106 protein-coding genes and 1 pseudogene (2 of these 107 cut by a window edge) are annotated in these 114,429 nt (G+C 64.2%); 67 read left to right on the forward strand and 40 right to left on the reverse strand.

Features of this window, described 5'->3' with window-relative positions; genetic code table 11:
- The 6 genes in view from IVB24_RS17635 to IVB24_RS17660 are tightly spaced (at most 58 nt apart) and all read right to left on the reverse strand, a layout consistent with a single transcriptional unit that may run on beyond the window.
- A protein-coding gene (locus IVB24_RS17635; protein WP_247773930.1) for an FAD-linked oxidase C-terminal domain-containing protein crosses the window boundary here: on the reverse strand, positions 1-768 show its 5' portion. 627 nt of this gene lie to the left of the window's left edge; only the first 768 of its 1,395 coding nucleotides appear in the window; the start codon lies at positions 766-768; the stop codon falls past the left edge of the window.
- A 58-nt stretch (positions 769-826) separates the two neighbouring features.
- Complete coding sequence (locus IVB24_RS17640; RefSeq protein ID WP_247773931.1) at positions 827-1,711, reverse strand: intradiol ring-cleavage dioxygenase; 885 nt, start codon at positions 1,709-1,711, stop codon at positions 827-829.
- 16 nt (positions 1,712-1,727) lie between these two features.
- Positions 1,728-2,630, reverse strand: coding sequence for an NAD(P)-dependent oxidoreductase (locus IVB24_RS17645; RefSeq protein WP_247773932.1), 903 nt, complete (start codon positions 2,628-2,630; stop codon positions 1,728-1,730).
- The gene (locus IVB24_RS17650) at positions 2,627-4,015 is read right to left on the reverse strand and encodes an amidohydrolase family protein (RefSeq protein ID WP_247773933.1); all 1,389 of its coding nucleotides are present in this window, start codon (positions 4,013-4,015) and stop codon (positions 2,627-2,629) included. The genes IVB24_RS17645 and IVB24_RS17650 overlap by 4 nt, the downstream gene beginning before the upstream one ends.
- A 4-nt stretch (positions 4,016-4,019) precedes the next feature.
- Positions 4,020-5,099, reverse strand: coding sequence for a maleylacetate reductase (locus IVB24_RS17655; RefSeq protein WP_247773934.1), 1,080 nt, complete (start codon positions 5,097-5,099; stop codon positions 4,020-4,022).
- Positions 5,096-5,419, reverse strand: coding sequence for a Dabb family protein (locus IVB24_RS17660; RefSeq protein ID WP_346771379.1), 324 nt, complete (start codon positions 5,417-5,419; stop codon positions 5,096-5,098). Before IVB24_RS17660 ends, IVB24_RS17655 begins: the two co-directional genes overlap by 4 nt.
- A 108-nt stretch (positions 5,420-5,527) precedes the next feature.
- On the opposite strand from IVB24_RS17660, the gene IVB24_RS17665 reads away from it, so the two are divergent.
- Complete coding sequence (locus IVB24_RS17665) at positions 5,528-6,451, forward strand: LysR family transcriptional regulator (RefSeq protein ID WP_094974936.1); 924 nt, start codon at positions 5,528-5,530, stop codon at positions 6,449-6,451.
- 58 nt (positions 6,452-6,509) lie between these two features.
- Here the strand turns inward: IVB24_RS17665 and IVB24_RS17670 are convergent, their stop codons facing one another.
- The 3 genes from IVB24_RS17670 to IVB24_RS17680 all read right to left on the reverse strand — a co-directional run bounded on the left by IVB24_RS17670 (position 6,510) and on the right by IVB24_RS17680 (position 10,824).
- The gene (locus IVB24_RS17670) at positions 6,510-8,045 is read right to left on the reverse strand and encodes a hypothetical protein (RefSeq protein ID WP_247773936.1); all 1,536 of its coding nucleotides are present in this window, start codon (positions 8,043-8,045) and stop codon (positions 6,510-6,512) included.
- Positions 8,046-8,074: 29 nt separating this feature from the next.
- Positions 8,075-9,241, reverse strand: coding sequence for a glycosyltransferase family 4 protein (locus tag IVB24_RS17675; RefSeq protein WP_247773937.1), 1,167 nt, complete (start codon positions 9,239-9,241; stop codon positions 8,075-8,077).
- A 236-nt stretch (positions 9,242-9,477) separates the two neighbouring features.
- Positions 9,478-10,824, reverse strand: coding sequence for a polysaccharide biosynthesis C-terminal domain-containing protein (locus IVB24_RS17680; RefSeq protein ID WP_247773938.1), 1,347 nt, complete (start codon positions 10,822-10,824; stop codon positions 9,478-9,480).
- 466 nt (positions 10,825-11,290) lie between these two features.
- Here IVB24_RS17680 and IVB24_RS17685 point away from each other — a divergent pair, with 466 nt between their 5' ends.
- Entirely contained in the window at positions 11,291-12,514 is a 1,224-nt protein-coding gene (locus IVB24_RS17685; protein ID WP_247774115.1) for an FAD-dependent monooxygenase, read from the forward strand.
- Between the two features lie 27 nt (positions 12,515-12,541).
- Here IVB24_RS17685 and IVB24_RS17690 read toward each other — a convergent pair whose 3' ends face one another.
- Entirely contained in the window at positions 12,542-13,678 is a 1,137-nt protein-coding gene (locus IVB24_RS17690) for a GNAT family N-acetyltransferase (protein WP_247773939.1), read from the reverse strand.
- 653 nt (positions 13,679-14,331) lie between these two features.
- Between IVB24_RS17690 and IVB24_RS17695 the strand changes: the two genes are divergently transcribed.
- From IVB24_RS17695 to IVB24_RS17760, 14 genes are all read left to right on the forward strand, one after another.
- Positions 14,332-15,492: a transporter substrate-binding domain-containing protein gene (locus IVB24_RS17695; RefSeq protein ID WP_247773940.1), complete on the forward strand. Its 1,161-nt coding sequence runs from the start codon at positions 14,332-14,334 to the stop codon at positions 15,490-15,492.
- On the forward strand, positions 15,489-16,154 hold the full coding sequence (locus IVB24_RS17700; RefSeq protein WP_247773941.1) for an ANTAR domain-containing protein: 666 nt from the start codon (positions 15,489-15,491) through the stop codon (positions 16,152-16,154). The genes IVB24_RS17695 and IVB24_RS17700 overlap by 4 nt, the downstream gene beginning before the upstream one ends.
- A 10-nt stretch (positions 16,155-16,164) precedes the next feature.
- Positions 16,165-17,406 (forward strand): urea ABC transporter substrate-binding protein, encoded by a 1,242-nt coding sequence (locus tag IVB24_RS17705; RefSeq protein ID WP_247773942.1) that lies wholly within the window; start codon positions 16,165-16,167, stop codon positions 17,404-17,406.
- Positions 17,407-17,500: 94 nt separating this feature from the next.
- Positions 17,501-18,373 (forward strand): branched-chain amino acid ABC transporter permease, encoded by an 873-nt coding sequence (locus IVB24_RS17710; RefSeq protein WP_094974928.1) that lies wholly within the window; start codon positions 17,501-17,503, stop codon positions 18,371-18,373.
- A gap of 15 nt (positions 18,374-18,388) precedes the next feature.
- Positions 18,389-19,453 (forward strand): branched-chain amino acid ABC transporter permease, encoded by a 1,065-nt coding sequence (locus IVB24_RS17715; RefSeq protein WP_247773943.1) that lies wholly within the window; start codon positions 18,389-18,391, stop codon positions 19,451-19,453.
- Positions 19,453-20,169 (forward strand): ABC transporter ATP-binding protein, encoded by a 717-nt coding sequence (locus IVB24_RS17720; RefSeq protein ID WP_247773944.1) that lies wholly within the window; start codon positions 19,453-19,455, stop codon positions 20,167-20,169. Before IVB24_RS17715 ends, IVB24_RS17720 begins: the two co-directional genes overlap by 1 nt.
- Complete coding sequence (locus IVB24_RS17725; RefSeq protein WP_247773945.1) at positions 20,162-20,890, forward strand: ABC transporter ATP-binding protein; 729 nt, start codon at positions 20,162-20,164, stop codon at positions 20,888-20,890. Before IVB24_RS17720 ends, IVB24_RS17725 begins: the two co-directional genes overlap by 8 nt.
- A 24-nt stretch (positions 20,891-20,914) precedes the next feature.
- Positions 20,915-21,904, forward strand: coding sequence for an acetamidase/formamidase family protein (locus IVB24_RS17730; RefSeq protein WP_247773946.1), 990 nt, complete (start codon positions 20,915-20,917; stop codon positions 21,902-21,904).
- A 13-nt stretch (positions 21,905-21,917) separates the two neighbouring features.
- Positions 21,918-23,657, forward strand: a complete 1,740-nt coding sequence (locus IVB24_RS17735; protein ID WP_247773947.1) for a nitrilase-related carbon-nitrogen hydrolase — start codon at positions 21,918-21,920, stop codon at positions 23,655-23,657.
- A 21-nt stretch (positions 23,658-23,678) separates the two neighbouring features.
- Positions 23,679-24,440, forward strand: a complete 762-nt coding sequence (locus tag IVB24_RS17740; RefSeq protein WP_247773948.1) for an SDR family NAD(P)-dependent oxidoreductase — start codon at positions 23,679-23,681, stop codon at positions 24,438-24,440.
- 273 nt (positions 24,441-24,713) lie between these two features.
- The gene (locus IVB24_RS17745; protein WP_247774116.1) at positions 24,714-25,709 is read left to right on the forward strand and encodes a tripartite tricarboxylate transporter substrate binding protein; all 996 of its coding nucleotides are present in this window, start codon (positions 24,714-24,716) and stop codon (positions 25,707-25,709) included.
- Between the two features lie 379 nt (positions 25,710-26,088).
- Positions 26,089-28,419 (forward strand): TonB-dependent siderophore receptor, encoded by a 2,331-nt coding sequence (locus IVB24_RS17750; protein ID WP_247773949.1) that lies wholly within the window; start codon positions 26,089-26,091, stop codon positions 28,417-28,419.
- 317 nt (positions 28,420-28,736) lie between these two features.
- Entirely contained in the window at positions 28,737-29,816 is a 1,080-nt protein-coding gene (locus IVB24_RS17755; RefSeq protein WP_247773950.1) for a HoxN/HupN/NixA family nickel/cobalt transporter, read from the forward strand.
- On the forward strand, positions 29,797-32,109 hold the full coding sequence (locus tag IVB24_RS17760) for a TonB-dependent receptor (protein WP_247773951.1): 2,313 nt from the start codon (positions 29,797-29,799) through the stop codon (positions 32,107-32,109). Before IVB24_RS17755 ends, IVB24_RS17760 begins: the two co-directional genes overlap by 20 nt.
- Positions 32,110-32,392: 283 nt before the next feature.
- On the opposite strand, the gene IVB24_RS17765 is transcribed toward IVB24_RS17760, so the two are convergent.
- The 4 genes from IVB24_RS17765 to IVB24_RS17780 all read right to left on the reverse strand — a co-directional run bounded on the left by IVB24_RS17765 (position 32,393) and on the right by IVB24_RS17780 (position 34,879).
- Entirely contained in the window at positions 32,393-32,668 is a 276-nt protein-coding gene (locus tag IVB24_RS17765) for a hypothetical protein (protein WP_247773952.1), read from the reverse strand.
- A gap of 298 nt (positions 32,669-32,966) precedes the next feature.
- On the reverse strand, positions 32,967-34,046 hold the full coding sequence (locus IVB24_RS17770) for a YeeE/YedE family protein (protein ID WP_247773953.1): 1,080 nt from the start codon (positions 34,044-34,046) through the stop codon (positions 32,967-32,969).
- A gap of 73 nt (positions 34,047-34,119) precedes the next feature.
- The gene (locus IVB24_RS17775) at positions 34,120-34,470 is read right to left on the reverse strand and encodes a metalloregulator ArsR/SmtB family transcription factor (RefSeq protein WP_028137430.1); all 351 of its coding nucleotides are present in this window, start codon (positions 34,468-34,470) and stop codon (positions 34,120-34,122) included.
- A 37-nt stretch (positions 34,471-34,507) separates the two neighbouring features.
- A complete protein-coding gene (locus IVB24_RS17780) occupies positions 34,508-34,879 on the reverse strand; it encodes a thioredoxin (RefSeq protein WP_247773954.1) in 372 nt (123 codons plus the stop codon).
- A 105-nt stretch (positions 34,880-34,984) separates the two neighbouring features.
- Between IVB24_RS17780 and IVB24_RS17785 the strand changes: the two genes are divergently transcribed.
- Positions 34,985-35,716 carry a cytochrome c biogenesis protein CcdA gene (locus IVB24_RS17785; RefSeq protein ID WP_247773955.1) on the forward strand — a complete coding sequence of 244 codons (732 nt, stop codon included), beginning with the start codon at positions 34,985-34,987 and terminating at the stop codon, positions 35,714-35,716.
- Between the two features lie 2 nt (positions 35,717-35,718).
- Here the strand turns inward: IVB24_RS17785 and IVB24_RS17790 are convergent, their stop codons facing one another.
- The gene (locus IVB24_RS17790) at positions 35,719-36,333 is read right to left on the reverse strand and encodes a hypothetical protein (protein WP_247773956.1); all 615 of its coding nucleotides are present in this window, start codon (positions 36,331-36,333) and stop codon (positions 35,719-35,721) included.
- A gap of 146 nt (positions 36,334-36,479) precedes the next feature.
- On the opposite strand from IVB24_RS17790, the gene IVB24_RS17795 reads away from it, so the two are divergent.
- The 12 genes from IVB24_RS17795 (at position 36,480) to IVB24_RS17850 (ending at position 46,028) form a co-directional block, all read left to right on the forward strand.
- Entirely contained in the window at positions 36,480-37,103 is a 624-nt protein-coding gene (locus IVB24_RS17795; RefSeq protein ID WP_247773957.1) for a thioredoxin family protein, read from the forward strand.
- Between the two features lie 128 nt (positions 37,104-37,231).
- Complete coding sequence (soxX, locus tag IVB24_RS17800; RefSeq protein ID WP_162848637.1) at positions 37,232-37,675, forward strand: sulfur oxidation c-type cytochrome SoxX; 444 nt, start codon at positions 37,232-37,234, stop codon at positions 37,673-37,675.
- 19 nt (positions 37,676-37,694) lie between these two features.
- Positions 37,695-38,147, forward strand: a complete 453-nt coding sequence (soxY, locus tag IVB24_RS17805; RefSeq protein ID WP_094896300.1) for a thiosulfate oxidation carrier protein SoxY — start codon at positions 37,695-37,697, stop codon at positions 38,145-38,147.
- A 17-nt stretch (positions 38,148-38,164) separates the two neighbouring features.
- Positions 38,165-38,491, forward strand: coding sequence for a thiosulfate oxidation carrier complex protein SoxZ (gene soxZ, locus IVB24_RS17810; RefSeq protein WP_094974899.1), 327 nt, complete (start codon positions 38,165-38,167; stop codon positions 38,489-38,491).
- Between the two features lie 28 nt (positions 38,492-38,519).
- The gene (soxA, locus tag IVB24_RS17815) at positions 38,520-39,341 is read left to right on the forward strand and encodes a sulfur oxidation c-type cytochrome SoxA (protein WP_247773958.1); all 822 of its coding nucleotides are present in this window, start codon (positions 38,520-38,522) and stop codon (positions 39,339-39,341) included.
- A 27-nt stretch (positions 39,342-39,368) separates the two neighbouring features.
- On the forward strand, positions 39,369-41,060 hold the full coding sequence (soxB, locus tag IVB24_RS17820) for a thiosulfohydrolase SoxB (protein WP_140478422.1): 1,692 nt from the start codon (positions 39,369-39,371) through the stop codon (positions 41,058-41,060).
- Between the two features lie 6 nt (positions 41,061-41,066).
- Positions 41,067-42,329, forward strand: coding sequence for a sulfite dehydrogenase (gene soxC, locus IVB24_RS17825; RefSeq protein WP_247773959.1), 1,263 nt, complete (start codon positions 41,067-41,069; stop codon positions 42,327-42,329).
- The gene (locus IVB24_RS17830) at positions 42,313-43,005 is read left to right on the forward strand and encodes a cytochrome c (RefSeq protein WP_166469791.1); all 693 of its coding nucleotides are present in this window, start codon (positions 42,313-42,315) and stop codon (positions 43,003-43,005) included. The genes soxC and IVB24_RS17830 overlap by 17 nt, the downstream gene beginning before the upstream one ends.
- A gap of 26 nt (positions 43,006-43,031) precedes the next feature.
- Positions 43,032-43,466, forward strand: a complete 435-nt coding sequence (locus tag IVB24_RS17835; protein ID WP_247774117.1) for a DsrE family protein — start codon at positions 43,032-43,034, stop codon at positions 43,464-43,466.
- Positions 43,467-43,481: 15 nt separating this feature from the next.
- Entirely contained in the window at positions 43,482-44,387 is a 906-nt protein-coding gene (locus IVB24_RS17840) for an alpha/beta fold hydrolase (protein WP_247773960.1), read from the forward strand.
- A gap of 10 nt (positions 44,388-44,397) precedes the next feature.
- Entirely contained in the window at positions 44,398-44,841 is a 444-nt protein-coding gene (locus IVB24_RS17845) for a DsrE family protein (RefSeq protein ID WP_094974892.1), read from the forward strand.
- Between the two features lie 101 nt (positions 44,842-44,942).
- Complete coding sequence (locus tag IVB24_RS17850; protein WP_247774118.1) at positions 44,943-46,028, forward strand: YeeE/YedE family protein; 1,086 nt, start codon at positions 44,943-44,945, stop codon at positions 46,026-46,028.
- A gap of 99 nt (positions 46,029-46,127) precedes the next feature.
- Here the strand turns inward: IVB24_RS17850 and IVB24_RS17855 are convergent, their stop codons facing one another.
- The gene (locus IVB24_RS17855) at positions 46,128-46,862 is read right to left on the reverse strand and encodes an SDR family oxidoreductase (RefSeq protein ID WP_094974891.1); all 735 of its coding nucleotides are present in this window, start codon (positions 46,860-46,862) and stop codon (positions 46,128-46,130) included.
- Positions 46,863-46,871: 9 nt separating this feature from the next.
- On the reverse strand, positions 46,872-47,912 hold the full coding sequence (locus IVB24_RS17860; RefSeq protein ID WP_094975110.1) for a LacI family DNA-binding transcriptional regulator: 1,041 nt from the start codon (positions 47,910-47,912) through the stop codon (positions 46,872-46,874).
- A gap of 167 nt (positions 47,913-48,079) precedes the next feature.
- On the opposite strand from IVB24_RS17860, the gene IVB24_RS17865 reads away from it, so the two are divergent.
- From IVB24_RS17865 to IVB24_RS17900, 8 genes are all read left to right on the forward strand, one after another.
- Positions 48,080-49,381 carry a sugar ABC transporter substrate-binding protein gene (locus tag IVB24_RS17865; protein WP_247773961.1) on the forward strand — a complete coding sequence of 434 codons (1,302 nt, stop codon included), beginning with the start codon at positions 48,080-48,082 and terminating at the stop codon, positions 49,379-49,381.
- A 61-nt stretch (positions 49,382-49,442) separates the two neighbouring features.
- Positions 49,443-50,330: a sugar ABC transporter permease gene (locus IVB24_RS17870; protein ID WP_247773962.1), complete on the forward strand. Its 888-nt coding sequence runs from the start codon at positions 49,443-49,445 to the stop codon at positions 50,328-50,330.
- Positions 50,331-50,334: 4 nt separating this feature from the next.
- Positions 50,335-51,162, forward strand: a complete 828-nt coding sequence (locus IVB24_RS17875) for a carbohydrate ABC transporter permease (protein WP_094974888.1) — start codon at positions 50,335-50,337, stop codon at positions 51,160-51,162.
- A 7-nt stretch (positions 51,163-51,169) separates the two neighbouring features.
- Entirely contained in the window at positions 51,170-52,174 is a 1,005-nt protein-coding gene (locus IVB24_RS17880; RefSeq protein ID WP_247773963.1) for a zinc-binding dehydrogenase, read from the forward strand.
- Positions 52,175-52,179: 5 nt separating this feature from the next.
- Positions 52,180-53,253, forward strand: coding sequence for a sn-glycerol-3-phosphate ABC transporter ATP-binding protein UgpC (gene ugpC / locus IVB24_RS17885; protein WP_247773964.1), 1,074 nt, complete (start codon positions 52,180-52,182; stop codon positions 53,251-53,253).
- Entirely contained in the window at positions 53,250-54,209 is a 960-nt protein-coding gene (locus IVB24_RS17890; protein WP_247773965.1) for a sugar kinase, read from the forward strand. Before ugpC ends, IVB24_RS17890 begins: the two co-directional genes overlap by 4 nt.
- On the forward strand, positions 54,206-55,243 hold the full coding sequence (locus IVB24_RS17895; RefSeq protein ID WP_247773966.1) for a tagatose 1,6-diphosphate aldolase: 1,038 nt from the start codon (positions 54,206-54,208) through the stop codon (positions 55,241-55,243). The genes IVB24_RS17890 and IVB24_RS17895 overlap by 4 nt, the downstream gene beginning before the upstream one ends.
- Before the next feature lie 39 nt (positions 55,244-55,282).
- Positions 55,283-56,407: a mandelate racemase/muconate lactonizing enzyme family protein gene (locus tag IVB24_RS17900; protein ID WP_247773967.1), complete on the forward strand. Its 1,125-nt coding sequence runs from the start codon at positions 55,283-55,285 to the stop codon at positions 56,405-56,407.
- Positions 56,408-56,433: 26 nt separating this feature from the next.
- Here IVB24_RS17900 and IVB24_RS17905 read toward each other — a convergent pair whose 3' ends face one another.
- The 6 genes from IVB24_RS17905 to IVB24_RS17930 all read right to left on the reverse strand — a co-directional run bounded on the left by IVB24_RS17905 (position 56,434) and on the right by IVB24_RS17930 (position 62,518).
- Positions 56,434-57,306: an ABC transporter ATP-binding protein gene (locus IVB24_RS17905; RefSeq protein WP_247773968.1), complete on the reverse strand. Its 873-nt coding sequence runs from the start codon at positions 57,304-57,306 to the stop codon at positions 56,434-56,436.
- Positions 57,303-58,199, reverse strand: coding sequence for an ABC transporter permease (locus IVB24_RS17910; protein ID WP_094974881.1), 897 nt, complete (start codon positions 58,197-58,199; stop codon positions 57,303-57,305). The genes IVB24_RS17905 and IVB24_RS17910 overlap by 4 nt, the downstream gene beginning before the upstream one ends.
- Entirely contained in the window at positions 58,196-59,617 is a 1,422-nt protein-coding gene (locus IVB24_RS17915) for an ABC transporter substrate-binding protein (RefSeq protein WP_166474738.1), read from the reverse strand. Before IVB24_RS17915 ends, IVB24_RS17910 begins: the two co-directional genes overlap by 4 nt.
- A 181-nt stretch (positions 59,618-59,798) precedes the next feature.
- A complete protein-coding gene (locus IVB24_RS17920; RefSeq protein WP_094974879.1) occupies positions 59,799-60,572 on the reverse strand; it encodes a Crp/Fnr family transcriptional regulator in 774 nt (257 codons plus the stop codon).
- 142 nt (positions 60,573-60,714) lie between these two features.
- Complete coding sequence (locus IVB24_RS17925) at positions 60,715-62,082, reverse strand: IS30 family transposase (protein WP_247770902.1); 1,368 nt, start codon at positions 62,080-62,082, stop codon at positions 60,715-60,717.
- 139 nt (positions 62,083-62,221) lie between these two features.
- On the reverse strand, positions 62,222-62,518 hold the full coding sequence (locus tag IVB24_RS17930) for a gamma-butyrobetaine hydroxylase-like domain-containing protein (protein WP_162308888.1): 297 nt from the start codon (positions 62,516-62,518) through the stop codon (positions 62,222-62,224).
- Positions 62,519-62,713: 195 nt separating this feature from the next.
- On the opposite strand from IVB24_RS17930, the gene IVB24_RS17935 reads away from it, so the two are divergent.
- From IVB24_RS17935 to IVB24_RS17990, 12 genes are all read left to right on the forward strand, one after another.
- Positions 62,714-63,487, forward strand: coding sequence for a ferredoxin--NADP reductase (locus IVB24_RS17935; RefSeq protein ID WP_247773969.1), 774 nt, complete (start codon positions 62,714-62,716; stop codon positions 63,485-63,487).
- A gap of 103 nt (positions 63,488-63,590) precedes the next feature.
- On the forward strand, positions 63,591-65,333 hold the full coding sequence (locus tag IVB24_RS17940; RefSeq protein ID WP_247773970.1) for a fumarate reductase/succinate dehydrogenase flavoprotein subunit: 1,743 nt from the start codon (positions 63,591-63,593) through the stop codon (positions 65,331-65,333).
- 35 nt (positions 65,334-65,368) lie between these two features.
- Positions 65,369-65,602, forward strand: coding sequence for a ferredoxin family protein (locus IVB24_RS17945; RefSeq protein WP_007593252.1), 234 nt, complete (start codon positions 65,369-65,371; stop codon positions 65,600-65,602).
- 2 nt (positions 65,603-65,604) lie between these two features.
- The gene (locus IVB24_RS17950) at positions 65,605-66,582 is read left to right on the forward strand and encodes a HEAT repeat domain-containing protein (RefSeq protein ID WP_247773971.1); all 978 of its coding nucleotides are present in this window, start codon (positions 65,605-65,607) and stop codon (positions 66,580-66,582) included.
- A gap of 360 nt (positions 66,583-66,942) precedes the next feature.
- The gene (locus IVB24_RS17955) at positions 66,943-68,292 is read left to right on the forward strand and encodes an extracellular solute-binding protein (protein ID WP_247773972.1); all 1,350 of its coding nucleotides are present in this window, start codon (positions 66,943-66,945) and stop codon (positions 68,290-68,292) included.
- 82 nt (positions 68,293-68,374) lie between these two features.
- Positions 68,375-69,265: an ABC transporter permease gene (locus IVB24_RS17960; RefSeq protein ID WP_247773973.1), complete on the forward strand. Its 891-nt coding sequence runs from the start codon at positions 68,375-68,377 to the stop codon at positions 69,263-69,265.
- Positions 69,262-70,167: an ABC transporter permease gene (locus tag IVB24_RS17965; protein ID WP_247773974.1), complete on the forward strand. Its 906-nt coding sequence runs from the start codon at positions 69,262-69,264 to the stop codon at positions 70,165-70,167. Before IVB24_RS17960 ends, IVB24_RS17965 begins: the two co-directional genes overlap by 4 nt.
- A gap of 8 nt (positions 70,168-70,175) precedes the next feature.
- Positions 70,176-71,282, forward strand: a complete 1,107-nt coding sequence (locus tag IVB24_RS17970) for an ABC transporter ATP-binding protein (protein ID WP_140478466.1) — start codon at positions 70,176-70,178, stop codon at positions 71,280-71,282.
- A gap of 20 nt (positions 71,283-71,302) precedes the next feature.
- Positions 71,303-71,794 (forward strand): (2Fe-2S)-binding protein, encoded by a 492-nt coding sequence (locus IVB24_RS17975; RefSeq protein WP_247773975.1) that lies wholly within the window; start codon positions 71,303-71,305, stop codon positions 71,792-71,794.
- A 2-nt stretch (positions 71,795-71,796) separates the two neighbouring features.
- Positions 71,797-74,184: a xanthine dehydrogenase family protein molybdopterin-binding subunit gene (locus IVB24_RS17980; RefSeq protein WP_247773976.1), complete on the forward strand. Its 2,388-nt coding sequence runs from the start codon at positions 71,797-71,799 to the stop codon at positions 74,182-74,184.
- Between the two features lie 11 nt (positions 74,185-74,195).
- On the forward strand, positions 74,196-74,993 hold the full coding sequence (locus tag IVB24_RS17985) for a xanthine dehydrogenase family protein subunit M (RefSeq protein WP_247773977.1): 798 nt from the start codon (positions 74,196-74,198) through the stop codon (positions 74,991-74,993).
- A 17-nt stretch (positions 74,994-75,010) separates the two neighbouring features.
- Positions 75,011-76,501, forward strand: a complete 1,491-nt coding sequence (locus tag IVB24_RS17990) for an amidase (RefSeq protein WP_247774119.1) — start codon at positions 75,011-75,013, stop codon at positions 76,499-76,501.
- Between the two features lie 165 nt (positions 76,502-76,666).
- Here the strand turns inward: IVB24_RS17990 and IVB24_RS17995 are convergent, their stop codons facing one another.
- The 3 genes from IVB24_RS17995 to IVB24_RS18005 form a co-directional block, all read right to left on the reverse strand.
- Positions 76,667-77,566 (reverse strand): LysR substrate-binding domain-containing protein, encoded by a 900-nt coding sequence (locus tag IVB24_RS17995; RefSeq protein ID WP_094974867.1) that lies wholly within the window; start codon positions 77,564-77,566, stop codon positions 76,667-76,669.
- 77 nt (positions 77,567-77,643) lie between these two features.
- The gene (locus tag IVB24_RS18000; protein WP_247773978.1) at positions 77,644-79,011 is read right to left on the reverse strand and encodes an amidase; all 1,368 of its coding nucleotides are present in this window, start codon (positions 79,009-79,011) and stop codon (positions 77,644-77,646) included.
- Entirely contained in the window at positions 78,992-80,188 is a 1,197-nt protein-coding gene (locus IVB24_RS18005) for an MFS transporter (RefSeq protein WP_247773979.1), read from the reverse strand. The genes IVB24_RS18000 and IVB24_RS18005 overlap by 20 nt, the downstream gene beginning before the upstream one ends.
- A 26-nt stretch (positions 80,189-80,214) precedes the next feature.
- On the opposite strand from IVB24_RS18005, the gene IVB24_RS18010 reads away from it, so the two are divergent.
- Positions 80,215-80,550, forward strand: a complete 336-nt coding sequence (locus IVB24_RS18010) for a hydroxyisourate hydrolase (protein ID WP_247774120.1) — start codon at positions 80,215-80,217, stop codon at positions 80,548-80,550.
- Here IVB24_RS18010 and IVB24_RS18015 read toward each other — a convergent pair whose 3' ends face one another.
- From IVB24_RS18015 to IVB24_RS18030, 4 genes are read right to left on the reverse strand one after another with little or no spacing between them, the layout of a single operon-like run.
- Positions 80,551-81,366, reverse strand: coding sequence for an ABC transporter permease (locus IVB24_RS18015; protein ID WP_247773980.1), 816 nt, complete (start codon positions 81,364-81,366; stop codon positions 80,551-80,553).
- Complete coding sequence (locus IVB24_RS18020; protein ID WP_094974863.1) at positions 81,366-82,229, reverse strand: ABC transporter permease; 864 nt, start codon at positions 82,227-82,229, stop codon at positions 81,366-81,368. Before IVB24_RS18020 ends, IVB24_RS18015 begins: the two co-directional genes overlap by 1 nt.
- 15 nt (positions 82,230-82,244) lie before the next feature.
- Complete coding sequence (locus IVB24_RS18025; RefSeq protein ID WP_094974862.1) at positions 82,245-83,291, reverse strand: ABC transporter substrate-binding protein; 1,047 nt, start codon at positions 83,289-83,291, stop codon at positions 82,245-82,247.
- A 29-nt stretch (positions 83,292-83,320) separates the two neighbouring features.
- Positions 83,321-84,415, reverse strand: coding sequence for an ABC transporter ATP-binding protein (locus IVB24_RS18030; protein ID WP_247773981.1), 1,095 nt, complete (start codon positions 84,413-84,415; stop codon positions 83,321-83,323).
- A 40-nt stretch (positions 84,416-84,455) separates the two neighbouring features.
- Between IVB24_RS18030 and IVB24_RS18035 the strand changes: the two genes are divergently transcribed.
- Complete coding sequence (locus IVB24_RS18035; RefSeq protein ID WP_247773982.1) at positions 84,456-85,895, forward strand: amidase family protein; 1,440 nt, start codon at positions 84,456-84,458, stop codon at positions 85,893-85,895.
- Here IVB24_RS18035 and IVB24_RS18040 read toward each other — a convergent pair.
- The gene (locus IVB24_RS18040) at positions 85,892-86,641 is read right to left on the reverse strand and encodes an aspartate/glutamate racemase family protein (protein ID WP_247774121.1); all 750 of its coding nucleotides are present in this window, start codon (positions 86,639-86,641) and stop codon (positions 85,892-85,894) included. The two genes, IVB24_RS18035 and IVB24_RS18040, sit on opposite strands and share 4 nt — an antisense overlap.
- 2 nt (positions 86,642-86,643) lie before the next feature.
- The gene (locus IVB24_RS18045; RefSeq protein WP_140478485.1) at positions 86,644-87,351 is read right to left on the reverse strand and encodes a GntR family transcriptional regulator; all 708 of its coding nucleotides are present in this window, start codon (positions 87,349-87,351) and stop codon (positions 86,644-86,646) included.
- A gap of 198 nt (positions 87,352-87,549) precedes the next feature.
- Here IVB24_RS18045 and IVB24_RS18050 point away from each other — a divergent pair, with 198 nt between their 5' ends.
- Genes IVB24_RS18050 through hydA form a run of 5 tightly spaced genes read left to right on the forward strand, consistent with a single transcriptional unit; the run spans position 87,550 to position 92,327 of the window.
- Entirely contained in the window at positions 87,550-88,554 is a 1,005-nt protein-coding gene (locus tag IVB24_RS18050) for an ABC transporter substrate-binding protein (protein WP_247773983.1), read from the forward strand.
- Positions 88,538-89,389, forward strand: coding sequence for an ABC transporter permease (locus IVB24_RS18055; RefSeq protein WP_247773984.1), 852 nt, complete (start codon positions 88,538-88,540; stop codon positions 89,387-89,389). Before IVB24_RS18050 ends, IVB24_RS18055 begins: the two co-directional genes overlap by 17 nt.
- Positions 89,389-90,165: an ABC transporter ATP-binding protein gene (locus IVB24_RS18060; RefSeq protein WP_094896368.1), complete on the forward strand. Its 777-nt coding sequence runs from the start codon at positions 89,389-89,391 to the stop codon at positions 90,163-90,165. Before IVB24_RS18055 ends, IVB24_RS18060 begins: the two co-directional genes overlap by 1 nt.
- 9 nt (positions 90,166-90,174) lie before the next feature.
- A complete protein-coding gene (locus tag IVB24_RS18065; RefSeq protein WP_247773985.1) occupies positions 90,175-90,906 on the forward strand; it encodes an aspartate/glutamate racemase family protein in 732 nt (243 codons plus the stop codon).
- 11 nt (positions 90,907-90,917) lie between these two features.
- On the forward strand, positions 90,918-92,327 hold the full coding sequence (gene hydA / locus IVB24_RS18070; protein WP_247773986.1) for a dihydropyrimidinase: 1,410 nt from the start codon (positions 90,918-90,920) through the stop codon (positions 92,325-92,327).
- 172 nt (positions 92,328-92,499) lie between these two features.
- Here the strand turns inward: hydA and IVB24_RS18075 are convergent, their stop codons facing one another.
- Positions 92,500-92,862 carry a hypothetical protein gene (locus IVB24_RS18075; protein ID WP_247773987.1) on the reverse strand — a complete coding sequence of 121 codons (363 nt, stop codon included), beginning with the start codon at positions 92,860-92,862 and terminating at the stop codon, positions 92,500-92,502.
- A gap of 253 nt (positions 92,863-93,115) precedes the next feature.
- Positions 93,116-93,364, reverse strand: coding sequence for a hypothetical protein (locus IVB24_RS18080; protein ID WP_247773988.1), 249 nt, complete (start codon positions 93,362-93,364; stop codon positions 93,116-93,118).
- A gap of 492 nt (positions 93,365-93,856) precedes the next feature.
- Here IVB24_RS18080 and IVB24_RS18085 point away from each other — a divergent pair, with 492 nt between their 5' ends.
- From IVB24_RS18085 to IVB24_RS18105, 5 genes are all read left to right on the forward strand, one after another.
- Positions 93,857-94,537, forward strand: a complete 681-nt coding sequence (locus IVB24_RS18085; protein WP_162308489.1) for a response regulator transcription factor — start codon at positions 93,857-93,859, stop codon at positions 94,535-94,537.
- 9 nt (positions 94,538-94,546) lie between these two features.
- Positions 94,547-95,962, forward strand: a complete 1,416-nt coding sequence (locus IVB24_RS18090) for an ATP-binding protein (protein WP_247773989.1) — start codon at positions 94,547-94,549, stop codon at positions 95,960-95,962.
- 70 nt (positions 95,963-96,032) lie between these two features.
- Positions 96,033-96,956 (forward strand): RNA polymerase sigma factor RpoH, encoded by a 924-nt coding sequence (rpoH, locus tag IVB24_RS18095; RefSeq protein ID WP_094974850.1) that lies wholly within the window; start codon positions 96,033-96,035, stop codon positions 96,954-96,956.
- Between the two features lie 78 nt (positions 96,957-97,034).
- Positions 97,035-100,217, forward strand: a complete 3,183-nt coding sequence (locus IVB24_RS18100) for an efflux RND transporter permease subunit (RefSeq protein ID WP_247773990.1) — start codon at positions 97,035-97,037, stop codon at positions 100,215-100,217.
- Complete coding sequence (locus tag IVB24_RS18105) at positions 100,214-101,485, forward strand: efflux RND transporter periplasmic adaptor subunit (RefSeq protein WP_247773991.1); 1,272 nt, start codon at positions 100,214-100,216, stop codon at positions 101,483-101,485. The genes IVB24_RS18100 and IVB24_RS18105 overlap by 4 nt, the downstream gene beginning before the upstream one ends.
- A 261-nt stretch (positions 101,486-101,746) precedes the next feature.
- On the opposite strand, the gene IVB24_RS18110 is transcribed toward IVB24_RS18105, so the two are convergent.
- Together IVB24_RS18110 and IVB24_RS18115 are read right to left on the reverse strand one after the other, a co-directional pair.
- Positions 101,747-102,286, reverse strand: coding sequence for a hypothetical protein (locus tag IVB24_RS18110; protein ID WP_247773992.1), 540 nt, complete (start codon positions 102,284-102,286; stop codon positions 101,747-101,749).
- Positions 102,252-102,494, reverse strand: a complete 243-nt coding sequence (locus IVB24_RS18115; RefSeq protein WP_094974847.1) for a hypothetical protein — start codon at positions 102,492-102,494, stop codon at positions 102,252-102,254. Before IVB24_RS18115 ends, IVB24_RS18110 begins: the two co-directional genes overlap by 35 nt.
- A gap of 334 nt (positions 102,495-102,828) precedes the next feature.
- Here IVB24_RS18115 and IVB24_RS18120 point away from each other — a divergent pair, with 334 nt between their 5' ends.
- The 5 genes from IVB24_RS18120 to IVB24_RS18140 all read left to right on the forward strand — a co-directional run bounded on the left by IVB24_RS18120 (position 102,829) and on the right by IVB24_RS18140 (position 105,984).
- The gene (locus IVB24_RS18120; RefSeq protein ID WP_244621171.1) at positions 102,829-103,026 is read left to right on the forward strand and encodes a hypothetical protein; all 198 of its coding nucleotides are present in this window, start codon (positions 102,829-102,831) and stop codon (positions 103,024-103,026) included.
- A gap of 291 nt (positions 103,027-103,317) precedes the next feature.
- Positions 103,318-104,373 carry a catalase family peroxidase gene (locus IVB24_RS18125; RefSeq protein ID WP_094974845.1) on the forward strand — a complete coding sequence of 352 codons (1,056 nt, stop codon included), beginning with the start codon at positions 103,318-103,320 and terminating at the stop codon, positions 104,371-104,373.
- Positions 104,370-104,933, forward strand: a complete 564-nt coding sequence (locus tag IVB24_RS18130; protein ID WP_247773993.1) for a cytochrome b/b6 domain-containing protein — start codon at positions 104,370-104,372, stop codon at positions 104,931-104,933. The genes IVB24_RS18125 and IVB24_RS18130 overlap by 4 nt, the downstream gene beginning before the upstream one ends.
- 63 nt (positions 104,934-104,996) lie before the next feature.
- Positions 104,997-105,497 carry a DNA starvation/stationary phase protection protein gene (locus tag IVB24_RS18135; protein WP_162406395.1) on the forward strand — a complete coding sequence of 167 codons (501 nt, stop codon included), beginning with the start codon at positions 104,997-104,999 and terminating at the stop codon, positions 105,495-105,497.
- Between the two features lie 46 nt (positions 105,498-105,543).
- Positions 105,544-105,984: a formate dehydrogenase accessory sulfurtransferase FdhD gene (locus tag IVB24_RS18140; protein ID WP_247773994.1), complete on the forward strand. Its 441-nt coding sequence runs from the start codon at positions 105,544-105,546 to the stop codon at positions 105,982-105,984.
- Positions 105,985-106,067: 83 nt separating this feature from the next.
- Here IVB24_RS18140 and IVB24_RS18145 read toward each other — a convergent pair whose 3' ends face one another.
- Positions 106,068-107,315: an oxalate decarboxylase family bicupin gene (locus tag IVB24_RS18145; RefSeq protein ID WP_247773995.1), complete on the reverse strand. Its 1,248-nt coding sequence runs from the start codon at positions 107,313-107,315 to the stop codon at positions 106,068-106,070.
- A 248-nt stretch (positions 107,316-107,563) separates the two neighbouring features.
- On the opposite strand from IVB24_RS18145, the pseudogene IVB24_RS18150 reads away from it, so the two are divergent.
- Positions 107,564-109,854 (forward strand): annotated as a pseudogene (locus IVB24_RS18150) (FdhF/YdeP family oxidoreductase).
- On the opposite strand, the gene IVB24_RS18155 reads toward IVB24_RS18150, so the two are convergent.
- The 3 genes from IVB24_RS18155 to IVB24_RS18165 form a co-directional block, all read right to left on the reverse strand.
- Entirely contained in the window at positions 109,801-111,291 is a 1,491-nt protein-coding gene (locus IVB24_RS18155; protein ID WP_247773996.1) for an ATP-binding protein, read from the reverse strand. The pseudogene IVB24_RS18150 and the gene IVB24_RS18155 sit on opposite strands and share 54 nt — an antisense overlap.
- A 100-nt stretch (positions 111,292-111,391) precedes the next feature.
- Positions 111,392-111,808, reverse strand: a complete 417-nt coding sequence (locus tag IVB24_RS18160; protein WP_247773997.1) for a thioesterase family protein — start codon at positions 111,806-111,808, stop codon at positions 111,392-111,394.
- Positions 111,795-114,429: the 3' portion of an efflux RND transporter permease subunit gene (locus tag IVB24_RS18165; RefSeq protein ID WP_247773998.1), read on the reverse strand. Its footprint extends 509 nt past the window's final position; only the last 2,635 of its 3,144 coding nucleotides appear in the window; its start codon lies off the right edge, out of view — the gene reads right to left on this strand; its stop codon occupies positions 111,795-111,797. The genes IVB24_RS18160 and IVB24_RS18165 overlap by 14 nt, the downstream gene beginning before the upstream one ends.

Raw genomic sequence — 114,429 nt, forward strand, 5'->3', positions numbered from 1 at the left:
GTCGTCGAGCAGCTCGATACGCGCAACGGAGATCGCGGACTGGATCACGGAGATTGCGGTGTTGACGGCGTCGTGCAGTGTGTCGAAGCTGCAGACCGCTGCCGAGATCGCTTGCGGCACGGGGTGCACTTTGAGCGTGATCTCGGTGATCAAACCAAGCGTTCCTTCCGCGCCGACGAACATGCGAGTGAGGTCATAACCGGCGGCCGACTTCCGCGCACGCTTGGCGGTGCGGATGATGCGGCCATCGGCCAGCACCACCTCCAGCGCCATGACGTTGTCCTTCATGGTGCCGTAGCGCACGGCCATGGTGCCGGAGGCCCGCGTCGAGGTCATGCCCCCGATCGAGGCGTCGGCACCGGGGTCGATCGGAAAGAAAAGTCCGGTATTGCGCAGCTCGGCATTGAGCTGCTTGCGCGTGATGCCGGGCTGCACGACGACGTCCATGTCGCTGTCGTGAACCGTCAGCACCTTGTTCATGCGCGCGAAGTCGAAGCAGACGCCGCCGGCGATCGCGGCCGCATTGCCTTCGAGCGAAGTCCCGGCACCGAACGGGACGATCGGCATTCCTGCGCCGGCGCACAGCTTGACGATCTCGGCAACCTCCCGCGTTGTTTCGGGGAAAACGACGATGTCCGGCGGCAGATTGCGGTAGTGCGATTCGCTCTGCCCATGCTGATCGAGCACGCCGCGCGCAACGCTCGCGCGCGGGCCGATCATGCCGGTAAGGCGTTCGGCCAAGATGCTCGTGCTGACCCGCGGTCCCATCCTTAGCTCCCGTCTGCTCCCTGTTGCCGGACTCTTGCTGGTCCGTCGCCGCTTGATCCTAAGCGGCTCTTGCGTTGCTCGCGACCTGCTTGAGGCCGAAATCATAGTTGAGATGGAAATATTCGGTGTCCACCATGCGACCATCCGGCGCACGGCCGGCCAGATGCCTGGCGAATTCGCGGATCAGGCTGTCCTTGACGCCGAACACCACGTCCGAGTCGAGATATTGGTCACCGGCGACGAACACGTGGGTTACCAGCTGCTCGAAGCCCGGCGCGGAGATCATGAAGTGAACATGCGCCGGACGCCAGGGGTGGCGGCCCTGCGCCTCCAGCATCTCGCCGACCGGGCCGTCGTGTGGGACGGGGTAGGCGGCCGGCTTGATCGACCAGAAATGGAATTTGCCGTCGGCATCGGTGTGGAAGCGCGCGCGCATCGCGAGATCGCCGATCTGGTCGAGCTGCTGCACGTCATAGTAGCCGTCATCGTCGGAGTGCCAGACATCCACGATGGCACCCACAAGCGGCCTGCCGTCGACGGTCGAGACAGAGCCGGAGACCAGCATGGGATCGCCTTCCATCGGGCCGGAAATATCCGCGCCGCTGTCCTTCTCAGGAGCAGCCTGGACGAAGAACGGGCCAAGCACCGTGGTCTCGGTCGCGCCCTCCGGCACTGGATGGTTGATCGCATCGACCAGCATGGAGGCGCCGAGCGTGTCCGACAGCAGGATGAACTCCTGTCGCTTGTCGTCGCACATGTGCCCGGTGCGGGTCAGGAAATCGATGCCGAACTCCCATTCCTTCTGGGTCGGACGTATCTCGCGGACGAAGGCATGAAGGTGGCGCACCAGGGCTTCGCTGACCTGCTTGATGCGCGGATCGCTAGCGTCCTTGATCCGCTCCAGCACCGCGTCGGTGATCGTGGTCTCGTTGAAATTACGCATTGGTGCCCTCCGCCGATCAGAGTTTGGGTTCGCCGAGGCCGGACAGGTGTTCGAGGTGCTTGACGGTCGCGATGAAGTCCGTGTCGCCGTCGCCTTGTGCGACCAGCGAGCCGTAGGTCTCCCGCACCTGGGCGGCGAGCTGAAGCGGGACGCCGACGGCGTGGCCGGCGCCGAGGATGAGGTCGAGATCCTTGGCCATCTGCTTGCAGGAGAAAGTGGACTCGAAGTCGCGGTTGCGCAGCGGCGCGGTCTTGTACTTGACCATGGGCGAGGCCACCGCGCTGTCGTCGAGCACTTTCAGAATGTCCTGCCAAGCGATGCCGCCCTTGCGTGCCAGCGCCAGGCTCTCGGCCATCATCGCGGCCGACACCGCGATCATCAGATTGACCGAGAGCTTTGCGTAACGCGCTTCCTCGGCCGGGCCGAGATAGGTCTGCGCACGAGTGAAGGCCGCAAACAGCGGCTTTGCGTTTTCGAAGGCGTCTTTCGGCCCCGAGACGAAGCAGGTCAAGGCGCCGGTATGAACGATGCTGGCATTGCCGGAGACCGGCGAGCGTAGATAGGCAATGCCGCGCGCCTGCGCGGCGGCCGCAACTTCAGTGGATGCTTCGACGCTCACCGTGCTGGTCTCGATCAGAACAGTTCCTGGCGCCATTGCCGCGACGAGGCCGGTAGGTCCGAGCAGCGCGCCGCGCAACGCGAGGTCGTCCGGCAGCGAGGTGATGACAGCAGCCTTGCCGCTCACGGCCTCAACCGGCGATGCCGCGATCAAAATGCCTTGCCCCCGCGCCTCGTTGATCCGCGCCGCGCTTTGGTCGAAGGCGGTGACGGTGTAGCCGGCCTTGGCGACAAGCACCGACATCGGCAGGCCCATCTTGCCGATCCCGATGAAAGCGATGTTTTTCGAGGTGTCTGTCATTGTTGTTGTCCGTTGGCGCCCTTCGCGGCGCGCCCCTGTCGTTCGAGGTCCTGCACCAGACGCCGGCCCGATTGCGCCAGCAATTCCTTCTTCGGCTCCAGTCCCTCGACCAGGAGTCGCCCGTTCCGCTTCTTCCAGGCGCCGCCGATCATCACGGCCTCGATATTGGCAAGGCTCGTCTGCATCAGGACGGTCGCGACGGGGTCGTGCACGGGGACGAGGTTGAGATCCGAGGCATTGATGACGACAAGGTCGGCAAGCTTGCCCGGCGTCAGCGATCCGATCTGGTCCTCGCGGCCGAGCATGCGGGCGCCTTCCGTCGTGATCCAGCGCAGCGCTTCGCGAACGGGGATCGTGGTGGTCGCGGGAATGGTTCCGGTCTTCTTGCGCGCCTCTGCATTGTCGAGCGCACGCTGCGTCGAGAGCGCAACGCGCGCGACGGTCAGGAGGTCTCCGGCCAGCACGGACTCCAGATCAATGCCGATCGTCGGCCGCACGCCGCGCTTGAGCAGCCGCCCGGTGATCGGAAAGCCGTGGCCCTGGATCATCTCGTTCTCCGGCGTGACCGAGAAGGACACGCCGAGTTGGACCATTCGGTCGAGCAGATCGTCGGGCAGATCGTTGCCATGGACGATGTTGATGCCGGTGCCGACGAGCCCGGCCTCGATCAGCTTCTCCCAGCCGCCCTGCGTCTTGGCCGGGCCGCCGCCCTGATGCATCGATGCGATCAACTTCAGTTCGCGCGCCATGCGGAAATCGTGCATGGCGACGTCGAGAGTCGAATAATGCGGGCCGAGGATTGCAAGGCCGAGCGTAACAAGACCGTCGCGGTCGGCGAGGGCGCCCGCTAGCAGTCGTTCGACATCGCGGCGCGGATGCGGCACTTCCGAGAAATGGGGTTCGCCGTGCTTCGGCTCGGGTTTCGGCGAGCCGTGGAAAAAGGCGGCGCGGATGCCGCTCTCGATCAAGCCGCGCACCGCAGCATCGGTGTGATCCGGCGTCGGATTGTTGTGGCACCAGTCGACCAGTGTGGTGGTGCCGCAATTGATCTGGTTCAGCGCGCCGACCAGCGTGGCGATATGGATGTCGTCGGGCCGGAACACGGTCGCCAGCCCTGCATGCATGCGGCGGAAATATTCCAGCAGCGTCCAGTTGGCGGCATAGCCGCGCAAGCCCGTCTGCCAGGTGTGCATGTGCGCGTTGATCAGGCCCGGGATGACGATACGGCCCTTGCCGTCGACGATCTCCGTGTCGGCCGCGACATCGATCGATGGCCGCACATCGACGATGCGGCTGCCCTCGATCAGCACATCGCCGGTGCCGAGGTCACCGATCGCGTCATCCATGGTGATGACAGTGGCGGATTTGATCAGCGTGCGCCGCATCGTTTCAAGCCGCCGCTTTGATGGCGGCCGGGGGCTCGCCGGCCCAGGCGCGCGCGATAAGGTCGCGGATGGCGCTGCGCTCGAGCGGGCGCGGATTCCAGTAGGCGTTGGTGACGGCAAGATCAGCCGCCTTGTCGATGCCGCTCTCGGGCATGCCGATATCGCGCAGCGCCGTCTTCGCACCCAGCCGCTCCGCAAGTTCGAAAAGTCCCTGCGATGCATCGGTAGCGCCGATCGCACGGGAGATTCGCGCCATCGCGTCAGGCACGGCCGGCGCGTTGTAGGCCAGCGCGTGCGGCAGCACGATGGTGTGGGTCTCTGCGTGCGGCAGGTCAAAGGTTCCGCCGAGCGTGTGGCAGAGCTTGTGATGCAGCGCCATGCCGACGGTGCCGAGGCAGACACCGCACAGCCAGGCGCCATAGAGCGCTTCAGTGCGGGCCTCGCGGTCGTCGCTTTTGACGGCAATGGCGGGTAGGGCGCGTGCCAGCGCGCGGATGCCTTCTTCCGCCATCAGCGACGTGACCGGATTGGTGTCGCGCGCATAAAGCGCTTCGACTGCGTGGGCGATGGCATTAATGCCCGATGTTGCGGCCAGACTTGAAGGTAGCGTCAGAGTGAGATCGACATCGTAGATCACGGTCTCCGGCAATATCGCCGCATCGCGCACCGTGGTCTTCAGGCCGTTCTCGGTCTGGCCGACGATCGGCGTCATCTCCGAGCCGGCATAGGTGGTGGGAATGCAGAGCTGGTTGATTCCGGTGCGCAAGGCCAGCGCCTTGCCGAGACCCGTGGTCGAGCCGCCGCCGAGCGAGACGACGCAGTCGGCCTCGCATGCCTTCATCGCCGCGAGCGCGCGCTCGGTGACCTCGACCGGCGTGTGCATGGTGGCGCCGGCAAAGATGCCGGCATAGAGCGGGCCGAGCGTGGAACCGAGGCTCTTGCCCTGCGCTTCCTGCTGCGGCGTCGTCAGCACCAGCGCGCGCTTGCCCCCCAGCCGTTCCACCTCGGCCTTGGCGGAGCCAAGCGTTCCGCTGCCGAACACGACGCGGCAGGGCAGGTTTTCAAAGGTGAACGAACCGATCATGCGCCGGTCTCTTTGATGGGATAATCGACCTGGAAGCGCCCGATCCGCAAGTCGCCCAACGCTTCGCGGACGCGCAAATGTTCAGGGTGGTTTGCATAGGCCGAAAGCGCGGCCTGGTCGGTGAATTCGGAGAACAGCACCACGTCGCAGGCATAGTCGACAGCGCTGACGTCAACGCCAACCTCGATATGGGTGAGGCCGTCGATCCGGCCCTTGAGGCCCTCGAACAGGGTTTTGACCTTGATCCGGGCGGTGGCGCGCTCCTCAGGGGTCTCCCCGCGCAGCCGCCACATCACGATGTGCCTGATCGGGCCCGACATTTCCTGATTTCCTCGCCTGCTATCTTGCTTGTGTTGCGGCCATTTTGACTTGCGGGATACGGAAATAAAGGTCAATAATCGTAAGTCTCTTTTCCAGAAAGTGGAAAAATGGATCGGTTGCTGCAATTGGAGGTCTTCGCCAAAACGGCCGAGCTCGGCAGCTTGTCCAAGGCAGCCGAAGCCTTGCGCATGTCGAATGCGGCTGCGAGCCGCACCCTCAGCGCGCTCGAGGAGCGCCTCGCGGTCCGGCTGATCGAGCGCAACACCCGCCGGCTGTGGTTGACGGAAGCCGGGCAGGAGCTGTTGAACCGCTGCGGCCCCGTGCTGAGCGAATTGGCCGAAGCCGAGGACATCGTCAGCGATCGCGCGCTGTCACCGCAGGGTACGCTGCGCGTCACGAGCTCGCTGTCGTTTGCGGTGATTTATCTCGCGCCGATGCTACCGGCCTTCCGTGCGCGTTATCCGAAGCTCAACATGCAGATCACGACTGCCAACCGCTACCCTGATTTCATCGAGGCCGGCATCGACGTGGCGATCCGGACGCGCGAGCAGGAACCGGATTCGAACATCATCGTCCGCCGCATCGGCCAGATGCGCCGCGTGCTCGCGGCCGCACCATCCTATCTCGAAAGCTGCGCCGGGCCGGAGCAACCCGCCGATCTCGCGCGTCACAACATGCTGGTCTACAATCTCGCCAACGATCCCTATTCGCTGCGCTTGCGCAAAGGCCATGGCGCGCAGACGGTCCGCATCACGCCGACGCTCGACAGCAACGACGGCCAGGTCATCCGAGGCGCGGCGCTGGCGGGTCTCGGCATCCTCATCCAGCCTCTCTACATCGTGCAGAGCGACATCGCGGCGGGGCGTCTCGTTCCGGTCCTGATGGACTGGGAACTGCCGCTGCTCACCATGAACATCGCCTATCAGAACCGCGCCGGCCTGCCCGCCAAGATCAGGGTATTTTCCGACTTCCTGGTCAGCCACATCCGCGAGCATTCGGAGCCGGGGATCTGGATCGACGCGGCGAAGTGAGCGGGAGAAGCTCAGGCGTAGCGATCGCGGCGGGCGAGCCAGGCGGGCAGGCCGTCGATCAAAGCGCCGAACGCGGGCTCGGTTGCGCAGATGAAACCGCCGATGGAAATTTGCTTGCGAGGGCGCGCATCTTGGGTTGCACGCGCGAACCGTCGATCACCTCGAGCCGGCCGCAGCGGTTCAGGGTATGCAGCTTCCTGCCGGGCCATAGCGGTCCGGGCTTCAGCGTGTGGCGGACGATCTGCTTGAACGTCGTCGGCGACAGTTCGACCACTTCCGCCAGCCCGAGCGCCGCGCCGTATCCGTCGGTACAGTTCTGCACCGGTCGCCACAGTCTGCCGTTCATGGTGATCAGATTCCCCGCCGGCCGCGTGCTGGCGCGGTCGATCAGGACTGGGTTGCTGGCATGGGGCACCCAGGGACCAAGGAGATGCTCGGCGTAATAGATCGCCAGCGAATCCGAATAGCCGCCGGTTCCGTCTCGCCAGGCGCCGAACAGATAATGCAGGCCGTTGTGCTGCGTGATCGTCACGTCCGCAAGTTCGAGGCCTGACAGCAGCGTTGCATGCCGCTCCCATTTGTCCGGAAACCGGACGCATTTGTAGAGGGCGACGTCCCCGTGGGTTGAACTCTCCGGGATCATCCACAACTCGCCGCCGTCTTCGATCAGAAAGGGATAGGAGAGGTGCCAGGGCTCTTCCAGCACGGGCACCGCTTTTCCCGCTGGGCCGGCGTCATTGAACTCGATGGCGGAAATGATGCCCTTGCCGATACGATGATCGAGATCTTCGAAGAAGACGAATGTTCGTCCCTGCCACGTGACGGGAAAGGGATCGGCATAGAAGTGATTGCCGGGATCTCCAAGAACGTTCCAGCGCGGCCCGGACAGGTCACCGGTCTGCCAAATGCCTGCGCCGTCGTTGAAGCGCCACCCGATATGCCAATGCGGGGCGTAGCAGCAGAGGCGATAGATTTCCTTGGCGATCGAGACAGCAAGGCCGCGCGCGACATAGGCTGCGGGTCGTCGGCCCGCGCCGTTTGCGGTGGAACGCGCCAGCTGCGGCACAATGCGCGGCCGTCCCGACAGGATTGCCGCGACCATCGTGAGCGCTCGCGCCATGACGGTTTCGAGCGCGCCGCTCAAGCCGGCGGCAATTTCTCCGGATGGATGGCCGCTATCGACGAGCGAACCGTCGACCTCGTTGACGATGTCGATCACCGGCAGGTCGCCGGCGAGAATCGCGGCGAGGGCGGCGTTTTCGCCGGAAACTCCGTTGAACAGCGGACGGAGATATAGCTTTGCGGAGCTGTTCGGGTCGCGCGCACCATTGGTGAAGTCGACGATCACGTCGGCGGTCCCGGTCCGACCCTGCGTCGATTCCGGAACGACGTGCAGCCTGCTGGCGCCGCTGTGTTTGCCCTTGTGCAACACCACACGTTCCAGCTCGAACAGGGTGTCCAAGCCTGTGGGGCGCGGCTCCGCAGTCGCCGTCCACGCGATTTGAACCGGAATTTCCCGGCCGTCGATCAACAGCGTGTCGCGGCTCATCCACCGCCGCGCATGCTCACGTTCACAGCGAAACTCGATGATCATGTCGAGCCAATCTATTCCAACTTATCAGGTCAAATGACCCGGCTGAGAATCCGGACGTATTCCTCCACCATGGCATCTACCGAATAGCGCAGCCGCAGGCCTTTGGCGTTTTGTCGCAGTTCGTCGCGTAAATGTTGGTCCGTCAGCAGCGTGGAGACGACTGCAGAGAGCTTCGCATGATCGGAAGCATCGACGAAAAGAGCCGTCGGCCTTCCTTCGTAGGACAGCACTTCGCGCAAGACGGGAAGGTCGGTGACGACGGAGGGAACACCGGCGTTCGCAGCCTCGACCGCGGCCAGACCGAAGGTCTCGGCCTGTGTCGGGAATACGAACACGTCCAGGCCGGCGAGAAAGTCCGCCATCCGTCTGGGGGGAATTTCCCCGAGCAGATGCAGCCTGTCCGACACCTTCAATTCATTCGCCAGCAGCTTCAGCCGGGCCTCGTCGGCACCCAGGCCGGCGAGCGCGAGATGCCAGGACGGTTGATCCGGCAACAGACGTATCGCCAGGTCGAGACGCTTGTGCGGATGCAGCCGCGCTGCGCAACCAAGCAATATGCGATCCGGCGGCAGGTTGAACTTTTGTCGTGCAGCATCCTTCGACAGCGTAAGGGCCTTGTCATCGAAGCCGTGCGGTACATGCACCATGCGCGACCGGTAGGCTGCGGGATAGCGCGAATATTCGCGCTCCATGTCCTGCGAATTGAGCGTGATGCGGTCAAAGAAGCCGACGCTGCCCATCACGATGTCGGCTGTGCGAACCGGCCAGCTCATGGACAATGCGGATGAAACCTGGTTGGCGACGACAGGTGCGCGGCTGACGAGGCGCGTCACGCCGCCGCCGATGACATTGCCGAAATGCTGAAAGGTCAGGACGGCGTCCGGCTTGATGGTGCTGATATGACGGCCGAGTGTCCACAGCATCCGCAGCAGGGCCACCGGATTGCCGGGGCGGCTCGGCGCGCAATAGAGCGTATCGGGCGGCTCGTCGAAGGAATCCGATTTGCGGAAGAAGAAGAGATTAGTGACGCGATAGCCGCGCTCGGTCAGCCCGGCGCCGAGCAGCCTGGAGATCTCCTGCGCGCCGGCGTTCTCTGCCTGGGTTTGCGCAAGGAGCACGTGCAACTTTCGCTCGCCGCCATTCGACCGCGCCGGAGCCGTCTCGCCCAATTCCTTGTTCGGCTGATAGTAGAGCACGGATCCCGACCCGTTAGAGAAACGAAATCTTCACCTTCTTAACTCCGTACCTATCATGCGGGCTTCGCGTGGACACCGACTAGAACCAAACGGAGTTAATGCAAGGCCTGGCCGTCGACATCGTTCCCGCAGCCATTTCACCGGTTCCCGGATGCGGCGTAGCGAGCACGTTAACTAACCGATCCTGCGCGGCCGGCGCGTGATCGCGAACCGCCGCGGGACGGTGTGATCGACGCCTAGTCGCTGGAGTCGGCGCCGCGCACTGCATAACTGCCTCGTTTCAAGGCGGCGAAGCGCAGCAGCACGAGGATCGAAGGATCGACTCCCGTTCGCCGGCGGCAGAGGACGTTCAGGGCAATGGTCGCAAGCGCCAGCGACACGGTGGCCGAAATCGCCGCGCCAAGCAGGCCGAGCCAGGGAATGAGGATGAGAAACCCCACGAGCCGCAACGCGACGTTGGCGGCAACGACGGGAACATAGATTCGTTCATGGCCGGTCAGTTGCAGGATCGCAGCGGACGGGCCGCCTGCAGCCTGGATGGCCGTCCCGATTGCGAGCACGATCAAGACCGAGTGCTGTGTGGTGAAATGAGGTCCAAACAGGTTGAGGAGATAGGGGCCGCCGATCCAGATCGTGGCGAGCCCCGCGGCCACGCATAATGCGGTCACCTCCGCCATCAGCCGCAAGGTTCGCCCGAACTCCTGGTGGTTCTTGCTGAAATACAGCGACGGAAGCCGGCGGGCTCCGAACGTGTACAGCGCCGCAGACAGCATGGCGAAGATGTTGGCGAGGCGCGATGCGGCAAAGTAGATTCCGGCGGTCACCGGATCCAGCATCCAATACACCAGAATGACGTCGAAATACTGGTTCGCGGCCTCGAGGATGGACGCAAGCCAGAAGTGAAGCGCGCTCGAGCGCCAGCGGGACGTCTCGGAGCGCGCCGCCGTACCACGCAAATCCGGCAGCACGCGCGCGATCGAAACGATTTGCGCAATCAGGCCGGCCGACATGGCAATGGTCATCACCGCGAACAACTCGGCGGGATCGAGTTGCCGATGACCGAGCAGCATGGCGAGCAGAAACAAGACGACGATGACCCGCCAGAAGAACTCGCGATTTCCTTCGCCCATGAGAATGCTCACCAGCGAGCGGGCGACCTGACTGCCGAGCATCACGCCTGCACTCACGGCCGTGTAGGCCGCTACTGCAAGGATGAGCACCCACCAGTCGCCTCTCAGGCCAGCCACGAGGGCAATGCCGAGGATGACAACCAGCATGGCAACGGACGTGATCTTGACGCTGGATTGGAGGACGCCTTTGATGAGGTCCGGCCTGTCACCGACCTGATACTCGTTCAGGAACCGCACCAGCAACGATTCCTGGCCGACCAGTCCCACGACGGCGGCGATCTGAGCGACCGAAAGCCAGGTCGCAAAGATTCCGAAGCCGTCGGGCGACATCGTTCGTGCCGCCAGCGAGAACACCGCAAATGCCAGCGCGCCGCTACCAACCTTGAGCAGGATGGTCCCGACGACCCCGCGCGTGACGTCGCGCCGCATGAGCTGGAGGATGGATTTGATCATGGAAGTCTAAGGAGCTGCTCTCTCCTGAAGAGACATGTTCCGATACCGGTGGCAACCTAGCATGCCGAAAAATCACGAGTGTTAATGCGAGGCATCCAGGATCTCGCCTGCGGCGTCGATATCGCGATGACGCTGGTTGCCTCACTGTGGAACATCACCGTTTCCATTGTCCCAAATAGAGCAAGGCGAACTGGGACGGATTGACGGAATAGCGCCGCGTCGACGGCCGGGAAAGGCATGATCAGCCGCTTGAATGCGAAATGGCTCGCCGGGATCGACCGCAGAACCGCCGGAAGCTGGACTTTACGGATAATTCCGAGCAAGAGGCGTACCGGGTATCGTCGGGGCAGCCGGCTCTGCGCTTCATTAACCTCGATACCGAGAAATGATCGCGTTTGGTCCTGCGATGCGACATCAGGCCGGAGAATTGCACGTGCGACTTTGGTTGACCGTGGGAGCCTGGATCATGACGGCGGATGGAACTGTGGCCGAGCCGATCGACACAGCTGGTACTTCGACGATCGTTGCGGACATCGCAATCGTCGGCGGCGGCCTTGCAGGGTCGCTTGCGGCGGCCGCGCTGGCGCGGGCAGGGCATCGTATCGCCCTGATCGAAAAGCGCGCGGTTCATCCGGACGAATTCCGGGTCGAAAAGATTGGCGGCCATCAACTGGAGTTGTTGCGCAAGCTGGGCTTCCTCAACGCGCTCGAGAATGTCGCTTGCCGATATGATCAGGTGCTCAATATCCGGGAAGGCAAGGTGGTCGATGTCAGCGTCGGCCAGGCTTATGGATTTTCCTACGTCGATCTCGTTGCCATGGCGCGCAGCCAGATACCCGCTTCCTCCAACCTGATCGTCGACGAGGCCACTGCGATCAGTGGTGGCGGCGACGTCCAGCATCTCGAGCTGGCTTCCGGACGGCGCGTGACTGCGCGCCTCGTCGTTCTCGCCACGGGCATGGCCGCGGCTCTCGGCTATAAACTCGGTATCAAGCGGCGGATTCTGGCCGAGCGCCATTCGGTGTCGTTCGGTTTCACGATTGCCCGTCAGGATGGTCGCCCGTTCGATTTCGAAGCGCTGACCTGCTATGGCGAGCGCACGGCTGACGGCATCGACTATCTCAGCCTGTTTCCGGTACGCGCCGGCATGCGGGCCAATCTCTTCATGTTCCGCGACCCGACCGATCCGATCATGCGCGAGCTGCGTCGCGAGCCGGAAGCGACGGTCCTGCGTCTGTTGCCGGGATTGCGGACCTATCTCGGCGATTTCCGCGTCATCGACCGGGTCCAGAACTGGGTGATGGATCTGACCGTTGTCGAAGGACACCTCCAACCCGGCATCGTGCTCATCGGTGATGCGTTCCAGACCAATTGTCCCGCGGCGGGGACGGGCGTCGCGCGCCTGCTGGTGGATGTCGATCGTCTGTGCACTGAATATGCGCCGAAATGGCTCGCGACTCCCGGCATGGGCCTGGAGAAGATCTCGCAGTTCTATTCCGATCGCGACAAGATCGCGGCGGATCAGCAGTCCCTGAAGATGGCGCACTTCCGTCAGGCCCTGACGTCACGCAACGATATCGGCTGGGACGTCCGGCGCCGGCTGCACTTTCTGCGGCGCAGCCTGACACACCGCGTCGATCAAATGCATCCGGGTTGGATTGGACGGGTTCGCGGCGCCCTGCGCGCCTGAGTTCTGCGGCCTTTCGCCTGCCGCCTTTCAGCGCGTGGGCGTTGGGCTGCGGGCGGGCAGGAGCCGCAAATCCGATAGCCGCTTGGCCGCCAGCTTCAGCCAGGGAGCCTGCTTCAGCGCGAACAGGGCGATGGCGCCTGCGGTGCTGCCGGCTTTCGTGATCGCCCACATCGGAGAGGGCTGTCCGCCGAACAGTTTCTTGTATGGCTCGTCACCAATGGTGAAATCGAGCATCTGATCCCCGCGCTCGATGCAATCCCGCGCCACCTGCTCGAACATCAGCGCGCCTAAGGATTGGCTCTTGTATCCGGCAATGTCGAAGGCGCTCATGATGATGAGGAAGCTGCCTTGATGGCAGAGGCCGAGCACGGCGGCGATCACCTCGCCGTCCATCTTCATGGCATAGAGCCGCACAAAGGCGCCGAGCCCACGAAGGGCCACGTCGGAATAGAAGCCGAAATATTCGGGACGCTGGAGCAGATCTCCGTCGCCTTGCGCCTGGAAGCGCGGACCACGAAGCTTCCTCATCACATCCAGCGCTTCGAGCACGGAGGCGCTGTCGTTGCAGCATGAGAAGCTCAGCGCGCCCTTCTTCTGCAGCTGACGATATTTCTTTGCGAGCTCCTTCTGATAGGAACGATCGATCGCACTGGTCCGCCATTGCTCAAACGGCGCGACGAGAACCGTCGCGTAGGCGTTGGTGTCCATCGATACGCGGCGGGATGCGGCCAGGAGGTTCTCGATCGGAAGCCGCCCGTCGGGCAGCTTCGCCATGCGGAGCAGATCGAAAGGTCGAACGAGGCGCCGAATCTCGGCGCATGCGTCCGCGTCGTCGAGCAGTTGCGAAAACACTTCCTGGCTGCAAACCGGCGCCAGATAATCGGAGACGCGGAGATCGGCGAATTCGACGGTCCGGATCGGACCGCGCCGGATCCGGAGCAAGGGCAGCACCATTGCAAGGGCGCCCGTCGCGCGGTGGCGGACCACGACGACCAGAGGTGTCGCACCCGCATCCGAAGCGAGCCTGGTGTAGAGGCTATGCAGCCAGATCGGATGCTGGAACGCCGTGGCGGCCGAGCGATCGAACAGCTCGGCATATTCCGGAGACAGAAAGTCGAACGCCTGCTCGATGACGATGTCGAAACTGTTGGTGAGCTTGTTCATGCGCAATCAGGGAAACCGGATAATTCGCGAAGTCGATCGAGCCGTGGCTACGCTTTATAGCAGGGTCGTTACGGGCTAGACACCGGCGGCGTTCGAATTGCATTAACGCGCTCAAGCACGTTCGTATCGTTACCAAATTCTTAAATCCCGGAGCCTTTTGGACTTGGTCTCAGGATGAGATCGTGCAGAAGCAGCCTGATGTTGGACGAGGCTCGGGGCAGCTGAAGTTCACTCGCTCCAACCAAACCGACAGCCGGCAGAGACATCCGTCGTTCGCGGCGGCAAGAGCCGATGCCCTCGACCGGGCGCGGGTCTCTTGGCAGGTCTGCTCGCAGCTTTCGACGGCCCACGTCCGGTCTGGAAGCCGGGCGTGCGGCGTGCCCTGTGGTCTCCGCCGCATCGAGACAGCGGGCGCAGTTCGGCTGCATAGTTTTGCTGCATCACGATAAGAATCGCGGCAGTTTCCGCTGCAATAACGCGCTTGACTTCGTAACTGATCTCAACGACCGTATCATGCAGGCGTTGGGCAGTTCGGCCCGTCAACGCAGCGAGCTTCAATCATTTCCAACATCACGCTGATGGCGTGCTCGGTTGGTGGCGAGGGCGCCCTCGGCTTAACAGCCGGTGGGCGCCTTTTTATTTTGGAACGAGTGATGGCGCGGACGAACTATCGGATCGGCGTGATGCTATCGACGACGGGATCCTACAGCGTCGTTGCGCGCTCGATGTTGAACGGTGCGCTGCTCGCCTTTCGCGAGATCAATGCAGGGCGTGACGACATTGCGCTGGAGCCGGTCGTGGTCAACCCGTCCGGCGACCTTGCGAGCTATCGTTCGCTCAGCCTCGAGCTGCTCGGTTCCGGTGTTCGGCATGTGGTCGGCTGCTACACCTCGTCGAGCCGCAAGGAGGTGATCCCCTGCTTCGAGAAGTTCGACGGACTGTTGTGGTATCCGTCTCATTACGAGGGATTCGAGAGCTCCGATAACGTCATCTATACCGGCGCCGCGCCGAACCAGCACGTGCTGCCGCTCGTCGATTATCTGGCATCCCGCGTCGGCTCGCGCGCCTTCTGCGTCGGCTCCAATTACATCTGGGCGTGGGAAAACAATCGCATCTTCCGGGAGGCGCTCGCCGCCCGCGGCGGCATCGTGGTTGCCGAGCGCTATCTCTCGGTCGGCGACACCGAGGTCGACCAGGTCATTGCGGCGATCATCGATCAGCGTCCGGACTTCGTCTTCAACAACCTGATCGGCACCAGCGCTTATGCCTTCTTCCGTGCGTTCCGCGCCGCCTGCCGTGCGCGCGGCATCGACCAGGCGGCTGAAATCCCGGTCGCGAGCTGCACGCTGTCGGAGCCGGAATTGCCGGAAATCGGCCCGGATGCCGTCGATGGACATCTGTCATCGAGTGTCTATTTCTCCTCGCTCAATTCGGCGGAGAACGGCGCCTTCATTCGTGCCTACACCACGTCTTTTCCGGATGGACCGGTCTCGTCGGCTGACGCCGAAGCGTCCTACATCGCCGTCAAGCTGCTCGGCGCGGCCCTCTCGCAAGCCGGCACCGACGACGCCCGCACGGTACGTGCCGCCGTGGCCGATCAGCGGCTGTGCGCTCCGCAAGGCGAGGTCCGCATCGACCGCCAGACCTTCCACGCCTGGCTGACGCCCCGGATCGGCCGGTCGACCGTCAGCGGGCAATTCGAAGTGTTGCTGGAATCGCGCGAGCCGATCGCGCCAGATCCCTATCTCGTTCAGTCGTCGCCGCGCTTCGCCGGCGCAATGCGCTCTCCGCTTTTGAAGGTGGTGCAATCATGAGCTCTCGACTGCTACAGAACTTCAAGGGCGGCCGTGCCATCGTCGTTACCCGGCGGGGCGGATGGGAGAGCGCGCTGGAAACGACGCTAGCCAAGCTCGGCGTCTCCACCGAATATCCGGAGATCATCGACGGCCGTGCGCAGATTGACGTCGCCGGCCTTCAGGCCGAGCGGGACATCCTGTTCATCGACGGCGATCTCGAAGGCGCGGTCGCAATCGAGGTCAACCCCGGCTCGCGCTTGCCGCCGGTGCCGGTGATCGGCCTCGTCGGCGTCGAGGCGCCGAGCCGGCTCAAGGCGCTCGTCAACCTCGGCGCGACCTCGTTCCTGCGCAAGCCGGTGCATGGCGGCGCGGTCTATACCTCCCTGTTCATGGGCATCAACCAGTTCCTGCTGCGCGCCGAGATGTATGAGCGCCTGCAAGACCTAGAGGAACGCCGCCGCGGTCGGCGCGCGGTGATCCGGGCGGTCATCCTGCTGATGCGGCAAGACGGCCTCGACGAGGAGGGAGCCTATTCCCAGCTCCGCCGCGACAGCATGCGCGCGCGGCAGAACATGGAACTCTATTGCGAGGAGTTTATGAGCAAGCGGGCGAAGCCGCCCGATACGTCCGGCCGCACAACCGGCATCACGCTGCAAGGCGGCAACAAGCAGGCCATCTAGGAGAAGCAAAATGAGCAAGTCTGTATTGCGGGGGCTGCGTGCCGCAGCCCTCACGGGGACGCTTGTCCTCGGATCATCTCTGGCACACGCGGCGGAAAATCCGATCAAGCTCGGCGTGCTTGAAGATCAGTCCGGCGATTTTGCCGCCGCGACGATCGGCAAGGTCCACGCCATCCAGCTCGCCACCGAGGAGATCAACAAGGCCGGTGGCATCATGGGGCGGCCGATCGAGCTCGTCGCTTACGACACGCAATCCGACAACACGCGCTACCAGGAGTTCATGCGGCGCGTCCTCCAGCGCGACAAGGTCGACGTCGTGTTCGCGGGCTTCTCCTCGGCCTCGCGCGAGGCGTACCGTCCGATCGTCGACCAGTTCAACGGCTTCGCTTTCTACAATAACCAGTACGAAGGCGGTGTCTGCGACGGCCACATGATCGTGACCGGCGCGGTGCCCGAGCAGCAGTTCTCCACGCTCATCCCCTACATGATGGAGAAGTACGGCAAGAACGTCTACACGCTCGCAGCCGATTATAATTTCGGTCAGATCTCGGCGGAATGGGTGCGCAAGATCGTCAAGGAGAACGGCGGCAAGATGGCCGGCGAGGAGTTCATCCCGCTCGGCGTGTCGCAATTCTCCCAGAGCATCCAGAACATCCAGAAGGCCAAGCCCGACTTCGTTGTCACCTTGCTGGTCGGCACCGCGCAGGCATCCTATTACGAGCAGGCGGCCTCCGCCAACGTCAACCTGCCGATGGCCTCCTCGGTCAACGTCGGCCAGGGCTATGAGCACAAGCGCTTCAAGCCGCCGAGCCTGAAGGACATGTACGTCACCACCAACTACATCGAGGAGATCGACTCGCCGAAGAGCAAGGAGTTCTACGCCAAGTTCAAGGCGAAGTTCCCGAGCGAGCCCTATGTCAACCAGGAGGCGGAGAACTCCTATCTCGCCGTCTATCTCTACAAGCAGATGGTGGAGCGTGCGAAGTCGACCAAGCGCGAGGACATCCGCAAGGTGATCGCGATGGGCGACGTCTGCATGGATGCGCCGGAAGGAAAGGTCTGCATCGACCCGAAGAGCCAGCACATGTCGCATACGATCTATCTCGCCAAGGTCGGCGCCGATCACTCGATCTCCTTCCCGAAGGTCTGGGAGGACATCAAGCCGTACTGGCTGGGTGACGCGGGCTGCGATCTCACCAAGAAGGATCCGATGGCCCAGTACACGCCGTCGAATCCGCCGCCGAAACCCTGACCGGCGGCTGATCGTCCCGGCCTGAGTTGCAGGTCGGGACGATCACGATTGGCTGCGACGGCAACATCGCGTATCTCTCTATCCTGGTTGGTTCATGGACATCGCGACCCTCGTATTCTCGGCACTTTATCAGTTTGGCGACGCCTTCGCGTTCCTGGTGCTCTCAGCCTGCGGGCTCGCGGTGATCTTCGGCATGATGGGCGTGATCAACCTCGCCCATGGCGAGTTCATCATGTGCGGCGCCTATGTGACGGCCGCCACCGTGCATGCCGGCTTGCCGTTGCCGTTGGGGATCCTGGCTGGAACGATCGTGTCCGCGCTGGTCGGCGTGCTGGTCGAGCTCGTGGTCATCCGCCATCTCTACGACCGGCCGCTTGACACGATCGTTGCAACCTGGGGCCTCAGCCTGATCGCGACGCAGGGCACGTTGATCATGGTCGGCTCGACCATGGCCGGGGTCGGCACGCCGTTCGGCAGTTTCCAGGTCGGCGCGTACTCCTATTCGATCTATCGCATCGTGCTGTTCTGCGCTGCGCTTGGTGTGCTGGCAGGGCTGTATGCCCTCTTCAACTGGACGCGCTTCGGCGTGCTCGCGCGGGCCACGATCCAGGTGCCACATATGGCGGCGGCGCTCGGCGTCGATACGCGGCTCGTCTACAGCCTCACCTTTGCCTGCGGGGCAGGGCTCGCCGGCCTTGCCGGCGGCCTCTACGCGCCGACCATGACGCTGGTGCCGACCATGGGCGCGACCTTCATCATGGAGGCTTTCGTCACCGTCGTGATCGGCGGGGCCGACGTCTTCCTCGGGACGGCGCCCGCGGGCGCCGTGCTTGCGGTGGTGAAGTCGGTCATGACGTCGTGGCAGGGACAATTATTCGGCCAGATCGGGCTTCTGGTCGCCGTCATCATTGTCGTCCGGGTGCTGCCAAAGGGCATCTCCGGCTTCGTGCTGCGCGAACGCACCTGACGGAGTGATGGCCTCGTGACTGCTCTCGTTTCCCTTTTTCGCCGTCTCGAAGGCCCGCAGACCGTGGGTCGCGGTCGGGCCTTCTGGAGCCTGTTTGCCATCGTGCTTGCGATCGCGCTTGCCTATCCGCTATTCAGCGATGGCTACACGGTCGGCAACACCGTCTACTTCTTCGTCTGGGTGTTCATCGCACTCAGCCTGTGCCTGATCTGGGGCTATGGCGGCTCGCTGTCCTTCGGGCAGACCGCGTTCTTTGGGATCGCCGGTTATGGCTACGGCGTCCTCACTCTCAATTTTGGCTCGGCCTATGGTTTCACGCTGGTCGCGTTTGTCGCTGCGATCGCGATCGCGGCGCTGTTCGCGGTCCTGCTCGGCTATTTCATGTTCTTCGGCCGCATCGCCGGCGTCTTCCTCGGCATCGTCACGCTCGCCGTGACGCTGATGCTGGAGCGCTTCATGGCGCAGACCGCGGGGCCGGAATGGCACATCGGCAGCGCGCGACTGAACGGCTTCAACGGCATGAGCGCGATGCCGCCTCTGACCATCCCCTGGCCGGGCGAGCCGATCGTGCTGTTTGCCGACATCGGCCTCTATTACTTCGTGCTCGGTCTTCTCATCTTCGTCTATCTGGGCCTGCGTATTCTGATGAACTCGTCGTTCGGCAACGTCATCGTCGCGATCCGCGAGAATCCTGAACGCGCGGAGATGCTGGGCTACGACATCCGCAAGTACCAGCTCATCACCTTCGTCATCGGCGCCGCGCTCGCGGGGATATCGGGAGTGCTCTACACGGCGTGGGGTCAATACATCACGCCGTCGAGCATGGGCATGACATCGGCGGCGCTGCCGCTGATCTGGGTCGCGGTCGGTGGCCGCAGCGACCTGACCTCGACCGTGGTCGGCACGCTGGTGGTGCTCGCTGCGTTCCAGGCGCTGACGATCTATGGCAGCCAGTATGCGCTGGTCTTCATGGGCGTGCTGCTGGTGCTCACGGTGCTGATCGCCCCGAACGGCCTCGTGCTCGGTGCGATGAATTGGCTCGGCAAGCTCGCCGCCCGCCTGACGCAGAGGGCCGGCTGATGTCGCTGCTCGAACTGCGCAAGCTGAACAAGCATTTCGGCGGGTTGCACGTCACCAACGCCGTCGACCTCACGCTTCAGCCCGGCGAAATCCATTGCCTGATCGGCCCGAACGGTGCCGGCAAGAGCACGCTGTTCCGCCTGATCTTGGGTGAGCATCATCCCGGCAGCGGTGAAATTATCTTCGCGGGGGAGAACATCACCTCCCTGAAATCCTTTGCGCGAATTCATCGCGGCCTTTCCGTCAAATTCCAGGTGCCCGGCGTATTCAAGGGTCTGTCTGTCCGCCAGAACCTCGAGATCGCACTTCAGAGCCGTCATCGCGGCGCCGAGCTCGAAGCGGAGATCGACCGGCTGCTCGCCTTCCTCGGGCTCCAGTCCGAGCAGGCCCAGGTTGCGGGTAATCTCAGCCATGGCCAGAAGCAATGGCTCGAGATCGGCATGGCGATCAGCCTGAAGCCGCGCCTGCTGCTGCTGGACGAGCCAACGGCCGGCATGTCGCCGGAGGAGACCCATCTGACCGGAGAGATGGTCCAGCGGCTCAATGCGGACGGCATGACGGTGCTCGCGATCGAGCATGACATGACCTTCGTCCGCCAGGTCGCCCAGCGCGTGACCGTGTTGCATCTCGGCCAGGTCTTCGCGCAGGGCTCGATCGACGAGATCGTGGCGGATGAACGTGTCGCGGCGATTTATCTGGGGCAGGCCCATGCTTGATGTGCCACGCAAGGAAGTGATCCTCTCGACGCTGGCTCTGCGCGCCGGCTATGGCGGCAAGCCCGTGCTCCAGGGCCTCGAGATCGAGGTGCGGGAAGGCGAGATCGTCGCCGTCATCGGACGAAACGGCGTCGGCAAATCCACGCTGATGAAGAGCCTGATCGGGCTCGTGCCGGCGATGAGCGGCTCGATCGTCTATCGCGGCGAAGCGGTCGATTCCCTACCGGCGCACAAGCGGGCCCGCCTCGGCATGGGCTATGTGCCGCAGGGACGCGACGTGTTTCCACGGCTGACCGTCGGCGAGAACGTCGCGGTCGGCGCCGCGATCAAGGGCGGCGGCATTCCCGAAGCGGGCCGACGCAGGATCGTCGAGGCGTTTCCGATCCTCGCCGAACGCTGGCACCAGCGCGCCGGCACCCTGTCGGGCGGCCAGCAGCAGCAACTCGCGATCGGACGAGTCTTGATCGCGAACCCCAATCTCATCCTGCTCGATGAGCCGTCGGAAGGTATCCAGCCCAACATCGTCCAGGATATCGCGCGCAACATGGTCGAGCTCAACCGCAGCACGGGTGTGACCATCATTCTGGTCGAGCAGAACCTCGACATGATCCGCGCCATGGCGCAGCGCTGCTACGTCATGGACAAGGGCCGCATCGTCGCAAGTCTCGACCGCTCGGCGCTCGACGACGTGGCGGAGATGCGCCGGCACCTCGCGGTCTAGACAGTCCAACCAAGGAGAACAGCAATGGCCTGGCAAAACGAGTCGATCATGGCACGCAAAGGCGTCGCCAAGGGCGCGCGCGGCAAGGAATATACGATCACGGAGAGCGAGCAGGGCAAGTACCACTATGTCTACGGCCCCTACGTGAATCCGGTGCTGGCCGTGGATCCGGGAGCGGTCGTCGCGGCCGAGACCCATGACGCGTTCGAGGGCGCCATCAAGCACGAAACCGACAGCCCGTCGAAGATTCTCAACTTTCCGTTCCTCAATCCGCAGAATGGACCGATCCACGTCAACGGCGCCGAGAAGGGCGACACGCTCGCGGTCTATATCGAGAGCATCGTACCGCGCGGGCCGCAGCCCTGCGGCACCACCGTGGTCATGCCGGACTTCGGCGGCCTCGTCAGCACGGGGCAGACCGCGCTGCTCAACCCGGCGCTGCCCGAACGGGTCAAGAAGCTGGTGGTCGACGCCAAGACCGGCACCAAATGGAACGACAAGATCACGCTGCCCTATGAGCCGTTCATCGGCACGATCGGAACGTCGCCGGAGATCGAGGCGATCTCCTCGCTCGTCCCTGATTATTACGGAGGCAACATGGACCTGCCGGACGTCGGCGTCGGTGCCATCGTCTATCTGCCGGTCAACACCAAGGGTGCGCTGCTCTATCTCGGCGATTGCCATGCCGCGCAGGGGGACGGCGAGCTCTGCGGCGTTGCGATCGAGCATCCAACCGTGACCACGGTCCAGGTCGATCTCATCAAAGGCTGGACGATCGCCTGGCCACGGCTCGAGACCAAGGACTTCATCATGACCATCGGCTCGGCCCGGCCGATGGAGGATGCCGCGCGCATCGCCTATCGCGAGTTGTGCCGCTGGATGGCGGCGGACTACGGCTTTGACGAGATCGACGCCTACATGCTGCTGACCCAGGCCGGACGCATGCGAGTCGGCAATATGGTGGACCCGAAATATACGCTCGGCGCCTCCATCAAGAAGTCCTATCTCGTTTGAGGTCAGCCGGATCATGTCCACCAAGCACAAGGTCGCCGCCGTCCAGTTCGAGCCGACCATGTTCGAGAAGGAGCGCAACATCGCGCGCCTGCTCGAACTCTGCGAACAGGCGGCCGCGGCCGGTGCCAGGCTGATCGTCACGCCGGAGATGGGCACGACCGGCTATTGCTGGTTCGACCGCGCCGAGGTCGCGCCCTTCGTCGAGGTGGTCCCGGGGCCGACCACGAACCGATTTGCCGCGCTGGCGCGCAAGCACGGCTGCTACATCGTGGTCGGCATGCCGGAGGTCGATGAGGATGGCATCTACTTCAACTCCGCCGTCCTGATCGGGCCCGACGGCATCGTCGGCCGCCACCGCAAGACGCATCCCTATATCTCCGAGCCGAAATGGGCGGCGGCGGGCGATTTGCACAACCAGGTGTTCGAGACGCCGATCGGACGCATTGCGCTACTGATCTGCATGGACATCCATTTCGTCGAAACCGCGCGGCTGATGGCGCTCTGCGGTGCCGACGTCATCTGCCATATCTCGAACTGGCTGGCTGAGCGTACGCCGGCGCCCTACTGGATCAGCCGCGCCTTTGAGAACGGCTGCTACGTCATCGAGAGCAACCGCTGGGGTTTGGAGCGCACCGTGCAGTTCAGCGGTGGAAGCTGCGTGATCGCGCCGGACGGGCAGGTGATTGCGGTGCTCGACAACGGCGACGGGGTCTTGCTGTCCGAGATCGACCTCGACGTCGCGCGCGCGCGCCGCGTGCTCGGCGAGACCGTGTTTACGCAGCGCCGTCCCGAGCTTTATCCGGAACTGCTGACCGATACCTTCAGCTGGAATCCGCGCGATTTTTTTGGCCTCTATGGCCATGAGCCGTGGCCGACGGGCAAGACGTCGCGCGTCAGCGTCGCGCAATTTGCACCTCGCGCTGACACCGGCCAAAATCTCGGGGAAATCGCAGCGCTCGCACGCAAGGCCAAGGCCGAGGGTGCGGAGCTCGCCGTCTTTCCGGAGCTTGCCCTGACGGGACTTGCCGATCCGGCGGCATCGGCCCAACCGATACCGGGGCCGGCGACCGGCAGCCTTGTCGCGCTTGCAACGGAGCTTGGCCTTTACCTCGTCTGCGGCCTCGCCGAGCGCGAGGGCGATCTGGTCTACAACAGCGCCTGCCTTGTGTCGCCGGATGGGGACGTCTCGGTCTATCGCAAGACGCACCTCACCGCCGATGAGCGAAGCTGGGCCACCGCAGGTGACGGCTGGACCGTCGTGGACACGCCGATCGGCCGCATCGGGTTGCTGATCGGTCATGACGCGTCGTTCCCGGAAGCGGGCCGGGTGCTGGCGCTGCGCGGCTGTGATCTCATCGCGTGTCCCGCCGCGATCAAGGGGCGCTTCAGTTCGTCGCATGCCGGCACGGAGGTCCTGCAGCCGAAGCCCATACCGACGGGCCCGGATCCGCATCACTGGCATCATTTTCGTGTTCGCGCCGGTGAAAACAACCTATTCTTCGCTTTCGCCAATGTCGCCGACCCGGAACGCGGCTATCCCGGGCTGAGCGGCGTGTTCGGTCCTGATACGTTCGCGTTCCCGCGGCGGGAGGCGATCGCGGCCGGCGGCACGGGCCTTGCAACCGCGCTGGTCGACACCACCAATCTCGACAGCGTCTATCCGACCAACGTGGTGCGGCGAAAGGATCTGGTTTCGATGCGCATGCCGCACAGCTATCGTGGATTGGTGAGGGCCGCCGCGAACAATTACTGAACCAGGAAAAGGAATCGGACCATGGATCTCGGACTCAAAGGCGCCAAGGTTCTCGTCACGGGAAGCACCAAGGGGATCGGCCGCGCGATCGTCGAGACCTTTGCCGCCGAAGGCGCCGATGTCGGCGTATGCTCCCGCAATCAGGCCGAGGTCGAGAGCACGGTCGCTGCGCTAAAGGCCAAGGGCGTTGCGGCCTTTGGCGGTGCGGTCGACGTCGCCGACGCTGCCGTCCTGAAGGCTTGGGTTGGCGATATGGCGGCAAAGCTCGGCGGCATCGACGTTGTCGTCGCCAATGTGAGTGCGCTGGCGATCGGGCAGGACGATGAAAGCTGGGCGAGGGAATTTTCGACCGACATGATGGGCACGGTCCGGCTGGTGAATGCGGCCATGCCCTATCTGGAGAAGAGCGACGCCGGTGCGATCGTCGCCATATCGAGCGTCTCCGGGCGCGAGGTCGATTTCGCGGCCGGCCCCTACGGCACCTTCAAGGCCGCCATCATCCACTACACGCAAGGTCTCGCCAATCAGCTCGCACACAAGGGCATCCGTGCCAACACGGTCTCGCCGGGCAACACCTATTTCGAAGGCGGGGTCTGGAATACGATCAAGGACAACAATCCCGAGCTCTACAAGACGGCGCTTGCGCTCAATCCCACGGGCAGGATGGGGACCCCGCAGGAGATGGCCAACGCGGTCGTGTTTCTCGCAAGCCGTGCCGCGAGCTTCATCACGGGAACGAACCTCGTCGTCGACGGTGCCCTGACACGCGGTGTGCAGTTCTGAGGCATCGCTGCACCTGCCGCGTTGCAGCCGGGAAAACGAACGCTGCTGACCGAGGTCGACGTCCCCAATCCGGAGGGGCCTTAAGTCCCGGCATCCATTGCGCGGACGAGCTGTCGATCCCGCGCAAGACGCCGTCGACGACGATTCCGGCCGACGCGCTGGTCTTTGACCAAGCTCGTCGCCCGCACGGTGCAGGGCAGCGATCTACCTGTGCGGATTTTCAAGGCCCTTCGTTCCTGTATGATGATTGGCACGGTCCCGAATACGCAGAAGATGTCCCTTCTTTCACGCCGAGAACTGCTTGATAGGGCGGCGCGCATCACGGCGCTGGCCGCATGGCCCGGCTGTGCGGCCGCCCAGGATTATCCCTCCCGTCCCATCAGGCTGGTCATTCCCTATACGGCTGGCGCCGCTGGTGATCAGATCGGCCGTCCCTGGGCCGACAGGGTCGCGTCGCTGCTGGGCCCGATCTACGTCGAAAATATCGGCGGCGCCGGCGGCGCGATCGGCTCCGCCGCGGTGGCGCAGAGCGCCCCCGACGGCTATTCGCTTCTGCTCGGCAATGGCAGCACTCAGGTGATGATTCCGTTGTCCTCGGCGAAGCCTGCCTACGATACGGTTCGTGATTTCCGCGCCATCTATCGCCTGATCACCACCACGCTTGCATTCGCGGTTCATCCCTCCATGCCGGTGAAGGACCTGCGGGAGCTGGTCGCTTTTGCGAGCGCCAATCCGGGCATACTCTCCTACGGAACTCCGGGCGTCGGCACCGGCAATCATCTCATTGGGGAGATGTTCAGGCTGCAATCCGGTCTCGCAACAGACTTCGTCCACGTGCCCTATCGGGGCATGAGTGCCGCGACCAACGACCTGGTCAGCGGCCAGATCTCCGCCGTCATTGCGGTGGTGTCGAGCCAGATCCTGCAGTTGCACCTTGCGGGCAAGCTGCGGCTGATCGCCGTCACGAGCGAACAGCGCTTGAGCGGCGCGCCGGGAATTCCGACCGTCATCGAATCCGGCATGCCGGGCCTCAGATATGCCGGCTGGTTTGGCTTGTTCGCCCCACGCGCAACCCCGGATGCGATCGTGGAGCAGATCTCCAGGGCAACCCGCACGGCGATGGCCGATCCGCAGTTGCAGGAAAGCTATCGTTCGCAAGGTCTGGAGCCGGACGTTGATTCAGGCCCCGACAAATTTCAACGCCTCGTCGAGGACGAACTGACCCGCCTGGCTCCCATCGTCAAGTCGATCGGGCTCAAGCGCGACTGAGAGTCTGCCGATTTGAGCTGCGTCCGTCCTGTCGCAACTCTCACGGGTCGGATCGGCAGTGGCGATCTCGCGGCGACGCTGAGCAGCATTGATCCTCCTGCGGCATTTTGACCGCACCGATTTTGAATCATCAAAGCGTATTTGAACCGTTCCAGACATTCTCCCGTCGGTCGCTGATGATCGAGGCATTCTAAGCCGCAGCGCACGCATTTGCGTTGCCGTCACGATAGCGTCTTCCTAAAGAGGCGATGCAGATCGCTGGCATTCGAATGTTGCTGCCAAGATGAAGGCAGTGAATGCGCGTGCGCGTCTGCAGGGCAGTTGATCGACGGGCCATACTTGCGGCCGAGTTCGGATATGAGGAACTGCTCTTCGATCCATGGTCGTTGCTGGCCAAGCGCGGAGCCGCTTCACGGCGGCCTGCGCGCTATTGATGAAGGACTTGCTGGGAATGCTGCGTGCAGGTGGGGTTGGGACGGTGGCGCGGTTTGCTGCGGCGCTGCTGGGTGGAGTGGCGTTGCTCACGTGGTTCGAATTGCCTGCGCGATCCCAAACATCACAAGGGGGCAGCTCTCTTCCTCCTGTGACCGTCGAAGCGCCGACGAAGCCGTCGGCCCGCCGTGCGCCAACCAGGCGAAATGACGCCCGGGTCCGATCGACCTCACGGCGCGCCCCGCAAGCTCAAACCGTCACCGTGCAATCGCAGCCGGGTGTCGTCCCCGCCTTTGCGGGCGGCCAAGTCGCTCAAGGCGCGCGGCTGGGAATGCTCGGCAATACCAACACCATGAAGTCACCGTTCAGCGTGACGAGCTACACCGACAAGTTCATTCGGGATCAACAGGCGGCAACGGGTGCGGACGCCCTGATCCTCGATCCGTCCGTGCGGAGTTCCCACCCGACGGGCGGTATCGTCGAGTCCTTCAACATACGCGGTTTCCCGATCAATGAAGGCAACAACGGTGAATTCGCCTTCGAGGGCCTTTACGGAATCGCACCGACATATCGGATCTTCACGGACTACGTCGAGCGCATCGAAGTGCTCAAAGGTCCGTCGGCCGCGCTCTCGGGCATGGCGCCCAATGGCGGCGTTGGCGGCGTCATCAATGTCGTGCCCAAGCGCGCGGAAGAGGATCTGACCCGCCTGACAGCGAGCTACGGCTCGACCGCACGCTTCGGTGGTCACTGGGATGTTGCGAGACGCTATGGCGACGGCAAGGAATGGGGCGTACGCGCCAGCGGGAGCCTCCGCGGCGGCGATACGCCCATCGATCGCCAATCCGAAACGACGGGTGTCGGATCGCTGGCGCTGGACTACCGGGGCGAACGGTTCAGATCCTGGCTCTATCTGATCGCGCAGACCGATCGATTCGACGCTCCCTCACGTCCCTTTTTGATGGCTCCCGGCCTGCAGGTGCCAAAAGCGCCGGACGGCCGGTTGAACGTGACCCAACCCTGGGAATGGTCACGCATCAACGACCAATCTGCCTTGCTGCGGACCGAGTACGACGTCAGCGATCAGGTCACTCTGTTCGCGGATGTCGGTGGCGCCAAGACCAATGTCGAACGGTTCTTCGGTCTTCCAACCATCGTCAACACAAGCGGCGATACGACCTCTACGCCCCAGTATTTTGGCCTCAGCATCGATCGAACCGCATATGATGGCGGCGTTCGCGCCCGCTTCGACACCGGCTTCGTCCATCATGCGCTCGCCGTTCAGGCCTCGGTCTATCGGGACGCACTGTACCGGCGCCTGACGAATGGCAGTCCGGTCACCTCGAACATCTACAATCCGACCGTCGCGCCGACCCAGTTCGGCAACGAGATCAGCGATCGTCCCCGACTCTCGGACAGCGAACTCACGGGGCTTTCGATTGCCGACACCTTGTCCGTGCTCGACGAGCGGGTCCTTCTGACCCTCGGAGTCCGGCGCCAGGGCATCGAAGCCAACAACTATCTCTCCAATATCGGAACGCTGACGTCGTCTTACGACAAGAGCGCCGTGACCCCGGTGGTTGGTCTCGTCGTCCGTCCCCTGGAGCATATCTCGCTGTACGCGAACTATGTCGAAGGTCTCGCGCGCGGCGACGTGGCTCCCCAGACAGCGTCCAATTTCGGCGAAGTGCTGCAGCCCTACGTCGCGAAACAGTACGAGGCCGGTGTCAAGGTGGAGTTCGGCCGGATCGCAACCACCTTCAGCGCGTTCGAGATATCGAAGGCGAGCGGCGAGCTGTCCGCCGGGCGTTTCGCGGCGACAGGCGAACAACGAGTCCGCGGGCTAGAGTTCAACGTCTACGGCGAGCTCATGCCGGATGTTCGTGTCCTTGGAGGCATCTTGCTGCTGGATGGCACCCTGACGAAGACCGCCGTCGCGGCCAATGTAGGCAATACGCCGATCGGCGTTCCGAATATTCAGGCCAATATTGGCATGGAGTGGGACCTCCCGTGGATGAGGAACCTCACTTTGAATGGAGCCGTGATCTACACAGGCAGGCAATTCGTGGACGCCGCGAACAAGCAGCCAATTCCGGAGTGGACGCGGCTCGATCTCGGCGCCCGTTACACCACGGCGATCAGCGGCAGGAAGACGGTTTTCCGTGCAAACATCCAGAATGTGACCGGTGAGAGCTACTGGTCCAGTGTGGCGTCGTTCGGAACGTTCTTCCTGGGGGCGCCACGGACATATCTGCTGTCAATGACCGTGGATATGTAGTCGTTGTTCCTGCACTTGGGGCAACCGCTCCCGGGCGCTATTGCGGGAGCGATCGTTGAGAAGCCGGCGACAGCAGCATGCGCATGACCATCGTGTGCGGACCTGTCAATTTGGTCGTCACAGTGGATAGTTGCTTGCCAACAGAGGCGCCGCAGCTCGCTCCGGCCCGGTGAGGTCACGCCAAAAATGTCTCCATTGAATCAATGAGGTGACTTCCATTTCCGGGTGCCTTTCGGCCGCAGGACCGAAATTGGCGCGGCTCTTGCTCTTGCTAGTATGAGGGTTCTTGATAAACGTCATACTGCGAGATCAGGTGAATGGAGCAAGCGGTGAGGCGGACTTTGCGGGCGGTCGAGCCCGGAACGGTGGTGCTGTTCGGGGGGCTGATCGCGGCCAACATCGCCGCGTGGGCCTGGGCCTTCGCGTCGTTCGGCGACCGGCCGACGGTTCTGGCGACCGCGCTGCTGGCCTGGGTATTCGGCCTGCGCCACGCCGTCGATGCCGATCACATCGCCGCCATCGACAACGTCGTGCGCAAATTGATGCAGGCGGATGGCGCGCCACACAGCGTCGGCCTCTATTTTGCGCTCGGCCATTCCACCGTCGTCGTGGTCGCGACTATCTTGCTTGCGCTTGGCGTGGTGAGCTTCGGCGGCGACAGCCTGCTCAAGGAAATCGGCGGCCTCATCGGCACCTCGGTGTCGGCGGTTTTCCTGCTCGTGATCGCGGCCATCAATCTCGTCATCTTCGCTGGCTTGTGGCGGACGTTTCGCGCGGCACGGGAGCAGGGCGTTCACGACGCCGAGGGACTCGAGCGGCTGCTCGCCCATCGCGGCTTCCTCGCGCGACTGCTCGGACCGCTGTTCCGCCTGGTCACAAAGCCCTGGCACATGTATCCGCTCGGCTTCCTGTTCGGGCTCGGCTTCGACACGGCGACCGAGATCGGCCTGCTCAGCATCTCCGCAACCGAGGCCGCGCGCGGCGCCTCCATTGCCGACGTGCTGGTCTTCCCCGCGCTGTTCGCGTCGGGCATGGCGCTGGTCGACACGGCCGACTCCGCACTGATGGTCAGCGCCTATCGATGGGCCTTCGTCGATCCCATGCGAAAGCTCTGGTACAACCTCACGATCACCGGCGCCTCCGTGGCAGTCGCGCTGTTCATTGGCGGCATCGAAGCGCTCGGCTTGGCGGCCGACCGGCTCGGCCTGTCCGGGGGCGTGTGGACGCTGGTCGATGGTCTCAACGAATCGCTCGCCAATGTCGGCTTCGCGGTGATCGCGCTGTTTGCGATCGCCTGGCTCGTCTCGGTCGTGCTCTATCGTCGCCTCTTCGAGGATGACCGGCGCCGGTCCGCCACGAAAGCCCTGGCATGCGCCGATGCGACCGAAGCGGCGTAAGCCCGGTCGTCGCGGCAGCGCCCTGACGGCACTCTCGGCCCTGGTGCTGCTGGCGGATGACGGCTGCGCTCTCGCGCAGAGCAGCGACACCTCGCGCGAACTGCCGCCAATCGAGGTCGGTGGCGGCGAGACGGCAGGGCGCAAGAAGCCGGTCGCATCCCGCCGCACCGGCAGGCCGTCCTCGAACGGCCACCGCATCCCTGTATATCCGGCAGCGCCACAAGCGTCGGATGCGCGCAGCGTCGCCTCGGGTGCGAAGAGCCAGCCCAGCATGGCGAGCGAGCTCACCGTCTCGGGCGAGGAGATCAATGCACGCCCCTTCACGCGGCCGGGCGAAGCGCTCGAAGCCGTGCCGGGTCTCATCGTGACGCAGCATTCCGGCGAAGGCAAAGCCAACCAGTATTTTCTGCGCGGATATAATCTTGATCATGGGACCGACCTTGCGATCACCGTCGACGGTGTTCCGGTCAACATGCGCACCCACGCGCACGGCCAGGGCTATGCCGATCTCAACTGGCTGATCCCGGAAACCATCGCCGCGGTGGATGTACGCAAGGGTCCGTATTTCGCCGACGAAGGTGATTTCGCCTCGGTCGGTAGCGTGCATATCGGCCTGATCGACCGCACCAGAGGGCTCGCGCAAGTAAGCGTGGGCGGCTTCGGCTACCGCCGCCTGCTCGGCATGGACTCCGCGAAGCTCGGCGACGGCGCGCTGCTCGTGGCCGGCGAGGTCGGGACCTACAACGGCCCGTGGGATAATCCTGACAACGTACGGAAACTCAACGGCCTCGTGCGCTACAGCCAGGGCACCGCGACCGACGGCGTCTCCGTCACCGGCATGGCTTACGCCAACAAATGGAATGCGACCGACCAGGTGCCGCAGCGCGCGATCGCCTCCGGCTTTCTCGATCGCTTCGGCTCGGAAGATCCGAGCGATGGCGGCAACACCAACCGCTTCGCGCTCTCCGGCCGCATCGCGCAGAGTGACGATCTCGGCTCGTGGAAAGCCAACGCCTATGTCGTGAAGAGCCAGCTCGACCTCTTCAACAATTTCACCTACTTCCTCAGCGATCCCGTGCTCGGCGACCAGTTCCACCAGCACGACGACCGTCTGATGGCAGGCGCGAACGTTTCGCGCACGCTGAACGGTTCGTTCGTGGGCTTGCCGATGCAGACCACCGTGGGCCTGCAGTCGCGCTATGATGCGATCGATCTCGCGCTTACCAACACCTTCCAGCGCGGCTTCCTTGCCAACATCCGCAGCGACAAGGTCGGGGAGGGCAGCGTCGGCGTCTATGCCGAAAACACGGTGCGCTGGACGGACTGGCTGAGGACGACGGTGGGCTGGCGTGGCGACTATTATTCCGCCGACGTCACGTCGCGGTTCAATGCCAGCAATACTGGCCGCGCCGACGCTGCGCTCGGCAGCCCGAAATTCAGGATGGTGCTCGGTCCGTTCGCCCAGACCGAGTTCTTCTTCGGCGCCGGCTATGGCATGCACTCCAACGACGCCCGCGGCGCGACCACGACGGAAGACCCCCGCGATCCCGCGACAAGGCTCACGCCGTCGCCGCTCCTGGTGCGCACCAAGGGTGCGGAGGTCGGCGTTCGCAGCAGGATCGTTCCCGGCCTGGACAGCTCGCTCAGCCTCTTCATGCTGGATCAGGATTCCGAGATCCTGTTCTCCGGCGATGCCGGCGATACCTCGGCGACCCGCGCCAGCCGCCGCTACGGCTTCGAATGGACCAATCACTACCGGCCGCGGTCCTGGATCGACATCGACGCCGATCTCGCGATGACCCATGCGCGCTTTCGCGGCTATGACAGCGAGCAGGCGGAGGTTTATGCCTCGCTCGCCGGCTACCCCGAGGCGCAGATCGGCAACGCACCCGGCAACTACATTCCGAACGCGCCTGCAATGGTGGCATCGGCCGGCATCACGCTCGGCGAGAAGACCGGCTGGTTCGGCACCTTGCGCTGGCGCTATCTGGCGTCGAGTCCACTGACGGAGGACAACACATTCCGCTCCTCCGCGACCAGCATCTTCAACGGCCGCCTCGGCTATCGCATCGACAATGGCTGGCGCCTTCAGCTCGACGTGCTCAACCTCCTCAACACGAAGGCCAACCAGATCAGCTATGCCTATGGCTCGCTGCTCAAGACCGACACGCTCTACAATCTCTGCACAGCGGGCACCGCTCCGGCTTCAGTCTGTCAGAACGGCGTGATGGACTACGTGCTGCACCCCGTCGAGCCCCTGACGTTCCGCCTCACGATCGCCGGGACGTTTTAGGTTTGCTCGGGTGGCGGTGCGACGACGGACTGTCGCCGGGCCGCCTCGGCGCCCTGCGCCAGGGCATTCGGCTGTACGCGCCGCGTTTCTCAGACGCGAGCCTGCGCCCCTCTTTCCGGAGCTGGAGAAGAGGTCATACGACTGGCTTGTCGGCTTTCTGCCTGACTGCGTGACGTACGAGCCGACGGTGCGGGCGCCGTCTTGAGCGGCGCGAGGTCGGACCGCCGCGAATGCTATTCATCCGCAGCGGTCGGCTTCCTCGTGCCAATTCCAAAGGGGGCGGTCAGCGGCAGACGTAGGTCCCGTTGAACAGCACGCGTACGCAGGCCGTGCCCGCCGCCGCTGCGCCGACGGCTGCGGTCCCGACGACCGCGCGCCTGGTGGTCCGGCGTGCCACGCCGGCGACGGATACGGGCGTCAGCGGACGCCCGACCCGCGCGTCCGCTTGGCTGAAGGACAGCGATGGTGTCTCGTTGGATGACCAGCCGAACGAGACAGACATTCCGACACCGGCCACGATAGCCGCAACCAATAGTTTTCCCAGCATACTAGACGTCATGACGACCTCCATTCTTTTGCGGTTACGGGTCTGATCGGTCCAAAACTGGCGGGCGGATCGTTGATCAAGATCAAGGGAATTGAGACAGGCCGGTTCGTCCTGGCTCACCCTTTCTGCGGCCGAACGTCGGTGTTTTGCCTGACGGGTCAAACATCTGTTCCGAAGCGGGTCCGTTGGGCCGGCTTTGCCGTTCGAAAAGGCATAGTGCCGCCAACCATCTGGCTACTGTGCATGGGGTTGTTTTTCAAATTTCGTGTTTGGGCGGTAGAGATCGGCTCGGCCCATCAAGGCGAATTCGTCAGGTCGAGACCCCGAACAGCCTGCGGACCGCCGGCAGCCACTCGCCGGTCATCGTGAACTCAAGCCCGAGGCGCGCGCCGCAGGCGATGGCCACCATCGTGACGGGTGCCGAAACCGCGAGCGTCGAGAACGCGCTCAGGCCCTGACCGACGGTGCAGCCCAACGACATGATGCCGCCAATGCCCATCAAGAGTGCGCCGGTCATGTGACGCTTCAACTCGCGAGCGTCGTCGCAAGCCTCCCAGCGGAAGCCGCGCGCGAGCATCGCGGCGGCAAACGAGCCGGCGACAACGCCGGCAACCGAGCCGATGCCGAAATTGAGCCGCGCGCCGGAGAAGGTGGCGATGTAGAGAATGGCGTCGCCAAGCGGCGCCACGAAGGTGAGCGAGGCGACCCGCGCGGGATCGAACTCGTCGTCGGCAAGCCATCCGGTCGCAAACCAGCCGAACGCGATCGTGGCGCCGACGGCAAGACCGGAACTCAGCAGCCGCGGCGACCGGATCAGTCTGCCATCCGCAAGGGCCCAGAAGGCGAGCGCGGCGGCAATTGCCACAACGAGGATCGCGCGCATCGCGCCGCTTGCACCGAGCAGCGAGGTCAAGGTCTGGGTGCTTCCCTCGGGCAGCCGCAACGACAACGGCTCGATCAGCTTCAGGCGCAGCATGCCGGTGATGCCGCGCATGGTCGCGAGCGCCGACAGGCCGAGCACGAGAAAGACAACGATGGCACGTAGATCGCCACCGCCGACGCGCACCAGCGTGCCGAAACCGCAAGTGCCTACCAGGGCCATGCCGACGCCGAACATCAGCCCGCCGATGATCGCACCGCCAAGGCCGATCGATGCCGTCAGGTAGATCGACCGCGACAGGTCGACGATGCCGAACGCGGCGAGCGCCTGGGTGGCGAGCAGGGCGACTGAAGCGGCCAGCGCAAAGGATTTCAGCCGGCGAAAATCCGATCCGAAGAAGGCGTCCTCGAGCATCGCCAGCGTGCAGAAACGTCCCGCGCGGCCGGCAACGCCGAGCACGGCACCGGCGGCAAGCCCGCATGCAAACGCCATGGTCGAAGAACTGAGCATTCCTCCCGCTTCGTTTTTGTTTCTGTCCGCGGGTAGTCTGCGCCGGTGGGGCGCGAAAAGCCAGCGCGGAGAACTACCGACGGCGCCGGCGCACCGGCTCGCAGAACACGTCGTAGACGGCGGTGAGAATCTTGCGGACGTCCTCGCTCGCGAGACTGTAGTAGATCGTCTTGCCGTCGCGGCGGGTCGTCACCAGCCGATCGAGTCGCAGCCGCGCGAGCTGCTGCGAGACGGTCGATTGTCGCTCGCCCAGGAACTGCTCGAGCTCGGTCACGGATTTCTCGCCCTCGGCCAGGATGCAGAGCAGCAGCAATCGGGACTCGTGCGACAGCGCCTTGAGCATGTCGCTGGCCTCGCGCGCCTTCTCGATCATCTGCTCGAGTTCGGCGGAGCCCTCGATTTCCTTCAGCTTCGGCAACGGCATCGCGTCAAGCTCCTCTCAGCAAAATCCGCAAGAACGGTCACGACCCCTTGGGTTCCGATCCCGCATTTGACAGGATTCGGCCCAACAGGCCGAAGAAGAAGGCATCCCCGGGGTAGCCGCGAATGCGCCCGATCTCACGGCCCTCTTGTACCACGACGAAGGTCGGCGTGAAGGGACCCAGATCGATTCCGGCGAGATCGGCGGGACGGGGGCTGTTCAGGTCGACCCGGCGCAACGGTGCAGCCCGGCTTTCGTCGGTGTTGCCGTAGATCGGCGCGATCTCGGCGTTGAAGCGTGCGCACCAGGCGCAGCCGGGCCGCTCGAACATGATGAGCTCGGCGGCGCGCGATGCCGTAGCGGGCAGCGCGAGCCCGACGGTGAGGGCGAGCCAAACGGCGATTCTGGTCATGCTGCGTAATCGGGCCTTTGCGGGCTTGATTGGCGGACTTGCTTCCCAAACGCCCTTGACGTCTTATATCATTAAATTCGTATATGTGCTAGGGATGGGGCGGAAATGACCTTGGATGTCACGCTTGGTGCGGCCTTTGTCGCGGGCCTGTTGTCGTTTCTGTCGCCCTGCATCCTGCCTCTAGTGCCGCCCTTCCTTTGCTACATGGCCGGTGTTTCGGTCACGGATCTGTCCGGCGACCGGCCGGATCTGCGGCCGCGGATCCTGATCTCCGCTCTGGCCTTCGTGGCGGGCTTTTCGCTGGTGTTCGTCGCGCTCGGCTCCACCGCGTCGATCGCGGGACGCTTCATCTCCGCACATCTGTCGACGCTCGGCATCGTCGCCGGCGGGCTGATCATCGTGATGGGCCTGCATTTTCTGGGGTTGCTCAGGATTCCGCTGCTCTATCGCAGCGCGACCGTGCAGGTCGACAACCGCCCGGCCGGCGTGGCGGGGGCCTTCGTCATGGGCTTGGCCTTTGCGTTCGGCTGGACGCCCTGCGCTGGCCCGATCCTCGCTGCCGTTCTGCTGATGGCGGGATCGGAGGACACGACCGGGCGAGGGGCGCTGCTGCTGCTCGCCTATTCGGTCGGGACCGGCATTCCCTTCCTGATCGCGGCGGCCTTCACCGGCCGCTTCATCGCCGCGCTCGGCCGTGTGCGCCGGCATCTCGGCCTGATCGAGAAGACGATGGGCGTTTTCCTGGTCGCGACCGGCCTGATGTTCCTGACCGGATTGATGCCAGCGGTCTCGGAATGGCTGCTCGAGCATTTTCCTGGATTGACCAGCATCGGCTGAGGCTAGCCGTAGCGAAAGTCGAGCAACTGGGCGAAGGACTGCAGCTCGATCAGGTAACGATGCACCAGGGGGCCGTCGCCCGCCATCACGGCATGGGCGATCGCGCTGCTGCTGGCGATTGCGCCGTCGATCAGGCGACGAAATTCGCCCTGGGCGGCGATCTCGCTATTTGCCCATTCGTTGCAGCGTACGAGCCGATCGCGGAACGCGCCTGCGGCGGAAACGGTTTCCTCAGCGTTCGCCAGTGCCGGTTGTTCGCCATATCTGATGGCCGCGACACGCAAGGTCTCCATGGCGGGCGCGATCTCGAAGATGCAATCGCCGAGATCGTAGAGTCCCGCGTGACGTCTGAGCGCGTGAAAAGCCTGTCGAAGCGCAAGTAACTCACGGCCGGCGGCGACAGTGTCGCCTCGCTCCAGCGCGCCCGTCGCCGTGGTCAGTCGTTCGTGACCCCGGTCGAGAAACCCCGGCCATCCGGCCGGCGCGTTGGCGGGCAGGGCACCGGACGCGTTCGGAGCGAGCCGTTTCCACCGGGCGATCGCCTCGTCGGTCTCGATCTGTGTCAGCGCGACATTTCCGGTGCGCGCATAGCTCGCGGCAGTGCGCAGATTGGCCATGATCGGCGCCATTGCCGATGCGACATCCGCAGGTCTATCGGCTTCCGCGCCGGGCGCGAGCGTGGTCGAGGCCAGCCACGCCAACAGCGCGATGGTGCAGCGCAAGATCGGATCTCCTTGTCACATTCGTGTATTCGAATATCATAATGAAAATGAGCAACGCGCAAGATCTTCCGACGCACGAAATCCCGACGTCGCTTCCCGGGCTGACACGCCGCGGCCTCCTGGCATTCGCGGCAAGCGCGGCTTTGGCCGGCCGCCGCGCGGCGGCGACCGAGCCCACGGTCGGAGAAGACGGGCTCTATCACGAGCCCTGGTTTTTGCAGAGTTTCCTCGATCTGCGCGAGGACCTGGAGAGCGCGGCGGCCGGCGGCAAGCGCCTCGCCATCATGTGGGAGCTGCGGGGCTGCCCCTATTGCCGCGAGACGCATCTGGTCAACTTCGCCGATGCCGGCATCGCGAGCTATATCCGCGACAATTTCGAGGTGTTGCAACTCAATCTGATCGGTTCGCGCAAGGTGACGGACTTCGATCGCCAGGAACTATCAGAGAAAGAGCTCGCCCAGAAATACGGGATCCGGTTCACTCCGACTTTTCAGTTCTTTCCGATGTCCCCTGATGGTCTCGACGCAAAGGACGCGATGGCGCGCGAAGTTGCCCGCGCCCCGGGTTATCTCAAGCCGCCGCACTTCCTGGCGATGTTTCGCTTCGTGCGGGAGCGCGCCTATGAGCGCGGCTCGTTCCGGGATTTTCTGGCCGCGAACGGCTGACCGAGAGCCTGTTTCGAAATTCGCTTGACGCCGCCGTTCATATGAACATATCATAATAGCTGAATTTGATGGATCGTGAGTCCATCGCAAAACGAGGCGGGCGTCACCTCGCCATAAGGGTAGGAAACATGCGGCGCTCGCTCGCGGCTGCGTTTGCACTATGTCTCTCGGCCGGAAGCGCCTGCGCGCAGGAGCCGATCAAGCTAGATGTCGTCAATGACGCGTTACCCAAATCCTTGACCGGTGCGCCGGGCAATCCCGATGCCGGCAAGAAGGTGTTCTTGACGCGCACGCTCGGCAATTGCCTGGCCTGCCACCAGGTTACCAGCCTGAAGTCCGAGGATTTCCATGGCGAGTTCGGCCCGTCGCTCGACGGCGTCGCCGGCCGCTACACCGAGGCGCAATTGCGCCTCATCATCGCCGATCCCAAGCGCATCTTCACCGACACCGTCATGCCGGCGTTCTTCAGGAACGAGGGGCTTAGCCGGGTGCGCCCGGAGTTCGTCGGCAAGTCAATTCTGACGGCCGCGCAGGTCGAGGACGTGGTCGCCTATCTCAAGACGCTGAACTGACGGCGAGGAGGACTAAGGAATGAAAGCCATCAATCGACGGCAGGCATTTGCGCTCGGGGGCGGCTTCGTCATGCTGACCCTGATGCCCATGGCGGCCGATGCCGAAGTGACGGGCGACGCGGCGAAGTGGATCGAGAAGTTCACCGGCGGCAAGCAACCGGTCAAGGGCAAGATCTCGCTCGACCTGCCTGAGATCGCGGAAAACGGCAACACCGTGCCTCTGTCGCTCACGGTGGAAAGCCCGATGACCGCGGACTCCTATGTCAAGGAAGTCATGATCCTCGCGGACGGCAATCCGAACGCCGGTGTCGCGACGCTGATGTTCACGCCGCTCTCGGGCAAGGCGGAAGCATCGATCCGGATCCGGCTCGCCACCACGCAGAACGTGGTTGCGGTCGCAAAAATGAGCGACGGTTCGCTGTTCACGGAGCAGAAGACCGTCAAGGTCACAATCGGCGGCTGCGGCGGCTAAGCTAAAGGAGACGGACGATGGCAGAGAAACCGCGCCTCAAGCTTCCCAAGGAAGCAGCCAAGGGCGAAATCATCCAGATCAAGACCCTGGTCTCGCATGTCATGGAGTCGGGCCAGCGCAAGGACGCGCAGGGCAAGCCTATACCGCGCAAGATCATCAACAAGTTCACCTGCGAGTTCAACGGCAAGCCGGTGTTCTCCTGCGCACTCGAACCGGCGATCTCGGCCAACCCCTACATCCAGTTCGACGCCAGGATCGACGAAGCCGGGACGTTCAAGTTCGCCTGGACCGATGACGACGGCTCGGTGATCACGGCCGAAGAGAAGATCGCGCTCAAGGCGTAATGCCATAGAGCTTCGAGGGAGAGGGCGGATGCTGTCGCGCTATATTGGACTAGTTGTCGCGATTGCCGCGGCCGCATCATGGGCGACGTGCGCCTCCGCGCAGGAGGCCGAACGCAAGGGCATCCCGGCGCCTCCCGGACACGTCTTCAAGACCATCATCTCCGGCTACCAGTTCCGCACCAAGGAAACGCGAGCCCTGCAGGACGACGACCTGGAGAACCCGGGCTTCCTCGCGGTGGAGCGCGCGGCGGATGCCTGGAAGAAGGTCGAGGGGAGCGAAGGCAAGTCCTGCATGAGCTGCCACGGCGAGGCCGAGACCAGCATGAAGGGCGTCGGCGCGGCGATGCCGAAATGGGACGACAAGCTCAAGAAGCCGGTCAATCTCGAGCAGCGCATCAACATCTGCCGCAGCGAGCACATGAAGGCGGAGCCCTGGAAATTCAAAACCAGGGAGCTGACCGACATGACCACTTTCGTGCGATACCAATCGCACGGCATGCCGGTGGCGGTGAAGACCGACGGGCCGATGTCGCCGTGGTTCGAGCGCGGCAAGCAGACCTATTACACGCGCTATGGACAGCTCGATCTCGCCTGCGCGTCGTGCCACGAACGCAACAACGGAAAGTTCATGCGTGCGGACTTCCTGAGTCAGGGTCAGACCAACGGCTTCCCGACCTATCGGCTGCGCGACCAACGCCTGGTGCCGCTGCATGAGCGGTTCGAGGGCTGCATGTTCGACGTGCGCGCCGAGCCGTTCAAGCCGCTCTCGGACGAGTTCCTTGCGCTCGAGCTCTATGTCGCCTGGCGCGGCATCGGGTTGCCGGTCGAGACGCCGTCGGTTCGCAACTGAAACGATGAGCTTGCAGGAGTATTGCGCATGATCTCTCGGCGCGAGTTCATTCAGGTTGCCGCGGCAACGGCGGCACTCTCGACCGGCGTCGGCTCCGGCCTGACCCGGGCGGTCGCCCAGCAGCGCCTGACCGAGAAGGAGTTGTTGGCGTTCGAGCCACTCGGCAACGTCACGCTGGTGCACGTGACCGATATCCACGGCCAGCTGATGCCGCTCTATTTCCGTGAACCCTCGACCAATCTCGGGGTGGGCGAGGCCAAGGGGCTTCCGCCGCACGTCACCGGCAGGGAGTTTCTCGCCCGTTTCGGCATCGCGCCCGGCTCGTCCGCGGCCTATGCGTTGACCTCGGAGGATTTCGAGGCGCTTGCCAAGAGCTACGGCCGGATCGGCGGGCTCGATCGCGCCGCAACCGTGATCAAGGCGATCCGTGCCGAGCGCGGCGACAAGGTTGCGCTGCTCGACGGCGGTGACACCTGGCAGGGCTCATGGTCCTCGCTGAAAACGCGCGGCCAGGACATGATCGACTGCATGGCCTTGCTCAAGCCCGATGCCATGACCGGCCATTGGGAGTTCACCTATGGCACCGAGCGCGTCAAGCAGGCGATCGACGGGCTCGGCTTTCCCTTCCTTGGCCTCAACATCCGCGATACCGAGTGGAACGAGGCGGCCTTCGATGCCTCGACCATGATCGAGCGCGGCGGCGTCAAGATCGCGGTGCTCGGCCAGGCGTTCCCCTATACACCGGTCGCCAATCCGCGCTGGATGATTCCGAACTGGTCGTTCGGCGTGCGCGAGGAGGACGTCCAGGCTCAGGTCGACAAGGCGCGCAAGGGTGGTGCGCAGCTCGTCGTGTTGCTGTCCCACAATGGCTTCGACGTCGATCGCAAGCTCGCGACCCGTGTCAAGGGCATCGACGTCATCCTGACCGGACATACCCATGACGCGCTGCCCGAGGCCGTCAAGGTCGGCAAGACCCTGCTGATCGCATCAGGCTCCTCCGGAAAGTTCGTCTCGCGGCTCGATCTCGACGTCCGCGACGGCGAGGTCAAGGCGTTCCGTTACAAGCTGATTCCGTTGTTCTCCGATGTGATCACGGCGGACGCCGAGATGGCCGCGAAGATCGCCGAGGTCCGCAAGCCGTTCGCGTCCGAGCTGGCCAAGGTGCTCGGCAAGACCGACTCGCTGCTCTATCGGCGTGGCAATTTCAACGGCACGTTTGATGACCTGATCTGCCAGGCGCTGATGCAGGAGCGCGATGCCGAGATCGCGCTGTCGCCTGGCTTCCGCTGGGGCACCAGCGTGCTGCCGGGGCAGGACATCACCTTCGAGGACGTCACGAACGCTACCGCGATCACCTATCCCGCGGTCTACCGCATGGGCATGACGGGCAGCCGGTTGAAGGAGATCATCGAGGACGTCGCCGACAATCTCTTCAACGTCGATCCCTATTACCAGCAGGGTGGCGACATGGTGCGGATCGGCGGACTGTCTTACGCGATCGACGTCACCAAGCCGCAGGGGCAGCGTATCTCCGACATGCAGGTTCTCAAGACCGGCACGCCGATCGATCCCACCAGGGAATACCAGGTCGCCGGCTGGGCCAGCGTCAACGAAGGAACCGAAGGGCCGCCGATCTGGGACGTCGTCGCGAACTATTTGACGCGACAGAAAACCGTTCGGCTCGAGCCCAACAGGGCCGTCAAAGTTACCGGAGCGTAAGAAGCGATGTCGAACACAGACAGCCAATCCCGTCGCAGCTTCCTGGCCACCGGCGCCGGCGTCGCGGCCGCGATGCTGGCAAGACCGGCAGCCGCTGGCGGAAATCCCGCGAACCAGCCGCCCAACGTCCCCGAGTGGACCAAGTCACTCGGCGAGGGCGTCGCCGTGCGCCCGTACGGCAAGCCGTCGAAATTCGAGAAGGACGTCGTGCGGCGCGACGTCGAATGGCTGACTGCCTCGCGCGAATCCTCGGTGAGCTTCACGCCGCTGCACGAGCTCGAAGGCATCATTACCCCGAACGGACTTTGCTTCGAGCGCCATCACGGCGGCATCGCCGAGGTTGATCCGGCTGATCACCGCCTGATGATCCACGGGCTGGTCGAACGTCCGCTCATCCTCACGCTGGAGGAGCTGAAGCGCTATCCGCGCGTCAATCGCATCCACTTCATGGAATGCGCGGCGAATTCGGGCATGGAATGGCGCGGCGCCCAGCTCAATGGCTGCCAGTTCACTCACGGCATGATCCACTGCGTGCAATATACCGGCGTCTCGCTGCGCACCCTGCTGGAAGAAGCCGGCGTCAAGACCAACGGCAAGTGGCTGCTGGTCGAGGGAGCCGATGCCGCCGCGATGGATCGCAGTCTGCCGATCGAGAAGGCGCTCGACGACTGCATCATCGCCTACAAGATGAACGGCGAGGCGCTCTATCCCGAGCAAGGCTATCCGATGCGGCTCGTGGTGCCGGGCTGGCAGGGCAATCTCTGGGTCAAGTGGCTGCGCCGCATCAAGGTCGGTGATCAGCCCTGGCACACCCGCGAGGAGACGTCGAAATACACTGACCTCATGCCGAACGGCAAGGCGCGCCGCTTCACCTGGTCGATGGACGCCAAGTCCGTGATCACGAGCCCGAGCCCGCAGGCGCCGATCAAGCACGGCAAAGGCTTTACCATCGTCTCGGGTCTAGCCTGGAGCGGCAACGGAAAGGTCAAGCGCGTGGACGTCTCGCTCGACGGCGGTCGCAATTGGTGGCCGGCGCGGCTCGACGGGCCGGTTCTCGACAAAGCGCTGACGCGCTTCTACTACGAGTTCGACTGGAACGGCGAGCCCCTGCTGCTTCAATCACGAGTGCAGGACGAAACCGGCTACGTGCAGCCGAGCAAGGCCGAGCTGCGCAAGATTCGCGGCGTCAACTCCATCTATCACAACAATGGCATCCAGACCTGGCATGTGCAGGCCAATGGTGAGGTCGAGAATGTCGAAGTCGCTTAAGCTCATCGCCGTCGCGCTTACGGCCTGCGCGCTGAGCGCGCCTGCACTCTCGCAGCAGAAGGTGGACGCGAAGGGCGGTCCCCGCTATCACATCGGCCGCGTGCCGACTGCGGACGAGATCCGCGGCTGGGACATCGATGTGCGGCCCGACGGCCAAGGCTTGCCGGAAGGCAAGGGCACGGTCGCCGAGGGCGAAAAGCTGTTCATGGACAATTGCTCGTCCTGCCACGGCGAGTTCGGCGAGGGCAACGGTCGCTGGCCGGTTCTGGCCGGCGGCAAGGGCTCGCTGACGTCGGACAATCCGGTCAAGACAGTGGGCTCGTACTGGCCCTACGCGTCCACCGTGTTCGACTACGTCAGGCACGCCATGCCTTACGGCAATACGGGGTCGTTGTCGGTCGATGAATATTACGCGCTGGTCGCTTACGTCCTCTATCTGAACGACGTCATCACCGATCAGAACTTCGAGCTGAACAAGAAGACCCTTGCCACGATCAAGATGCCGAACGAGCAGGGCTTCGTGATGGACGACCGCGCCACCAGCGAGAAGTCTTTCTGGCAGAAGGACCCCTGCATGAAGGACTGCATCGCTCCGGTGAAGATCACCGGGCGCGCTGCCGCCATCGACGTGACGCCCGAGGACGGCAAGGAGAAGAAGTCGCGGGGCGTGGAGTGAGACGCGGCCGGGCGAGCCGCCGCACGCTGCTGCATGCGGCTCTCGCGGCCGGCCTGTTCGTCACCTTCCATCCGGCCCTGGCCCGGGCGGCAGAACCTCACCTGCTCGCGCTGCAGATCAGCGACGACGACCCGGTCAAGATGCGCGCCGTTCTCGACGTCGCCGCCAACGTCTCGCGGCATTATTCCGGGCAGGGCGAGGACGTCGAGATCGTGGTCGTTGCCTTCAACGGCGGCCTCGACATGCTGCTCGCGGACCGATCGCCGGTGAAGGAGCGCCTTGTGAACTTCCTGAAATCGATGCCCAATGTGAGCTTCATCGCCTGCGGCAACACGCTGGAGACACTGGCGGCGAAGGAGGATAGGCGGCCGCCGCTGATCGAGGGCGTCAGCGTTACACAAGTCGGGGTTGCCGCGCTGATGGAACTTGCGGAGAAGAACTGGACGATTGTCCGGCCATAGGGGAGAGAGCCGACGATGCGATGGTTGCTGGGATTGGCCATCTTGCTCGCGTTCGCAGGGTCCGGATATGCGGCCGAGCAGGAGCTCGAACTGTCGGTCGACAGCCGCACCACACTTGCAACGCTGCGCACACCCGCCACGATGACACCGGACACACCGCTCGTCGTGATGACCCATGGCACGCTCGCGCACAAGGACATGGAGGTCATCCAGGGCGTTGCCAAGGCGCTGGAGCAGCGCGGCATCGCTTCGCTCGCTCATACGTTGTCGCTCGGGCTCGATCGCCGCAAGGGCATGTATGACTGCGCCGCGCGGCATGACTATGTCGTCGGGGATGCGGTTGCCGAGATCGGCGCCTGGGTGGCGCGGGCGAAGGGCCTGTCCCGGCTCGTCTTCGCGTTCGGCCATTCGCGCGGCGGCAACCAGGTCGCGCGGTATCTCGCGGCCGGCGAAGCCCCGCCGGTGGCGGGTGCGGTGCTGCTGGCGCCGGTGACCGCAAGAGCCGAGGCCGATCTGCGCGCCTCCTACGCCACGACCTACGGCAAGCCGCTCGAACCGTTTCTGGAGCTGGCAACGAAGGCGGTTGCGGCGGGCTCGGGCGGGGAGTGGATGGACGTCCCCGGCTTCATCTATTGTCGCAATGCCGTGGTCACTGCGCGGGCCCTTGCTTCGTTCTACGGTGCCGATGCCGGCCAGGACACGGCCGCGCTGGTGGCGCACGTGAAGCTGCCGGTGCTGGTGCTCGCCGCGACCAAGGATAGCGTCGTGCCCGACGTTGCCGACGCCTTCGCTTCGCTTGCGGGTCCGAGCGGAGGCAGAGTCCAGCTCGACACGATCGAGGATGCCGATCATTTCTTCCGCGATCTGTTCGCGGAAGACGTCGCCGACCGCATCGCCGAATTCATCAAGCAGACACGATAGGAGGGGGACCATGCAGCGTCGATCCATGCTTCGCGCGAGCCTTGCCGGACTATTTGGTGCCTTCGCGGTGCGCCAGGCGTCCGCGGCGACGGAAGCGTCCGCGCGACAGCGCGTCGTCTATCATCTCGCCGATGCCGATCGTGTCGTCTTCGTTCTGGGCAATCTGCAGAACCATGTCGACGGCGTCGGCGGACCTGGGAAGGCCGACATCAGGCTGGTGGTGCACGGGCCGGCGCTGCGAGCCTTCCACGCGCTCGCGGCACAGGAGCACACCGTTGCGATGATGACGAAGCTCGTCGATGCCGGCGTTGGTTTCGACGCCTGCGCCAACACGATGAAGGCGCAGGGCGTCAAGCTGGACGACCTCACGCCCGGCTTCGTGGTGGCCGAGAAGGGCGGCGTGGTGCGGCTCGCCGAGCTGCAACAGCAGGGATATGCCTATCTACGGCCATGAGGCCGCTCCGGCATCCTGCGGTGTCGAGCTTTGATCTGGCTCATGGGAAGCGACGGCCCAATCGCTAGAATTGCATGCTCGCAGGAACAGCCGAGGCAGACGTGCTGACGCCGATCATCGATCTCTTGGGTGAAGACTGGCTGTCTTGGCTCGGCGGCCTTCTGGTCGGAGGCCTGTTCGGGTTCTTCGCCCAGCGCAGCCGCTTCTGTCTGCGTGCCGCGGCGGTCGAATTCTCCCGCGGCGAGGGCGGGCCGCGCCTTGCGGTCTGGCTCCTGACCTTTGCCGCGGCGCTGGTGGGCACGCAAGGCTTGGTCGCGCTCGGCTGGCTCGACGTATCGGAGGCGCGTCAGCTCGCGCAGCAGGGAAGCATCTCCGGAGCGCTGCTCGGCGGCGTCATGTTCGGTTGCGGGATGATCCTGGCGCGCGGCTGCGCCAGCCGGCTGCTGGTGCTCTCGGCCAATGGCAATCTGCGGGCATTATTGTCGGGGCTGGTGTTTGCGGTGACCGCGCAGGCCTCCTATCGCGGCCTGCTGTCGCCCGCGCGCGAATGGGTGACCAATCTGTGGCTGGTCGATGGTGGCCCGTCGCGCGACATCATGGCGATGTTCGGTGCCGGCACGCCCGAGAAGCTTGCCTTCGGAGCGGTGTGGCTGATTGCTGGGCTGTCCTTTGCCTTTCGCAGCCGGTTGCCGCGCCGGCTGATCCTTGCTGCGCTCGCAGCCGGAACGGCCGTCGTCGCCGGCTGGCTCTTCACCTACCAGCTGTCGCAAGCTTCGTTCGCGCCGGTGACGCTGAAGAGCCTCACCTTCAGCGGACCGTCGGCCGAGTTGCTGATGCTGGTGCTCAACAGCGCGCAGCTCCGGCTCGGCTTCGATCTTGGCATCGTCCCCGGCGTGTTTCTCGGCTCGTTTCTCGCCGCGGCGCGTGCGCATGAGCTGAAGCTCGAGGGATTTTCGGATGGGCTCGGCATGCGCCGCTATCTGCTCGGCGCGGTACTGATGGGGTTCGGCGCGATGCTCGCCGGCGGCTGCGCGGTTGGCGCCGGCGTGACCGGTGCCTCGGTCTTCGCACTCACCGCCTGGCTCGTGCTCGGTGGCATGTGGCTGGGGGCGGGGCTCACGGATCTGCTCGTCGATCGCGCCGGCATGCCGCAGCAGACGACGAGCTTGCCGGCAGCGAGCCGCTGAATCGCCGCGGTCCTGGTCGGCGCGCTGAGCGACCTCATCGGCCGCAAGAAGACGTTCCTCATCATCGGCATCCTGGCGCACCTGCGGCCGCGCCGGCCACTACCCCGCCAGAAACCCGCCATCCACCGCGACCACCGTTCCGGTCGCGTATTGCGACGCTGGCATGCAGAGGAAGGCGACGGCACCGGCGATGTCCTCGGGCTGTCCCCAGCGCTTGAAGGCGGTGCGGTCGGCGATGCGCTGATAATGGGCGCGGTCGGTGCGGCCGGCGGCATTGATCGCGGTTTCGACATAGCCGGGTGCGACGGCGTTGACGCGGATGCCGTCTTCGGCCCACGCCAGGGCCAGCGCCTTGGTCAGCATCACGACGCCGCCTTTGCTGGCGCAATAGGCCGGAATCCGCGGCAGCGCCAGGGTGGCATTCATCGAGGCGATGTTGACGATCGAGCCGTTCATCTTCGCCAGCTGAGAGCGAAACGCCATGCAGGTCCGAAACGTGCCCGTGAGATTGACGTCGAGCACTTTCATGAAGGTCTCGATCTCGTATTCCTTGTCCCGCGCCAGGATGCCGGCGCAATTGATCAGCGCATCGACGCGTTGGTGTTGCGCTGCGAGTGACGCCACGGCTTCATCGCTCGTGACATCGAGCGTCGCGAGCGCAAGTCCAGTGCGCGGCTTGAGCAGAGAGCGTGCGAGATCGGCATCATTGACGCCTGTGGCGGTCACCGTCGCCCCGAGATCGCAGAATTGGTTGCTGATCGCGGCGCCGATGTCGCCGGCACCGCCGACCACGACGGCATGAAAGCCGGGGGTGAGAGAAAAGCTGGCACTCATCGGAGGATCTCACTTCAGGATTGGGGGAGGCGGAGCCGTGGATTCCCGAACCACCAGCGAGAAATCGACCTCGCGATGCATGATGGTCTGCTCGCCGGCGAGGTTGCGCACCAGATATTCTCCGGCTCGCTGCCAGGTCTCGTCGGTTGGGACGTGGATCGTGGTCAGGCTCGGTCGCAGATGGCGGCTCCAGTCGAGGTCGTCGAAGCCGACGACCGACAGGTCGCGCGGCACAGAAAAGCCGCTGCGCTCCGCTTCCAGCAGGACGCCATAGGCGATGACGTCGTTGCCGCAGACCACCGCCGTCGGGCGGTCCCTGAGGTTGAGGAGATGGCGGGCTGCCTCGCGCGCGTCGTCCAGGGTATAGGGCACTTCGACATGCCATTCCGGAGGCAGTTCCAGGCCGTTCTCCGCGAGCGCGCGGCGAAAGCCGGCGACTCTAGCGCCGGCGCGGTCGTTGTTGCGCTGGAGCGCGGAAACGATTCCGATCCGGCGATGGCCGAGTTCGATGACATGCGCGGCCGCTCGATGGGCGGCCGCTTCGTTGTTCGTGCCGACGCAAGGGTAGGGCCGGTCGGGCTGATAGATCCCGACGTTGATGAAAGGCACCGCATTGTCCGCGAGCAGCTTGCGCAAACCTTCGTGATGGCAGTCGCCCCGCAGCACCAGGCCATCGACGCCGCGGCCGATCAGGTTGCGGGCCTGTTGCAGTTCGACGTCGAGATCATATCCGCTCGTGGTGAGGAACAGCATGTAGCCCACCGAAGAGAGGTACTTCTGCAGCGAAGCGATGCCGCGCGCGAACATCGTGTTGTCGATCGTCGGCACGATCGCGCCCAGCGTACGCGACCGTCGCGATGACAGAATGCGGGCCGGCGCGTGCGGGATGTAACCGACGGCGTCGATAGCCTGCGCGATGCGCGCGCGCAGGGACGAGCTCACCGCATCGGGATTGTTGAGCGCACGTGAGACCGACGCCGTCGACACGCCGGCTCGCGCCGCGACGGCGCGGATGCCTTGCTTCGTCAATTTGGCGGACGACCCGTTCATGATGTAACGTTACAATCTCGTCTCAGGCCTGCAATAAGGAGATTATCCGCGATAATGCCGTAGAAAAGTTCGATTGTCTATCACTTGACAGAGATGCTGTGGTGCTTAGGATGTAACCGTTTTCATAAGGTGCCGACAGCATAAGGCGCCAGCGGGAGGAGAGTTCGATGAAGGCCAAGATGCTCGCGACGCGCGTCGCGTTGCCTGTTCTTGCGATTGTTGCCGTCAGCGCGCAGGCGCACGCGGCCGATTTCGACTGGATGAAGTTCAAGGGCAAGACAGTCACCTTTCTCGCCAACAACAACCCGGTCTCGCAGGCGCTGCTGACCTACAAGGCCGATTTCGAGAAGCTGACCGGCATGACTCTCAAGGTCGACGGCTACCAGGAACAGCAGATGCGCCAGCGTCTGGTCACGGTCATGAATGCGAACAGCGACGAGGTCGACGTGTTCATGACGCTGCCCTCGCGCGAAGGCGAGCAGTTCGCCGCTGCCGGCTGGTACGGCGATCTCACTGCAATGGCCAAGAACGAGGTGGCCAAGGACTATGATCCGGCCGGATTGAGCCAGGCGCTGCTGAAGGCGGCGACTTTCGGCGGCAAGCTGACCAGCATGCCGCTGAATCTCGAAGGTCCGATCTTCTATTACCGCACCGATATCTTCAAGAAGTGCGGCATCGAGGCGCCGAAGACGATCAAGGACGTCGAGGCTGCGGCCGAGAAGATCAAGACCTGCGACAGCTCCGTGACGCCGTTCGTCTCGCGTGGCCTCAAGCCCGCGGTTGCCTACACTTTCAGCAACATGCTGCACAACATCGGCGGCAGTTATATCGCGAACGGCAAGTCCAATCTCTGCTCGGCCAAGGGCAAGGAGGCGCTCGACACCTATAGCCGCCTGCTGCGCGATTTCGGTCCGCCCGGCGTCGTCAATTACAGCTTCCAGCAGATATCCGCGCTCTATCGCAGCGGCCGTGCCGCGATGGCGTTCGAATCCTCCAACGAGCTGCGTACCGTCATGGACGGCGGTGCGCGCCTCAAGGACACCGGCCTGTTGCCGTTCCCGGCGGGTGAGGCCGGCCAGGTGCCGACCACGATCGGCTGGGGCATGGCGGTGTCCTCGCACAGCAAGCAGCCGGATGCCGCCTGGTATTTCGTGCAGTGGGCGACCAGCCCGGAAGTGCAGAAGAAGATGGCGCTCCAGGGCATTGCCCCGCCGCGTCCGTCGGTCGCCAAGGACCCTGAGTATCGCAAGTGGATCGACGAAGAGCCGGTCCGCAAGGAATGGCAGGCCGCGCTCGACGTGCTCGCCACCAAGGGCTCGTCCGAAGTCGGCTATCCCATCGTCGCCAATCCGCAGTCGCGCGAATTCATCGGGCAGGCGGTGCAGGATCTGATCCTGAAGCAAAAGCCGATCGACCAGGCCTGCGCAGATGCCGACAAGGCGCTGGACGCGCTGATCGCGCTGAACTGACCGCCCGGTGCCGGCTGGCTCGCTGCCTGCCGGCACCTCACTCGATCGAGGACAGGAACACATGTCTGATACGGCTGCGCCACTCACGCAGGACCGGCAGAAGCTGGAAATGGCCGCGCTCTCCGCGCCGGCCGTGATCTTCACGGTCGCGATGATCGCGTTCCCTGTCGTCTACACGATCTGGCTCGGCTTTCAGACGTTCTCCTCGACCGGCAAGCAATCCTTCGCGGGCCTCGCCAATTATTCGAAGCTGATCTCCGATTACGAATTCTGGCACGGTTTGTGGGTCACCATTGCGCTGTTCGTGCTGTCGCTGGTGCTGCAGCTCCTCTTCGGCATCTGGCTCGCGCTGGTGCTGTTCAATGCCAAGCGCCTGCCGGGCATCGTGCGCTCGCTATTCATCTCGCCCTTCATGATGCCGCCTGTCGTGGCCGGCATGATGTGGCTGGTGATCCTCGATCCGTCGCTGGGTGCCGCCAACTATATCCTGCAATCGTTCGGTCTGCCTCCCTCGGACTGGCTGGCTTCGCCGACATGGGTGATTCCGACGATTGCGCTGATCGATAGCTGGCAGTGGACGCCGTACGTCGCCTTGATCGTGCTCGGCGGATTGCAATCGCTGCCGACGAGCGTCTATGAGGCCGCGCAGATCGACGGTGCATCTCCGTTCAAGACGTTCCAGCGCATTACGCTGCCGCTGCTGCTGCCGACCATCGTCACTGCAGCCATCCTGCGCAGCGTCGATCTCCTGCGCTTCTTCGATATCATCTATATCACGACCCAGGGCGGCCCCGGCAACGCCTCGAATACGCTCAATATCTACGGCTTCCGGGTCGGATTCGAATTCTTCAACATCGGCTATGCCAGCGCGTTGATGCTGACGCTGACTGCGATCGTGTTCGGCGCCGTGCTCGCCTTCAACCGCCTGCGCGGCGCGGTGGCGTGGTGATGCCATGAACGATGCCGTCAATACCGATCGCTGGATCCGCTGGCTCAACACGGTGCAGCTCGTGATCGCCGGTGTGCTTATCATGGCGCCGACGGTCTGGATGGTGCTGTCATCGTTCAAGCCGTCCTTCGAGGTCACTGCCTATCCGCCGACGCTGGTCTTCTCGCCGACGCTGGACAACTACGTCGAGCTGACAAGGACTACGCCGTTCCTGAGCTATGCGCTCAATAGCCTGATTGTCACCATCGGCTCGACCGCGCTGGGGCTGCTGTTCGGGATTCCTGCCGCCTTCGCCGTGTCCTGGACCCGGATCACGTGGCCGGCGATCCTGACGCTCGCGGCGCGCATGGCGCCGGGCACGCTCTTCCTGTTGCCGTGGTACGTGATGTTCCGGCAAATCGGCATGATCGGCTCCTACACCGCGCTGATCCTCAGCCACGCCGTCATCACGCTGCCGATCGTGATCTGGGTGCTGCTGCCGTCGTTCGATGCCATTCCACGCAGCGTGTTCGAGGCGGCACAGGTGGATGGATGCAGCGTCACGCGCATCCTCTGGCGCATCGCGATGCCGCTGGTTGCGTCAGGCATCGCCGTATCGGCGATCCTCGCCTTCGTGTTTTCTTGGAATTACTTCCTGTTTGCGCTGGTGCTCTCCAATGGTGACACCAAGACGCTGATCGCGGCCGCCTTCAACTTCATCGGCGAAGGCTCGACGCAATGGGGCGCCCTCATGGCGGCTGCGACGCTGATCGCGTTGCCGCCGCTGGTGCTGGCTGCCCTGGTTCAGCGCTGGCTGGTGTCCGGGCTGACGCTCGGTGCGGTGAAAGGCTAGGTATTTGATGAACGTATCCCCCCGTCCGAACTCGATCATGCAGGCCGCGGTCTTCCACGGCAACGACCGCATCACCATCGAGCGCGTGGCGATGCCCGATGTCGGCACCGGCGAGGTGCTGGTCCGGATCTTGCGCACCGCGCTATGCGGCTCCGATTTCAAGCTCTGGCACCAGGGCGCCGAGTTCACCGCCGGGCATGAGATCTTTGGTGTCGTCGAGCAGCCTGGTCACCGGCTGCACGGCCGCCGTTGCGCCGTCTACATTCCCCTGCATTGCGGCCACTGCGCCGCCTGCCAGCGCGGCGACACCCAAATGTGCCTCGAAGTCTCCAGCCTGATCGGCTGGAACAGGCCGGGCGGCTATGCGGAATACGTGCCGGTGCCGGAGAACTGTTTGCTGCCGGTGCCTGATGATATCGAGGACAGCCTCGCGCCGCTCTTGCTCGACACCATCGGCACCTCCGGCCACGCCGTGCGGTTCGTTAGTCGCGTAGTGCCGCCGGACGAGGCTGGTGCGGTCCTGGTGATGGGAGCGGGGCCTGTGGGCCTCGGCGTCGTGCTGGCGCTTCGCGCGCTCGGCTACGACGACATCTATGTCGCCGATCCCAACGCGTCGCGATTGAAGATCGCCCAGTCTTTCGGTGCAAAAGCACATTCAGTCGGTGATACCTCGAAGCGCTTTGCGCTCATCATGGAATGCTCCGGCGCGCATGCGGCACGCAACCTCGGCATCGAGCTCGTCCTGCCGCGCGGAGCGCTGGTGCTGGTCGGCGAGAACGCCGCGCCGTGGACCATCGAAGAGGGCAAGGTGTTCCGGCGCAAGGACTTCTACATGATCCGGACTTTCTATTTCCCGGTTTCGGATTTCGAGCCGAATGTCGAGCTGCTGCGCAAATACAAGGACGAATATCGCATCCTCGTCGATGGCGAGTTCGGCCTCCCGGCGTTGCCGGAGAATTTCGCCCGCTTCGCCAAGGGCGAGCTGATCAAGCCCGTGCTGGCGCTGGACTGACGATCATGGCCTCGATCTCGATCCGCAATCTTACCAAACGCTACGGGAATTTCACTGTGATCCCCGATCTCAATCTGGAGATCGCGGACCACGAGTTCGTGGTTTTCGTCGGCCCGTCCGGCTGCGGCAAGTCGACCTTGCTCCGGATCATCGCGGGTCTCGAGCCGATTTCCTCCGGAGACCTCTACATCGGCGACACGCGTGTCAACGGCGTGCAGGCGGCGCAGCGCGACATCGCGATGGTGTTCCAGGACTACGCGCTCTATCCGCACATGCGGGTTTACGACAACATGTCCTTTGCGCTGGAGCTGCGGGGAACGCCGAAGGCGGAGATCGACGCGCGGGTGAAGCGCGCGGCGACGCTGCTGCACATCGAGCCGTATCTCGACCGCAAGCCGAAGGAACTCTCCGGTGGCCAGCGCCAGCGCGTCGCGATGGGGCGTGCGATCGTGCGCAATCCCAAGGCCTTCCTGTTCGATGAACCGCTCTCAAATCTCGACGCCAAGCTGCGCGGGCAGGTGCGCGCCGAGATCAAGGCGTTGTCGCAGGAGCTCAAGACCACCATGGTCTTCGTGACCCACGACCAGATCGAGGCCATGACCATGGCCGACCGCATCGTGGTGCTGCAGGCCGGCACGATCCAGCAATACGACACGCCCGAGGCGGTCTACGAGCGGCCGGCCAACCAGTTCGTGGCCGGCTTCATCGGCTCGCCGGCCATGAATTTTTTCCCGGTCGAATGGCGCGAGGGGCGTGCGATCCTTTCGCAAAGTGGAACAGTGGTGCCGCTCGACGGCGAGACCGCAAGCCGGCTGAGCGAGGTCGGCAACGCGGTGCTGGGCATTCGGCCCGAACATTTTGCCGTTGCCGCCGATGCAGCCGACGGCATTGTCATCGATGTGAAGCTGGTCGAGCCGCTCGGTTCGGATACGCTGATCCATTTCGATCTCGCCGGCGGCTCCGCTATCGCGCGGGTCGATCCGGCGCTACGGCCAAAGGTCGGCGATCGCATCACGCTGCGTCCGCAATCCGGCAAGACGCATCTGTTCGATGCCACCAATGGACAGGTCGTGCGGTGAGCGCATTGGTCAACATCGGAGATCTGTCGGCGCTCGCGGACGTCGCGTCCAGGACGAGGCCCGTGCACGTGATCTGTCTCGGGTTGTCGGCACTCGATCAGGTCTGGCGCGTCGATCGGCCGTTCGCGGGTGGAAGCGAGAAGATCAAGGCCATCGAATACGGCACGCTTGGCGGCGGCATGGCCGCCAATGCCAGCGTCGCGGTGGCAAGGCTCGGTGCGTCCGTCGCGTTCTGGGGGCGGGCAGGGAATGATGCTGCCGGGCATGAGATGAAGTCGGCCTTCGCCGCGGAAGGCGTCGACGTCGAGAATTTCCGGCTGTTTGCCGATGGCCGCTCATCCGTCTCCGGGGTCATCGTCGACAGCTCCGGCGAGCGGCAGATCGTGAATTTCCGCGGTCTCTATCCCGAAGCCGCGGACTGGCTCCCCCGCGAAGCCGTCTCGCGCGCATCGTCCGTGCTCGCCGATCCGCGTTGGGTCGAGGGCGCCGCGACGTTGTTCCGCGAAGCACGCGCCCGCGGCATCCCCACTGTGCTCGACGGTGACATGGCCGAGCCTGACGTGTTCGAGCGGCTGCTGCCGCTGACCGACCACGCGATCTTTTCCGAGCCTGCGCTTGCCGCCTTTGCCGGCTCTACGGACGATAAATCCCTGGCAGCCCTCGCCCGCTTCGGCTGCCGCGTCATCGCGGTCACGCGCGGCGAGACGGGCGTGAGCTGGTACGAGAACGGCCAGTTGCACCGGCAAGCCGCTTATGCCGTCGACGTCGTCGACACCACCGGCGCGGGCGACGTCTTCCATGGTGCCTATGCGCTGGGGATCGGCGCCGGTCTCGACGTGCGCGCCGCCATGGCGTTTTCGGCGGCCTCGGCCGCGATGAAATGCCGCCACGCTGGCGGCCGCAATGGAATCCCGGATATCAACGAGTGTCTTGTATTCATGAGGACGAAGCCATGAGAACGATTGGAAAGAACCGCGGCCTGGCACGGCTTGCTGACGCTGATGGCCACTTTCGCATGGTCGCGCTGGACCAGCGGCCGCCCTTGTTCGATGCCATCGCCAAGGCAAAAGGCATCACGCGGGAGCAGGTCGAATATTCCGACGTCACGGCGGCCAAGCGCCTCCTCGTCGAGAACCTTGCGCCGCATTGCAGCTCAATGCTGTTCGACCCCAATTTTGCCGTGCCCGCTGCGATCGATCTGCTGCCGCCGCGCTGCGGCCTGATCATGACGCTGGAAGAACACCGCGTCGAGGAAACCGCGGGCGGCCGCAAGTCGCGCGCCATTACCAATTGGAGCGTGGAGAAGATCCGCGCCATGGGCGGCGACGCCGTCAAGGTGCTGGCCTGGTACCGGCCGGACGCCGAGGTTGCTGTGAACGATCACCAGAAGAAATTCGTGCGCGAGATCGGCGAGGACTGCGCCCGTCACGACATTCCCTACGTGCTCGAGCTGCTGGTCTATCCGTTCCTCGGCAGCGCCAACCACACCGCAGATTACGTGGAATCGCCGGGCAAGCTCCCCGGCCTCGTCATCGACAGCGTGCGTGAGTTTGCGAAGCCCGAATACAACGTCGACCTGCTCAAGCTGGAGAGCCCGCTCGCGGCCAACAGCCTGCCGGCTCGTGACGGCAGTGCGGAGGCCAAGGCCGCGCAGAAGGAGTTTGATGCGATCGGCGATATCTGCCGCGGTCGCAACATCCCCTGGGTGCTGCTGTCAGGCGGCGCCGCGCCGGAGAAATTCGAGCGCGTGCTCGACTATTCCTATGCGGCGGGCGCGAGCGGCTTCCTCGCGGGTCGCACCATCTGGCTCGATGCCGTGCTGAAGAATTTCCCGGATCGCGCCGCGGTGTCTGCCAGCCTGCGCAAGGACGGCCTCAACGTTCTGGAACGGCTCAGCGAGTTGACCACGGCCAAGGGTACGGCATGGAGAGCGCGCTATCCTGTTTTCAGTGATATCAAGCAGGAAGGTGACTTCGCGCGCGCTTACTGAGATGGTGGCGGCTCCGCGTCGTCTCGCAGGATCTGCAACATGACTGACAGCTTCACCATCCGTTCGATCGAGGCGTTCTGTTATCGTTATCCGCTGGCAACGCCGGTGGTCACGTCGTTCGGCAAGATGCTCAACCGTCCCGCCGTCTTCGTTCGCGTGATCGACGAGGACGGCGTCGAAGGATGGGGCGAAGCCTGGTCCAACTTTCCAGCACCGGGCGCGGAGCATCGCGCCCGGCTCGTCAACGAAGTGCTCGCGCCCGGCCTTGTGGGGCGCAGGTTCGACGGTCCGGCTCAAGCCTTCGAGGCTCTGACGAGGGGCACTGAAGTTCTCGCGCTGCAATGCGGAGAGCCCGGTCCATTCGCACAGGCTATCGCGGGGATCGATCTCGCGCTATGGGACCTCTCGGCGCGCCGTGGTCGCTTGCCGCTGTGGCGCCTGCTCGGCGGACACGGCAGCACAATCAAGGTCTATGCCAGCGGCATCAATCCCGGTGGCGCTACGCAGACGGCCGAAGCCGCACTCGAGCGGGGTCATCGCGCGCTGAAGCTGAAGGTCGGCTTCGGCGCCGACATCGACCTTGCTAATCTGGTAGCCCTGCGCGAGATCGTCGGCGTGGGCATGCTCGCGGCGGATGCCAATCAGGGCTGGTCGGTCGAGCAGGCGCTTCAGATGCTGCCGCGGCTTGGCGCGTTCGATCTGCGCTGGCTGGAAGAGCCCATCCGCGCCGATCGGCCACGCGAAGAATGGCGAAGACTGCGCGCGAGCGCGCACATGCCGATTGCCGCCGGCGAGAACATTTCAAACGCCGCGGGCTTCAAGGAGGTGTTGGCCGAGGACGTGCTTGGCGTGGTTCAGCCCGATATCGCGAAATGGGGCGGGCTCACCGTCTGTGCCGGACTGGCGCGTGATATTCTCGACGCGCGCAAGACGTTTTGCCCGCACTATCTCGGCGGTGGCATTGGACTGCTTGCCTCGGCTCATCTGCTGGCCGGCATCGGAGGCGATGGCTGGCTGGAGGTCGATGCCAACGACAATCCGCTGCGTGATCTGTTTTGCGGCTCCGTGACCAATGTGCGCGAAGGCAGGGTTCAGCTGAGTGATAATCCGGGGCTCGGAACAGTACCGGATCTTTCAGCTGTCGAGCGCTATCGCAGCGTCTAACCAGTGCGCGTGCTGGTGTTTTTCGCCTAAAGTACGTCGGCCAAAGACTGGCCGTGCAGCTCGATGTCCAATCCCCGCATGCCGAGGTCACTGATCTCGCCGCCCATCGCTTTCAGGCTCTCCTCGCGGATCAGGGACATCAGCCCGCGGCGCAGCGCCAGGAATTCCGAGGACATCATCATCGACTGCTGTCGCGGCCGTTCCAGCGGAATCGGAACCTCCGCCTTGATCGAGCCGGGACGCGCGGTCATGCAGTAGACGCGGTCGGACAGGAAGATCGCCTCGTCGATGTCGTGGGTGACGAACAGCACCGAGATCTTCAGCCGCTGCCACATGTTGGTGAGGATTTGCTGCATGATGACGCGGGTCTGGGCGTCGAGCGCGCCGAAGGGCTCATCCAGCAGCAGCACTTTCGGCCCGGTCGCGAGCGCGCGGACGATACCGACGCGTTGCTTCATGCCGCCCGAGAGCTTTTCCGGATAGTGCTTCTCGAAGGCCTCCAGGCCCGCCAGCCCGAGCAGCGTCCGGGCGGCGCGCTCGCGTTGCGAGCGCGGCATGCCGCGCATCTTCAGGCCGAACTCGACGTTCTCCCGCACCGTCTTCCACGGGAACAACGAATATTGCTGGAACACCATGCCGCGCTCGGCGCTGGGCCCGCTCACACGTTCGCCGTCGACGGTGACGATACCGGTGGTCGGCCTGAGGAAGCCGGCGACCGCGTTGAGCAGCGTGGATTTTCCGCAGCCGGAGGGCCCGACGATCGAGACGAACTCGCCCGGTTTCACGTGGATCTGCGTGTCGGTGACGGCCTGGACCGGTCCCTCGATGCTGTCATAGCTGAGGGAAAAGTTCGTGACCTCGATGTGACCTTGCGGTGCCTTGGCGGGGGTCTCGCTCATTTTACTCTCCACGGCATCACCAATTGTCCCGCGCCCCGGATCAGCAAGCTCGATCCCAGGCCGAGAACGCCGATCGCGATCATGCCGAGCGCGATGTCGGCGTACTGCACCAGCGAATAGGCCTCCCAGGTGAAATAGCCGATGCCGTATTGCCCTGAGATCATCTCGGCTGCGATCAGCGACACCCATGCGACGCCCATGCCGACGGTGAGGCCGGTGAAGATGTGCGGCAGGGAGGCCGGAAAGTACACCTCGCGGAAGATCGATCGCTCCCGCGCGCCCAGGCATTGCGCCGCGCGCACCAGCACGGGATCGACCAGCGACATGCCGTGCAGCGTATTGATGAGGATCGGGAAGAACGAGCCGAGGAAGGTGATGAAGACGATGCTCTGCTCGTTGGTCGGCCACAGCATGATCGCCATCGGTACCCAGGCGATCGCCGGAATCGGCCGCAGCACTTCCGCGACCGGGAAGATGATCTCGTGGATGAGCTTGAAGCGGCCCATGATCAGGCCGAGCGGCACGCCGATGATGGCTGCGAGCGAGAAGCCGATGAGGATGCGCCGACAGCTCAAGACGATATGCAACAGGAATTTGGGGTCGTGGATCGCCTTGGTGAAGCTGGCATAGACCGCGAGTGGCGAGGGGACGTTGGTGAAGCGCACGAAAAACACGACGCGATAGGTCGTGAGCAGGTGCCAGACCAGGAGGAACGCCAGCAGCGAGGTAACGCCGATCGCAATGGCGCGCAGGCCGCTGCGGTTCAGTCGGTACCAGCGCAGCGCGAGCATGCCGAAGGAGGGTGGGCTGGCGACGGGCTCCGGGCCCGTCGCTGCAATGGCTGTTGCCGGCATGCTGTCCTCGGGCTGTCTGAGGATGGCGGAGCTGCTCACGTCTTGCCTCCGCTGACTGCTGCCTTCACCGCGTCGTCGAAGCCGAGCACCTTGCCGCCGACCTTGGCGGCGTAGGCTTCGGCGTCCTTTTTCAGCAGGAACGGGGCGACGCCGCCATCGCCGACCGCGAAGAAGGCCTGGTCGGCGAACAGCTTGATGCCGCGCGTGGTGTCGAAGACGTAAGCGACGTTGATCTTCTTGCCCTTGGCCTTGTAGTCGGCATAGGCGCCCAGCGTGCAGCTGGCCGACGAGAAGGGCATGATGCCGGCCTGGTCCACCCAGACCTCACCGGCCTTGCGCGGATCGGTGATCGGCTTCTTGCAGAAGGAGTCTTCGCCGGAGATCTCGTAGTTCTTGGTGCTGGCGAGCTGCGCGTCGTAGTCGAGCTTCATCTCGCTATAGGCCTTGCGGATGTAGCTGTCGTCGACCCATTTCTTGGGATCGAATTCCTTCATGCGGCCGAGGTTCTGTAGCACCTTGACGTCGGCCGCGGCGGCGTCGATCAGAGCGGGCTTGATCGTGGGATCGGTGGTCATGTTCCCACCGGGCCCCAGGAAGATGTAGACGACTTCCTTGTTGATGCCGGTCCACTCCTGAATCTTCTCGGCGGCGAGCTTCGGATCGTCGCGCAGCCATTGGTTGGCAGCGATCAACGCCTTGAAATAGGCGACGACGACTTCCGGATACTTCTCCGCAAAGTCCGTTCTCACCACGACGCCGTGCCACGTCGGCAGATTGGTCTCGACGCCGTCGAAGATCTTTCGCGCGAAGCCGCGGAAGGGCAGCAGCTCGGCGAAGGGGACGAAGTCGGCATGCGCGTCGATCTTCTTCTCCTGCAGATTGGTCGAGCCGACTTCCGGGCTTTGGCTGACGAGCTGGAAGAAGTCGGAGTTGTAGCCGCGATCCTGCATCGCCTTCAGTACCATGCCGTGCGCGGCGGAGCCGAACGGCACGCTGACGAGCTTGCCCTTGAGATCGGCGAGTTCGTAATAGGGCGAGTCCTTGTGAACGACGATGCCGTTGCCGGAGCCGGCGAGGCTGTAGGCGGCAACGCCGATCAGCCGGCTCTTGCTCTCGGGGTTGCTCTCGAAAGTGAAGCCGTTCACGATCAGCGGATAGTCGCCCATCATGCCGATCTGCAGCTTGTTCGCCATCATCGCATTGGTGACGGGCGGGCCGGAGGTGAAGTTCTGCCACTCCAGCTCGAACTTGATGTTGGCGTATTTGCCGTCCTTGGGCAGATACTTTTCGAGGAGATGGAGCTGGCGGATGACCACGCCCGCAGTCACCGTGTTGGTTGTGGTGTCCTGCGTTCCGATGCCGAGCGTGACGGTTTCCGCCAAGGCCGGCTGCGCGGCCAGGAGGGCCAACGACGTCACCGACGTCGCGATCGAGAGCGTGGGAAGATGGCGGACCATTCTCATCCTCATTCGGTTGGATGTGCTGTGGTTGCCATGATTGGGTGAGCGCCCGGACAGGGCAAATCCGGAATGACCGCTGCAGTCGATTAGTTGCCGGGAAAAGCTGATTGCATACTCCTTGAGCAGTCCTGCACTATAAAGCCGCTTGCCTGTGCACGGGAGGTGGTCGCAAATTCGGTCAATCGGATGCGTGGCCGCGCATCTCCTCCAGCACGTCCGTCCGGCAGACCACGATCTGTGACCGCTTGGTCAACACGATTCCCTTTTCCTGCATACGCTTCAGGCTGATCGTGACCCATTGCCTGGTGGCTCCGACCATGTGTGCAATATCGGCATGGGTGAAGGCGGCCGCGATCACCCTGCCATCGGCGTCCTCGACGCCATAGAGCTCGACGAGATGCAGCAGCAGATGCGCAAGGCGCTGCGTGATCGAGCGCGTTCCCAGCATCTGGGCGAGAGCCGAATAGCATTTGCCCTTGAACGTCAGGCCTTCGATCAGGCCGATCGCAAGGTTCGGGATCTCGACGGCAAGGGACCGCAGCTCCTTTCCGGGAAGGTGCACGACGCTGCAATTGCTGGACGCAACACCGGACCATTGATGCACGGTGCCTTCGAACACTTCCGGCCCGCCGACGAAGTTGCCGACATGCCAATAGGCCAGCGTGATCTCGCGCCCGAGCGGGGAGGTGTAGAACACCCGGATACGGCCGCTCTCGATCAGCCAGATGCCGTCATGCTTGCCGCCCTGGCTGAACAGCGTCTGGCCGCGGTTGAGCACTTTTCGGCGGCCCTGCTTCAGCACCAGCTCCCGCTCGCGCGGGGAGAGCTTGTCCATCAGCGGCGGGGGCCCGCCAATCCATCGCTGGTTCTCGGTGAGCAGCAGCGAGGAGCTGCCTGCAGGCCGGACTGCCGGGGGAACAGCCCCGCGAACCACATTCGCCGCCTGCAACATCGTCAGCCTCCAGAACGTTCAAATCGTTCTAAAGAGGAGCAATGTCCGTGCCAGACAGGGGTAATCGCGGCTCACCTTTGGCATGTCGGTGCCAATTACTCCGCTGTCGTCGCCCGGCTCGGCCGGGCGATCCAGGGCGGATTCAACCGTTCGTCGCAACAGTCTGTGTATCGCTCACTTGGAGCAGTTCGTCGAGGGTTTCTGCCGGTGTTTTCCAGCCGAGGGTTTTCCGGGGCCTGGTGTTAAGTGCAAGAGCCACGGCCTCGAGATCGTCGGCATCATGCATGCTGAGATCCGTCCCCTTTGGAAAGTACTGGCGCAACAACCCATTCGTGTTCTCGTTGGTGCCGCGCTGCCACGGGCTATGGGGGTCGCAGAAGTAGACCTGCACGCCTGCATCAATCTTCAGACGCGCGTGCTGAGCCAGCTCAGCTCCTTGATCCCAAGTTAGAGACCGCCGCAGTTGCTCGGGCATGGTGAAGATTGCGCGGGTGATGGCGTCGCGCACGGCCTCAGCGCCATGTCCGGCGAGTGCAGGTCCGTTCTTCACGCGAGCTTCCTGTTTCTGACCGGTCATGCGCGGCAGATGCAGCAGAATGGTAAAACGGGTCGTGCGCTCCACCAAGGTGCCGATCGCGGAACTACCAAGCCCCATGATGAGGTCACCTTCCCAGTGACCCGGCACAGCTCGATCGGCGGCTTCCGCCGGACGTTGACTGATCATGATCTCGGAAGGAATGAAGCTTCTGCCTTTGCAGGCGCGCGCCCTCGGCATCCGCAAGACCCGCCCGGTGCGCAAGCAGGCCGTCAGTTCGCGGCGCAAAGCTCCTCGACCCTGCACATAAAGTGCCTGATAAATTGCTTCGTGACTGATGCGCATCGTCTCATCCTCGGGAAAGTCGAGCCGAAGACGCCGAGAAATCTGTTCCGGGCTCCATGCCCTCGCCCAGCGTCGGTTTTGCCGATGCACGGCCCGGCGTCCCTTCCACACGACCTTCGGACCAACGAGGGGCAACCCGTCTGGCTTGGCGATCATACCGGCAAGCCTGTCCTGCACATAATCCCGCAGGGTCGGGTTGATTGCCAACTTCGCCAACTTGGGCCGTCGGGCGGACCGATCAGCGTGCCATTGGGCCGTGGTCGCTCGGTACTCTGGAGCGCCGCGGCGGCGCGCCACATTGCGCCGGAGCTCACGAGAGATCGTGCATGGAGGCCGACCGAGCTGACGAGCGATGGCTCGCACCCCATGCCCCTGCGCACGCAAGATGGCAATCTCCTCACGTTCGGCAAACGACAGATAGCGCGCCGACGGAGGTTTGGACGATCGCGACAAATGTGTTGGCGGCATACCGCCCGCCCTCCGGAACCAGCGTACTCCGACCGACGGCGACACCCCGGCCTCAACTGCAGCATCCCCGCTCGATCGTCCCAAGGCAATCGCAGCCCAGAACGGTCTGTAATCCTCTCGAAGCGCCTCTCGAGCACGACCTGCCCGCACACCCTTCTCCATCGCAACCTCCTTGTTAGACTGTTGCGACGAACGGTTGAATCCGCCCAGTATTCCGGAGACGTCAATGGGATACGGAGAGGCCGCGGCGTACTGGAGTCCCCGCGGGGAATGACAGCGGTATGCGTAGGGAGATCGGGGCCTACCGCCCCGCCAGACTCAGCAGATACGGTTTCGGGTAAATGCCCCGATTATGCCCGTCCGAGAACGAGATGTTCAGCCCATAGCCGAGGTCGCCGATCTCGGTGATTGCGATGCCCGGAAAGCGTTCGGGAAAGCGGCCGTCGAAGCGGGCGCGGGTGCAGTGGGCGCATTTGCAGGAGAGCCGAAGTCTTTCGGCAGGCACGCTCAGCGCATCGTCTTGTGTGGTGCGGACGAGGAGCGTCGCCAGATCGGCGCTCGCTTCGTAGTCTGTCACGGTCGGTGCTACCAAGGTCATGGTCATGACGTATCTCCGACCCTCTTCTACGTCGTTGCAGACGATCGCGAATAGCAACTAGTTGCCAACGCCGGCTGCTTCCCGATCATCGCCCGCGAAATGTGAAACTAATCGACCGGGAAGTTCAGTTCCGGGTTGCCGGACTCCTGTCTCTCCGAAACCTTGCGCCGAACCGCAGGCATGGAGAGACGACGGATGAGCGCATTTCAGAAGGAGACGGTTCTGTCGGTCCGGCACTGGACTGAGTCCCTGTTCAGCTTCACCGCGACACGCGATCCCGGCTTCCGTTTTCAGAACGGACAGTTTGCGATGATCGGGCTGGAGGTCGAGGGCAAGCCCTTGATGCGGGCCTACAGCATGGCCAGCGCCAATCACGAGGAGGCGCTCGAATTCTTCTCGATCAAGGTGCAGGACGGTCCGCTGACCTCGCGCCTCCAGAAGATCAGCGAAGGCGACATCATCCTGGTCGGCCGTAAGGCAACGGGGACGTTGATCACCGGCAACCTCATTCCGGGAAAGCGCCTCCTGCTGCTTTCGACCGGCACGGGCCTCGCGCCGTTCGCCAGCCTGATCAAGGACCCCGACGTCTACGAGAACTACGAGACCATCGTGCTCGCCCATGGCTGCCGCCAGGTCTCCGAGCTCGCCTATGGCGAGCACGTGGTTGAAGGCCTCCGCAATCACGAATTCTTCGGACCGCTGATCCGCGACAAGCTCGTCTACTACCCGACCGTTACCCGCGAGCCGTTCAGGAATCGTGGTCGCATCACCGATCTGATCGCCTCGGGCCAGCTCTTCGACGATATCGGGCAGGGCAGCCTCGATATCGAGACCGACCGCATCATGCTCTGCGGCAGCCCGGCAATGCTGGAGGAACTCCCCGCAATGCTTTCCGGGCGTGGCTTCGTCGAAGGAAACCACAGCCAGCCCGGCCATTTCGTGATTGAAAAGGCTTTCGTCGAGCGCTGAGTTATAAATCGCGTCCCGGCGACAACTAATTGCTATCGCCGCGACGCCCTCTGAACAAATCTGATGCAAAGGCGCCGGACGCCCGGCGAACCAGGAGCAAGCGATGGCACTAGATCAGATCGTCGACGGACTTTCGGAGGTTTCCTGCGATGTGCTGGTGATCGGCGGCGGCACGGCCGGCCCGATGGCGGCGCTCAAGGCGAAGCTGAAGAATCCGAAGGCCAATGTCGTCCTGCTCGAAAAGGCCAACGTCAAGCGCTCCGGCGCGATCTCGATGGGCATGGACGGCCTGAACAACGCCGTCATTCCCGGCTATGCGACGCCGGAGCAGTACACCAAGGAAATCACCATCGCCAATGACGGCATCGTCGACCAGAAGGCGGTCTATAAATACGCGCAGAACTGCTACAAGATCGTCGAGGAGCTCGACAGTTTCGGCATCCGCTTTCTGAAGAACGAGAACGGCGATTATGCCGTCAAGAAGGTGCACCACATCGGCAGCTATGTGCTACCGATGCCGAACGGCGAGACCGTGAAGAAGGCGCTTTATCGCCAGCTGCGGCGTGCCCGCATCCTGATCTCGAACCGCTACATGGCAACGCGCCTGCTCAAGTCCAATGACGGCCGTATCGCCGGTGCGATCAGTGTCAACACCCGCACCGCAGAGATTCTTGTGATCAAGGCCAAGGCCGTGATCCTGTGCATGGGCGCCGCCGGCCGCCTGGGTCTGCCGACCTCCGGCTACATGTTCGGCACCTACGAGAATGCCGCCAATTCCGGCGACGGCTACGCGATGGCCTATCACGCCGGCGCCGCGCTCGCGAACCTCGAATGCTACCAGATCAATCCGCTGATCAAGGATTACAACGGTCCTGCCTGCGCTTATGTCGCCGGTCCCTTCGGTGCCTTTACCGCCAACAACGAGGGATCTCGCTTCATCGAATGTGACTACTGGTCCGGGCAGATGATGCTCGAATTCTACAACGAGCTGCTGTCGGGCAAGGGCCCGGTGTTCCTCCAGCTCAAGCATCTCCACCCGGATACGATCTCGGAAATCGAATCCACGCTGCACAAGGTGGAGCGGCCGACGCGCGGCTTGTTCCAGCAGGGACGCGGGGTCGACTATCGCAACGACTCGATCGAGATGCACATTTCCGAGATCGGCTTCTGCTCGGGTCACAGCGCCTCCGGTGTGTTCGTCGACGACAACGCCCGCACCACCGTGCCGGGCCTCTATGCAGCCGGCGACATGGCGAGCGTGCCGCACAACTACATGCTCGGTGCCTTCACCAACGGAGCGGTCGCCGGCATCGACGCGATGGAGTTCGCCGACAGCCACGATTTCGCGGAGTTTGACGCTGCCGATGTCGCCAGGGAACGCGACCGCGTGATGGCGCCGACCAGGCGCGAGGACGGCATTCCGCCGAACCAGGTCGAGTACAAGACCCGCCGCCTCGTCAACGATTATCTCCAGCCGCCGAAGGTCACGCGCAAATATGAGCTCGGCATGCGCCGCCTCGCCGAGACGCGGCAGGACATGCAGGAACACATGATCGCGCGGAACGCACATGAGCTGCTCCGTGCGCTCGAAGTCCAGTCGATCATGGACTGTGCCGACATGGCGGTACATGCCTCGTTGTATCGCGAGGAGAGCCGCTGGGGCCTCTATCACTGGCGTACCGATTTCCCCGAGAAGGACAACGAGAATTGGTTCTGCCACACCCTTCTGAGCAAGCAGAACGGCAAGATGACCAGCGAGAAGCGCGCCGTCGAGCCCTATGTCGTGCCGATCGCCGACGACGAGAAGGACCTCTACGACAAGCAGCGCATCCGCGCGACCGCCTGAGTCCACCGCCAAATAGAAACAACAGGAGATCAACGATGCCTCTCGCTTCCTATCAGACATCGGTTCCGGTGGTCGTCGACGACGCCAAATGCATCGCCGACAAGGGCTGCACCGTGTGCGTCGACGTTTGCCCGCTCGACGTGCTCCGCATCAGCGACATGACCAACAAGGCCTACATGGCCTATGATGAGTGCTGGTACTGCATGCCCTGCGAGGCCGACTGCCCGACCGGCGCCGTCACCGTCAACATCCCCTATCTCTTGAGGTGAGCATGTCGAGCCCGTTCGAATCCTATGACGATCTCGAAGACGCCGACGAGCGGTTGCAGGCTGCCGATCCGGCCGAGCGGCGCGTCGCCATCATCGCGCTCGGCCATTCCGGCGATCCGGCCGCGGTCTCGCATCTCGCCAACCTGGTGTCCGATCCCGACGCGGGCGTGCGCCAGCAGGTCGCGATGGCGCTCGGCGAGTTCGACGGGCGGGAGGCGGCAAGTGCACTCGTCAAGCTGCTCGTCGATCCCGAGCGGATCGTGGCGTCGGCCGCAGCCGACAGTTTGGCCGAATTCAAGGACCCCGCTTGCACCGAAATCATCCTGCCGCTGGTCAAGCATGCCCACGCCTTCGTTCGCATGGGCGCGCTGCGCGCGCTCAAGGAGTTGCGCAGCAAGGACACGCTGAAGCCCGCGCTGGAAGCGCTCCAGGACGGTGACGCGGCCGTCCGCGTGCAGGCGATCGGCGTCATCGGTTTCCTGAAGCTCGAAGAGTCGATCCCGGCGCTGACCGCGCTGATCCACGATCCCGACGCACATGTGCGCCGCGCCGCGGTGAGCGCGCTCGCCTTCTCGCAGATGAAGCCGGCGGCCGAGACGATCACCCGCGCCCTCAGGGACGCTGACTGGATGGTCCGGGAGATGGCTGCCGAGACGCTGGGGCTCAACGTCAACGGTTCGCTCGCTGCCGATCAGCTTATCGCCTCACTTGCCGACGAATTCTGGCAGGTGCGGCTCAAGGCGATCCGCAGCCTCGGCAAGATGAAGGTCGAGCGCGCCTTGCGCCCGATCGGCAACTGCATCAGCCACGAGCAAGCCAATTTGCGGAAGGAGGCGGCTGCCGCGCTCGGCGAGATCGCCGCCCCCGAAGGCGAGGTCTACCTCGTGGTGGTCGCCAACGATCCCGACCCCGACGTGCGCAAGAATGCCCGCTGGGCGCTCCAGCAGATTGCCGCGCGAAAGGGAAAGGCGGGAGCGTAGAGCGGAAAGGGCCATTTCAGTACAATTCTGCTGGACCGCTGTGCTACGCCGCGACGCGCGCCTGGTGAAGACCTGCACGGTCGCTTGCAGGGCAAGTCGGACTCGTGCTCCGAACAATTCGAGGAAACGACAGACCGGACACGTATTCAGGCGATCGGTCACCGCTGCCTGCTGCCTTCCTGAGCCGCGTGCCGAGATGACGTGCAGTGATTTGAGCCATTAGTGGCGCTTATGCCGTGAATTGTTACTTCCAATTTTACTTCGCAGAATCCCGCCTCTAGCCTCTCGTGCAATCGATCACATCCGCGGCCGGACAATGGCGTCCGGCGCGAGCGTTCATCGTAACCAACGAGGGTTGCCATGTCTGATGGGGCTAAGGGGACGTCCACTTCCAATCCGGCGGGGACTGAAGCGAGATCGGCGAAAAAATTGAACCGGCGCACGCTGTTGAAGGGGGCGGCCGCAGTTGCGGGCGCAGCGATTGGATCGGATGCGATCCGCGGATTCCCGACCATCTGGGCGCAGGAAATCAAGGACATCGAGCTGCGCCATGTCGGCGTCTCCTATTCGGTGGTGAAGGCGATCGGCGACCAGGCCGCCAAGGATCTCGGCTTCAAGGTGACGATGCAGAACCTCGACACCTCCGCCGCCATCAACCGCTTCATAAGCCAGCCTAATACGGTCGACATCGCCGACCTCGAAGGCTGGCAGGCCAAGCTCGCCGCCAAGCGCAGTGTCATCCAAGGCATCGAAGTCAAGAAGATCAAGGAGTTCGACAACATCCTGCCGATCTTCACCAAGGGCGAGATCGACGGCCACAAGATCCCGCGCCAGGGCATCTCGCCCTACGAGGCCATGTACATCTCCAAGCCTGACTCGACCGATCTGCACGACGGCGTCACCGAATGGGCGACCTTCTTGCCGCAGGTCTACAATGCCGACTCCATCGGCTACCGGCCCGATCTGGTCGGCCATGAAGTGACCGAGTGGAAGGACCTGATCGATCCCAAGTTCAAGGGCAAGGCCGCGATCCTCGACGTGCCCGCGATCGGCATCATGGACGCTGCGCTCTGCTTCGAAAGCGCCGGACTGATCAAGTACGGCAACAAGGGCAACATGACCAAGGAGGAGATCGACTTCACCTGCAACAAGCTGATCGAGCTGAAGAAGCAGGGCCAGTTCCGGGCGACCTGGACCACCTTCGACCAGTCGGTGCAACTGATGGCGGCGGGCGAAGTGGTGATCCAGTCGATGTGGTCGCCGGCAGTCGCCGCGGTGCGCGTCAAGGAGATTCCTTGCGTCTACGCGCCGGTCAACGTCAAGAACGGCAAGGAAGGCTATCGCGGCTGGTGCAACGGCATGGGCCTGATGAAGCATCTCTCCGGCAAGAAGTTGGATGCCGCCTACGAATATCTCAACTGGTATCTCTCGGGCTGGCAGGGCGGCTTCGTCGGCCGCTACGGCTATTACAGCCCGGTGCCGTCGACGGCGAAGAAATTCCTCACCGCGGCGGAATGGGACTTCTGGTACGACGGCAAGCCGGCACCCGCGGTGATCAACGATCCCTACGGCGTTCCCATGGAGAAGGCCGGCACCAAGCGCGACGGCGGCTCGTTCCTCGACCGCGTCAAGAACATCTCGTGCTGGAACACGCTGATGGACGAAGCCGCCTACATGAACAAGCGCTGGAACGACTTCAAGGTGGCCTGAAACCTGCTTTACCTGACTCGAGCCAAGCACCGGCGCGTGACTGCGCCGGTGCGAAAAGACCGACTTCGAGGCGTTCGCCGACATGCAGCCAAGTATTCGTCCAGTTCAAACGTCACCACGCGCAAATCTCGCCGGCTGGCTCTATGTCTCGCCGCTGGTACTGGTGCTCGTGCCGTTCTTCGTGGCGCCGATCCTGGTCGTGCTGGCCGCGAGCTTCTTTGCGACCGACGGCTTTGGCGGGCTGACGCCGGGCTTCACGCTCGCAAGCTATGTCGAGGTGCTGCATTCGGCGCTGACGCTGAAGCTGTATCTGGCGACGATCAAGTTCACCGTGTTGACCTGGGTCTTCACGCTGATCATCGGCTTCTTCGTCGCCTACTTCCTGGTGTTTCACGTCCGTAACCAGCTGCTCGCGATCGGCCTGTTCCTGCTGTGCACAGTGCCGTTCTGGACGTCCAATATCATCCGCATGATCTCGTGGATTCCGCTGCTGGGCAAGGAGGGGCTGATCAACCAGGCGCTGCTGGGAATGGGCGTGATCCGCCAGCCGCTGGAAGTCCTGCTGTTCTCCGATCTCGCCGTGGTCATCGCCTATGTCCACCAGCTCACGATCTTCATGATCGTGCCGATTTTCAATTCCATGGCGCGGATCGACAAGAAGCTGATCGAGGCCGCGATCGACGCTGGCGCCAACCGTTTCGACATCATGCGCCTGATCGTGGTGCCGATGTCCAAGAGCGGCATCGCACTCGGCACGATTTTCGTGGTCTCGATCGTGATGGGCGATTTCTTCGTGGTCAAAGTGATGTCGGGCGGCGGCTCGGCCTCGGTGGTCAGCGCGTTCTACGAGGACGTCGGCGTGCTGCAATATCCGACCGCGGCCGCGAGCGCCGTGCTGCTGACGCTGGTGCTGGTCGCGATCGTCTCGCTGATCCTGCGCACCGTCGACATCAGGCAGGAGATCACGCGATGAGCGCGGTTCTCGCGGAGGCGCCCGACACCGGGACGTCAAAGTCGGTCGCGCCCGCGACGACCAAGGCGATTGCGCCGAGCAAGGGGGGACGTCCCTGGACGTTCTACGTGCTGGCAGCGCTGTTCGCGCTCTACGTGATCGCGCTCTACGGCCCGATGTTCTGCATCTACATCCTGTCGTTCCAGGACATCCGCGGCGGTCTGGTGTTTCCGATGAAGGGGCATTCGCTGCACTGGTTCGTCGATCTCTTTACGCAAGTCCGCACCGGCGACGTCAAAGGCTCGTTCGACCGTTCGATCAAGCTTGCCGTCATCGTCACTGTCATCACCGTGGTGGTGTCGTTCCTGGCTGGCCTCGGATTCCGCAAGCGCTTTCGCGGCGACACCTTCGTCTTCTACATGATGATCGGCAGCCTGGTGGCGCCTGGCCTGGTGCTCGGCCTCGGCACGGGGCTTCTGTTCCAGGCGCTCGGGCTGAATGCGAGCTGGTACAGCTCGGCGCTCGGCGCGCAGCTCTCCTGGACGCTGCCGTTCGGGGTGCTCGTGATGTTCGCCGTGATGTCGCGCTTCAACCATGTCTGGGAGGAGGCGGCCTACGATCTCGGTGCCAGCCGCTGGCAGTCGATCCGGCTGGTGATGATCCCGGTGCTGGCGCCCGGCCTCGTCGCGGTCGCGCTGTTCGGCTTCACGCTGTCCTATGACGAGTTCGCGCGCAGCCTCCAGACGGCAGGTTCGCTGAATACGCTGCCGCTGGAGATCTGGAGCATGACGCTGAACGTCACCTCGCCCTCGCTCTACGCGCTCGGCACGGTCACCACAATCGTCTCCTTCGTCGTCATCGGCGCGAGCCTCGGCAGCATCGTGTTGATCCAGAAGAAGCGCGGCAGCAGCGCAAAGGGTTGAGCTGGGACATGAAGAGCGATCGCGGCGATATCGAACTGGCAGGTGTCTGCAAGAGTTTTGACGGCGTGACCAATGTGGTCGACGGCGTCAACCTCAAGATCGCGGACGGCGCCTATTGCTGCTTCATCGGCCCGTCCGGCTGCGGCAAGACCACGATCTTGCGCATGATTGCCGGCCACGAGGACCCGACCGCCGGCGAGATCGTCATCGGCGGGCAGAACGTCGTCGGGCTTGCGCCGGTGCAGCGCCGCACCGCGATGATGTTCCAGTCCTACGCGCTGTTTCCGCATCTGACGGTGCGGGAGAACATCGCCTTTGCACTCCGCGTGCGAGGCCAGTCCAAGGCCGATCGGCTTCGTGCGGCCGATGCGATGATCGAGAAAGTCCGGCTGTCGCAATTCGCCGATCGCCTGCCGGCCCAGCTGTCCGGCGGCCAGCAGCAGCGCGTGGCGCTGGCGCGCGCAGCGATCACCGAGCCTAGGGTGTTGTTGCTCGACGAGCCGCTGTCGGCGCTCGACGAGCAGCTGCGGGTGCAGATGCGCCAGGAGCTGCGGCGGATGCAGCAGGAGCTCGGCATCACCTTCATCCATGTCACCCACACCCAGCTCGAGGCAATTGCGTTGGCTGACCTCGTCGTGGTGATGGAGCAAGGCAAGATCAAGCAGGCAGGCGCGGCGCGCGATGTCTATGCCCATCCGCATGATCGCTACGTCGCCGAGTTCATGGGCGGGCAGAACGTGCTGTCCGGCCGCGTCGAGAAGGTCAATGGCGCGAGTTTCACCCTCGCGCAGGCCGCTCCCTCCGGCATCGAAGTGCCACTTCAGGCACGCGCGAATCTAAGCGTCGGCGACAAGGTCGACATCGCCGTCCGCCGCGACGATGTCGCACTGGTCCGGCCGGGCAGGGACTTGCCGCCGGGCTACACGACCTCACTGCCGAGCCGTGTGCTCGCGATCGAGTATCAAGGCTACTTCGTCAAGGTCATGCTCGACACCGTGCCTGACGAAGAGTTCGTGGCCTACGTGCCGGAAAAGACTTTCTTCGCAGATCCCTTCACCGTCGGCGATGTCGTGATGGCCACTTGGGCCACCGGCAGCGCGTTGCCTCTCGCCTGAAGACCCCTGCGCACAGGAGTATGACCGTGCAGATATCCTTTACCCTCAACGGCCGGCCAACCACTGTCGAGGCCGAACCGGCAACGCTCGTCGCCGAGCTGCTGCGCGAGCAGCTCCATCTCACCGGCACCCATATCGGCTGCGACACCAGCCAATGCGGCGCCTGCGTGGTGCATCTCGACGGTCTGCCGGTGAAGAGCTGCACGCTGCTCGCGCCCGCGCTTGACGGCGCCACGCTGCTCACCATCGAAGGGCTTCAGGGCGCGCCCGGCTCGAACCGGATGCATCCGATGCAGGAGGCGTTCCGTGAGCATCACGGTCTGCAATGCGGCTTCTGCACGCCGGGCATGCTGATGACCGCGGTCGCATTGGCCGCCGAGAATCCGGACCTGACCGAGGCGGACGTCCGCCACGGTCTTGAAGGCAACATCTGCCGCTGCACCGGGTACCAGAACATCGTCGTCTCGGTCCTGGCCGGCGCCGCCGCCATGAACGCCGCCAAGGGAGAGTGACCATGAACAATGTGATCGGTATTGGCGCCTCACCGAAGCGCAAGGAAGATCAGCGCTTCCTCACGGGACGCGGCAACTATGTCTCCGACATCAAGCGCCCCGGCATGGCCGCGGGCGTGTTCGTCCGTTCTCCGCATGGCCATGCCGTGTTGCGCGGCATCGACAAGAGCGCGGCGCTGGCCTCGCCCGGCGTCATTGCCGTCCTGACCGGAGAGGATGCCGCGGCGGACAAGTTGGGCTCGCTGCCCTGCGGCTGGGGCATCTCGGACGCCAAGGGCGTCCCGATGAAGGAGCCGCCGTTCCCGATGCTGGCGCAGGGCAAGGTGCGCTTCGTCGGCGACATGGTCGCCTTCGTCATCGCCGAGACGCCGGACCAGGCCGACGCGGCGGCCGAGTTGCTGGCGGTCGATTACGAGGTGCTTCCTTCGGTCGTCGGCGTGCTCGAAGCCGTCAGTCCGGGCGCGCCGCAATTGTTCGACGACGTCCCGAACAACATCTGCTGCGACTGGGAACTTGGCGACAAGGCTGCCGTCGAAGCCGCATTCAAGAAGGCGGCGCATGTCGCAAAGCTCAGCCTGGTCAATAACCGCCTGATCGGCAATCCGATGGAGCCGCGCGCGGCCATCGCCGAATACGAACCGGGCACCGATCGGTTCACGCTATGGACCACCAGCCAGTTTCCGCACGTCGTGCGCTTCCTGATGGGCGCGCTGGTGCTGAACATCCCGCAGCACAAGCTGCGTGTGGTCGCGCCCGATGTCGGTGGCGGCTTCGGCGTCAAGCAATTCCACTACGGCGAGGAGGCCGTGATCACCTGGGCCGCCAAGCGCGTGAAGCGGCCTGTGAAGTGGGTCGCGAGCCGCTCGGAAGGCTATGTCTCCGACCGCCACGGCCGCGATCACGTCACCGAGGCCGAACTTGCGCTCGACGAGACCGGCAAGTTTCTGGCCTTCCGCGTCAACACGCTCGCCAATATGGGCGGCTATCTCTCGACCTTCGGGCCGAACATTCCGACCAACCTCTATGCGCCGCTGCTTGGCGGCGTCTACACGACGCCGGCGATCTATTGCAACGTGAAGGTCGTGTTCACCAACACCGTGCCGGTCGACGCCTATCGTGGCGCCGGCCGTCCCGAAGCCACCTTCGTGCTCGAGCGCATGGTCGACGTCGCAGCCAGCGAGATGGGCATCGACCGCGTCGAGATTCGCCGCCGCAACATGATCCCGAAGGAGGCCTACCCGTATCAGACGCCGGTGCTGGTGCAGTACGATTCCGGCGATCCCATGGGGTGCCTCGACGGCGCGCTTGTGGCGGCCGACGCCAAGAATTTCGGGATCCGCAAGGCGGCCTCTGCCAGCAAGGGCAAATTCCGCGGGCTCGGCTATTCCACCTATGTCGAGGCCTGCGGCCTTGCGCCCTCGCGCTTTGCGGGGCGGCTCGGCGCGCGCGGCGGCCTCTATGAAAGCGCCACGGTGCGCGTGCATCCGACCGGTCAGGTGACGGTCATGATCGGCACCCACAATCACGGCCAGGGCCACGAGACGACGTTCGCGCAGATCGTGTCCGAGAAGCTCGGCGTTGCCTTTGAGGATGTCGACATCGTGTTCGGCGATACCGACCGCGTGCAGTTCGGCATGGGCACCTATGGCTCGCGTTCCCTCGTGGTCGGCGGCGCAGCGCTGTCGAAGGCGACCGACAAGGTGATCGTCAAGGGCAAGAAGATCGCCGCTCATCTGCTTGAAGCTGCCGAGGTGGATATCCAGTTCGAGGCCGGCAAATTCTCCGTCGCCGGCACGGACCGCGTCAAGACGTTCGAGGAGATCGCGGGCGCGGCCTATGTCCCGCACAACTACCCGCTCGAAGTGCTGGAGCCGGGCTTGGAAGAGCAGGCTTATTACGATCCCGTCAACTTCACCTATCCCGGCGGCTGCCACATCGCCGAGGTCGAGGTCGACCCGGAGACTGGCACGGTGACGCTGGTCAACTACACCGCGGTTGACGACGTCGGCACGGTGATCAACCCAATGATCGTGGAGGGCCAGCTGCACGGCGGCATCGTGCAGGGCGTCGGCCAGGCGCTGTTCGAGAATGCGGTCTATGACGAGGGCTCGGGCCAGCTCCTGTCGGGATCGCTGATGGATTATTGCATGCCGCGTGCGGACCACATGCCCATGATGAAGGTCGCGACCCACTCGACGCTGTGCACGCACACGCCGATGGGCGTGAAGGGTTGCGGCGAGGTCGGCACCATCGGCTCGCCGGCCGCCGTCATCAATGCGGTGGTCGATGCGCTGTCGCATCTCGGCGTCACCCATGTCGACATGCCGGCGACACCGAACCGGATTTGGCGGCTGCTGCAGAATGCGTCGCTGCCGGTCGCCGCGGAATAGGGAGGACAACAATGAAACCATTTGCCTACCACCAGCCAGCCCGGATTCCAGATGCGGCGAAGCTTCTGACCTCGATCGAGGATAGCAAGCTTGTTGCCGGCGGCATGACGCTGATCCCAACGCTGAAGCAGCGGCTGGCCAATCCGCCGGCGCTGATCGACCTGTTGAAGCTCGGAAGTCTCAAGGGTATTACCGACGACGGTGCTACCATCACCATCGGCGCGATGACGCCGCATGCGGTGGTTGCCTCCTCGCAGCTGGTGCAGACGAAGATCCCGGGGCTTGCTGCACTGGCGTCCATGATCGGCGATCCCGCCGTGCGTAGCCGGGGCACCATCGGCGGCTCCGTCGCCAACAACGATCCGGCTGCGGATTACCCGGCCGGTGTGCTCGGTCTTGGCGCCACCATCGTCACCAGCACGCGCGAGATCGCGGCGGACAAGTTCTTCCTCGGCCTGTTCGAGACCGCACTTGAACCCGGCGAGATCATCATCGCGATCCGCTTTCCCGTGCCTCTTAAGGCGGGTTACGCGAAGTTCAAGGCACCGGCGTCGCGCTATGCGCTGGTCGGCGTGTTCGTTGTGAAATTCGCCGACGGCGTCCGCGTCGCCGTGACCGGTGCCGGGCCCGGTGTGTTCCGGGTGCCACCGATGGAGGAGGCGCTGTCGCAGAACTTCGATCCGTCCGCGATCGCGGCAATCAAGATCGATACCGACGGTCTCACCTCCGATATCCATGCCGAAGCCGACTATCGCGCACATCTCGTCACCGTGATGGCCAAGCGCGCCGTCGCCGCCGCGCTCAGCTAGCTCCTTTAGGTTTGATGATGACTGATGGTTCCGGCCGAACGGCCTTCCCGCCGGCGCCGACTGGCCTTGGCGCGCTCTCTGCAAGCGAGATCATGGCCGGCTACCGGCGCAAGGCGTTTACCCCGCGCGATGTCATGGATGACACCATCGGCGCGCTGGAGACGGCGAACGAGACCTGCAATGCGGTGGTGACGCCGATGTACGAGCAGGCGAGGGCGGAGGCCGATCGTCTCACCAGAGAGATGCGTGCGGGCGAAGCCAAGGGGCCGCTCGCCGGCGTGCCCGTCACGATCAAGGACCTCGTCTTCGTTGCGGGCGTGCCGGCCTATGCAGGCTCGCCGATGAACACGAGCTTTGTGCCCGAGGCCGATGCCGCCGTGGTGTCGTCCCTGAAGGCCGCCGGCGCGATCATCACCTGCAAGACCACGACCTGCGAATCCGGTTACAAACTGACGGCCGACAGCCCGGTCACCGGCATCACGCGTAATCCCTGGAATCCTGGTCGCACCAGCGGCGGGTCGAGTGGAGGCGCGGCAGCGGGCGTTGCCGCTGGTTGCGGGCCGATCGCGATCGGCACCGACGGCGTCGGCTCGATCCGGGTGCCTTCCTCCTTTTGCGGCGTGTTCGGGCTCAAGCCGACTTTCGGCCTCGTGCCGCGTTCGCCCGGCTTCTCGCCGCCGTCCTGGGCCTCGCTCGCCCATACCGGCCCGATCACCCGTACGGTCGCGGATGCTGCGCTAACGCTGGAGGTCATCGCCGGCTACGATTTGCGCGATGCCGCAAGCCTTCCCGTGTCCGCACGTCGCTTCGATACGGATGCAGGGCGCCTGGATGGCATTCGGATCGGCGCCAGCGCCGATCTCGGCTACGCCGCCGTCAGCCCTGACGTGTGCGCGGCATTCGGCAAGGCGCTTGCCATTCTCGATTCCTGCGGCGCGCAGGTCACGATGGATGGCCCGGGTCTCGACCCCGACATTCTGGAGCACACCCTGAAGCCGATCGCCTTTTCCGAACAGGCGGCGGCGGTTGCGAGCAAGTCCGCAACCGATCTTGCAAGCTCGGAGGACGACTATCGCAATGTCATCGACGCTGGACGGCGCTACAGTGGTACGGATTACATCAAGGCGAGTTACCGCCGCGGCCAGGCGCGCAATGCCTTCGTCAAATTGTTCGAACGTGTCGATGTGCTGGTGACGCCGACGGTTGCGGTCACCGCATTCGAGGCCGGCCAGATCGGCGTCGACACCGTCGACGGCAGCAAGGTCGATCCGCATCTTGGCTGGTCGCCGTTCACCTGGCCGATCAATCTGGCAGGTCTGCCGGCGGCGACGCTGCCCTGCGGCTTCGATCGCGACGGCATGCCGATCGGCCTGCAGATCATCGCGCCCTGGCTCGACGAACCGACCATCTTTCGTATCGCCGCGGCATTCGAGGCGGCGCAACCTTGGGCGAAGTTCTGGCCGCAGCTCGCGCTACGCGAGGGGAGTGGTGGCCGCGCCAAGGGGTGAAGCGGCCATCAAACGATAGTACAGGTGTTTTGCCCGACGTGTCAGGTCGCTCAGGGTCGGTTCAGATTGTTAGACCTCGGTATTCCCTAAAATGACGCGCGAAAAACCCTTTGCAAACAAGGGCCGTCCTACTGTGCATGGGGTTGTTTTCGCACTTTTGGGGTCCTAGCCCAGCTCGATCGGTGCGCCGCGGCCGCTGAGCTCCTCGTCGAGGCGTAGATAATGCGCGAGATAGTCGTGTAGCGCAGTCGCTGCCTTTGAGGTCGCGCCGCTGGACTTGTAAAGTAGCAGCTCGATCTTCGGCAGCGGAGGGAGGCCCTCGTTCGGTCCGATCTCGCGCATAGCCGGCACCAGCGCGCTGCGGCCGAGCACGGTCACCGCCATGCCGGCGAAGGCCGCGGCTTGGAGGCCGCCGACGCTTTCGCTGACGCAGGCGACGCGCCAGCGCAAATTCGCGCGTTCCAGCGTATCGATTGCGTAGTCGCGATAGATGTTGCCCGGCGGCAGCAGCGCGAGCGGGATCGGTCGCTCCTGATGCGCCGTGGACTGCTCGCCCGTCATCCACACCAGTTGCTCGCGCCGCACCACCTGGCCGCCGGTGAAGTCGTTCATGCGGGTGACGAGCGCAATGTCGACATCGCCGCGCTTGACCAGGCCGACCAGTGGCGTCGACAGCGCGCAATTGAGCTCGACCTGCACGCGCGGAAATGATTTTTTGAACACGCTGAGGATCTGCGGCAGCATGAAGGCGGCATAGAGGTCTGGCGTGCCGAGCACGACCTGGCCTTCGATCTCCTGCGACGCCAGTTGCGAGATCAGCTCGTCATGCAACCTCAGGATGGATTTGGCGTAGGTGAGAACCATGGTGCCGTCATCCGTCAAGATCAGCCTGCGGCCGCCGTGCTCGAACAGTTGCTTGCCGGTGAGCTCCTCCAGCCGCTGCAATTGCAACGTGATCGCCGGCTGGGTGCGGCCCAGCCGTCGGGCGGTCTCGGTGATGCTGCCGGTCTCGACCACCGAGATCAGCGACCGGAGCATGCGGATGTCGAGACTGATGAGGTTCATGCGGCGTCCATATCGCCTGCAAATTATGCAAAACCCATGCTACGCGTCCACCCTGAGGGATCGTGGCCCCAGCAACGTCACCTCCGCAACATGGCCTCGATCCGTTGGGCGGCGCCAAGCAGCGTGCGGTCCTGTCCGCGCCTGGCGATGATTTGCAGGCCGAACGGAAGGCCGCGCGGATCCGTTCCGCACGGAATCGAGATCGCCGGCAGGCGGGCATGATTGACGAAGGGAGTAAACACGGCATGCCCCCGTGGGCTCGCGGGCTTTCCGCCGATCATGTCCGGCCCAAGCTGCGTCAGCGACCAAGCGACGCAGGGGACGGTTGGGGTCAGCAGCAAGTCCATTTCGGTGAGGAAGGCGGCGAAAGCACTGGCGACCGCGGCGCTCGCGACCAGAGCTCCAGCAACCTCGGCACCCGACCAGGAGAGGCCGCGTTCGATCTGCTTGGCGACGTCGGGATCAAATATGGTCGGATCCTTGCGGAACGCGTCCCCATAGAGCGCAGCGAGACCTGCATGTTGGAGCGGCATGATGGCGTCTTCGGTCGCGCCCGTCGGCCAGACGGGATCGCGCTGCTTGATGCGCAAGCCTGCCGCGGAAAGGCGGTCGACGGTGGAGGCGAGGCCATCCGCGACGATGTCGTCGACCGCGACGTCGAGCCCAAGACGCGGCGAGAATGCCATGCGCAAGCCGGCGATGTCTTCAGCCTGCGATGCGATGACGGCGGAATCCGGGTCGCGCGGATCGGCGCCGGCCATGGCCTCGAACGCCAATGCGATATCGGCCACGTCAGACGCGATCGGTGCGATCACGGAGAGACCGAAGAACGGCTCGGCAAAACCGGGTCCATAGGGGATCGCGCCGTAAGACGGCTTGAAGCCGGCGACGCCGACATGAGCCGGCGGCCTGCGGCTGGAGCCACCGGCATCGGTTCCGATTGCGAGCGGCACGAGACCGGCTGCGACAGCAGCGGCAGGACCGCCGGACGAGCCGCCCGGTGTCAGCGCGCGGTCGAGCGGGTGGCGCGTGGGCCCGTAGAGCTGTGAGGTGGTGACGCCCTTGCAGGCGAATTCCGACGTCGCCCCGATGCCGACGATGACGGCGCCGGCCCTGCGTAGCCGCTCGATCGCCATCGCATCTTCGGTCGCGACGAAATCGGCAAACAGGCGCGAGCCCTGCGTTACACGCCAGCCGGCGACCCAGATGTTGTCCTTGACGACGATGGGCACGCCCGCGAGCGGCAAGGTCTCTCCGGCGCGCAGGCGAGCGTCGACCGCCGCGGCATCGGCCAGCGTGCGCGCGGGGTCGATCGTGACCACGGCGTTCAGCGCCTTGGCGGCCTCGATGCGCGCGAGCGCGGCTTTGGCGGTCTCGACCGCGTTCGTTCGTCCGGCCGCCACATCGGCCGCGATCCCGCGCGCACTATTGACCTGTTTTGTCATGGCTTCCCCAGATCAACGCCAATGTGCCGCACAGCGCAAGGCAGGCCAGGGCGACGAAGGCCGCGCCGAGGCTGGCCGCGGCGTCCAGGATCGAGATCAGCGCCGGGGCAGCCAGCAGGCCCGCATAGGATGCGGTTAACACCGCGCCGGTGGCCTCGCCGATTCGATCCTGCGGGGCTAGGCGCGCGATCTCGGCGACGAAAACGCCGTTCCAGCCCGACGCGGTCAGGCCGAACAACGCGGCCATCGCGAATTGCCAAGCGCGTCCCAGCGATGCGCCCTCAAGGCCAAGCAGCGCGGCGCAGAAGGCCATGCCGAGGCCGATGACGACCAGAACGGCGCGTGAGGCGTTGAGCCGCATGGCGACAAAGCCCCAGCCGAGCCGGCCGACCAGGCCGCCGGCTTGCGCGCAGGCGAGCGCCATCCCGGCCTCGATATGGCTGAGGCCGAGTTCGCGGGTGCCGAGCGTGACGAAGACCGTGTTGAGCGACACCTGCATCGCGCTGAATGGCATCGAGGCCAGCGCCAGCATCGCGATGCGCCGGTCCGCGGTGACCAGCGCCAGCCGTGCGCGGAGATTGAGCTCCGGAAGAGGGGCCGCCTTGCCGGCATAGGCCGGCCGCAGCCGCTCGAACAGCAGGATCGCGAGCAGTGCACAGGCACCCACGGCTGCATAGCACCAGGCGGGTCCGAGCGAGATGGCAATGGCAGGCAGCGCCAGCGAGCCGCAGACGGCGCCAATCTGGTTGCCGGTCTGTCGCACCGAGAACACGAAGGCCCGCCGTTCGGCCGTCACGAGCCGCGACAGCAGCGCAGCGCTGGCCGGCGTCTCCGGCCCGAAGGCAAGGCCGAGACAGAGGCCCGCAGCGAGCAGCGCCGCCGTCGTGCCGAGCGAGGCCAGCGCCATGCTGACGACGATGGCCGCCGCGCAGAGGCTGGCGATCCGGAGCGAGCCCAGCCGCGCGATGAAACCGCCGCCCCAGAACGAGGCGGGGATGCCGACGGCGAACACCGCGCAGGAGAACATCGAGAGCTGCCAGACCTCGATATGCGCGCGCGGCGCGACCACGCCCGGCGCGAACAGCGCGAGCGCCACCAGGGCCTGGAGCGAGGTCATCGCCCCCAGGGCCGGCAGCAGCGCGGGCGCTGGTCGAATGGTACTGTTTGCGTCTACCATGCAGCTGCGCTCACGGGAGGACCATGGTGGCAGGCGGCATTTCCATTCACGCAGTCGATGTGGCGAGCGGCCGGCCGGCGCAAGGCCTGCGCGTCGAGATCTGGCGGATCGATCCGGACTCGCTGCGCATCGCCGACGGACGGCTCGGGGCGAACGGCGTGCTCGATCATCCCGTCGCGCAAGGCGCAGGCGTGACGGCTGGTGAGTATGAAGTGCTGTTTCATCTCGGCGAATTCTTTGGCGACAGCGACGGTTGCCTGACCGTGGCGCCGTTCCGCTTCCGCATCAAGCACGTCGATGAACATTTTCATCTGCCGCTGAAATTCACGCGCTGGGGCTACTCGCTGTTTCGCGGAGCCTGATCAGTTGGTCAGCCGCCGCGACAGGCCGGTGACACGCTCCATCACTGCGACCATCGCCACGGTCGCGATGATCAGGACGCCCGACAGGGCGGCGATGGTGACGTCGAGCTTGCCTTCGAGATCCTGCCACATCCGGATCGGCAGCATGTCCGTGGCGGCGTCGCGCAGGAACAGCGAGACGGGTACGTTGTCGAACGACGACATGAAGGCGATGAAGGCCCCGGCAATGATGCCGGGCCGGATCAGCGGCAGCACGATGCGCCGGAACGTGTAGAGGCGGCTCGCGCCGAGCACCGCGGAGCTTTCGAGCAGGGTCGGCTCCAGCTGGGCAAGGGCAGCGACCGTGTTGCGCACGACATAGGGCACGCAGACCACGGTGTGGCCGATCACCAGCGTCAACGGCGACACCGGCAGGCCAATCAGCGAAAACAGCATCAGAGCAGCCAGACCGAAAGCCAGCGCAGGCAGGACCAGCGGCGACATGAAGAGGGAATCGAGCAGCCGCGCCGACAGCGCCTGCGACCGCGAGATCGCAAGCGCGGCGGCGACACCGAGCACGACGGACAGGCCCGTTGCCCACAGCGCGACGATCAGGCTGTTCTTCGCCGCGAAGTGCAGCTGCCAGGCGTCCCAGAGCTCGGCGTACCAGCGCAGCGAATATCCCGGCGGCGGGAATCTCAGCGAGAAGCCGCTGGTGAAGGAGACGATCAGGACGACGAGCGACGGCGCGATGATCAGGATCAGCGCGATGATCGCGACCAATGTCATCACCAATTCGAAACTGAACGCCTCGAGGGTGCGCTTGCGGCCAGCCATCAGGCGCCTCCATAGCCGCGCGACAGGCGGCCGAGCGTGGTGAAGACGGACACGACCGCGAGCACGGCCAGCAGGAAGATGATCGAGATCGCCGACGCGAACGGCCAGTTCTGCAAGGTCGAGGCCTGCTGGTAGAGATACATCGGCATGAACAGCATCTGCCCGCCACCGACCAGCGATTGGGTGATGAAGGCCGTGATGGCGGCGGCATAGGTCAACGTGCAGCCGGCAATCACGCCGGGCAGCGACAGCGGCAGCACGACGCGGAAGAAGGTGCGCCAGCTTCCGGCGCCGAGCGAGCAGGAGGCATCGTCGAGATTGGGATCGATGCGGCCGAGCGCGGTGATCAGCGGCAGCGTCATCAGCGGCATCTGCACCTGAGCCAGGGCGATCACGACGCCGAACTGGGTGTAGAGCAGCTTCAGGGGCGTATCGATGATCCCCAGGGATTGCAGCGTCGCGTTGATGATGCCCTGGCGGCCCAGGATGACGATCCAGGCGAAGGTGCGCACCACCACGCTGGTCAAAAGCGGCAGCAGTACGATCAGGATGATGATGGTCTGAACCTTGGGCCCGACCCGCTGGTAGAGCCAGGCGATGGGAAAGCCGAGCACGAGACACACGGCCGTCACCTCGGCCCCCAGCAGCAGCGTCGAGCCGAGTACGCTGAGGCTGAAGGGGTCGGTGAGGAAGTGCAGGTACTGGCCGAGCCCCCAATGGAGCCCGGCTGTGTCGTTGTGCAGCGAAAGCCAGAGCAGCTGCAGCAGGGGCGCGACGAAGAACAGCAGGAAGAACAGCGCCAGCGGCGCCGCCAATCCCATTCCATAGGACGTGACGTCCCGTGATGCCGGTGCAGCGCCCATCGTCAGGTCCTCGCGCTAGATCTTGATCTCGCGGTTGAAGCGCTCGATCCACGCCGAGCGCTGCTCGTTGATCTTCTTCCAGTCCTGGAACACGAACTTCTTCTTCAGCTCGGCGGTGTCCTTGGCGAGCACGCGCGCGATCTCGCCGCCCATCGTCACCTTGGAATTGGTGGGCACGATCAGATAAGGCGGGTTCATCAGCGTGGTCTGGACTTCCGGTGTCAGCGCCGCCTCGATCAGCTTGAAGGCAAGCTCGCGGTTCGGCGAGTTCTTGACGATGTGGATCGTGGTCTTGAAGGCGATGGCGCCTTCCTTCGGCGCAACGAACTCGACCGGCACGCCGCGCGCTTTCAGGATCTGGATGGCGTTGAAATTGCCGGGCGAGATGTCGATTTGGCCCTGCTGGAATAGGGTCGCGAGCGCGCCGGGATTGGCGGCCACCGCGGCGAGATTGGGCTTGAGTTCCTCCAGCGCCTTGAAGGCGGGATCGATATTGGCTTCCGAGCCGCCGCGCATCTTGGCGATCTCGACCAGCCAGCCGGTGCCGAGCGTCGAGTTGAGGTTGGTGATGCCGACCCGGCCCTTGAACTCGGGCTTCCAGAGATCGGCCCACGAGGTCGGCGGCGTCTTGACGGCTTCCGGGTTGTAGGTGAGGCCGACGACCTGGAAGAACGGAGCCGGTCCCATCGGCTCCTGCGCCTCGGCGATCAGGTCCTTGTAATAGGCGCTCTTCTCGACCGGATAGGGCTCGACCAGGTCCTGACCGATCGCGACGAGGGCAGGGCCGGGATCGTGCAGCATGACGTCGATCGGCGGATTGGCTTTTGCTGCATTCACCTTCGCGATCTGGTCGACCGAGAGCATGGGATCGAGCACTATCGCGGCGTCGGCGTTTGCCTTGCGGAAGGCGGGCACCAGCACGGCCTTGTGCGCTTCTTCCCAGCTTCCGGTGAAGGTCGCAAACACCAGCGGGCGTGCCTGCGCGAAGCTCAGTCCGGGAAACGCTTTCATGGCCCCGAGCGTGAGGGCGGTCGTCATCAGGCTGCGGCGATTGAGGATCATGTCGAACTCCGTGTGGACAATGACAGGAATTAAAGCGTTGCGGGGAATGCGTTGGCGAGCGAAGGGGCGAGTGGTGCGAGGCGCACGGCGGCGCCGCTCTCCAGCGCGCGCGTCTCGCCGATGCGCGCCTGGGAGATCTTGACGCCGGAGCCGTCGGCCGTCGTGACTTCGTGCACGACGGTCGCGCCCAGCGGCAGCGACATGCCGACCACGCCGGCAAAGCCGGTCTCGTCGCCGACGAATTGCAGATGCTCGGGTCGGATGCACACGGTGACGCGGCCCCCCTCGGTGAGGGCGCCGGCCGCGGGCCGCGCGATGATCTCCGCGCCGGCATCGAGGCGGATCTTGGCGGCAGTTCGGTCCGCCGAGACGACCACGCCGGGCATGCGATTGCTGGAGCCGACAAAGGTGTTCACGAACAGCGTCTGCGGCCGGTCGTAGACGTCCGACGGCGTGCCGAACTGCTCGAGCTTGCCTTGACTCAGCACGGCGACGCGGTCGGCCATCGACAGCGCCTCTTCCTGGTCGTGCGTCACGATCAGCGTGGTGATGCCGGAGACACGCTGCAGCCGCTTGACCTCGATCTGCATGTCGAGGCGCAGATTCTTGTCCAGCGCGGCAAAGGGCTCGTCGAGCAGCAGGATCGAAGGCTTGATCGCGAGCGCGCGAGCAAGCGCGACGCGCTGTTGCTGGCCGCCGGAAAGCTGCCTCGGCAGGCGTTCGGCCATGGTCGGTAATTGCACCAGTTCCAGAAGACGCTGCGACTCGCGCTGGCGCGTTGCCTTGTCGATGCCGCGGGCAGCGAGCCCGTAGGCCACGTTCTCGCTGATGGAGAGATGCGGGAATAGCGCGTAGTTCTGGAACACGATACCGACCGCGCGGCGGTTCGGCGGCAGCGTGTCGACGATGTCGTCGCCGATAATGATCCGCCCCTGGGTTTGCGCGATGAAGCCGGCGATGATGCGCAAGAGGGTCGTCTTGCCGCAGCCGGACGGGCCGAGCAGGGCGATGATCTCGCCGCCCTTGATGTCGAGATTGATGTTCTCGACCGCGAGCGCGCCGCTCGGGTAGCGGTGGGTGACGGCGTCGACGACGAGCGATCGTCCGCCTTGCGCTTCAGCCATGATGTTGCCTCCCGTTGCCCCAGAGGAGAAAGCAAGTCTCGTGCCCGGCGCGGTCGCTTTTTGCGGCGCGTTTTGGCATTGTAGTCCGATGACCTCGGATCAATCGATTTGCGACCTCACCGCCACAACCCTCGCGCGCGCCATTGCCAAGGGCGAGCTGTCCTCGCGTGACGCCGTTGAGGCGCATCTGGCGCGGATTGCACTCGTGGACGTGCAATTGGCGGCGTTCGTGACTGTCGATGCGGAGGGTGCCCGCCGTGCGGCGGACATCTGCGACGCGGCGGCTGCGCCGAGCGGCCCGTTGCACGGGGTGCCCGTCGCGATCAAGGACCTCACCGACACCGCGGGGCTTGCGACCACCTACGGATCGGTGCTGTTTCGCGACCACGTGCCGTTCGAGGACGATCTCGTGGTCGCGCGGCTGCGGCGTGCCGGTGCGATCATCCTGGGGAAGACCAACACGCCCGAGTTCGGCTTCGGCGCGGTCTGCACCAATAAATTGCGCGGGCCGACGCGCAATCCGTTCGATCCAGCGCTGACCTCCGGCGGATCGTCCGGCGGCTCCGCCGCAGCGGTGGCGGCCGGCATGGTGCCGGTCGCGCACGGCACCGATTTCGGTGGCTCGGTGCGCACCCCCGCAAGCTTCTGCGACGTGGCCTCGATCCGGCCGACGCCTGGCCGTATCCCGTCGCCGCGCCGGCCGCTCGGTTGGGACATGCTGGCCAGCCACGGCTTTCTTGCTCGCGGCGTCGATGATCTCGAACTGGCGCTGTCGGTCTGCGCTGGCGCCGATGCGCAGGACCCGCTCTCGACCGGTGTCGTCACTGACCATCGTCCCCTGCTTGGACGTTCCCGGATCGCAGTCACGCCTGATTTCGGTGTTGCGCCGGTTTCGCGCGATGTCCGCGCTCGTTTTGCCGATGCTTGCGAAGCGCTCGCGCGTGTCGCCGAAATCGTCTCGTCTTCGCCGGATTGCGGTGGCGCGATCGAGACCTTCCGCACTCTTCGTGCCGCGCACATCGCCAACAGCTATGGCGAGTTGCTCAGAACGCGCCGCGGCGAACTCACGCCCACCGTGATCTGGAATATCGAGGCGGGCGCCAAGCTCTCGGCGGAGGATTACCTCAACGCAGAGCGGCGGCGCACCGCGATCTACCGCAGCTTTCGCGAGTTGTTCGCGCGTGCCGATTTCCTGATAGCGCCGGCGGCGTCGGTATTCCCCTGGCCGAACGAGATCAGTGACGTCGCCGCGATCGACGGCGCAGACTTGGAGACGCCGATCGACTATCTCGCCGTCACCTTCATCGTGTCGCTGGTCGGATGTCCGGTCCTGACCTTGCCGGTGCGGCGAGGGGAGAATCAGCTGCCTTTCGGCATCCAGATCATCGCGCCACCGGGCTGCGAATCCCGCCTGTTTGCGTTCGGCCGTGCCATCGAAAACGAACTGGGCTTTTCGCATCGTCGGCCGAAGCTCCCCTAGCTGTCGCGATGCTCGAGCCGGGCGGCGAGCGCGCCGGCAAGACCGATGGTGGGTTTGGCAGCGGGCCGGCGGTACGTGCCCGCCGTGGCCTTGCGCAGGCGCAACGCGACCAGTGCCTCGGCCTGCTTCACGGCGGCGACGACCTGGTCGACGACGGGAACGGGGATCCGGTCGGCGACGCGCTCGGCAAGACCCGAGAGCGGCGCACCTGCAAAGATCAGCACATCGGCCTCATCCTCGACGACGGCGCGCTGTGCGAGTTCGACCAGAAGATCCTCCTTCTCGGTGCCGACCTCGGAGATCGCCTGAAACGGCGCGTCGAGCATGCGGATGCCGGCGCAACGCTCGCGCAGCCCGTGGTCGCGGACGCATTCCTCGTACCAGGGCCCCAGTGCCTGCGCGAAAGTGACGATGGCAAAGCGCCGTCCAGCCATGCAGGCTGTCAGCATCGCGGCTTCCGCAAGGCCAATCACGGGAATATCGAATGTCTCGCGTGCGGCGAACAGGCCGGGATCGCCGAAGGCGGCGATGATGGCCGCGTCAACTTTCGCGTGCTGCTCGGCCAGCATCTCCAGCGCGATCGCGCCGCCGATCTGCGCCTCGGTGCGCGTCGCGATATAGGGCACGCCGCGCGTCGCGGTGCAGGGGACGATCTCGGTGCCGGGCGCGGCGGCGCGCTGCCCGACATCCGTCATCAACTGGGTGACCCCCGTGCTGGTGTTGGGATTGAGCAGCAGCAGCTTCATGGTCATGCCGCCGTCAGCTTGGGTTTGGGAGCCAGCGTCTCGAGCAGCGCGGTGCCGGTCTGCCGGACATGGGCGCCGAGCAGGCGTCCGGCGGCTTCGCTGTCGCGCGCTTCCAGGGCGGCGAGGATGCCGGCGTGCTCGTCAACCGAATTGCTCCAGCGCTTGTCGGCACCCAGCGCCAGATAGCGTGCGCGCTCGGCGCGGGAGATCAGTGTCTCGTGCGCTTCGCGCAGCGGCGTGTTGCGCGCCATCCGGACGATGGTGTTGTGGATCTCGCCGTTGATGGCGAAGTAATCGTCGAGCTTGCCGTTGCGATGATGACCCTCCATCCGGGTCTGCAGCGTGCGCAGGCGGGCGAGGTCACGTTCGGTGGCGCGCTCGGCGGCGAGCTCGGCGGCCAGACGTTCGATCCCGGCGAGTGCTTCGAAAAGCTCCGAGATGCCGGCGACTGCGATGTCGGCGATGCGCGGACTGCGGTTGGGGCGAAGCTCGATCAAACCTTCGGCCGCGAGCACCTTCATCGCCTCACGAAGGGGAGTACGCGACACGCCCAGCTCCTTTGATAGCCTGGTCTCCTGGGTCTGCGATCCCGGCGCCAGCTCGCCGCGAATGATCATCGTCCGCATCCGCGCGGCGGCGCGCTCATGCAGGCCCATCCTCTTGAGTTTGGGGGATTTTCGGCCCTTCGGGGTTTCCGACTTCTGCTGCACGCGCGCCTCGTTGCTTCAGTTCATCCTAGCCGTTTCCGGCCGCTTGGCTTGCCCAAAATACCGACGTATGCCGCTGAAAACAATGGCATAGCGCGTAAATTGTATGCAGCATGCAGAATCACCGTTGCGCTGCCGCGAAGGCCGACCGATGATCTCCTGAGACGCGCGGGGTCTCGCGCCTTCGAAACGGAGTAAGCGATGCGGACGAATTTGCGACTGGGCCTCGTGGTGATGGCAGCGATGTTCGGCGGGGGCGACCTCGCCATCGCGCAGACCGCGAAGATCAAGCTCGGCTACGCCAAATGCGCGCACTGCCTGCCGATGTCGCTGATTCCGGGCATGGCGAAGGGCGTCGAGGTCGAGGCCACCGGCTTCAACTCGGGCAACGACGTGCTCACCGCACTGATCTCCAAGAGTATCGACGTCGCTCAGGTCACCTACCTCCATTACATCACCGCGCTCGACAAGGGTTTTGACGTCGTCGCCGTGTCCGGCCAGATCAACGGCGGCTCGGAATGTCTCTCCTCCACGAAGCTGAACCTGCCGCCCGATGATTGGATCGCGTTCAAGGCCATCGTTGCCAAGGGCAAGAGCGACGGTCAGTTGCTGAAGGTCGCTGCCTCCCGCGGCAATGCGCAGGGCATCCACATGCGCGGCGCATTCCTCAAGCAGGGTGTCGATCCCAACAAGGACGTCCAGTTCATCAACATCCCCAATCCGTCCGACCATCTCGCGGCGCTGCAGCGCGGCGAGGTCGATATGATCTGCTCGGTCGAGCCGTTCGCCTCGCAGATCCGGCTCGCGGGCGCCGGCAAGCACTTTGTGCTGCCGTACGACCAGGCGGCAGGCAATCTGACGAACTTGATCGTCACCCGCTCCGACGTGATCGCCAGCCAGCGCGCCGGCGTTCAGGGCGTCGTCAGCGCCGTGGTTGAGCTCGACAACAAGCTGATCGCCGACAAGACGCCGTGGATCGACGTCATCAACAAGCTCACCGGCCTCGACAAGAATGTGGCGACCGAGGCGCTGAAAAATGCCTCGCCCGATCCCGCGATCCACCGGTCGCAGACGCTCGCGATCGCCGCGATGATGCGTGATCTCAAATACATCTCCAAGGACGTCTCCGCGGAAGCGGAGAAGAACATGGACTATTCGTTCCTGGGGCAGGCCACGGGAAAGGCCAAGAATGACCTCGGTTACTGACGTCTCGCCCGCGAGGCCAGCCTTTCGGCTGACGCGGGTGTTCCAAGGGCTCGAACGCCTCATTGTCCCTGCGCTGCTGATCGCGGGCTGGGAGGCTTTTGCCCGCAGCGGCGTGCTTCCGCCCGCGCTCCTGCCGGCGCCGAGCGCGGTGCTGCATGCGCTCGGCGACTGGGTGTTCGGCTTCGACGAGACCACGCAGACCTATTCCGGTCACTGGCTGCGCGATGCGCTCGCCAGCGCTTTGCGCGTGTTCGGCGGCTTTGCATTGGCCAGTCTCCTCGGCATCCTCGCCGGGGTCGCGATCGGCTGGTCGCGCCTGTTCGAGAAGACGCTGGAGCCGACGCTGCAGATGCTGCGGCCGATACCGCCGGTGTCCTGGATTCCGCTGGCGATCATCTGGTTCGGCATCGCCGACAAGCCGGCGATCTTCCTGGTCTTCCTCGGCGCCTTCTTTCCCGTGCTGATGAACAGCATCCACGGCGTGAAGACGGTCGACCACAATCTCGTGCGCGCTGGCGCGATGATGGGCGCGAACCAGCGGCAGATGCTGACCGATATCGTGCTGCCGGCTGCGCTGCCCTCGATCTTCGCCGGCCTTCGCATTGCGGTCGGCTCGGCCTGGATGCTGACGGTCACGGCCGAAATGGTGGCGGTGAAGAGCGGCCTCGGCTACGTGCTTTGGGATTCATACTATTTCCTGCTCTACGACATCGTAATCGCGGCGATGATCTCGATCGGGTTGCTCGGCTATCTCTCCGATCTCGGGCTCAAGGCGATCATGGCGCGCGCGTTGCGCTGGCAGCAGACGACCACCGTGCAGGGCAGGGCAGGCTGATGGCGGCCATCGAGCTACGCAACATCGTCAAGGTGTTCTCCGACAAGCGGCGCGGCCGCGATTTGCTGACGCTGGACAACATCAATCTCGACATCGAGGCCAACGACTTCGTCTGCCTGCTCGGTCCGTCCGGCTGCGGCAAGTCGACCCTGCTCAACATCATCGCCGGCTTCGAGCAGGCGACGTCCGGCCGGACGCTGGTCGACGGCAAGCAGGTGGAGCGGCCGGGCTCCGACCGCGGCGTGGTGTTCCAGCAGCCGACCCTGATGCCGTGGCTGACGGCGATCGACAACATCGCCTTCCATCTCAAGCTCAAGGGCGTCGGCAAGGCCGAGCGGCACGATCGCGCCATGGAGTTCATCGATCTCGTCGGCTTGCGCGGTTTCGAGCACCACCATCCCTCCGAGATGTCGGGTGGCATGAACCAGCGCGTCGGCATCGCCCGTGCGCTGCTGATGAACCCGAGCGTGATCCTGATGGACGAGCCGTTCGCGGCGTTGGACGCCCAGACCAAGCTCGAAATGCAGGAGGAGCTGGTCGCGATCTGGCAGAAGCGCCGCTGCACCATCGTTTTCGTCACCCACAGCGTCGACGAGGCGCTGGTGCTCGGCAACAAGATCGTGGTGATGACGAAGCGGCCCGGCCGCATCCGCGAGGCCGTCAATTTCGACTTGCCGCGTCCACGCGACATCACCAGTCCCGAATTCAATGACGCAAAGCGCCGCATCCTCTCCCTGATCCGGGAGGAGTCGACGCGCCTTGCGCAGGCGTCGTAAGGTAAGGCCATGCGCAAGCGTCTCGGCATGATCACGCCGTCCTCCAACTCGGTGCTCGAGCCCGTCACCAGCGCCATGCTGCATGGCGTGCCTGATGTCACCGCGCATTTCTCGCGCTTCCGCGTCACCGAGATTGCGCTCGATACCGCGGCGTTGAACCAGTTCGACGCCTCCGTGATGCTGCCCGCGTCGGACCTGCTGGCCGATGCCAAGGTCGATGCCATCGCCTGGAATGGCACTTCGGCAAGTTGGCTCGGTATCGGCCGCGACAGGAGCCTCTGCGAGGCGATCACTGCGCGCACAAGCGTGCCGGCGACGACCTCTACGCTGGCCTGCATAGATGCCGCACGTGTGCTCGGTGCCGAACGCGTTGGCCTCGTTTCGCCCTACACCGACGACGTCCAGCGGCGGATCGGCGACGTCTGGGCGACAGAAGGCATCGTTCCGCATGCCGAGCGGCATCTGGGCCTGCGCGATAATTTCTCCTTCGGCGAGGTCCCGCCTGCGACCATCGCGGACATGATCCGCGCGGTCGCGGCGGACGGCGCCGACGCGATCGTCATTCTCTGCACCAATCTCGACGGCGCCGCGCTTGCGGCCTCACTCGAACGGGAGTTGAACATCGCCGTGCTGGATTCGGTGGCGGTGACGCTGTGGCGAACGCTTGCGCTCGCCGGCGGCGACGTCACGACTCTTGCGTCGTGGGGCCGGATCTTCCAGACACCAGCGGTCAACCAGTAACGGAGGCGCCTGTGACCCAGCTCGATCTCGCCATTCGCGGCGGCATCATCGTGACGGCCAGCGACGAGTTTCGCGCCGATATCGGCATTCGCGACGGCCGAATCGTCAGCATCGCCGACCGTGTCGAGGGCGCCGCGCGCGAGATCGATGCGACGGGATTGCTTGCGCTGCCGGGCGGGATCGACAGTCACGTCCACATTTCGCAACCCTCCGGCCCCGACGTCGTGATGGCCGACGATTTTGCGTCGGCGACGCGCGCGGCTGCAGCCGGCGGCAACACCATGGTGCTGCCCTTCGCGCTCCAGGAGAAGGGCACGTCGCTCCGCACCTGCGTCGAGAACTACCGCAAGCTCGCCGAGGGCGAGTGCTACATCGACACGGCGTTTCACCTCATCATTTCCGACCCAACCGCGGTCGTGCTCGGGCAGGAGCTGCCAGCGCTCGTCAAGGACGGCTACACCTCGTTCAAGGTGTTCATGACCTATGACGATCTCGTGCTCAGCGACAGCCAGTTGCTGGAAGTGTTCGACGTGGCGCGCCGCGAGGAGGCGCTGGTGATGGTCCATTGCGAGGGCTACGACGCGATCCGCTTCCTCACCAGCAAGCTCGAGCGCGAAGGCCACATCGCGCCGTATTACCACGGCGTGTCGCGGCCCCAGGCTGTCGAGCGTGAGGCGACGCATCGTGCCATCAGCCATGCCGAGGTGATCGGTGTTCCCATCATGATCGTGCACGTCTCAGGCCGAGAGGCGATGGAACAGGTGCGTTGGGCCCAGCAACGCGGATTGCCGGTGCATGCCGAGACCTGCCCGCAATACATCACCCTGACGGCTGACGACATGAAGGGCCTGAACATGGACATCACGGGCGCGAAATATGTCTGTTCGCCGCCGCCGCGCGACGTCGAGAGCCAGCAGGCGATCTGGGAAGGCATCACGACCGGCGTGTTCCAGACCTTCTCGTCCGACCACTGCCCGTTCCGCTACGACGATCCCAAGGGCAAGCTGACGCCGAATGCGCGCACCTCGTTCCGCTGGGTGCCGAACGGCATTCCCGGCGTGGAGACTCGGCTGCCGATCCTGTTCTCGGAAGGCGTTTCGAAGGGACGGATCAGCCTGCAGAAATTCGTCGAGCTGACCGCGACCAATCACGCGCGGATCTACGGCCTCTATCCGCGCAAGGGCTCGATTGGCGTCGGCTTCGACGCGGACATCGTGCTGTGGGATCCGAAGCTGACAAGGCCGATCCGGCAAGCCGATCTGCATCACGGCTCCGACTATACGCCATGGGAAGACTTTGACGTCACCGGTTGGCCTGTTACCACCATCGCCCGCGGGCGGGTCGTGTACGAACAGGGCAAGATCGTCGGCGACAAGGGCGCGGGCGAGGTGCTCAGCCGCGGCAAGTCGAGCCTGATCTGACGACTGAGGAAGAGCGATCAAGCAAATCTCGGGAGAAACAGTTCGCGAGGATGCGAAACTGTGCGTTTCTCCGCAACGCATGCCGACAGTCCTGGGATAAAGCCGCGCTGCCCCGATCGATCCGTTCCATGACGTCGTGAGGTCCGGACCGATCGGCGCCGCGCGCGCGCGGCTAGCTGCAGCTCAGGGGCAATGCCTGAGCGGGATGCAGCTCGTACCAGTCATAGCAGTCCGGATAGGCCCCGTAGAATCCATATCCGCGCCGGCCGTAGCGGTGGAATGCGTGCTGGCGGAGACCGCCGATATGGCCGCCGAAGCCGAGGTGCTCGCCACCGAACCGGGCGCCGCCGCCGCCGAATCTTCCCGCGTGGCCCATGCCGCCGAAATGTGCGCCGCCGCCAAAGCCCGCATGTGCGCCTCCGCCGAAGCCGCCGCCAAACCCGCCGTGGCCGCCACCGCCGTGCGCGTCTGCCGCGCCGATGGCCAGCGTCGAAGCGAGGGCTGCTGTTGCCAGAATCATGATGGCCCGTTTCATGGAAAACTCCTCTCGTGTTGAGCTGCCCAACCATCCCGGAAGTCGCCGACGCCTCGTGCTGCGCGCGAGGCTGCTAATGACTGGGCGTGTGATGCAGGAGAGGTAGGAGCGATGCACGGAAACCCAACTGAATTCGGCGTCATGTATGAGCCGCGCTGCTCGCGAAGGTAACTGCGCCGCGCGTGGTGGCGGCGTGCGCGCAAGGAGCGGGCTGAATGGACCAGCCCGCTCCCTGTCATTCGATGTGCGGCGATCAGAGGCTGCCGGTACCCGGCTCGCACGGCACGTTGTTTCCTGTCCACGGCGCGGTGGCGAAGGCGCCGACGCGCGGTGCTGGCATGCAGGCGCGTTCGCCCGGATAATCGAAGGGCGCAGTCGTCGCGATCATATCCGATTGTACCGCGGGTTGCCGCACAACGCGATGTTGCTCGCGCGCCATGACGGGGCCGCCGAGCATGGCGGCTGCGATCAGTCCCATCGACAACAGTTTGGACTTGGTCATTCGCTCTCTCCTTTGATGACATCAGGCCGAACCATGTCGGCTCGCCGTTGACGTGTGAACGACCACTCACGATTCAAACGCACGATTTGCTCACCGCAGTTCAACGACCTGTGAGCCGATGCGGCGTAACAACCGCGATCGTGCGAATGGATAACATCCGTGGCCCCTGAAACTACAACGCGTGCGTTGAGGGCATATGTTCGATCCAGCCCAGTTCGAATGCGGAGCCCGCAAGATGATCACGACATCGGCAACATGCACCTTCGTTGCATTGGCGCCGCTCGTGATGCGAGCCGTCCGCAACATGAACTGGAATTCAATGGCAGCGCCCGCGCCGCAAGCCTATCTCGCATCAGAGCGAGTGGCCGGCTTCAGGCGGCGTCAGGGCGGCGGGGCCGGCGCGTGCGGACACCGAACATGACGCCGTGCGCCGCCGAGCCCACGCTTCCTCACCGCGTGCCAAAGCGCCGCGCGGAGCGCGGAACGAGGATCATGAACCGTATTCTCCTGATCGAGGACGACACCGAGACTGCCGAGGCGATTGTCGCCGAGCTCACCGATCGCGGCTTCGAGGTGCAATGGGCCGGCGACGGCGTCGACGGTCTCGACCGTGCGCGCAGGTCGAGCCCGGATGCCATGATCGTCGATCGCATGCTGCCGAAAATGGACGGACTGACCGTCATCGAGGCGCTGCGCAAGGATCAGTTCAGGACGCCCGTGCTGGTGCTGAGTGCGCTCGGTGCGGTGGACGACCGGGTACGCGGATTGCGCATGGGCGGAGATGATTATCTCACCAAGCCGTTCGCGATCATCGAGCTGGTCGCGCGGATCGAGGCGCTGCTGCGCCGCCCGACCGACGACCGCAAGACCATCCTGCATTCCGGGCCGCTCGAGCTCGACCTGATCGAGCGGACGGCGCGACGCGGCGATCGCGAGCTCGACCTGCTGCCGCGCGAATTCCGGCTGCTCGAATACATGATGCGCCGGAACGATCAGTTGCTGACGCGCGCGATGCTGCTCGAGGAGGTCTGGAACTACAAGTTCGTCCCGGCGACCACGAACCTGATCGACGTGCATATGGGCCGGCTCCGTCACAAGGTCGACGGTCCAGGAGAGGTGCAGCTCATCCACAACGTCCGAGGCTCCGGCTTCGTGCTGCGTTCGCGGCAATAGGAACGCAAGATGCATCAGGTCCGGTTGATCCGCTCCAGCACGTTCCTCTGGGCCCTGGCCGTGGCGGCCGCCTTCGCGCTGTTCGTGGTCGCCCTGTTCACGTTCGCCTACTGGAAGCTCGACGACTACCTGATCGCGCGATCCGATCGCATGATCACCACGCAGATCCATTTCATCGCAGACCTGCCGCCGGCCCGCCGCATCAGTGCGATCGCGGATCATCTCGAGCAGGATTCCAGGGGTGTGCAATACGCAGGACTGTTCGATGCCGCCGGCATCAGGCTTGCCGGCAACATCGACCATTTGCCGCGCGAACTCGGGCTGGGTGGCGCGGTGCAGGGCGTGCGGCTCGATCTCAAGGGAAGACCGGCAGTCCAGGTTCCGATCGTCAGGGCGATCGGCAGGCGCCTCGATGGAGGCGATGTGCTGGTGATGGGACGGAACGTCGACGAGACGCGCGAGATATCGAGCGTCGTGGGCGAAGCCCTGGCCCTCGGCCTACTGCCGGCCTTCAGCCTCTGCCTGGTGGCCGGCGCCTGGCTGAGCGCCCGTGCCCAGAAGCGGGTCGAGGAGGTCAACCAGCGGGTCCAGCGCATCGTCGCCGGCGAGCTGCGCGAGCGACTCCCGGAGGGCGGGACGGACGATCCGTTCGCGCGGCTGGCCGCGATCGTCAACGGCATGCTCGACGAGATGGAGACGATGATCAACGCGCTGGCCGGCGTCGGCAACGACATCGCCCATGACCTCAGGACGCCGCTCACGCGTGTCCGCCTGGCGCTGGAGCGCGGGCGCACGCATGCGGCGACGCTGGAGGAACTCCAGGACATCACCGACAAGGCCATGGCCGGGATCGACCAGTCGCTCGCCATCGTCACGGCGCTGCTGCGGCTGACCGAGATCGAGAACAACCGCCGCATGGCCGGATTTGGCGAGGTCGCGCTGGACGAGATCCTGCGGGAGGTGTGCGACGTCTACGAGCCCATCGCCGAGGACAAGCTCATCGGGCTCGGTGTCGTCATCGCGCGCAATGTGCAGGTCTGGGGCGACCGCGACCTGCTGTTCGAGGCCGTCGCCAACCTCGTGGACAATGCCGTCAAGTTCACGCCATCGGGCGGACGGGTGGAGCTCGCTCTGGAGGCGGAGGACGATACGGCGCTCGTGCGCGTCCGCGACACCGGCCCCGGCATCAGCGAGCAGGAGCGTGAGGCGGTGCTGCGCCGTTTCTATCGCTCCGACACGATGCGCAACACGCCCGGCGTCGGGCTCGGACTGAGCCTGGTCGCCGCCATCGTCAAGCTGCACGGCTTTCGGCTGATCATCGGTCCCGCTCCCGGTGGGCAGATCGAGATCCTTGCCCGGATCGGACGGACGGGCAGGGCCGTCACCCGCCGGTCGCGGACGTTAGTGCACGCCGACTCCGATTAGATGGGATGGACCAAAACGATGCGCGATGCTTTCGAGATCGATCAGCCGGCCTGGAACGTGGGAGTGACGGATGCAGACTAGCCACGAAGTTACGAGGAAAAATCTCCCGGCCATGCCGGTCTCGCCGGTGCCGGCGCCGTTCCTCAGCGCGTATTCCGCGGCCATCAGGCGCTACGACCTTCTCGAGCCGGGTCAGGAGCAGCAGCTCGCGCGTCGCTGGCAGCAGACCGGGGATCGGAGCGCGGCGGACGCGCTCGTCACCAGCCATCTCCGGCTCGCGGCCAAGCTGGCGCGGGGCTACAAGGGATACGGCCTTCCGATGGTCGATCTGATCGCCGAGGCCAATCTGGGCCTCGTGATCGCGGCGTCACGTTTCGAACCCGGCCGTGGCGCGCGCTTCTCCACCTACGCGGTCTGGTGGATCAGGGCCGCCATTCACGAGTACATCCTGCGGTCCTGGTCCCTCGTCAAGATCGGGACGACGGCCGCGCAGAAGAAGCTGTTCTTCAAGCTCCGCAGCGAGATCAGGAAAGCCACCGGCAACGTGATGTCGGGGCTCACGCCTGACGTCGCCGAATTGATTGCCGGGAAGCTCGAGGTGACGGCGCGTGAAGTGATCGAGATGGACGTGCGGCTGAACGGTGACCTGTCGCTGAACGCGCCCGTCGGTGGCGAAGATGGCGGAACCGACCTGGAAGCCTTGCTGGTCGACGGGGCGATCGACGCCGAGACGTTGCTTGCCGATCACGAGCAGACGGAGCGGCGTGCCAAAGCCTTGCGGGTTGCGCTGGGCGGGCTTGCGGCGCGGGAACGTCGCGTCTTCGAGGCACGGCGGCTGACGGAATGCCCCGTCACGCTCGATCGGCTGGCCCGCGAATTGTCCATCTCCAGCGAGCGGGTTCGACAGATCGAGATTCGCGCCTTCGCCAAGGTCAAGCGGGCCGTCACGCTCGCCGCGCAGGATGCGCCACGGTCCGCCGTGTGTGGCGTCTGAATTCGTTTTCAATTGAACGGGGCTTCGAGCGTCCTCACCTGTCCGACGCCCCACTTAACTCACTCCAGGCAGACCACCATGGGAATTGTTCGCTTCGCGCTACGGCTTCCGCACACATTCTATGTGCTCGCTGCGCTGATCCTGTTCCTCGGCGGCATCGCGATCCGCTCGATGCCCACCGATATTTTCCCGGAGATCAGGATTCCCGTCGTCACGGTCATCTGGAGCTACACCGGGTTGTCGACGCCGGAGATGGAGCAGCGCGTCAGCACCTACAGCCAGTATTCGATCAGCGCCAATGTCAGCGGCATCAAGAATATCGAGGCGCAGACCCTCAACGGCCTGTCCGTTCAGAAGATCTACTTCCAGCCGGACGTCAATCTCGATCTCGCGATCTCGCAGATCGTCTCGGCGACCAACGCCATCCGTGCCCTGATGCCGCCGGGCATCCAGCCGCCGATCATCGTGCAGTTCAATGCGTCCAGCGTGCCCGTGCTGCAGCTCAGCCTCGAGTCGAATAGCCTTAACGAGCAGCAGCTCTACGATTTCGGCATCTACCGCGTCCGCCAGCAGCTGGCTCCCGTACCGGGCGTGACTCTGCCCACACCTGCCGGCGGCAAATATCGCCAGATCATGGTCGATCTCGATCCGAACAAGCTGCTGTCGCGCGGATTGACGCCGCTCGACGTCGTCAATGCGGTGAACACCCAGAATCTGACGCTGCCGACCGGTACGACCAAAATCGGAGACACCCAATACACCGTTCGCACCAATGCGACGCCGGCCACGATCCACGATCTCAACATGATCCCGGTGAAGTTCGCGAACGGAGCCACGATCTTCCTGAAGGATGTCGCCCAGGTCCGCGACGGCGCCCAGGTCCAGCAGAACATCGTGCGCGAGGACGGCCACCGCGCCGTCCTGCTCAGCATCATCAAGAACGGGAATGCCTCAACGCTCGCTGTCGTCAACGGCGTGAAGGCGGCCCTGAAGTCGATCCGCGCGTCGGCCCCGGCGGGGTTGAAGATCAACGAGCTGTTCGACCAGTCGATTTTCGTCACCCATTCGGTCGACGGCGTGCTGCGCGAGGGTGCGATCGCGGCGGGCCTGACCGCGCTGATGATCCTGGTGTTCCTGGGATCATGGCGATCGACGCTGGTCGTCCTGATCTCGATCCCGCTGGCGATGCTGTCCTCGCTGATTGTCCTCTATTTCCTGGGCGAAACCCTCAACACGATGACGCTCGGCGGCCTCGCGCTCGCGGTCGGCATTCTCGTCGACGATTCGACGGTGACGATCGAGAACACGCACCGGCTCTGGACGGAGGAAGGCATGCCGCTGTCGGAGGCAACCCTGCACGGAGCCGCCGAGATCGCGGTGCCGACGCTGGTGTCGACGCTCGCGATCAGTTGCGTGTTCACCTCGGTCGTGTTTCTGGAGGGGCCGGCCAAGTATCTGTTCACGCCGCTCGGCCTCGCCGTGGTGTTCGCGATGCTCGCGTCCTACGGGCTGTCGCGGACGCTGACGCCGATCACCATCGGTTTGCTGCTGAAGGGCGAGCGGCGTCACGGCGGGGGCGACCCCCCGTCGGGCGTCTTCGCGCGCGCCTCGGCCATGTTCGAGCGCGGGTTCGAGCGCCTGCGCGATGGCTATTCCGATCTCCTGCTGGCGTTGCTGCGGCATCGCGTCGTCGTGCCCGTTGTCGCCGTGCTGGTGCTGGCGCTAGGGGCCACCATGTTCGTCTATGTCGGCAGGGACTTCTATCCTTTGATCGACGGTGGCCAGATCCAGCTGCACGTTCGCGCGCCCGCGGGCACGCGTATCGAGCGCACGGAAGCGATTTTCCAGGCTGTCGAGGACAAGATCCGCGAGGTCATTCCCGAGCGCGACCGGGCGCTGATCGTCGACAACATCGGACTCCCCGCGCGGGCCTACAATCTCGCATTCACTGATGGCTCGACCATCGGGGTGAACGACGGCACCATCCTCGTCTCGCTAAAGGACGGGCACAAGCCGACCGCGGATTACGTCAGGAAGCTGCGGCAGGTGCTACCTTCGGCATTTCCGGAGGACACCTTCTATTTCCAGGCGGCCGATATCGTCACGCAGATCCTGAACTTCGGTCTTCCAGCGCAGATCGATGTCCGCACGGTCGGTTACGGCAACAACAACCTAGCCGTCGCCAAGGAGCTGCAGAAGAGTCTCGCGGCGATCCCCGGCGTGGTTGATGCGCATCTGCAGCAGGAAGTGGATGCTCCCGCGTTCTACGCCGACATCGACCGCACCCGCGCCGCGCAGCTCGGCCTCAATGCGAGCACGGTGGCGACCAATATCAATGTCAGCCTCAGTTCGTCCTCACAGGTCTCGCCGAATTTCTGGACGGATCCGACGTCAGGCATCCCTTATTATCTGGCCGTGCAGACGCCTGAATACAGGGCCAATTCGCTAAACGCATTGGGCAACACGCCAGTGTCGGCCTCCCTTGCCGCAAGCGGGCAGACGGTGCCCGGCCTGCTCAGCAATGTCGCCACCTTCAAGCGGGGCACCGTTCCCACCAACTCGAACCAGGCCAATGTCCAGCCGGTGTACGACGTCTATGCGAGCGTGCAGGGTCGTGATCTCGGCAGCGTTGCAGCCGACATCGAGAAGGTGACGTCCACCCTGCAGAAGCAGCTTCAGCTGGGCAATTCCATTCAGGTTCTGGGACAGATCCAGAGCATGCATCAGTCGTTCCGCGATCTCGGAATCGGGCTGCTGTTCGCGGCCATCCTGGTTTATCTGCTGATGGTCGTGAACTACCAGAACTTCGGCGATCCCTTCGTCGTCATCATGGCGCTGCCGGCGACATTCTGCGGCATCGTGACGATGCTGTTCATCACCGGGACCACGCTGAACGTGCCTTCGCTGATGGGTGCCATCATGGCGATCGGCGTTGCCTCCGCAAATTCCATCTTGCTCGTGACGTTCGCGCGTGACGAGCAGTTGAAGGGACACTCGGCCTTCCAGGCGGCGCTGAGCGCGGGCCGAACGAGGATCCGGCCCGTGCTGATGACAGCGGCCGCGATGATCGTGGGCATGATCCCGATGGCGATCGGCGGGCCCGGCGAGGAGCAGAATGCGGCGCTCGCGCGGGCGGTCATCGGTGGCCTGCTGTTCGCAACCCCGACTACCTTGCTGATCGTGCCTTATCTCTTTGCCATGCTGCGCAAGGGCAATGACGGCAAGCCTCGCCACGGCGTATTCGAGGAGCAACCGGAATGAGCGATGTTCGTGCAAAGACTGATGACGACGAGGCGAGAGACCGCCCGGGGGCAGAGAGCCTCCGGGTCGTGGAGTTGCCGGGCAAGGGTCCGCGATCCCGCCGCCGTTACGGCGGAGCATTGTTCGGAGGAGGTGTGCTCCTGCTGCTCGCCGGCGGTCTCGGCATTGGAGCCTGGCGGCACTACGAGGCCGCGCGTGTCGTTGCCGCGGTGGCAGAGCAGGTGCGGACCAACGTTCCGGAAGTGCGGGTGGCGACAGTCAAGCCCAGCGGCGACATCATGAAGGTGAGTTTGCCGGCGACGACGACCGCATTCGAGGCGGCCAACATCTTCGCGCGGACCAGCGGCTATATCGAGAAGCGCTACGTCGATATCGGTGATCGCGTCAAGAAGGGCGACCTCCTTGCGGAAATCACCGCGCCCGAGCTGGATCAGCAGATCGCGCAGGCGCAGGCGACGCTGGCGCAGGACCAGGCCGCGCTTCAGCAGGCGCAGGCAAGCCGGGAGCTCGCCGACGTCACCAATTCGCGCGACAGCAATCTCGTCAAGCAGGGCTGGTTGACGGCACAACAGGGCGACAATGATCGTCTCACCCTGCGCGCGCAGCAAGGCGCGGTGGGGGTCGCCCAATCGAACATCACTGCGCAGCAGGCGCAGATCCGCGTCCTCCAGCAGGAGAAGTCGTACCAGCGTGTGGTGGCGCCGTTCGACGGTGTGGTCACCCAGCGTAACGTGGACAATGGCAGCCTGGTGCAGGCAGGGTCGACCTTCATGTTCACGCTGATGCATTCCAACGTGATCCGGACCCAGGTGTTCGTGCCTCAGGACGAAGCGTTTGGCGTTGCGCCTGGCGTCGATGCGGAGATCCGCGTCCCCGAAATTCCGGGGCGGACGTTTGCGGGCAAGGTCACGCGGATCGCAACTGCGCTGCAGCCGGGGAGCCGGACGCTGCTGACCGAGATCGACGTGCCCAACCCCGATGGCCTGCTCAGTCCCGGCATTTATTGCACCGTCGAACTATCAATCCCGCGCAGGACGCCATCGATGACGATCCCCTCCGACGCGCTCGTCTTCGATCAAAACGGCCTTCATGTCGTAGTCGTGCGGAACGGCACGGTTCAATTTCAGCAGGTCTCGATCTCCAGAGACTTCGGCACCACGGTGGAAGTGCGCGACGGTGTGCATCCCGGCGATCTGGTCGTGCTCAATCCTTCGGTCAGCCTGGCAGAAGGCAGCAAGGTCACCGTTCGCAAGACCGAAGTCAGCTAGGGGCTCCACAGAGATGATGCGGATTGCGCTCGGCACGATGTTAGCTTTTCTGCTCGGATTCTCTCCGGGCCAGGCGCAGGTCGCCACGACCGGCAGCACGGCAATGGATCTGCCGACAGTGCCGGGTGCGATCGTGATTTCGCCGCTCAACAGTCCGGGCCCGTTTTCCGCGACGACGGTGCCGGGTGCTCCGGATACGACGCTGGCGCCTGTTCCGCTCGCCTCGGACCCGACCACGCCGGGGACGGTGGTCGCCTGTGCTCAGCCGTCGTCATCGCCCATGCCGGTGCCGGCGACGCCGAGCGTATCGGCCACGGGCGCTTCGACATCGAGCCTGGCGGCTGAGATTCTTCCGGTCACGGGGCAGAACGGAAGCTCTATCGGAACGATCTCCGCGGCTGCGCCGGCAGGAACAGGTACGAGTGTTGCGTGCAGCTCGATGCCGGGAGGGCAGGTGACGAGCGCTGCGTCTCTGCCGCTTTCGATTCCGCAAGTGCCGATAAGTCCCGCGCCCGGCACGATCGTTGGGGATACCGGCGGTGCCGGCGGCACAGGCATCGATCCGAATGCCGCGGTCGTACCGAGCCCGAACAGCTCGGCTTGCATGGAAGGCGTCTCGATGAATCTTGCTTCGCCTGCCAGGGTGTTGGCGGCCAACGCTTCTGGCGCTGCGCCAACGCCGGGGGTATCGCCGATCCTGCCGCCGGGATGCTGAGATGAAAATATGAAGGCGGCAGGACGGATGGTGCTTGCTCGCGGCGTCTCGTCATCGACGCCCGTGTTCGCCGTGAAGATAGCCATGGGTGAATACCGGCGCGGCCCCACCGGGTCGCTCGAGGCCCATTCGCCCGGCGGGCGTCAGCGCGCCACCATTCAGCACGTCGCGATCGGGGTACATCGATGCGAAAGTTGCCGGCTCCTGGTCGGCGAAAGACCAGGCCGCCGATGCTGACGATATCGTTGCCGTTGAGATCAGCGCAGCAGCGATCAAGACCTTGAATGCAGTCATAGCGATTCTCCATTACTTGCTGTGTGCGGAGAGGCGCGGACGATGATCGCTGCTCGGCTAGTGGCGTTTCCGGAATTGTTCTGATGAGAGTCATGTAGGTACTCCGGTCGAAGAGTCCCGACGCATGTGCATCACTCCTACGAGAAGATTCTGTCACGGTTGTCAGAACGCTCGCGCCATTGTGCGTGATCAAACGCGACCGGTGTACGTTTCCGTGCAGCGGATCGCGTGAACATCTGGAGTGTGAGCAATGAGATTATTCCCTGTCGTTTGTGTTGCCGCCTGTATTGGACTGTCGGGCACCGCGTCGGCCCGCGGTGGTATGGGATCACATATGTCGATGGGTGGCGGCGGTACGCTCGGTACGAGCGCTGCCGCGCCGGGAACGAACTCGCTCGGTACCGCACTTCCAGCGTCGGACGGTGGCGGCCACGTGACGAAGGGGCCGTTGCTCGGCACGGACCCGACCATCGACAAGGAAGACGCCCGGCTCGAGAAGATGCTGGAAGGTTCAGTCTGCCGCGGCTGCTGAAGAGCAGACGTCGCCGGCCTCGTTCGGAGAGCCTCCGAGCTGCGATCAATTGCAGGATGGGTCTGTCGATCCCGGTAGGTGATTCTCAAATCGCACGAGATATTTCGAGTGAGCCCAGGCGGCAGATGAACCCTCCCGCTGGTTGGACACGCCCAAACGTGCCTTCGAGAAATTGACGTTGGGTTTCAGAAGATCGCGACCGTGGCCGCCGGCTACAAGGAACCCACACCGCTCGACGGAACGGGCCGTGCGACCGTCCGTGGGACGGCTTACGCATTACAAGGACAAGTGATGAAGCAATCAGGCAACTTGCCGCGTTCGGGCTTCGGCTCGCTCGTATTGATTGCGGTTGTGCTCGGAGGCGGCGCTGCCGCTTTCGCATATACTGCAGGCTGGCTCTCGCCCGGGCGCCTCACGCCGGAGCGGATGATCGCGGCGCTGGCGCCCCCGGGAGGCGCGCCGCTGGGGCACCGGCGGAATCATGCCAAGGGAATTTGCTTCACCGGAGCCTTCGAGGCGAACGGAAACGGCGTCGAACTCTCGCGTGCCAGGATCTTTGAGCGCGGCAAGTATTCGGCGGTGGGCCGCTTCAACCTCGGCACCACAGATCCGAACGCCGTGGATGCAACAGCGCGTGTGCGGGGGTTGGGATTGCAGATCGCCGCGGCGGACGGCGAAGAGTGGCGGATGGCGCTGATTAATCCGCCGTTTTTCGCGGTGTCGACGCCGCAGGCGTTCCACGACCTGCTGATTGCGTCCGGCAAGAAGGATCCGGAAGCGATGAAGGCATTCATCCAGTCCAATCCGGAATTCGCCGCCTTTGCGACCTGGGCGAAGACGGCGCCCTGGACCGACAGTTATGCGGAGGACGCTTACCACGGGCTCAACAGTTTCATCTTCACGGATGCACGCGGCGGCGAGCGGACAGTGCGATGGTCGTTGCTCCCCGCCGCTCAGGTCGTACCGATATCACAGGCCGAGCTGGAAAAGCGCGGGCCCGATTTTCTCGAGCAGGAGATAACGGAGCGCATCCGCACTGCCGGCCCGCAACGCTGGACCATGGTCACGACGGTCGCCGATCCCGGCGATCCCACGGCAGACCCGAGCAAGGCCTGGCCGGAGGGTCGCCGGACGGTGCAGGTCGGAACGCTCGTCGTGCAGCGGATCGAACAGGAGCGGGACGGGCCGTGCCGCGACATCAATTTCGATCCGACCGTGCTGCCGAAGGGAATTCGGGTGTCGGACGATCCTTTCCCGGCCGCGCGCTCGTCGGTGTACCGCAAGTCCTACGATCTGCGTGCGGCCGAAGCCAGCAGCTATCCGCGAACCGAGGCCGCCAAGCCATGAGTACAGCGCTTCATCGTTTCGCCCCGGTCCAGCGGTTCTTGCACTGGCTGATGGCGGCTTGCATCATTGCCATGCTCTTCATCGGGGTCGGCATGGTGTCCACGGTGGCACCGACATATTTGCCGCTGATCCTGATCCACAAGACGCTCGGTGTCACGCTTCTGGTCCTCGTCGTGATCAGGCTGGCGTTGCGGCTCCATTACGGCGCGCCGGCATTGCCGGAGGATCTTCCGCCGGCGATCAAGCTGGGAGCGCGATTGTCACATCTCGCCCTCTATGGCTTCATGATTGTCATGCCGCTGCTGGGTCTCGGTATGCTCTGGGCTGCGGCCTATCCGGTTGTCCTGTATGGCGGGATTCAAATTCCGGCGGTGCTGCCGCAGAGCGACCGCGCGCACACGCTGCTGTGGAATGCTCATTTTTATCTGGGCTTCGCCTTCTTCGCCATCGTGCTGCTGCATCTGGCGGCAGCGCTGTTCCACGCCTTGGTCCGCCGCGACCGCGTCTTCGGGACGATGGCGCTCTTCCGACTGAGGAACAGGACGACGCCGGCGGAATGAACCCTTCGTGCGCCGGCGAAGCGCGCGGCCGAAGTTTTTCAATCTCCAACAAGGATGACGATCATGACGAAAGCCGATATCCAGACCCCGACGGATCTTGGGGCCAATGCGAACCGGGATATCCCAGCCGCGCTGAGAGCGTTGCTGGCTGACGTTTTCGCGCTGTACCTGAAGACCAAGAACTTTCACTGGCACGTGTCGGGCCGGCACTTTCGCGACTATCACCTGATGCTCGACGAGCAGGCCGAGCAGATCTTTGCCATGACCGACGATATTGCCGAGCGGTCGCGCAAGATCGGCGGAACGGCTCTGCGCTCGATCGGCCAGATCGCGCGCGAGCAGCGCATTCTCGACAACGACGCCGACTATGTCGATCCGCAGGACATGCTCGCCGAGCTCCGCGGTGACAATCAGCAACTGACGCGGGAGATGCGCCGGGTCCACGAGCTCTGCGACGAACACGGCGATGTCGCGACCGCGAGCCTGCTGGAGAACTGGATCGACGAGACGGAGCGGCGGATCTGGTTCCTCTACGAGACCGGCCGAAGCGGTCCGAATTCGTAAGGATTAAGTGTGTTCATGCCGCCGATCGCTGCGAGGGGGGTGAGCCATGATGGGGGGCTCGACATTCACCCGGCACCGGGAGATCGCCTGGCGCGGCGGCCGCACCACATCGACATCGCGATTGGTGGCCGAGGAGAGCGTCATCGCGCTCACCTACAACGGATCGACTCATGCGGCGATGATGGGGACGCCGGCTGACCTCGAGGATTTCGGCGTCGGCTTCAATCTCACCGAAGGGATCATCGGCGGCGCAAGCGAGATCGGGAACATCGAGTTGATCTCGAACGAGCTCGGCATGGAAGTCCGGATGTGGCTCGATCGTGACCGCGCGTCGACATTGGCTGCATGGTTGTCGCTCGGCGTGTTCGCGAGTTCGCGGACCGGCAACGGCGTTTTCCTCGGGATCCGTGCGCTATCAGGGCAATGGCAGCGGGCGCTGTCCCATCTCCTGCCGCTCGTGGCCTTCCTCCTCGGCCGATCGCTGTAGATCGCCGTACGGCGCGAACCACGGACAAAAGGAAAGGTGCCGGCTTCGGCACCTTTCTCGTTCCGGCCCCATATGGGCTTGCTTCAGGATTTGGGCATGACGCCGGGGCCGTTGTCCGGCCATTGAGCGACCAGCTTCTCGTCGATGTTGAAGTGCTGGGCGACGAGCTTGGGCGGCGTGTGCGTCAGCCATTTGGAGAGCGAGACCTCCTCGTAGCGCGGCGCACGGAATACGCCGATGAACTGGAGCTCGGTGTCGCCGACATTCTCGACATAGTGGCCGAGATTGCGCCGGACATAGCCGATGTCGCCGGCCGCGAAATCCGTCGTCCGCGCGTTCGGGCCGGTGTCGAACACCGTCATGCGCGCCTTGCCCTTGATGTAGTACTGCCACTCGTCGGCGTTCGGATGCCAGTGCATCTCCCGGACCGCTCCCGGCGGCATCGTCACCAGTGCCGCGGCGATGGTGGTGGATACCTTGAAGTTGCTGCTGTCGGCGACGCGGATGCTGCCGGCGGAGCTCTCCTTCACCGGCGCCGAACTGCCGAGCGAATGGATGAACGGATAGGGCGGTGCCTCCGCATGCTTGGCGATTGCGGCGCGATCGGCAGCGAGATCGCCGGGCAGCGTCCCCTGGAAAATCCAGAGATTGTTCAGCGGGATCTTGGCGAAGGCGTCGGCCGGCACGCCAAAGTTCTTCGCCAGCACCTCGGGCGGCGTATGGGCAAGCCAATCCGTCACCAGCAGCGTGTTGAACTCATTGGCGTGGCCGTCGTCGAAGCAGATCACGAATTCGCAGCCGTCGGGACCCAGTCCCTGCAGTGAATGCGGCGCGCCCGACGGGAAATACCAGAGGTCGCCGGCCTTGAGGTCGCCGACATAGGGGCGCCCCTGCGTGTCGAGCACGGTGATGCGGCAGCTGCCGTAGGTCATGATCGCCCATTCGGCCGCCTGATGCCAATGCAGCTCGCGGATGCCGCCGGCGGATAGCCGCATGTTGACGCCGGAGATCTCTTTCGAGATGGCGAAATCCGCGACGGTGACTTGCCGTGCCCAGCCGCCATTCTGGATGCGCCTCGGCGCATTGTTGAACGAGGCCCAATCCATCGGCTGGCCGCCTACGTCGGTCGCCGGCGGGGTTTGTGCGGAGGGGAATTGCTTGGCCAATTCAGGGTTTTGCGGACCGGGATCGGTCAGGCTGCCGGGGCTTTTGGCGTTGACGGCACCTTGCGGCGGCTCGTCCGGGTTGCCGAAGGTTGCGGCCTGCGCACTCGAGCCGACCATGGCGGCGCCTGCCGCGGACATGGCCAGCAAATCACGTCGTGAAAACATCTGGGGTCGCTCCTGAAAAATGTCGAAAGCCCTCCGTAGCGACGGGGCTCCAACCGCCAACCCTAGTTTCCGCTTGTCGTTTCAGCTTCCGAGAACGGCGCTGCTTTTGCCGGAATGCATGGCTGCTGCGGCCGACCATCCCGGTCCGGACGTGTGCAATTGCGAAATTCGGTTTCGTTTTGAAAAGACGGCTCTGCCCGCGCGATCCTTAACTACCGCGAAGAAGCACAAGATCGAGAGATGTCGAGATGACCACGAAATCGGTTCGTCCCTATGGTGGACCCGCCGGCGGCTGGGGCGCACTCAAGGCGCTCAGCGAGGCGCTTCTGGTGCAGAGGGCGCCGCTGAAGGGCGCAGCGACGCTGAGCCGGATGAATCAACCGGAGGGTTTTGATTGCCCCGGCTGCGCCTGGCCCGACCCGAAGCACACCTCGTCATTCGAATTCTGCGAGAACGGCGGCAAGGCGATCGCCTGGGAGACGACATCGAAGCGCTGCACCCCCGAATTCTTCGCCGAGCATACCGTCACGGAGCTCGCGGGCTGGAACGATTACGATCTCGAAATGGTCGGGCGGCTCACCCATCCGGTGGCTTACGATTCCGCATCCGATCGCTATCTCCCGGTCGAGTGGAGCGAAGCGTTCGACATGATCGGTCGGGAGCTTCGGGCCTTGCCCGATCCGAACATGGCGGAGTTCTACCCATCCGGGCGGACCTCGAACGAAGCCGCCTTCCTCTATCAGCTCTTCGTGCGCGAATACGGCACCAACAATTTCCCCGATTGCTCGAACATGTGCCATGAGGCGACCAGCGTCGGCCTGCCGTACTCGCTCGGCGTCGGCGAGGGCACCGTGTTGCTGGAGGATTTCGACAAGGCCGATTGCATCTTCATCTTCGGCCAGAATCCGGGCACCAACAGCCCACGGATGATGACGAGCCTGCACAACGCGGCTCGCCGCGGCGCATCGATCATCTCATTCAACCCGTTCCGAGAGCGGGCGCTGGAGCGTTTCCAGGCACCGCAGAGCCCCGTCGAGATGATCACGCTGTCGTCGACGCCGATCAGCTCAAAACTCTTCCAGGTCCGGGTCGGCGGCGACGTCGCCGTTCTCAAGGGGATCATGAAGATCGTGGTCGAGGCGGACGATGCCGCCCGCGCCGCCGAGCAGCCGGAGATCCTGGATTGGGATTTCATTCGCGGTCACACCGTCGGCGTCGAAGCGCTGATCGACGATCTCAAGCGCACGCAATGGCCTGATATCGAACGTCAGTCCGGCCTGACGCGCGAGGACATGGAATATGCCGCTGGCGCCTACATGAAGGCTGAGCGCGCCATCCTCGTCTACGGCATGGGCATCACCCAGCACTGGCGCGGCGCGAACAATGTCCAGCAGATCGCCAATCTCGCGCTGTTGCGCGGTAATGTCGGGCGCGAAGGCGCCGGCGTTTGCCCGGTTCGCGGTCATTCCAACGTGCAGGGCGATCGGACCGTGGGGATCACGGAGGTCCCCAAGGCGGAGTTCCTTGCACGCCTGGAGCAACGCTTCGGTTTCAAGCCTCCGGTCGCGCCGGGACACAACGTGGTCACCGCGCTGGAAGCCATGATCCGCGGCGAGGTGAAGGCCTTCTTCGCGATGGGCGGCAATTTTGCCGCGGCCATTCCGGATTGGCAGGCGACCCGGGCGGCGCTTGGCAGCTCGATCTGACCGTCCACGTCTCGACCAAGCTCAACCGCAGCCACCTGATCCACGGCCGCGCCGCCCTGATCCTGCCGTGCCTCGGACGGACCGAAGTCGATGTGCAGGCATCGGGGCCGCAGTCGGTCACGGTGGAGGATTCGATGTCGATGGTGCATGCATCCGGCGGCCGCAACGAGCCGGCATCGGAGCACCTGCTCAGCGAGGTCGCGATCGTCGCCGGCGTCGCCAAGGCGACGCTGGGCGAAAGCACGGTGGTCGACTGGGAGGGATTCGTTGCCGATTACGATCGCATCCGCGATGCGATCGAGGCGGTGTTCCCGATATTCCAGGGCTACAATGCCCGCATCCGCGTCCCCGGCGGCTTCCATCTCACTTCGACTGCACGCGAGCGCATCTGGGCGACGCCCTCGGGCAAGGCGAACTTCCTGGTCTTCCCGGGCTGCGGCGAAGACCCGCCGGAGAGCGATCCCGATTCGCTCTGGCTCACCACCATACGCAGCCACGATCAGTACAACACCACGCTCTACTCGATGTCCGATCGCTATCGCGGCGTTGTCGGCCAGCGCGACGTGATCTTCCTCAACGAATACGAGCTGAGGAAGCGCGGGCTTGCCGATGGCGATCGCGTCGACCTGATCACCGCCTCGACCGACGGCGCCGAGCGGATCGTGCGCAACTTCCGCGTCGTAGCCTATTCTTTTCCGACCGGCTGCTGCGCGGCCTACTATCCGGAGACCAATCCGTTGGTTCCGCTCTATGCCCGCGACCCGCTCAGCTTTACGCCGTCATACAAGGGCGTCCCGATCCGCCTGGTGCGTTCGGCTGCTCCCGGGGGATAGCGGCAGCGTAAACCAGAAGCGGGCGCCGCCATTGACGCCATGGCCTTCGGCGCCGATCCGGCCGCCGTGCGCTTCGACGATCGACCGGCAGATCGTTAGTCCCATGCCCATCCCATTGTCCTTGGTCGTGAAAAAGCTTTCGAACAGCCGATCGAGATGTTCGGCGGCAATGCCGGGACCGTTGTCTTCCACGGAGCAGCACAGCGTGGCCGCGTCTTGCGTGATCGTGCTGATGACGATTCTGCGATCGCCATATCCAGCCTGTGACAGCGCCTGCACCGCGTTGATGGCCAGGTTGACGATCACCTGTTGGAGCTGGGTGCGGTCACCGAGCACCTGTGGCGCGCTCGGATCGGGTTGGTGCAAAATGCTCACGCTTCGGGATTCCATCTCGTGTCGCAGGAAGAGAAGCGCTTCGCGGATGATCTCGTCGAACGACAGGGATGCCTGCTCGGGCGCTTTCCGGGAAGCCATCCCGTGAACGCGCGCCACGATGTTCGCGGCGCGCTGGGCATCCACGACGATGTTCTCGATGGTCTTGCGGATCTCGACGATATCGGGCGTAGGCCTGTTCAGCCACCGCAGCCCGGCGGCGCCGCTGGTTGCGATGGCGGCCAGCGGCTGGTTGACCTCGTGCGCGATCGAGGCGGTGAGCTCGCCGAGCATCGAGACGCGCGCAGCATGCGCGAACTCGGCCCGGACCTGCTGGAGCTTCTGCTGGGCGCGAACACGCTGTGAGATGTCGATGGTGCCGACCAGGCTGATTTCGAGGTCGTTGATGGGGCCGACGCGGGCCGTCGTGAAGAGGACGTCGACGACACGGCCGTCCCAGGTGACCATCTGGGTCTCTTCCTCGAAGTTCGTCTCACCGCCATAACGTGACTCCATGGCCCGCCGGAACGTATCGGGACGTTCCTTCCAGGTCTCGGCCATGGATGGTCCGACATAGCCGCTGACGCCGCCTCCGAACATCTGGACGGCCCGTTCGTTGGCCTCCTGAAACGAGAGCGCGTCCATGCAGGTCCGGAGGAACTCGGGATGGCTATCGAAATAGGGGCCGAGGTCCTTGACCCCTTCGCGGCGCAATTTCCGGAACAGCACGACCAGCCTGCTGGCGTCGAGCTGATGGAATGCGATCGGCATGCGGCTGAACAGATGGCGATATCGCTGCTCGCTCCGCTCCAGCTCGGTATGGGCCTTCTTCCGGGCGGTGAGCGTCAGGCTGATCACCACGAGCGAAGCCGCTATTGAGGCGGCGAATGCGATCGCTGTGAGATTGAAGCCGAGCAGGGAAAACGTGAACGACAACAAGCTCAGGGCGACACTACCCCACGCCCACAGTGGAGCGCGATTCCGCATGGGCCAGCCTGGGAGCATACGGCGCCACCATCGCTGGGGCTTTACGGGCGTGGAGCCATCCCGGCGTTCGAGCGTCATACGAAATATCTAATTCGACGTTGAAGAGTCGTCTTTTGCAATCTGACAGGTCCTTTGTCAAAGCGCACGAGGTCCGATCGGCTGCTCGCCGGCCGCGAGGCTAGGCCATCTCTGCTGTTGGTTTTGTCACGTCGAACCGCCGCTCGAACTCGGCGACATCGACTACGCCGCGCCGGTGTGTGCCGTCGCCGATCTTGCGGCCGCCGTCCCAGGCCTCGATTTCGAACAGCATGCTCTTGGCCTCGACCGCGATCACCCGCGCGATTGCGCGCACCGTGCGGCCGACCGGCGTTGCGGCGAGGTGGCGGATGTTGACCATCATCCCGACGCTCACATGGCCTGGGGGCAGGAACGGCTGCACCGCCGATCCGGCGGCCATTTCCATGTGCAGGATCATCATCGGCGTGCCGTAGACCGCCGGCATGCCTGGTATCACGTGGCCGACCGTCATCTCGGGCGTAACGGCCACCAGTTTGTCGGCGGTCATGCCGGCGGTCACCTTCTCAAGCGGATTCATGGCTCAGTTCCGTATCTGCCCCTGTTGTCGAGAGAGTGGACGTCGCGGCCGCCCGCGGCTTGCGCCCGGTGAACCAGTTGCCGAGCTTGTCAAGATAGAGATAGACCACGGGCGTGGTGTAGAGCGTCAGGATCTGCGAGAACATCAGGCCGCCGACGATGGTGTAGCCGAGCGGCTGGCGCAACTCCGCGCCGGTACCGGTGCCGAGCATCAGCGGCACGCCGCCGAGCAGCGCGGCCATCGTGGTCATCAGGATCGGGCGGAAGCGCAGCGTGCAGGCCTGGTAGATCGCCTCTTCCGGGCTGAGCCCGTGCTCGCGTTCCACCTGTAGAGCGAAATCGACCAGCATGATGCCGTTCTTCTTGACGATGCCGATCAGCAGGATGATGCCGATGATGGCGATGACGCTGAGATCCATATGGACGGCGAGTAGCAGCAGGAGCGCGCCGATGCCGGCCGAAGGCAGCGTCGACAGGATCGTGATCGGATGGATCAGGCTCTCATAGAGCACGCCGAGAATGATGTAGATCACGATCAGCGCCGCCCCGATCAATAGCGGCGTGCCCGACAGCGAGGACTGGAAGGCCTGCGCATTGCCCTGGAACGATGTCGACAGCGAGGCGGGCTTACCGATCTCCTTCTCGATCTTCTGGACCGCCGTCACCGCATCGCCGAGCGCTGCGCCGGGCCGCAGGTTGAACGAGATCGTGACCGAGGGAAACAGGCTCTGGTGATTGATCAGGATGGGCGCAGGCTTGATGACGGCGTGGACCAGCGTGCTCAGGGGCACCTGCTGGCCGCCAGCCGAGTTCAGGTAGATGTCCTTGAGCGCCTCGGGTCCGTATTGAAATTTCGGATCGACCTCCATCACGACGTGATACTGGTTCAGCGAGGTGAACATGGTGGAGACGATGCGCTGGCCGAAGGCGTCGTCGAGGGCGTTGTCGATCGTCGTCGGCAGGATACCGAAGCTGGAGGCGACTTCCCGATTGACGGTGACTTCGAGCCTCGGACCGGCATTGGCCTGGTCGCTCGCGACGTCGGTGATGAGGTCCAGCGCGCGGAGTTTTGCCAGGAAGGTCGCCGACCAGTTGGTGAGCTCGTTGGAATCTGCGTCCGTCAGCGTGTATTGATACTGCGTCTTCGACAGCCGTGCGCCGATGGTGATGTCCTGGGCAGCCTGCATGTAAAGCCTGATGCCCTGGATGTGGGCCAGCCGGGGCCCCAGCCGCTCGATCACCTGATCGGCGCTGGCCTTGCGCTCGGGCTTCGGCTTCAGGACGATGAAGATGCGTCCCTGATTGAGCGTTGCCGTCGGGCCGCCCGGACCGATATAGCTCGCCACCGACTGGATCGCCGGATCTTTCGAGAGGATGCCGACGATCGCCTGCTGACGTTCGGACATCGCGGGGAAGGAGATGTCCTGGGCAGCCTCGGTGATGCCGACGATCTGCCCGGTGTCCTGCTGCGGGAAGAAACCTTTCGGGATGATCACGTACAGATAGCCGGTCAGCGCGATGGTCGAGAGCATCACCAGCAGCGTCACGAAGCGATGGCGCAGAACGATCCGCAGGCCTCTCGCATAGAGTGAAAGCAGGGCATCGAATCCCCGTTCGAAGGCGAGATAGAGCCGGCCGTGTTTCTTCCGCGATTGATCCTTCAGCAGCCGCGCGCACATCATCGGCGTCAGTGTGAGCGAGATGACCAGAGACAGCAGCAGCGCGGCGGTGATCGTGACTGCGAATTCCTGGAACAGCTTGCCGACGTAACCGCCCATCAGGAACAGCGGGATGAACACCGCGATCAGCGACAGGGTGATGGAGATGATGGTGAAGCCGATCTCGCTGGAGCCCTTGAGCGCCGCTTCCATCGGCGTCATGCCCTGCTCGAGATGGCGTACGATGTTCTCGATGACCACGACGGCATCGTCGACCACGAAGCCGACCGCGATCGACAGCGCCATCAGCGAGAGATTGTCCAGGCTGTAGCCGAGCACGTAGAGAACCGCGAACGCGCCGATCAGCGCCAGTGGAACCGTGATCGCCGGAATGACGGTGGCCCAGAAATTCCGCAGGAACAGGAAGATGACCATTACCACCAATGCGACCGTCAGCATCAGGGTGAACTGGACGTCGGAGACCGCGGCGCGGATGGTGGCGGTCCGGTCGGCGGCGATCGTCACCTTGATCGCCGGCGGAACGGAGGCCTGCAGTTGCGGCAGCAGCTTCTTGATCCGGTCGACGGTCTGGATCACGTTGGCACCGGGCACGCGCTGGACTGCCAGAATGATGGCGCGCTCTTTGCCGTACCAGCCGGCCAGCAGGTCGTTCTCGGGTCCTTCGATCGCTGTGCCGATATCGCGTATGCGCACCGGCGAGCCGTTGCGGTAGGCGATGATGAGGTCCTCATAGGCGGAGGGCTTGAGCAGTTGATCGTTGGTGTTCAACGTATAGGTGACGCGCGGGCTGTTGAGCGTGCCCTTCGGCAAATCGACATTGGCGCCGGCGATCACGTTGCGGACGTCTTCGAGGCCGATGCCGCGGGCGGCGAGCGCCTGCGGATTGACGCGGACACGGATTGCGGGCTTCTGCTGGCCGCCGATGCCGACCAGGCCCACGCCA

The sequence above is a fragment of the Bradyrhizobium sp. 192 genome (genome assembly GCF_023100965.1).
GTDB classification, from domain to species: Bacteria; Pseudomonadota; Alphaproteobacteria; order Rhizobiales; family Xanthobacteraceae; genus Bradyrhizobium; species Bradyrhizobium symbiodeficiens.

Coding starts and splice junctions, on each gene's coding strand:
- IVB24_RS17640 (WP_247773931.1), bottom strand. CDS start 1,711: ATGCGTAATTTCAACGAGACCACGATCACCGACGCGGTGCTGGAGCGG.
- IVB24_RS17645 (WP_247773932.1), bottom strand. CDS start 2,630: ATGACAGACACCTCGAAAAACATCGCTTTCATCGGGATCGGCAAGATG.
- IVB24_RS17650 (WP_247773933.1), bottom strand. CDS start 4,015: ATGCGGCGCACGCTGATCAAATCCGCCACTGTCATCACCATGGATGAC.
- IVB24_RS17655 (WP_247773934.1), bottom strand. CDS start 5,099: ATGATCGGTTCGTTCACCTTTGAAAACCTGCCCTGCCGCGTCGTGTTC.
- IVB24_RS17660 (WP_346771379.1), bottom strand. CDS start 5,419: ATGTCGGGCCCGATCAGGCACATCGTGATGTGGCGGCTGCGCGGGGAG.
- IVB24_RS17665 (WP_094974936.1), top strand. CDS start 5,528: ATGGATCGGTTGCTGCAATTGGAGGTCTTCGCCAAAACGGCCGAGCTC.
- IVB24_RS17670 (WP_247773936.1), bottom strand. CDS start 8,045: ATGATCATCGAGTTTCGCTGTGAACGTGAGCATGCGCGGCGGTGGATG.
- IVB24_RS17680 (WP_247773938.1), bottom strand. CDS start 10,824: ATGATCAAATCCATCCTCCAGCTCATGCGGCGCGACGTCACGCGCGGG.
- IVB24_RS17685 (WP_247774115.1), top strand. CDS start 11,291: ATGACGGCGGATGGAACTGTGGCCGAGCCGATCGACACAGCTGGTACT.
- IVB24_RS17690 (WP_247773939.1), bottom strand. CDS start 13,678: ATGAACAAGCTCACCAACAGTTTCGACATCGTCATCGAGCAGGCGTTC.
- IVB24_RS17695 (WP_247773940.1), top strand. CDS start 14,332: ATGGCGCGGACGAACTATCGGATCGGCGTGATGCTATCGACGACGGGA.
- IVB24_RS17700 (WP_247773941.1), top strand. CDS start 15,489: ATGAGCTCTCGACTGCTACAGAACTTCAAGGGCGGCCGTGCCATCGTC.
- IVB24_RS17705 (WP_247773942.1), top strand. CDS start 16,165: ATGAGCAAGTCTGTATTGCGGGGGCTGCGTGCCGCAGCCCTCACGGGG.
- IVB24_RS17710 (WP_094974928.1), top strand. CDS start 17,501: ATGGACATCGCGACCCTCGTATTCTCGGCACTTTATCAGTTTGGCGAC.
- IVB24_RS17720 (WP_247773944.1), top strand. CDS start 19,453: ATGTCGCTGCTCGAACTGCGCAAGCTGAACAAGCATTTCGGCGGGTTG.
- IVB24_RS17725 (WP_247773945.1), top strand. CDS start 20,162: ATGCTTGATGTGCCACGCAAGGAAGTGATCCTCTCGACGCTGGCTCTG.
- IVB24_RS17730 (WP_247773946.1), top strand. CDS start 20,915: ATGGCCTGGCAAAACGAGTCGATCATGGCACGCAAAGGCGTCGCCAAG.
- IVB24_RS17735 (WP_247773947.1), top strand. CDS start 21,918: ATGTCCACCAAGCACAAGGTCGCCGCCGTCCAGTTCGAGCCGACCATG.
- IVB24_RS17740 (WP_247773948.1), top strand. CDS start 23,679: ATGGATCTCGGACTCAAAGGCGCCAAGGTTCTCGTCACGGGAAGCACC.
- IVB24_RS17745 (WP_247774116.1), top strand. CDS start 24,714: ATGTCCCTTCTTTCACGCCGAGAACTGCTTGATAGGGCGGCGCGCATC.
- IVB24_RS17750 (WP_247773949.1), top strand. CDS start 26,089: ATGGTCGTTGCTGGCCAAGCGCGGAGCCGCTTCACGGCGGCCTGCGCG.
- IVB24_RS17755 (WP_247773950.1), top strand. CDS start 28,737: ATGGAGCAAGCGGTGAGGCGGACTTTGCGGGCGGTCGAGCCCGGAACG.
- IVB24_RS17760 (WP_247773951.1), top strand. CDS start 29,797: ATGCGACCGAAGCGGCGTAAGCCCGGTCGTCGCGGCAGCGCCCTGACG.
- IVB24_RS17765 (WP_247773952.1), bottom strand. CDS start 32,668: ATGACGTCTAGTATGCTGGGAAAACTATTGGTTGCGGCTATCGTGGCC.
- IVB24_RS17770 (WP_247773953.1), bottom strand. CDS start 34,046: ATGCTCAGTTCTTCGACCATGGCGTTTGCATGCGGGCTTGCCGCCGGT.
- IVB24_RS17775 (WP_028137430.1), bottom strand. CDS start 34,470: ATGCCGTTGCCGAAGCTGAAGGAAATCGAGGGCTCCGCCGAACTCGAG.
- IVB24_RS17780 (WP_247773954.1), bottom strand. CDS start 34,879: ATGACCAGAATCGCCGTTTGGCTCGCCCTCACCGTCGGGCTCGCGCTG.
- IVB24_RS17785 (WP_247773955.1), top strand. CDS start 34,985: ATGACCTTGGATGTCACGCTTGGTGCGGCCTTTGTCGCGGGCCTGTTG.
- IVB24_RS17790 (WP_247773956.1), bottom strand. CDS start 36,333: ATGGCCAATCTGCGCACTGCCGCGAGCTATGCGCGCACCGGAAATGTC.
- IVB24_RS17795 (WP_247773957.1), top strand. CDS start 36,480: ATGAAAATGAGCAACGCGCAAGATCTTCCGACGCACGAAATCCCGACG.
- soxX (WP_162848637.1), top strand. CDS start 37,232: ATGCGGCGCTCGCTCGCGGCTGCGTTTGCACTATGTCTCTCGGCCGGA.
- soxY (WP_094896300.1), top strand. CDS start 37,695: ATGAAAGCCATCAATCGACGGCAGGCATTTGCGCTCGGGGGCGGCTTC.
- soxZ (WP_094974899.1), top strand. CDS start 38,165: ATGGCAGAGAAACCGCGCCTCAAGCTTCCCAAGGAAGCAGCCAAGGGC.
- soxA (WP_247773958.1), top strand. CDS start 38,520: ATGCTGTCGCGCTATATTGGACTAGTTGTCGCGATTGCCGCGGCCGCA.
- soxB (WP_140478422.1), top strand. CDS start 39,369: ATGATCTCTCGGCGCGAGTTCATTCAGGTTGCCGCGGCAACGGCGGCA.
- soxC (WP_247773959.1), top strand. CDS start 41,067: ATGTCGAACACAGACAGCCAATCCCGTCGCAGCTTCCTGGCCACCGGC.
- IVB24_RS17830 (WP_166469791.1), top strand. CDS start 42,313: ATGTCGAAGTCGCTTAAGCTCATCGCCGTCGCGCTTACGGCCTGCGCG.
- IVB24_RS17840 (WP_247773960.1), top strand. CDS start 43,482: ATGCGATGGTTGCTGGGATTGGCCATCTTGCTCGCGTTCGCAGGGTCC.
- IVB24_RS17845 (WP_094974892.1), top strand. CDS start 44,398: ATGCAGCGTCGATCCATGCTTCGCGCGAGCCTTGCCGGACTATTTGGT.
- IVB24_RS17855 (WP_094974891.1), bottom strand. CDS start 46,862: ATGAGTGCCAGCTTTTCTCTCACCCCCGGCTTTCATGCCGTCGTGGTC.
- IVB24_RS17860 (WP_094975110.1), bottom strand. CDS start 47,912: ATGAACGGGTCGTCCGCCAAATTGACGAAGCAAGGCATCCGCGCCGTC.
- IVB24_RS17865 (WP_247773961.1), top strand. CDS start 48,080: ATGAAGGCCAAGATGCTCGCGACGCGCGTCGCGTTGCCTGTTCTTGCG.
- IVB24_RS17870 (WP_247773962.1), top strand. CDS start 49,443: ATGTCTGATACGGCTGCGCCACTCACGCAGGACCGGCAGAAGCTGGAA.
- IVB24_RS17875 (WP_094974888.1), top strand. CDS start 50,335: ATGAACGATGCCGTCAATACCGATCGCTGGATCCGCTGGCTCAACACG.
- IVB24_RS17880 (WP_247773963.1), top strand. CDS start 51,170: ATGAACGTATCCCCCCGTCCGAACTCGATCATGCAGGCCGCGGTCTTC.
- ugpC (WP_247773964.1), top strand. CDS start 52,180: ATGGCCTCGATCTCGATCCGCAATCTTACCAAACGCTACGGGAATTTC.
- IVB24_RS17895 (WP_247773966.1), top strand. CDS start 54,206: ATGAGAACGATTGGAAAGAACCGCGGCCTGGCACGGCTTGCTGACGCT.
- IVB24_RS17900 (WP_247773967.1), top strand. CDS start 55,283: ATGACTGACAGCTTCACCATCCGTTCGATCGAGGCGTTCTGTTATCGT.
- IVB24_RS17905 (WP_247773968.1), bottom strand. CDS start 57,306: ATGAGCGAGACCCCCGCCAAGGCACCGCAAGGTCACATCGAGGTCACG.
- IVB24_RS17915 (WP_166474738.1), bottom strand. CDS start 59,617: ATGGTCCGCCATCTTCCCACGCTCTCGATCGCGACGTCGGTGACGTCG.
- IVB24_RS17920 (WP_094974879.1), bottom strand. CDS start 60,572: ATGTTGCAGGCGGCGAATGTGGTTCGCGGGGCTGTTCCCCCGGCAGTC.
- IVB24_RS17925 (WP_247770902.1), bottom strand. CDS start 62,082: ATGGAGAAGGGTGTGCGGGCAGGTCGTGCTCGAGAGGCGCTTCGAGAG.
- IVB24_RS17930 (WP_162308888.1), bottom strand. CDS start 62,518: ATGACCTTGGTAGCACCGACCGTGACAGACTACGAAGCGAGCGCCGAT.
- IVB24_RS17935 (WP_247773969.1), top strand. CDS start 62,714: ATGAGCGCATTTCAGAAGGAGACGGTTCTGTCGGTCCGGCACTGGACT.
- IVB24_RS17940 (WP_247773970.1), top strand. CDS start 63,591: ATGGCACTAGATCAGATCGTCGACGGACTTTCGGAGGTTTCCTGCGAT.
- IVB24_RS17945 (WP_007593252.1), top strand. CDS start 65,369: ATGCCTCTCGCTTCCTATCAGACATCGGTTCCGGTGGTCGTCGACGAC.
- IVB24_RS17950 (WP_247773971.1), top strand. CDS start 65,605: ATGTCGAGCCCGTTCGAATCCTATGACGATCTCGAAGACGCCGACGAG.
- IVB24_RS17955 (WP_247773972.1), top strand. CDS start 66,943: ATGTCTGATGGGGCTAAGGGGACGTCCACTTCCAATCCGGCGGGGACT.
- IVB24_RS17960 (WP_247773973.1), top strand. CDS start 68,375: ATGCAGCCAAGTATTCGTCCAGTTCAAACGTCACCACGCGCAAATCTC.
- IVB24_RS17965 (WP_247773974.1), top strand. CDS start 69,262: ATGAGCGCGGTTCTCGCGGAGGCGCCCGACACCGGGACGTCAAAGTCG.
- IVB24_RS17970 (WP_140478466.1), top strand. CDS start 70,176: ATGAAGAGCGATCGCGGCGATATCGAACTGGCAGGTGTCTGCAAGAGT.
- IVB24_RS17975 (WP_247773975.1), top strand. CDS start 71,303: ATGACCGTGCAGATATCCTTTACCCTCAACGGCCGGCCAACCACTGTC.
- IVB24_RS17980 (WP_247773976.1), top strand. CDS start 71,797: ATGAACAATGTGATCGGTATTGGCGCCTCACCGAAGCGCAAGGAAGAT.
- IVB24_RS17985 (WP_247773977.1), top strand. CDS start 74,196: ATGAAACCATTTGCCTACCACCAGCCAGCCCGGATTCCAGATGCGGCG.
- IVB24_RS17990 (WP_247774119.1), top strand. CDS start 75,011: ATGACTGATGGTTCCGGCCGAACGGCCTTCCCGCCGGCGCCGACTGGC.
- IVB24_RS17995 (WP_094974867.1), bottom strand. CDS start 77,566: ATGAACCTCATCAGTCTCGACATCCGCATGCTCCGGTCGCTGATCTCG.
- IVB24_RS18000 (WP_247773978.1), bottom strand. CDS start 79,011: ATGACAAAACAGGTCAATAGTGCGCGCGGGATCGCGGCCGATGTGGCG.
- IVB24_RS18005 (WP_247773979.1), bottom strand. CDS start 80,188: ATGGTAGACGCAAACAGTACCATTCGACCAGCGCCCGCGCTGCTGCCG.
- IVB24_RS18015 (WP_247773980.1), bottom strand. CDS start 81,366: ATGGCTGGCCGCAAGCGCACCCTCGAGGCGTTCAGTTTCGAATTGGTG.
- IVB24_RS18020 (WP_094974863.1), bottom strand. CDS start 82,229: ATGGGCGCTGCACCGGCATCACGGGACGTCACGTCCTATGGAATGGGA.
- IVB24_RS18025 (WP_094974862.1), bottom strand. CDS start 83,291: ATGATCCTCAATCGCCGCAGCCTGATGACGACCGCCCTCACGCTCGGG.
- IVB24_RS18030 (WP_247773981.1), bottom strand. CDS start 84,415: ATGGCTGAAGCGCAAGGCGGACGATCGCTCGTCGTCGACGCCGTCACC.
- IVB24_RS18040 (WP_247774121.1), bottom strand. CDS start 86,641: ATGAAGCTGCTGCTGCTCAATCCCAACACCAGCACGGGGGTCACCCAG.
- IVB24_RS18050 (WP_247773983.1), top strand. CDS start 87,550: ATGCGGACGAATTTGCGACTGGGCCTCGTGGTGATGGCAGCGATGTTC.
- IVB24_RS18055 (WP_247773984.1), top strand. CDS start 88,538: ATGACCTCGGTTACTGACGTCTCGCCCGCGAGGCCAGCCTTTCGGCTG.
- IVB24_RS18060 (WP_094896368.1), top strand. CDS start 89,389: ATGGCGGCCATCGAGCTACGCAACATCGTCAAGGTGTTCTCCGACAAG.
- IVB24_RS18065 (WP_247773985.1), top strand. CDS start 90,175: ATGCGCAAGCGTCTCGGCATGATCACGCCGTCCTCCAACTCGGTGCTC.
- IVB24_RS18075 (WP_247773987.1), bottom strand. CDS start 92,862: ATGAAACGGGCCATCATGATTCTGGCAACAGCAGCCCTCGCTTCGACG.
- IVB24_RS18080 (WP_247773988.1), bottom strand. CDS start 93,364: ATGACCAAGTCCAAACTGTTGTCGATGGGACTGATCGCAGCCGCCATG.
- IVB24_RS18085 (WP_162308489.1), top strand. CDS start 93,857: ATGAACCGTATTCTCCTGATCGAGGACGACACCGAGACTGCCGAGGCG.
- IVB24_RS18090 (WP_247773989.1), top strand. CDS start 94,547: ATGCATCAGGTCCGGTTGATCCGCTCCAGCACGTTCCTCTGGGCCCTG.
- rpoH (WP_094974850.1), top strand. CDS start 96,033: ATGCAGACTAGCCACGAAGTTACGAGGAAAAATCTCCCGGCCATGCCG.
- IVB24_RS18100 (WP_247773990.1), top strand. CDS start 97,035: ATGGGAATTGTTCGCTTCGCGCTACGGCTTCCGCACACATTCTATGTG.
- IVB24_RS18105 (WP_247773991.1), top strand. CDS start 100,214: ATGAGCGATGTTCGTGCAAAGACTGATGACGACGAGGCGAGAGACCGC.
- IVB24_RS18110 (WP_247773992.1), bottom strand. CDS start 102,286: ATGGCTATCTTCACGGCGAACACGGGCGTCGATGACGAGACGCCGCGA.
- IVB24_RS18115 (WP_094974847.1), bottom strand. CDS start 102,494: ATGACTGCATTCAAGGTCTTGATCGCTGCTGCGCTGATCTCAACGGCA.
- IVB24_RS18120 (WP_244621171.1), top strand. CDS start 102,829: ATGTCGATGGGTGGCGGCGGTACGCTCGGTACGAGCGCTGCCGCGCCG.
- IVB24_RS18125 (WP_094974845.1), top strand. CDS start 103,318: ATGAAGCAATCAGGCAACTTGCCGCGTTCGGGCTTCGGCTCGCTCGTA.
- IVB24_RS18130 (WP_247773993.1), top strand. CDS start 104,370: ATGAGTACAGCGCTTCATCGTTTCGCCCCGGTCCAGCGGTTCTTGCAC.
- IVB24_RS18135 (WP_162406395.1), top strand. CDS start 104,997: ATGACGAAAGCCGATATCCAGACCCCGACGGATCTTGGGGCCAATGCG.
- IVB24_RS18140 (WP_247773994.1), top strand. CDS start 105,544: ATGATGGGGGGCTCGACATTCACCCGGCACCGGGAGATCGCCTGGCGC.
- IVB24_RS18145 (WP_247773995.1), bottom strand. CDS start 107,315: ATGTTTTCACGACGTGATTTGCTGGCCATGTCCGCGGCAGGCGCCGCC.
- IVB24_RS18155 (WP_247773996.1), bottom strand. CDS start 111,291: ATGACGCTCGAACGCCGGGATGGCTCCACGCCCGTAAAGCCCCAGCGA.
- IVB24_RS18160 (WP_247773997.1), bottom strand. CDS start 111,808: ATGAATCCGCTTGAGAAGGTGACCGCCGGCATGACCGCCGACAAACTG.